General features: G+C 73.2%; 105 protein-coding genes (1 of these 105 running past the window's edge). 77 read left to right on the top strand and 28 right to left on the bottom strand.

From position 1 onward, the window contains the following. From MWU57_RS08895 to MWU57_RS08880, 4 genes are all read left to right on the top strand, one after another. Window positions 1-445, top strand: partial view of a hypothetical protein gene (locus tag MWU57_RS08895; RefSeq protein WP_106268258.1) — the 3' portion only. It extends 29 nt beyond the left edge of the window; 445 of the gene's 474 nt are visible here — the last part of the coding sequence; its start codon lies off the left edge, out of view; it ends in the stop codon at window positions 443-445. Between the two features lie 86 nt (window positions 446-531). Further along, window positions 532-2286, top strand: a complete 1755-nt coding sequence (locus MWU57_RS08890; RefSeq protein WP_246908827.1) for a SulP family inorganic anion transporter — start codon at window positions 532-534, stop codon at window positions 2284-2286. Then, a complete protein-coding gene (locus MWU57_RS08885) occupies window positions 2283-3146 on the top strand; it encodes a bile acid:sodium symporter family protein (protein WP_246908826.1) in 864 nt (287 codons plus the stop codon). Before MWU57_RS08890 ends, MWU57_RS08885 begins: the two co-directional genes overlap by 4 nt. Window positions 3147-3190: 44 nt before the next feature. Further along, window positions 3191-5080, top strand: a complete 1890-nt coding sequence (locus MWU57_RS08880) for an alkyl/aryl-sulfatase (RefSeq protein WP_246908825.1) — start codon at window positions 3191-3193, stop codon at window positions 5078-5080. A gap of 39 nt (window positions 5081-5119) precedes the next feature. Here the strand turns inward: MWU57_RS08880 and MWU57_RS08875 are convergent, their stop codons facing one another. Both MWU57_RS08875 and MWU57_RS08870 read right to left on the bottom strand, forming a co-directional pair. Continuing rightward, window positions 5120-5464 (bottom strand): DUF202 domain-containing protein, encoded by a 345-nt coding sequence (locus MWU57_RS08875; RefSeq protein ID WP_106268253.1) that lies wholly within the window; start codon window positions 5462-5464, stop codon window positions 5120-5122. Further along, window positions 5461-5823 (bottom strand): YidH family protein, encoded by a 363-nt coding sequence (locus MWU57_RS08870; RefSeq protein ID WP_106268252.1) that lies wholly within the window; start codon window positions 5821-5823, stop codon window positions 5461-5463. Before MWU57_RS08870 ends, MWU57_RS08875 begins: the two co-directional genes overlap by 4 nt. Before the next feature lie 124 nt (window positions 5824-5947). Between MWU57_RS08870 and MWU57_RS08865 the strand changes: the two genes are divergently transcribed. After that, complete coding sequence (locus MWU57_RS08865) at window positions 5948-6937, top strand: cation diffusion facilitator family transporter (protein ID WP_243401023.1); 990 nt, start codon at window positions 5948-5950, stop codon at window positions 6935-6937. Between the two features lie 15 nt (window positions 6938-6952). Here the strand turns inward: MWU57_RS08865 and MWU57_RS08860 are convergent, their stop codons facing one another. Further along, window positions 6953-7906: an NAD(P)/FAD-dependent oxidoreductase gene (locus MWU57_RS08860; protein WP_246908824.1), complete on the bottom strand. Its 954-nt coding sequence runs from the start codon at window positions 7904-7906 to the stop codon at window positions 6953-6955. Window positions 7907-7973: 67 nt separating this feature from the next. Here MWU57_RS08860 and MWU57_RS08855 point away from each other — a divergent pair, with 67 nt between their 5' ends. The 5 genes from MWU57_RS08855 (at window position 7974) to clpX (ending at window position 13186) form a co-directional block, all read left to right on the top strand. Next, the gene (locus MWU57_RS08855; RefSeq protein ID WP_246908823.1) at window positions 7974-8585 is read left to right on the top strand and encodes a helix-turn-helix domain-containing protein; all 612 of its coding nucleotides are present in this window, start codon (window positions 7974-7976) and stop codon (window positions 8583-8585) included. A gap of 214 nt (window positions 8586-8799) precedes the next feature. After that, window positions 8800-10182 (top strand): trigger factor, encoded by a 1383-nt coding sequence (gene tig, locus MWU57_RS08850; protein WP_246908836.1) that lies wholly within the window; start codon window positions 8800-8802, stop codon window positions 10180-10182. A gap of 165 nt (window positions 10183-10347) precedes the next feature. Further along, window positions 10348-10986 carry an ATP-dependent Clp protease proteolytic subunit gene (locus tag MWU57_RS08845; RefSeq protein ID WP_106268245.1) on the top strand — a complete coding sequence of 213 codons (639 nt, stop codon included), beginning with the start codon at window positions 10348-10350 and terminating at the stop codon, window positions 10984-10986. Window positions 10987-11037: 51 nt separating this feature from the next. Then, entirely contained in the window at window positions 11038-11766 is a 729-nt protein-coding gene (locus MWU57_RS08840) for an ATP-dependent Clp protease proteolytic subunit (RefSeq protein ID WP_106268244.1), read from the top strand. 154 nt (window positions 11767-11920) lie between these two features. After that, window positions 11921-13186: an ATP-dependent Clp protease ATP-binding subunit ClpX gene (gene clpX, locus MWU57_RS08835; RefSeq protein ID WP_106268242.1), complete on the top strand. Its 1266-nt coding sequence runs from the start codon at window positions 11921-11923 to the stop codon at window positions 13184-13186. Between the two features lie 10 nt (window positions 13187-13196). On the opposite strand, the gene MWU57_RS08830 is transcribed toward clpX, so the two are convergent. After that, the gene (locus MWU57_RS08830) at window positions 13197-15005 is read right to left on the bottom strand and encodes a long-chain fatty acid--CoA ligase (RefSeq protein ID WP_246908822.1); all 1809 of its coding nucleotides are present in this window, start codon (window positions 15003-15005) and stop codon (window positions 13197-13199) included. A 121-nt stretch (window positions 15006-15126) separates the two neighbouring features. Between MWU57_RS08830 and MWU57_RS08825 the strand changes: the two genes are divergently transcribed. Together MWU57_RS08825 and MWU57_RS08820 are read left to right on the top strand one after the other, a co-directional pair. Then, complete coding sequence (locus tag MWU57_RS08825) at window positions 15127-15504, top strand: chorismate mutase (protein WP_106268238.1); 378 nt, start codon at window positions 15127-15129, stop codon at window positions 15502-15504. A gap of 159 nt (window positions 15505-15663) precedes the next feature. Beyond that, window positions 15664-16914 (top strand): hypothetical protein, encoded by a 1251-nt coding sequence (locus MWU57_RS08820; RefSeq protein WP_246908821.1) that lies wholly within the window; start codon window positions 15664-15666, stop codon window positions 16912-16914. A gap of 78 nt (window positions 16915-16992) precedes the next feature. Here MWU57_RS08820 and valS read toward each other — a convergent pair whose 3' ends face one another. After that, window positions 16993-19788 (bottom strand): valine--tRNA ligase, encoded by a 2796-nt coding sequence (valS, locus tag MWU57_RS08815; RefSeq protein WP_246908820.1) that lies wholly within the window; start codon window positions 19786-19788, stop codon window positions 16993-16995. Between the two features lie 79 nt (window positions 19789-19867). On the opposite strand from valS, the gene MWU57_RS08810 reads away from it, so the two are divergent. The 4 genes from MWU57_RS08810 to MWU57_RS08795 are packed head-to-tail and all read left to right on the top strand — an operon-like array spanning window position 19868 to window position 23102. Beyond that, on the top strand, window positions 19868-20800 hold the full coding sequence (locus MWU57_RS08810) for a helix-turn-helix domain-containing GNAT family N-acetyltransferase (protein WP_246908819.1): 933 nt from the start codon (window positions 19868-19870) through the stop codon (window positions 20798-20800). A gap of 17 nt (window positions 20801-20817) precedes the next feature. Beyond that, complete coding sequence (locus MWU57_RS08805; RefSeq protein ID WP_246908817.1) at window positions 20818-21822, top strand: TIGR03557 family F420-dependent LLM class oxidoreductase; 1005 nt, start codon at window positions 20818-20820, stop codon at window positions 21820-21822. Continuing rightward, entirely contained in the window at window positions 21819-22655 is an 837-nt protein-coding gene (cofE, locus tag MWU57_RS08800) for a coenzyme F420-0:L-glutamate ligase (RefSeq protein ID WP_246908815.1), read from the top strand. Before MWU57_RS08805 ends, cofE begins: the two co-directional genes overlap by 4 nt. Window positions 22656-22691: 36 nt before the next feature. Continuing rightward, on the top strand, window positions 22692-23102 hold the full coding sequence (locus tag MWU57_RS08795; protein WP_246908814.1) for a hypothetical protein: 411 nt from the start codon (window positions 22692-22694) through the stop codon (window positions 23100-23102). Between the two features lie 6 nt (window positions 23103-23108). On the opposite strand, the gene MWU57_RS08790 is transcribed toward MWU57_RS08795, so the two are convergent. Both MWU57_RS08790 and MWU57_RS08785 read right to left on the bottom strand, forming a co-directional pair. Then, the gene (locus tag MWU57_RS08790) at window positions 23109-23489 is read right to left on the bottom strand and encodes a VOC family protein (protein WP_246908812.1); all 381 of its coding nucleotides are present in this window, start codon (window positions 23487-23489) and stop codon (window positions 23109-23111) included. Between the two features lie 13 nt (window positions 23490-23502). Continuing rightward, the gene (locus MWU57_RS08785) at window positions 23503-24009 is read right to left on the bottom strand and encodes a YbaK/EbsC family protein (protein ID WP_246908810.1); all 507 of its coding nucleotides are present in this window, start codon (window positions 24007-24009) and stop codon (window positions 23503-23505) included. A gap of 181 nt (window positions 24010-24190) precedes the next feature. Here MWU57_RS08785 and MWU57_RS08780 point away from each other — a divergent pair, with 181 nt between their 5' ends. Then, window positions 24191-24982 carry an alpha/beta fold hydrolase gene (locus tag MWU57_RS08780; RefSeq protein ID WP_246908808.1) on the top strand — a complete coding sequence of 264 codons (792 nt, stop codon included), beginning with the start codon at window positions 24191-24193 and terminating at the stop codon, window positions 24980-24982. A 3-nt stretch (window positions 24983-24985) separates the two neighbouring features. Here the strand turns inward: MWU57_RS08780 and MWU57_RS08775 are convergent, their stop codons facing one another. Then, on the bottom strand, window positions 24986-26206 hold the full coding sequence (locus MWU57_RS08775) for an AI-2E family transporter (protein WP_246908806.1): 1221 nt from the start codon (window positions 26204-26206) through the stop codon (window positions 24986-24988). A 114-nt stretch (window positions 26207-26320) separates the two neighbouring features. Between MWU57_RS08775 and MWU57_RS18380 the strand changes: the two genes are divergently transcribed. Beyond that, window positions 26321-26776: a cold-shock protein gene (locus tag MWU57_RS18380; protein ID WP_246908804.1), complete on the top strand. Its 456-nt coding sequence runs from the start codon at window positions 26321-26323 to the stop codon at window positions 26774-26776. Window positions 26777-26780: 4 nt separating this feature from the next. On the opposite strand, the gene MWU57_RS08765 is transcribed toward MWU57_RS18380, so the two are convergent. From MWU57_RS08765 to MWU57_RS08750, 4 genes are all read right to left on the bottom strand, one after another. Beyond that, a complete protein-coding gene (locus MWU57_RS08765) occupies window positions 26781-27926 on the bottom strand; it encodes a magnesium and cobalt transport protein CorA (protein WP_106268221.1) in 1146 nt (381 codons plus the stop codon). 315 nt (window positions 27927-28241) lie between these two features. Then, window positions 28242-29000 carry a dimethylargininase gene (gene ddaH, locus MWU57_RS08760; protein WP_281495452.1) on the bottom strand — a complete coding sequence of 253 codons (759 nt, stop codon included), beginning with the start codon at window positions 28998-29000 and terminating at the stop codon, window positions 28242-28244. A 37-nt stretch (window positions 29001-29037) separates the two neighbouring features. Next, window positions 29038-30093, bottom strand: a complete 1056-nt coding sequence (locus MWU57_RS08755; protein ID WP_246908800.1) for a zinc-binding dehydrogenase — start codon at window positions 30091-30093, stop codon at window positions 29038-29040. Between the two features lies 1 nt (window position 30094). Then, on the bottom strand, window positions 30095-30586 hold the full coding sequence (locus MWU57_RS08750) for an SRPBCC family protein (protein ID WP_246908799.1): 492 nt from the start codon (window positions 30584-30586) through the stop codon (window positions 30095-30097). Window positions 30587-30674: 88 nt separating this feature from the next. Here MWU57_RS08750 and MWU57_RS08745 point away from each other — a divergent pair, with 88 nt between their 5' ends. After that, entirely contained in the window at window positions 30675-33014 is a 2340-nt protein-coding gene (locus tag MWU57_RS08745; RefSeq protein WP_246908798.1) for a M28 family peptidase, read from the top strand. Between the two features lie 3 nt (window positions 33015-33017). Here the strand turns inward: MWU57_RS08745 and MWU57_RS08740 are convergent, their stop codons facing one another. Further along, on the bottom strand, window positions 33018-33719 hold the full coding sequence (locus MWU57_RS08740; RefSeq protein WP_246908797.1) for a histidine phosphatase family protein: 702 nt from the start codon (window positions 33717-33719) through the stop codon (window positions 33018-33020). A gap of 124 nt (window positions 33720-33843) precedes the next feature. Between MWU57_RS08740 and MWU57_RS08735 the strand changes: the two genes are divergently transcribed. Beyond that, window positions 33844-35052 carry an FAD-dependent oxidoreductase gene (locus tag MWU57_RS08735; protein ID WP_246908796.1) on the top strand — a complete coding sequence of 403 codons (1209 nt, stop codon included), beginning with the start codon at window positions 33844-33846 and terminating at the stop codon, window positions 35050-35052. Here the strand turns inward: MWU57_RS08735 and MWU57_RS08730 are convergent. Both MWU57_RS08730 and MWU57_RS08725 read right to left on the bottom strand, forming a co-directional pair. After that, window positions 35039-37444, bottom strand: coding sequence for a LamG-like jellyroll fold domain-containing protein (locus tag MWU57_RS08730; protein WP_246908795.1), 2406 nt, complete (start codon window positions 37442-37444; stop codon window positions 35039-35041). The two genes, MWU57_RS08735 and MWU57_RS08730, sit on opposite strands and share 14 nt — an antisense overlap. A 167-nt stretch (window positions 37445-37611) precedes the next feature. Beyond that, window positions 37612-40269: a hypothetical protein gene (locus MWU57_RS08725; RefSeq protein WP_246908793.1), complete on the bottom strand. Its 2658-nt coding sequence runs from the start codon at window positions 40267-40269 to the stop codon at window positions 37612-37614. 437 nt (window positions 40270-40706) lie between these two features. Between MWU57_RS08725 and MWU57_RS08720 the strand changes: the two genes are divergently transcribed. Beyond that, window positions 40707-42473, top strand: a complete 1767-nt coding sequence (locus MWU57_RS08720; protein WP_246908792.1) for a calcineurin-like phosphoesterase family protein — start codon at window positions 40707-40709, stop codon at window positions 42471-42473. Between the two features lie 221 nt (window positions 42474-42694). On the opposite strand, the gene MWU57_RS08715 is transcribed toward MWU57_RS08720, so the two are convergent. Continuing rightward, window positions 42695-43342, bottom strand: coding sequence for a DedA family protein (locus tag MWU57_RS08715; protein WP_246908791.1), 648 nt, complete (start codon window positions 43340-43342; stop codon window positions 42695-42697). Between the two features lie 149 nt (window positions 43343-43491). Between MWU57_RS08715 and MWU57_RS08710 the strand changes: the two genes are divergently transcribed. After that, window positions 43492-45225, top strand: coding sequence for an alpha/beta fold hydrolase (locus MWU57_RS08710; RefSeq protein WP_246908790.1), 1734 nt, complete (start codon window positions 43492-43494; stop codon window positions 45223-45225). Window positions 45226-45393: 168 nt separating this feature from the next. Beyond that, window positions 45394-46674, top strand: a complete 1281-nt coding sequence (locus tag MWU57_RS08705) for an MFS transporter (RefSeq protein ID WP_246908789.1) — start codon at window positions 45394-45396, stop codon at window positions 46672-46674. On the opposite strand, the gene MWU57_RS08700 is transcribed toward MWU57_RS08705, so the two are convergent. Then, entirely contained in the window at window positions 46661-47629 is a 969-nt protein-coding gene (locus tag MWU57_RS08700; protein WP_106268321.1) for an AraC family transcriptional regulator, read from the bottom strand. The two genes, MWU57_RS08705 and MWU57_RS08700, sit on opposite strands and share 14 nt — an antisense overlap. 132 nt (window positions 47630-47761) lie before the next feature. Between MWU57_RS08700 and MWU57_RS08695 the strand changes: the two genes are divergently transcribed. Beyond that, entirely contained in the window at window positions 47762-48631 is an 870-nt protein-coding gene (locus MWU57_RS08695) for an SDR family oxidoreductase (protein WP_246908788.1), read from the top strand. Next, window positions 48628-49083 carry a DUF1772 domain-containing protein gene (locus MWU57_RS08690; protein WP_246908786.1) on the top strand — a complete coding sequence of 152 codons (456 nt, stop codon included), beginning with the start codon at window positions 48628-48630 and terminating at the stop codon, window positions 49081-49083. Before MWU57_RS08695 ends, MWU57_RS08690 begins: the two co-directional genes overlap by 4 nt. Before the next feature lie 32 nt (window positions 49084-49115). Here the strand turns inward: MWU57_RS08690 and MWU57_RS08685 are convergent, their stop codons facing one another. Next, the gene (locus tag MWU57_RS08685) at window positions 49116-49967 is read right to left on the bottom strand and encodes a hypothetical protein (RefSeq protein WP_246908785.1); all 852 of its coding nucleotides are present in this window, start codon (window positions 49965-49967) and stop codon (window positions 49116-49118) included. Window positions 49968-50205: 238 nt separating this feature from the next. On the opposite strand from MWU57_RS08685, the gene MWU57_RS08680 reads away from it, so the two are divergent. Both MWU57_RS08680 and MWU57_RS08675 read left to right on the top strand, forming a co-directional pair. Next, window positions 50206-50853, top strand: a complete 648-nt coding sequence (locus MWU57_RS08680; protein ID WP_246908784.1) for a hypothetical protein — start codon at window positions 50206-50208, stop codon at window positions 50851-50853. 60 nt (window positions 50854-50913) lie between these two features. Further along, window positions 50914-51117 carry a hypothetical protein gene (locus MWU57_RS08675; RefSeq protein ID WP_246908783.1) on the top strand — a complete coding sequence of 68 codons (204 nt, stop codon included), beginning with the start codon at window positions 50914-50916 and terminating at the stop codon, window positions 51115-51117. 22 nt (window positions 51118-51139) lie between these two features. Here MWU57_RS08675 and MWU57_RS08670 read toward each other — a convergent pair whose 3' ends face one another. Together MWU57_RS08670 and MWU57_RS08665 are read right to left on the bottom strand one after the other, a co-directional pair. Then, the gene (locus MWU57_RS08670; RefSeq protein ID WP_374108538.1) at window positions 51140-52204 is read right to left on the bottom strand and encodes a glutathione S-transferase family protein; all 1065 of its coding nucleotides are present in this window, start codon (window positions 52202-52204) and stop codon (window positions 51140-51142) included. Then, complete coding sequence (locus tag MWU57_RS08665; RefSeq protein WP_246908782.1) at window positions 52201-52794, bottom strand: HhH-GPD-type base excision DNA repair protein; 594 nt, start codon at window positions 52792-52794, stop codon at window positions 52201-52203. The genes MWU57_RS08670 and MWU57_RS08665 overlap by 4 nt, the downstream gene beginning before the upstream one ends. Window positions 52795-52850: 56 nt before the next feature. Between MWU57_RS08665 and MWU57_RS08660 the strand changes: the two genes are divergently transcribed. After that, window positions 52851-53252, top strand: coding sequence for a DoxX family protein (locus tag MWU57_RS08660; protein ID WP_106268183.1), 402 nt, complete (start codon window positions 52851-52853; stop codon window positions 53250-53252). On the opposite strand, the gene MWU57_RS08655 is transcribed toward MWU57_RS08660, so the two are convergent. From MWU57_RS08655 to MWU57_RS08645, 3 genes are read right to left on the bottom strand one after another with little or no spacing between them, the layout of a single operon-like run. Beyond that, the gene (locus MWU57_RS08655; protein WP_246908781.1) at window positions 53233-54108 is read right to left on the bottom strand and encodes an ABC transporter ATP-binding protein; all 876 of its coding nucleotides are present in this window, start codon (window positions 54106-54108) and stop codon (window positions 53233-53235) included. The genes MWU57_RS08660 and MWU57_RS08655 overlap by 20 nt on opposite strands. Beyond that, on the bottom strand, window positions 54105-55193 hold the full coding sequence (locus MWU57_RS08650; RefSeq protein ID WP_246908780.1) for a putative F420-0 ABC transporter permease subunit: 1089 nt from the start codon (window positions 55191-55193) through the stop codon (window positions 54105-54107). The genes MWU57_RS08655 and MWU57_RS08650 overlap by 4 nt, the downstream gene beginning before the upstream one ends. Further along, the gene (locus MWU57_RS08645; RefSeq protein WP_246908778.1) at window positions 55186-56217 is read right to left on the bottom strand and encodes a putative F420-0 ABC transporter substrate-binding protein; all 1032 of its coding nucleotides are present in this window, start codon (window positions 56215-56217) and stop codon (window positions 55186-55188) included. The genes MWU57_RS08650 and MWU57_RS08645 overlap by 8 nt, the downstream gene beginning before the upstream one ends. 230 nt (window positions 56218-56447) lie before the next feature. Between MWU57_RS08645 and MWU57_RS08640 the strand changes: the two genes are divergently transcribed. Together MWU57_RS08640 and MWU57_RS08635 are read left to right on the top strand one after the other, a co-directional pair. Further along, entirely contained in the window at window positions 56448-56873 is a 426-nt protein-coding gene (locus MWU57_RS08640) for a CoA-binding protein (protein ID WP_246908776.1), read from the top strand. Window positions 56874-56956: 83 nt separating this feature from the next. Next, window positions 56957-58567 (top strand): molybdopterin-dependent oxidoreductase, encoded by a 1611-nt coding sequence (locus MWU57_RS08635; RefSeq protein WP_246908774.1) that lies wholly within the window; start codon window positions 56957-56959, stop codon window positions 58565-58567. 25 nt (window positions 58568-58592) lie between these two features. On the opposite strand, the gene MWU57_RS08630 is transcribed toward MWU57_RS08635, so the two are convergent. Next, window positions 58593-59231, bottom strand: a complete 639-nt coding sequence (locus MWU57_RS08630) for a LysE family translocator (RefSeq protein ID WP_246908772.1) — start codon at window positions 59229-59231, stop codon at window positions 58593-58595. A 127-nt stretch (window positions 59232-59358) separates the two neighbouring features. Between MWU57_RS08630 and MWU57_RS08625 the strand changes: the two genes are divergently transcribed. Continuing rightward, window positions 59359-60159: an SDR family oxidoreductase gene (locus tag MWU57_RS08625; RefSeq protein ID WP_246908770.1), complete on the top strand. Its 801-nt coding sequence runs from the start codon at window positions 59359-59361 to the stop codon at window positions 60157-60159. Between the two features lie 35 nt (window positions 60160-60194). Here the strand turns inward: MWU57_RS08625 and MWU57_RS08620 are convergent, their stop codons facing one another. Then, complete coding sequence (locus tag MWU57_RS08620) at window positions 60195-61580, bottom strand: MFS transporter (protein ID WP_246908768.1); 1386 nt, start codon at window positions 61578-61580, stop codon at window positions 60195-60197. A gap of 220 nt (window positions 61581-61800) precedes the next feature. On the opposite strand from MWU57_RS08620, the gene MWU57_RS08615 reads away from it, so the two are divergent. From MWU57_RS08615 to MWU57_RS08470, 30 genes are all read left to right on the top strand, one after another. Next, complete coding sequence (locus tag MWU57_RS08615) at window positions 61801-62433, top strand: maleylpyruvate isomerase family mycothiol-dependent enzyme (RefSeq protein WP_246908767.1); 633 nt, start codon at window positions 61801-61803, stop codon at window positions 62431-62433. A gap of 293 nt (window positions 62434-62726) precedes the next feature. Then, window positions 62727-66050: an isoleucine--tRNA ligase gene (ileS, locus tag MWU57_RS08610; protein ID WP_281495451.1), complete on the top strand. Its 3324-nt coding sequence runs from the start codon at window positions 62727-62729 to the stop codon at window positions 66048-66050. Further along, entirely contained in the window at window positions 66047-67471 is a 1425-nt protein-coding gene (locus MWU57_RS08605; protein ID WP_246908765.1) for a folylpolyglutamate synthase/dihydrofolate synthase family protein, read from the top strand. Before ileS ends, MWU57_RS08605 begins: the two co-directional genes overlap by 4 nt. Before the next feature lie 122 nt (window positions 67472-67593). Next, complete coding sequence (gene dhaK, locus MWU57_RS08600; protein ID WP_106268162.1) at window positions 67594-68589, top strand: dihydroxyacetone kinase subunit DhaK; 996 nt, start codon at window positions 67594-67596, stop codon at window positions 68587-68589. A 32-nt stretch (window positions 68590-68621) separates the two neighbouring features. Beyond that, complete coding sequence (gene dhaL, locus MWU57_RS08595; RefSeq protein ID WP_246908834.1) at window positions 68622-69233, top strand: dihydroxyacetone kinase subunit DhaL; 612 nt, start codon at window positions 68622-68624, stop codon at window positions 69231-69233. Then, window positions 69230-70000, top strand: coding sequence for a dihydroxyacetone kinase phosphoryl donor subunit DhaM (gene dhaM / locus MWU57_RS08590; protein ID WP_246908764.1), 771 nt, complete (start codon window positions 69230-69232; stop codon window positions 69998-70000). Before dhaL ends, dhaM begins: the two co-directional genes overlap by 4 nt. A 57-nt stretch (window positions 70001-70057) precedes the next feature. Next, window positions 70058-70669: a TetR/AcrR family transcriptional regulator gene (locus MWU57_RS08585; RefSeq protein WP_246908763.1), complete on the top strand. Its 612-nt coding sequence runs from the start codon at window positions 70058-70060 to the stop codon at window positions 70667-70669. 71 nt (window positions 70670-70740) lie between these two features. Next, window positions 70741-72438, top strand: coding sequence for an MDR family MFS transporter (locus MWU57_RS08580; protein WP_246908761.1), 1698 nt, complete (start codon window positions 70741-70743; stop codon window positions 72436-72438). Continuing rightward, window positions 72435-72878: a DUF4233 domain-containing protein gene (locus MWU57_RS08575; RefSeq protein ID WP_246908759.1), complete on the top strand. Its 444-nt coding sequence runs from the start codon at window positions 72435-72437 to the stop codon at window positions 72876-72878. The genes MWU57_RS08580 and MWU57_RS08575 overlap by 4 nt, the downstream gene beginning before the upstream one ends. A gap of 44 nt (window positions 72879-72922) precedes the next feature. Further along, complete coding sequence (ndk, locus tag MWU57_RS08570) at window positions 72923-73363, top strand: nucleoside-diphosphate kinase (RefSeq protein WP_246908758.1); 441 nt, start codon at window positions 72923-72925, stop codon at window positions 73361-73363. A 145-nt stretch (window positions 73364-73508) separates the two neighbouring features. Next, window positions 73509-77078 carry a chromosome segregation protein SMC gene (gene smc, locus MWU57_RS08565; protein WP_246908757.1) on the top strand — a complete coding sequence of 1190 codons (3570 nt, stop codon included), beginning with the start codon at window positions 73509-73511 and terminating at the stop codon, window positions 77076-77078. Window positions 77079-77089: 11 nt separating this feature from the next. Next, entirely contained in the window at window positions 77090-77425 is a 336-nt protein-coding gene (locus MWU57_RS08560) for a hypothetical protein (RefSeq protein ID WP_246908756.1), read from the top strand. A 51-nt stretch (window positions 77426-77476) separates the two neighbouring features. Beyond that, window positions 77477-78625 carry a signal recognition particle-docking protein FtsY gene (gene ftsY, locus MWU57_RS08555; RefSeq protein WP_246908755.1) on the top strand — a complete coding sequence of 383 codons (1149 nt, stop codon included), beginning with the start codon at window positions 77477-77479 and terminating at the stop codon, window positions 78623-78625. A gap of 200 nt (window positions 78626-78825) precedes the next feature. After that, the gene (locus tag MWU57_RS08550) at window positions 78826-80100 is read left to right on the top strand and encodes an ammonium transporter (protein ID WP_106268148.1); all 1275 of its coding nucleotides are present in this window, start codon (window positions 78826-78828) and stop codon (window positions 80098-80100) included. Continuing rightward, on the top strand, window positions 80097-80435 hold the full coding sequence (locus tag MWU57_RS08545) for a P-II family nitrogen regulator (RefSeq protein ID WP_106268146.1): 339 nt from the start codon (window positions 80097-80099) through the stop codon (window positions 80433-80435). The genes MWU57_RS08550 and MWU57_RS08545 overlap by 4 nt, the downstream gene beginning before the upstream one ends. 5 nt (window positions 80436-80440) lie before the next feature. Further along, entirely contained in the window at window positions 80441-82288 is a 1848-nt protein-coding gene (locus MWU57_RS08540; RefSeq protein WP_246908754.1) for an HD domain-containing protein, read from the top strand. A 44-nt stretch (window positions 82289-82332) separates the two neighbouring features. Then, window positions 82333-83967 (top strand): signal recognition particle protein, encoded by a 1635-nt coding sequence (gene ffh / locus MWU57_RS08535; RefSeq protein ID WP_246908753.1) that lies wholly within the window; start codon window positions 82333-82335, stop codon window positions 83965-83967. Window positions 83968-83987: 20 nt separating this feature from the next. Further along, entirely contained in the window at window positions 83988-85100 is a 1113-nt protein-coding gene (locus MWU57_RS08530) for an amidohydrolase family protein (RefSeq protein ID WP_246908750.1), read from the top strand. 218 nt (window positions 85101-85318) lie between these two features. Further along, window positions 85319-85738, top strand: coding sequence for a 30S ribosomal protein S16 (gene rpsP / locus MWU57_RS08525; RefSeq protein ID WP_106268138.1), 420 nt, complete (start codon window positions 85319-85321; stop codon window positions 85736-85738). After that, on the top strand, window positions 85738-85977 hold the full coding sequence (locus tag MWU57_RS08520) for an RNA-binding protein (RefSeq protein ID WP_106268136.1): 240 nt from the start codon (window positions 85738-85740) through the stop codon (window positions 85975-85977). Before rpsP ends, MWU57_RS08520 begins: the two co-directional genes overlap by 1 nt. Before the next feature lie 103 nt (window positions 85978-86080). After that, complete coding sequence (rimM, locus tag MWU57_RS08515) at window positions 86081-86656, top strand: ribosome maturation factor RimM (protein WP_246908748.1); 576 nt, start codon at window positions 86081-86083, stop codon at window positions 86654-86656. Window position 86657: 1 nt separating this feature from the next. Next, window positions 86658-87524, top strand: a complete 867-nt coding sequence (gene trmD / locus MWU57_RS08510) for a tRNA (guanosine(37)-N1)-methyltransferase TrmD (RefSeq protein ID WP_246908746.1) — start codon at window positions 86658-86660, stop codon at window positions 87522-87524. 141 nt (window positions 87525-87665) lie between these two features. Beyond that, on the top strand, window positions 87666-88022 hold the full coding sequence (rplS, locus tag MWU57_RS08505; RefSeq protein WP_106268130.1) for a 50S ribosomal protein L19: 357 nt from the start codon (window positions 87666-87668) through the stop codon (window positions 88020-88022). A gap of 126 nt (window positions 88023-88148) precedes the next feature. Continuing rightward, window positions 88149-88949 carry a signal peptidase I gene (gene lepB / locus MWU57_RS08500; protein ID WP_243401017.1) on the top strand — a complete coding sequence of 267 codons (801 nt, stop codon included), beginning with the start codon at window positions 88149-88151 and terminating at the stop codon, window positions 88947-88949. Then, complete coding sequence (locus MWU57_RS08495) at window positions 88946-89779, top strand: ribonuclease HII (protein WP_246908744.1); 834 nt, start codon at window positions 88946-88948, stop codon at window positions 89777-89779. The genes lepB and MWU57_RS08495 overlap by 4 nt, the downstream gene beginning before the upstream one ends. Before the next feature lie 7 nt (window positions 89780-89786). Continuing rightward, window positions 89787-90086, top strand: coding sequence for a DUF2469 domain-containing protein (locus MWU57_RS08490; RefSeq protein WP_106268126.1), 300 nt, complete (start codon window positions 89787-89789; stop codon window positions 90084-90086). 131 nt (window positions 90087-90217) lie between these two features. Further along, window positions 90218-90574: a YraN family protein gene (locus tag MWU57_RS08485; protein ID WP_246908742.1), complete on the top strand. Its 357-nt coding sequence runs from the start codon at window positions 90218-90220 to the stop codon at window positions 90572-90574. Beyond that, complete coding sequence (locus tag MWU57_RS08480; RefSeq protein WP_308221159.1) at window positions 90571-92112, top strand: YifB family Mg chelatase-like AAA ATPase; 1542 nt, start codon at window positions 90571-90573, stop codon at window positions 92110-92112. The genes MWU57_RS08485 and MWU57_RS08480 overlap by 4 nt, the downstream gene beginning before the upstream one ends. Next, window positions 92105-93358, top strand: a complete 1254-nt coding sequence (gene dprA / locus MWU57_RS08475) for a DNA-processing protein DprA (protein ID WP_246908740.1) — start codon at window positions 92105-92107, stop codon at window positions 93356-93358. Before MWU57_RS08480 ends, dprA begins: the two co-directional genes overlap by 8 nt. Before the next feature lie 66 nt (window positions 93359-93424). Then, window positions 93425-94369 (top strand): tyrosine recombinase XerC, encoded by a 945-nt coding sequence (locus MWU57_RS08470; protein ID WP_246908738.1) that lies wholly within the window; start codon window positions 93425-93427, stop codon window positions 94367-94369. Window positions 94370-94386: 17 nt separating this feature from the next. Here the strand turns inward: MWU57_RS08470 and MWU57_RS08465 are convergent, their stop codons facing one another. Then, complete coding sequence (locus MWU57_RS08465) at window positions 94387-94929, bottom strand: murein hydrolase activator EnvC (RefSeq protein WP_246908736.1); 543 nt, start codon at window positions 94927-94929, stop codon at window positions 94387-94389. Window positions 94930-95390: 461 nt separating this feature from the next. Here MWU57_RS08465 and rpsB point away from each other — a divergent pair, with 461 nt between their 5' ends. The 11 genes from rpsB (at window position 95391) to MWU57_RS08410 (ending at window position 106106) form a co-directional block, all read left to right on the top strand. Further along, a complete protein-coding gene (gene rpsB, locus MWU57_RS08460; RefSeq protein ID WP_246908735.1) occupies window positions 95391-96344 on the top strand; it encodes a 30S ribosomal protein S2 in 954 nt (317 codons plus the stop codon). 77 nt (window positions 96345-96421) lie between these two features. After that, window positions 96422-97261, top strand: a complete 840-nt coding sequence (gene tsf, locus MWU57_RS08455; protein ID WP_246908734.1) for a translation elongation factor Ts — start codon at window positions 96422-96424, stop codon at window positions 97259-97261. Window positions 97262-97427: 166 nt separating this feature from the next. Further along, window positions 97428-98192, top strand: coding sequence for a UMP kinase (gene pyrH, locus MWU57_RS08450; RefSeq protein ID WP_243401016.1), 765 nt, complete (start codon window positions 97428-97430; stop codon window positions 98190-98192). A gap of 42 nt (window positions 98193-98234) precedes the next feature. Beyond that, the gene (frr, locus tag MWU57_RS08445; protein WP_106268115.1) at window positions 98235-98792 is read left to right on the top strand and encodes a ribosome recycling factor; all 558 of its coding nucleotides are present in this window, start codon (window positions 98235-98237) and stop codon (window positions 98790-98792) included. After that, complete coding sequence (locus tag MWU57_RS08440; protein ID WP_106268114.1) at window positions 98792-99625, top strand: phosphatidate cytidylyltransferase; 834 nt, start codon at window positions 98792-98794, stop codon at window positions 99623-99625. The genes frr and MWU57_RS08440 overlap by 1 nt, the downstream gene beginning before the upstream one ends. 104 nt (window positions 99626-99729) lie before the next feature. Next, the gene (gene rlmN / locus MWU57_RS08435; RefSeq protein WP_219885657.1) at window positions 99730-100824 is read left to right on the top strand and encodes a 23S rRNA (adenine(2503)-C(2))-methyltransferase RlmN; all 1095 of its coding nucleotides are present in this window, start codon (window positions 99730-99732) and stop codon (window positions 100822-100824) included. Then, the gene (locus MWU57_RS08430) at window positions 100821-101375 is read left to right on the top strand and encodes a DivIVA domain-containing protein (protein WP_106268111.1); all 555 of its coding nucleotides are present in this window, start codon (window positions 100821-100823) and stop codon (window positions 101373-101375) included. Before rlmN ends, MWU57_RS08430 begins: the two co-directional genes overlap by 4 nt. Before the next feature lie 16 nt (window positions 101376-101391). Then, window positions 101392-102585 (top strand): 1-deoxy-D-xylulose-5-phosphate reductoisomerase, encoded by a 1194-nt coding sequence (gene dxr, locus MWU57_RS08425; protein ID WP_246908733.1) that lies wholly within the window; start codon window positions 101392-101394, stop codon window positions 102583-102585. Between the two features lie 58 nt (window positions 102586-102643). Continuing rightward, the gene (locus MWU57_RS08420; RefSeq protein WP_246908732.1) at window positions 102644-103909 is read left to right on the top strand and encodes a site-2 protease family protein; all 1266 of its coding nucleotides are present in this window, start codon (window positions 102644-102646) and stop codon (window positions 103907-103909) included. A gap of 84 nt (window positions 103910-103993) precedes the next feature. Beyond that, on the top strand, window positions 103994-105157 hold the full coding sequence (gene ispG / locus MWU57_RS08415) for a flavodoxin-dependent (E)-4-hydroxy-3-methylbut-2-enyl-diphosphate synthase (RefSeq protein WP_106268105.1): 1164 nt from the start codon (window positions 103994-103996) through the stop codon (window positions 105155-105157). A gap of 22 nt (window positions 105158-105179) precedes the next feature. After that, window positions 105180-106106, top strand: coding sequence for a DUF4081 domain-containing GNAT family N-acetyltransferase (locus MWU57_RS08410; protein WP_246908731.1), 927 nt, complete (start codon window positions 105180-105182; stop codon window positions 106104-106106). Between the two features lie 30 nt (window positions 106107-106136). Here the strand turns inward: MWU57_RS08410 and MWU57_RS08405 are convergent, their stop codons facing one another. Then, window positions 106137-107045, bottom strand: coding sequence for a DNA-formamidopyrimidine glycosylase family protein (locus MWU57_RS08405; protein ID WP_246908729.1), 909 nt, complete (start codon window positions 107043-107045; stop codon window positions 106137-106139). A gap of 49 nt (window positions 107046-107094) precedes the next feature. Here MWU57_RS08405 and MWU57_RS08400 point away from each other — a divergent pair, with 49 nt between their 5' ends. Further along, window positions 107095-108942 (top strand): proline--tRNA ligase, encoded by a 1848-nt coding sequence (locus MWU57_RS08400; protein WP_246908728.1) that lies wholly within the window; start codon window positions 107095-107097, stop codon window positions 108940-108942. A 27-nt stretch (window positions 108943-108969) separates the two neighbouring features. Here MWU57_RS08400 and MWU57_RS08395 read toward each other — a convergent pair whose 3' ends face one another. Beyond that, on the bottom strand, window positions 108970-110157 hold the full coding sequence (locus MWU57_RS08395) for a DUF4439 domain-containing protein (protein ID WP_246908727.1): 1188 nt from the start codon (window positions 110155-110157) through the stop codon (window positions 108970-108972). A gap of 164 nt (window positions 110158-110321) precedes the next feature. Here MWU57_RS08395 and rimP point away from each other — a divergent pair, with 164 nt between their 5' ends. From rimP to infB, 4 genes are all read left to right on the top strand, one after another. After that, window positions 110322-110846: a ribosome maturation factor RimP gene (rimP, locus tag MWU57_RS08390; protein ID WP_106268095.1), complete on the top strand. Its 525-nt coding sequence runs from the start codon at window positions 110322-110324 to the stop codon at window positions 110844-110846. Between the two features lie 2 nt (window positions 110847-110848). Further along, entirely contained in the window at window positions 110849-111889 is a 1041-nt protein-coding gene (nusA, locus tag MWU57_RS08385; protein ID WP_106268093.1) for a transcription termination factor NusA, read from the top strand. Then, complete coding sequence (locus MWU57_RS08380; RefSeq protein WP_308221158.1) at window positions 111814-112263, top strand: YlxR family protein; 450 nt, start codon at window positions 111814-111816, stop codon at window positions 112261-112263. The genes nusA and MWU57_RS08380 overlap by 76 nt, the downstream gene beginning before the upstream one ends. Window positions 112264-112447: 184 nt before the next feature. After that, window positions 112448-115321, top strand: coding sequence for a translation initiation factor IF-2 (infB, locus tag MWU57_RS08375; RefSeq protein ID WP_106268089.1), 2874 nt, complete (start codon window positions 112448-112450; stop codon window positions 115319-115321). Window positions 115322-115343: the final 22 nt, after the last annotated feature.

Here is a 115343-nt window from a genome sequence, read left to right as displayed (position 1 = left end):
CCTGGTCCGGGCACCGATCGACGAGGTCTTCGCGCGCCTGGTCGACATCGAGGGGCACAACGACTGGTTGGCCGGCACGGGCAGCATGCTGAAGCGCACCCGGCAGACCTCCGCCGGGCCACCCCGAGTCGGCACGACTTTCGTCGACGTGACCCGCCTGGGCACCACGCCCGGCGAGATCGTCGAGCTGGAGGCGCCGACTCTGGTCGTCTTCCACTGGTGGGAGAGGTCCGCGGGAGGCCGGACCACGATCGAGGGATGGCCGAGCTACCACCTGCGCTCGTCCGGCGATGACGCGACGACGGTCCGGCATCGCGGTCGGTTGGTGCCGCACGGCATCTGGCGGCTGGGTGCCCCGCTGCTGCGCCGGATCGCCGTGAAGGAGCGCACGATCACGGTCGACGCGCTGCAGGCGTCCTTCGTCCGGGAGTCGACCCCGGGCTGAGTCGCACCTGCTCGGTCCCGGTCGCGGCATCGTGCCTGCTGGGGCAGGCTGCTCCGTGCAGACGCCGAGCAACCGGAGGCCAGCGCGTGAGCGACGAGACGGACGCTGCGGACGAGTCCGGCGCCTCCCGCGAGCGGCGCCGTCGCCCGACGGTCCGCGACGTGGTCTCCGGGTTCGTGACGGGACTCTTCTCCATCCCCGAGGGGATGGCCTATGCCACGGTCGGCGGCTTCGCCGCCCCGCTGGGCCTGTGGTCGGGAGCGGTGCCCACGATCGTCGGCTCGCTCTTCTCCCGCACGGTGCTGATGGTCACGACGCTGACCAGTGCCATCGTCCTCACCGCGAACAGCGTGCTGGCGGACGCGGGGCTGGACCCGGGCGACGTCGGCGCCGTCGCGACGATGACCCTGCTGGTGGGTGCCTGGATGATCCTCCTCGGCGTCCTGCGGCTCGGGGCGGTGATGTCGTTCGTCTCGACGGCGGTCATGACGGGCTTCACGGCGGGCATCGCCGTGCAGATCGTCGCCGGGGTGGTCAAGGACGCGACCGGCTACGTGCCCGAGTCCAGCAACACCGTCGGCAAGCTGCTCGAGGCGCTCTGGCACGTCGGTGACTGGGACGGCGCCACCGTCGCGGTCGCCGCGGCCACGGTCGGACTGTGGGCGCTGCTCGGCCTCGTCCGGCCCCTGCGCAAGGTGGCCACGCTCGCCAGCCTCGTCGTCGTGACGGTCGTCGTGACGGTGACCGGCCTCGCGGTCGAGCGTGTCTCGGACATCGCCGCCATCCCGCGCTCGCTGCCCCCGTTCACGCTGCCCGACCTGGCGGCGATGCCGGCGCTCGCGACGGGCAGCCTCGCGATCGCCCTCGTCGCCCTGGCCCAGGCGGCCGGCATCGGGGCCGCGGTGCCGAACCCGGACGGTTCGCGCACCGACGTCTCGAAGGACTTCACCGCGCAGGGCCTCGCGAACGTCGCCGGCGGGTTCTTCGGCGCCCTGCCCACCGGCGGCTCGTTGTCCCGCACGGGTGTCGCCACCACCGGTGGGGCGCAGACCCGCTGGGCGGGCATCTTCGCGGGGGTCTGGCTCGTCGTCCTGGTGCTCCTGCTCGGCCCGTCGGCGGGGGCGATCCCGATGGCGGTGATCGGTGGCCTGCTGCTCGTCATCGGCGGCGAGCTCGTCGCCGGCAGGGTGGCGGACGTCCGGCTCGTGCTGCGCACCTCGACGCTGTCGTCGGTGGCGATGGTCGTGACCTTCGCCGCCACCACCCAGCTTCCGCTGCAGCAGGCGATCTTCCTGGGGGCCGGGCTGTCGATCGTGCTGTTCGCCGTCCAGGTCGCCCGCCGGGGGCGGATCGTCGAGCTGGTCCCGACCGGCGACGGCGACGACTTCCGCATCGCCGAGGTGCCGGCCACGCTGCCCAGCGGCCGGACGACGGTGCTGCACTACGTGGGCACCGGGTTCTTCGCGGAGGTCAACCGGCTGGAGGAGGAGTGGCCGCACACGAGCGGCACGCGTGACGCCGGTCTGGTCGTCTCCTTGCGGGGCTCGGCAGGCATCCCGTCGACGACGTTCCTCAAGTCGCTCGACCGGCTCATCGACCGCTGGCACGCCCGTGGGGTCGAGGTGGTCCTCTGCGGCGTGCCGGCCGACCTGCGCCGGCGCCTCGACACCGGTGGGGTCACCGATCGGCTGGCAGGCTCGATCGTCTCCGACTCCGGTGGCGTGCTCGCGTCCGTCCGCGAGGCCTACGAGCTCGTCGAGCGACGGCGACGGGAACGCGCGGCACCCGACGCCGACGCCGACGTCGATCCGAAGACCGGCACCGAGAAGGAGAACCCATGACCGACGTCCTCGCCGCGCTCGCCCAGGTGGCCGTCCTCGTCTTCGTCCTGACGTCGATGATCGCGCTGGGCCTGTCGTTGACCGGCCGGCAGGTGGTGGCGCCGTTGCGTGACCTGCGGCTCGTGGTCTTCGGGCTGGTGACCAGCTTCGTGGTGGCACCCGTCGCGGCCTGGGGGATCGCCGCGCTGTTCGGGCTGTCCCAGGACCAGACACTCGGGCTGCTGCTGCTCGGGGTCGCCGCCGGCGCGCCCTTCCTGCCCAAGCTCGCCCAGATGGCGCACGGCGACGTGCCCTACTCGGTCGGTCTCATGGTGCTGCTCATGGTCGTCACCGTGGGCTACGTCCCGCTGGTGCTGCCGCTGCTGGTCGACGGCGTCGCGGTCGATGCGTGGGACATCGCCCGGCCGCTGCTGCTCCTCATGCTGCTGCCGCTGGCGCTCGCGCTGGCGGTGCGCGCCCGGTACCCCGACGCGGCGCGGCTCGCGCCCGCCCTCAACACGGTCTCGACGACCGCCCTGGCGCTCGGCATCGGGGTCGCCGTCCTCGTGGCTCTGCCCCAGATCTGGGACCAGGTCGGCACCGGGGTGCTGCTGGCCACCCTGGTGCTCACCGCCGTCTGCCTCGCCGCCGGGTACCTCCTCGGCGGGACGGGCCGCGAGCAGCGGACCGTGACGGCGCTCGGCACGGCGCAGCGCAACCTGTCGGCCGCCCTGCTGATCGCCGGCACGAGCTTCGCGGACAGCCCGCAGGTGCTCGTGACGGTGATGGTCGCCGCCCTGCTCCTGACTGCGTCGCTGCTCCTCGTGGCCGCCGAGGCCGGTCGGCGTGCACCGAGCGAGCGAGGCGTTCGCAGCCGGTGACCGCTCACCGCGCGGATCGTTCCCCGCGATGCCATCGTGTGGCCATGACCACAGCGTCCAAGCCCCCAGCACACAGCATCGTCGACCAGCAGCAGGCCGTCCGGGACAGCCTGCCGTTCTCGGACACGCAGGATTTCGAGGACGCCACGCGTGGGCTGATCGGCCGTCGGCAGCCGAACGCCGTCACCGCCGACGACGGCACCGTCCTCTGGGACAACGACACCTACGACTTCCTGTCGGGCGACGCACCCGACACGGTCAACCCGAGCCTCTGGCGCCAGTCGCAGCTGAACGCCATCGACGGCCTGTTCGAGGTCGTGCCGGGCATCTACCAGGTGCGCGGCATGGACCTGTCCAACACGACGTTCATCGAGGGCGACGAGGGCGTCGTCGTCATCGACACGCTGCTCTCCGTCGAGACCGGTGCCGCGGCACTTGCTCTCTACCGCGAGCACCGCGGCGACCGCCCGGTCAAGGGGATCATCTACACCCACTCCCATGCGGACCACTTCGGCGGCACCAAGGGGTTCGTCTCGCCCGAGGACGTCGAGGCCGGACGGGTGCGCATCTTCGCTCCCGAGGGATTCCTCGAGCACGCCGTCTCGGAGAACGTCTACGCGGGCGTCGCGATGAACCGGCGGGCCGGGTACATGTACGGGGCAGCGCTGGCGCGCGGACCCCAGGGGCAGGTCGGTGCCGGCCTGGGGCAGACGCTGTCCATCGGCGAGGTCTCGTTGGTCCCGCCGACGGACACGATCTCGACCACGGGCCACGAGGAGGTCGTCGACGGCGTCCGGCTGGTCTTCCAGATGGCCCCCGGCACCGAGGCTCCGTCCGAGATGCTGATCTACCTGCCCGACTTCCAGGCGCTGTGCGCGGCGGAGGACGCCACCCACACGCTGCACAACCTGCTCACCCTGCGCGGTGCCGTGGTGCGCGACCCGCACGCCTGGGCCCGCTACCTCACGGAGACCATCGACCTGTTCGGGGACGTCGAGGTCGTGTTCGCCTCGCACCACTGGCCCACCTGGGGCCGGGAGCGGGTCGTGAAGTACCTGCAGGACCAGCGTGACATCTACGCCTACCTGCACGACCAGACGCTGCGGATGCTCAACCAAGGCCTGACGGGTCCGGAGATCGCCGAGGAGATCACGCTCCCGCCGGCACTCGAGAACGCATGGAACGCCCGCGGCTACTACGGGTCGGTCAGCCACAACGTCAAGGCCATCTACCAGCGCTACCTCGGCTGGTTCGACGGCAACCCGGCACACCTGTGGGAGCACCCGCCGGTGGAGCGGGCGAAGCGCTACGTCGAGCTCGGGGGCGGTGCGGACGCCGTCGTCGAGGCGGCACGCGCGGCGTTCGACGCCGGGGACTTCCGCTGGGTGGCCGAGCTCGTCAACCACGTGGTGTTCGCCGAGCCGGACCACGCTGCGGCCCGTCAGCTGCTCGCGGACACCTACGAGCAGCTCGGCTACGGCTCCGAGAACGGTACGTGGCGCGACTTCTTCCTGTCCGGCGCCACCGAGCTGCGGGACGGGCAGTTCGGCACCCCGACGGAGACCAACGCGCCCGACGTCATCGCCAACCTGTCCCCGGAGATGCTGTTCGACGCCCTCGCGATCCAGGTGAACGGTCCGCTGGCGTGGGACGAGAGGCTGACGGTCGACGTCGTGCTCACCGACACCGGCGACCGCTACCGCCTGCGGCTGGCCAACGGTGTGCTGACCTACAGCGCAGCGCCCCAGCGTGGCGAGGCGGACGCGACGCTGACGGCGTCGAAGCAGGCGCTGCCGGTCCTCGCCACGGGGGGCCTGCCGCCCGAGAAGCTCGCCGCCGTCGGCATCGAGCTCTCCGGCGACCCCGGCGTTCTCGGCCGGCTCGTGGCCGTGCTCGAGCCGGGCGACAAGAACTTCGCCATCGTCACGCCCTGAGCGGACGTCCTGGTCCTCGCGTCCCGACGACGGGCAGCGTCAGAACACGAGGACCAGGACGACGCCACCCGCGCCGAGCAGGCCGGTCCCCGCGCAGATCAGCGCGATGCGGCGGCCGTGCCGCAGCCGCGGCGTCTCCTCCTGCAGCCGAGCGCCGGTGTGCCGGGCGTGCTGCGCGGCGAACCACCACATCGGGGGAGTGAGCGCCAGGGCGATCCCCGCGGCCAGGGCCAGTGCCCGCGAGCCCTGCACCGTGGGGAACACCTGGATGGCCACCAGGCACGCCGCGATGAAGGAGAGCAGGGTGCGGCGCCACGCGAGCGCGGTCCGCTCGGCCGCGAGACCGCGCTCACCGCGGTCAGGAGCCTGCGCCGGGTCGCTCATCGCAGCAGCAGCGCCAGCAGCACGAGGATCCCGACCACCGTCACCGTGGTGACCAGCACGAACCCGGTGAGGGCCCCCGGCAGCGGGGCGTCCTCGCGCATGGCCCGCTCGGTGCGGGCCCACTCGACCGCCGCGACCACGGGCACGACCGACCCGGCGACCAGCAGCACCACCGCGGCGACGAGTCGCAGGTTCGGCTCCATCGGCAGGTCCAGGGCCTCCAGCGCCGTCCCGCCGGCGATCAGCCCGAGCGACGTGCGCACCCACGCGAGGATCGTGCGCTCGTTCGCCAGGGAGAACCGGGCGTCGGGCTCGGTCCCGCGGGTGTACACCCACCGGGGGAATCGTTCGGCGGCCATGGGTCCCCTCTCGGCGGGCGGGTGCGGCGTCCCGCGGCCATCCTGGCACCTGGCCGCCCCGTCGGCACGGGCAGCGCACCGCCGTCACCAGGCACGACCCCTCGCCGGACCCTAGGTTGGTGGCGTGAGCACCGAGACCACGCCACGCCTGGCCAGCGGGCCCGACCGCAGCGAGAGCACCGGGACCGTCGTCGTCGCCTTCGTGGCCAACGCGCTCGTGGCGGTCGCCAAGTCGGCTGCCGCCGTCCTGACGGGTTCTGCGTCGATGCTCGCGGAGGCCGTGCACTCCTGGGCCGACGCCGGCAACGAGGTGTTCCTCCTCGTCGCGGACAAGCGCTCCCGGCGGCCGGCCGACGCCGACCACCCGGCCGGGTTCGGGCGTGAGGCGTACGTGTGGTCGATGTTCGCCGCGATCGGACTCTTCGCCGTGGGCGCCGGGGTCTCGGTCACGCACGGCGTCCAGGAGCTGCTGAACCCGCAGCCCGCGGAGGACTTCGGCATCGCCTACGGGGTGCTGGCCGTCGCGTTCGTCCTCGAGGGGGTGTCGTTCCTCAAGGCGTGGCGCCAGGCGCGCGCCGAGGCGCGCGAGGTGCGCCGCGACGTCGTCCAGCACGTGGTGATCACCTCCGACCCGACGCTGCGCGCCGTCGTGGCGGAGGACGCCGCGGCGCTCGTCGGTCTCGTCGTGGCCTTCGCCGGGATCCTCGCGCACCAGCTGACAGGATCCTCCGTCCCGGACGCGGTCGGGTCCATCGCGATCGGCGTGCTGCTGGCCGTCGTCTCGGTGCTGCTGGTGGACCGCAACCGACGGTTCCTGGTCGGTGAGGTCGCCCAGCCGGCCACGCGTGCGGCGGTCCTGCGGCACCTGCTGACGCTGCCGCAGGTGGACCGGGTCACGTACCTGCGCCTCGAGTTCGTGGGACCGCGCTCGCTGTACCTCACGGCGAGCGTCGACCTGCGCGGCGACGAGCGCGAGGTCGCCGTCGCCCGCCGGCTCGACGAGCTCGAGCGGGAGATGGTGCGCTCGGACGTGATCAGCGGCGCCGTGTTCACCGTCTCCACGCCCGAGGAGCCGTCCCTGGACGTCGCCTCCGCGGACACCGGCCGGCGGTAGGAGGGTGGGCGGCTCCTAGCCCGCCGTCGCTGCGGTGGCGTCCTCCTCGATGAGGTCGAACGTCAGCTGGGCGGCGGCCCAGGTGCCCTCGGCCGCGGCCGTCGAGACCTGGGCGGCCAGGTTCGTGGCGTTGCCTGCGACCCACACACCGCGCACGGACGTGCGGCCGGTCGCGTCCGCGACGACGTGCTCGCCCTGGCCCGACGGGTGCGGCGCCACCTCGAGGCCGAGCTGCCGGACGACGTCGGTCCGGGCGCGCATCGTCGTCGCCACGGCGACGGCGTCGAGGGGGACCGCGGTGCCGTCGGCGAGCACGACACCGGTCAGCCGGCCGTCGCGGGCCGTGACCTCACGGACCTTCCCCGCCACGACGGTGACCCCGCGGGCGGCGAGCTTCGCGGCGTCGTCCGGCGACAGGTCCGGTGCGGTGTGCGCCAGCAGCACCACCTGGTCGCTCCACTGGCTGAACAGCAGCGCCTGGTGCGTGCCCTGCGGGCCGGTGGCCAGGACGCCGATGCGCTGGTCGCGCACCTCGTAGCCGTGGCAGAACGGGCAGTGCACCACGTCCCGGCCCCAGTGCTCGGCCAGGCCGGGCACGTCCGGCAGCTCGTCCACGAGCCCGGTCGCGACGAGCAGCCGTCGCGCGCGGGTGACCCGGCCGTCGTCGAGCGTCACCGCGAAGGGGTGGGTGCCGCCGTCGTCGCGGACGACCTGGGCCACGCGCCCGTCCACGACCCGGCCGCCGTAGCTCCGGACCTCGTCGCGGCCTGTCGCGACCAGCTCGGCGGGGGAGACCCCCTCGCGCCCGAGGAGGCCGTGCACCCCGGCTGCGGGGGCGTTGCGGGGCTCGCCCGCGTCGATCACGGCGACCTTCCAGCGGGCGCGGGCCAGTGTCAGGGCACCGCTCAGCCCGGCGGCCCCGCCGCCGATCACCAGCACGTCGTACGTCTTGTCCAGGTTCTCGTCCATGTGCCCCAGCGTGCGACGGAGCGGGCCCGGTCGCAAAGCCCTTTGCCGAGATGGCAAGGTATCGACCATGGACGACGACGCACCCGACACCGACGAGCTCTCCGCCGCGCTGGGCACGGTCGGGCCGCGCCTGCGCAGCCTCCGGCAGGCGCAGGGCACCACCCTCGCCGCACTGTCCGCCCGCACGGGCATCTCCGTGAGCACGCTGTCCCGGCTGGAGTCCGGAGCGCGCCGGCCCTCGCTCGAGCTGCTGCTCCCGCTGGCCCGGGCGCACGGCGTCACCCTCGACGACCTGGTGGACGCCCCGACCACCGGGGACCCCCGGGTGCACCTCAAGCCGGTGACGGCCGACGGCCTCACGATGATCGCCCTCACGCCGGGCTCTCCCGAGATCGGGGCGTACAAGATGATCCTCGAGGCGGACGCGCGCCCCGCTCCCGACCCGCGCACGCACGAGGGGTACGAGTGGCTGTACGTGCTCACCGGCCGCCTCCGCCTCGTCCTCGGGCACCACGACGTCGTCATGGGGCCGGGGGAGGCCGCCGAGTTCGACACCCGCGTGCCGCACTGGTTCGGCCCGGCCGACGGCGAGGCCGTCGAGCTCCTCAGCCTCTTCGGCAAGCAGGGGCAGCGGGCGCACACCCGGGTGCGGCCCCGGCGTCGCGAGCGGGAGGCGTGACGAGCCGCCGGGGGCGTGGCGTATCCCACCGGTGGCGGCACGTCGGCGCCGAGGCGTGTGGCGTATGATCGACGGGTTGCCCGTACGCCTGCCGTACCGGGCTCCGGTTCATCACAGAGCACGCCCACAGCACAGCATCCAGCGCCGCAGCAACCAGCCCGGCACCACCGGCGAGACGCGCGCGCACGCACCCGACACGTTGGAGACCATCGAAGTGAAGAGCGCCGTCGAGACCCTGGACCCCACCAAGGTCAAGCTGACCGTCGAGGTGGAGTACGACGAGCTCAAGCCGAGCATCGACCACGCCTACAAGCACATCGCGGAGCAGGTGAACATCCCCGGCTTCCGCAAGGGCAAGGTGCCCCCGCGCATCATCGACCAGCGGGTCGGCTGGGGTGCCGTCGTCGAGCACGCCGTGAACGAGGGCCTGTCGGGCTTCTACCGTGACGCCGTGACCGAGACCGAGCTGCGCCCCCTGGGCCAGCCCGAGGTCGAGGTCACCGAGATCCCGGAGAAGGCGGGCGAGGGCCGGCTGGCGTTCGTCGCCGAGGTCGAGGTCCGCCCCGAGGTGAACCTGCCCGAGCTGTCCGCCCTCGAGCTGACCGTCGAGTCGACCGAGGTCGCCGACGCCGACGTGGACGAGCGCCTCGAGTCCCTGCGCGAGCGCTTCGGCACCCTCGTGGGCGTCGACCGCCCCGCGGCCGAGGGCGACTACGTCGTCATCGACCTCAAGGCCGTCATCGGCGACGAGGAGATCGACTCCGTCTCCGGCGTCTCCTACCAGATCGGCGCCGGCAACATGCTGGAAGGCCTGGACGAGGCGCTCACCGGCCTCTCCGCCGACGAGACGACCACGTTCACGTCGAACCTCGCCGGTGGCGAGCACGCCGGTGAGGAGGCGACCGTCACGGTCACCGCCACCTCGGTCAAGGAGCGCGAGCTGCCCGAGGCCGACGACGACTTCGCCCAGATGGCGTCGGAGTTCGACACCCTCGACGAGCTGAAGGCCGACCTGCGCGAGCAGGTGGCGTCCTCCAAGACCTCGAACCAGGCCGTCGCCGCCCGCGACGCCCTGCTCGAGAAGCTCCTCGAGGCCGTGGAGATCCCCGTGCCGCAGGGCGTCGTCGAGGCCGAGGTCCACCGCCACCTCGAGCAGGAGGGCCGCCTCGAGGACGACGAGCACCGCGCCGAGGTCACCGTGGACGCCACCAAGGCGATCACCAACCAGATCCTCCTCGACACGCTGGCCGAGGAGCTCAAGGTCCAGGTGGGCCAGGGCGAGCTCATCGAGTACCTGGTGCAGGCCTCGCAGCAGTACGGCATGGAGCCGCAGCAGTTCATCCAGACCCTCGACCAGGGCGGGCAGATCCCCGCGATGGTCGGCGAGGTCGCGCGCTCCAAGGCGCTCGCGGTCGCGCTGCGCGACATCGAGGTCAAGGACTCCGAGGGCAACGTGGTCGACCTGACCGAGTTCATCGGCACCGCCGAGGACGACGAGGCCGAGGCGGCCGCCGCCGAGGACGAAGCCGTCGAGGCGGACGCCGGCACGGACGAGCCGGCCGAGGGCGAGTCCACCGAGGAGCAGGCCAAGGCCTGACCCCCCGACGACGACGGCCCGCACCTTCCGCACGGAAGGTGCGGGCCGTCGTCGTCCCCGCCGGTGACGGGCCTGTGCGCCAGCAGCGAAACCGGGCGCACCGGGGACTCTTCGTGCCGGTCGGGCGCGTTAGGGTCGAGCGACAGCGAACTGAAGGAGACGGACGTGAACGACCTGCTGCAGGTGGACCAGGCGGCGCCGGTGGCCCGGTCCGAGGGACAGGGCTTTGGCCTCAACGACTCCATCTACAACCGGCTCCTCAAGGAGCGCATCATCTGGCTGGGTTCGGAGGTGCGCGACGACAACGCCAACGCGATCTGCGCCCAGCTGATGCTCCTGGCGGCCGAGGACCCCGAGAAGGACATCTACCTCTACATCAACTCGCCCGGTGGTTCCATCACGGCGGGCATGGCGATCTACGACACGATGCAGTTCATCCAGCCCGACGTGGCCACGGTGGCGATGGGCATGGCGGCATCGATGGGGCAGTTCCTGCTGTCCTCCGGGGCGCGGGGCAAGCGCTACATCACCCCCCACGCCCGCGTGCTGATGCACCAGCCCTCGGGCGGCGTCGGCGGCACCGCGACCGACGTGCGCATCGGTGCCCAGCTGATCATGCACATGAAGAAGGTGCTCGCCGAGCTCACGGCCGAGCAGACCGGCAAGCCGCTCGAGCAGATCCTCAAGGACAACGACCGCGACAGCTGGTTCACGGCGACCGAGGCGCTGGAGTACGGCTTCGTCGACCGCGTCGTCGAGACGGCGTCGTCGGTCCCCGGTGGCGGTGGCACGAACGCCGACTGAGACCACCCCACCGACCCCGGTCGCAAGACCCATCCTGTTCCGAGGAGAACCATGAGCTACTCGCCCGAGTACCAGTTCGCGATGACGGCCGAGCGCCTCGCCGGGAACGCCGCCCGCCCGGGCGGCGTCGCGATGCCGTACGGATCGAGCACCGCCGCGCCGTCTGCACGCTATGTGCTGCCCCAGTTCGAGGAGCGCACGCCCTACGGGTTCAAGCGCCAGGACCCGTACACCAAGCTGTTCGAGGACCGCATCATCTTCATGGGCGTCCAGGTCGACGACGCCTCGGCCGACGACGTGATGGCGCAGCTGCTGGTCCTGGAGTCCCAGGACCCGGACCGCGACATCATGATCTACATCAACTCGCCGGGCGGGTCGTTCACGGCCATGACGGCGCTGTACGACACGATGCAGTTCATCAAGCCGCAGATCCAGACCGTCTGCCTCGGGCAGGCGGCGTCGGCGGCGGCCGTGCTGCTGGCCGCGGGCCAGAAGGGCAAGCGGCTGGCGCTGCCCAACGCCCGCGTCCTCATCCACCAGCCGGCGATGGAGAACGGTGGCTACGCGCAGGCGTCCGACATCGAGATCCACGCCAACGAGCTGATCCGCATGCGCGAGTGGCTCGAGGAGACGCTGGCGATGCACACCGGCAAGGACGTCCAGCAGATCCGTGACGACATCGAGCGGGACAAGATCCTCACCGCGGCCGCGGCCAAGGACTACGGCCTGGTCGACCAGGTGCTCGAGTCCCGCAAGGCCCTCGCGCACCTCGAGCGCTGACCTGCCCCGGGCGCATCCTCGACGCACCACGACCCGGGTCTCCGACAACCCTGTCGGTGACCCGGGTCGCGCCACACCGGGGCGACCGTACTGACAATACGGCCCGCGTGGTGTGAAATGGACGAAGGACCTGCACGAGACAAGGAGGCCCGAGGTGGCTCGTATCGGTGACGGCGCAGACCTGCTGAAGTGCTCGTTCTGCGGCAAGTCCCAGAAACAGGTCAAGAAGCTCATCGCAGGACCGGGCGTGTACATCTGCGACGAGTGCATCGACCTGTGCAACGAGATCATCGAGGAGGAGCTCGGCGAGGCCACCGAGGTCGGCATGACGGAGCTGCCCAAGCCCCGCGAGATCTTCTCGTTCCTCGAGCAGTACGTGATCGGCCAGGAACCGGCGAAGCGCGCGCTCGCCGTCGCCGTCTACAACCACTACAAGCGGGTGCAGGCCGCGCCGCCGGCGAAGGGCGACGACGACTCCGTCGAGATCTCGAAGTCCAACATCCTGCTCATCGGTCCCACCGGCACGGGCAAGACCTACCTGGCGCAGACGCTCGCCAAGATGCTCAACGTCCCGTTCGCCATCGCGGACGCCACCGCCCTCACCGAGGCGGGCTACGTGGGCGAGGACGTCGAGAACATCCTGCTCAAGCTCATCCAGGCCGCTGACTACGACGTCAAGAAGGCCGAGACGGGCATCATCTACATCGACGAGGTCGACAAGGTCGCCCGCAAGGCGGAGAACCCGTCGATCACGCGGGACGTCTCCGGCGAGGGCGTCCAGCAGGCGCTGCTGAAGATCATCGAGGGCACGAGCGCCTCGGTGCCCCCGCAGGGCGGACGCAAGCACCCTCATCAGGAGTTCATCCAGATCGACACGTCGAACGTGCTGTTCATCGTGGCCGGCGCCTTCGCCGGGCTGGACGACATCATCGCCGCGCGCGCCCGCAAGCGGGGGATCGGCTTCTCCGCACCGATGGAGTCGGGCGGAGACGAAGACCTCTTCTCGGAGGTCCGGCCCGAGGACCTGCACAAGTACGGCCTCATCCCCGAGTTCATCGGTCGGCTCCCCGTCATCGCCTCGGTCTCCCCGCTCGACCGCGAGGCACTGGTGCGCATCCTCACCGAGCCTCGCAACGCGCTGGTCAAGCAGTATCAGCGCATGTTCGAGATCGACGGCGTCCGGCTGGAGTTCGCGGACGACGCGATCGACGCCATCGCCGAGCAGGCGTTGCTGCGGGGCACCGGCGCCCGTGGGCTCCGCGCCATCATGGAGGAGGTCCTCCAGCAGGTGATGTTCGACGTCCCCAGCCGGGACGACGTCGAGGGCGTGGTCGTGACGCGGGACGTCGTGGAGGAGAACGTCAACCCGACGATCGTCCCGAGGTCTTCCGGGCCGGTCCGCAACCGCAAGTCGGCCTGAGAGCCGTCCGTCAGGCGTAGATCGCGTCGATCTCGGCGGCGAAGTCCTTCACGACCAGGGCGCGCCGCACCTTCATCGACGGCGTGAGGTAGCCGCTGGACTCCGTCAGGTCGCCGTCCAGGACCCGGAAGGCGCGGATCTGCTCGGCCCGTGACACCGCGGTGTTGGCCGCGTCGACGGCCTCCTGCAGGGCGGCGAGGACGGCGGGGTGCTCGCGTGCCGCCGCGACGGAGAGCGGGGGCAGGCCGCGCGCCGCGAGCCAGCGCGGCAGCAGCTCGGCGTCCAGGGTGACCAGCGCGGCGACGAACGGGCGCTCGTCGCCCACGGCGACCACCTGGGAGACGAGCGCGTGGGACCGCACGGCGTCCTCGAGCGGCGCCGGCGCGACGTTCTTGCCCCCGGCGGTCACGAGGATCTCCTTGGCGCGTCCGGTGAGTCGCAGGTTGCCCCGTGCGTCGATGTGGCCGAGGTCGCCCGTGCGGAACCAGTCGCCGTCGAACGCCTCCGCGGTCCGCAGCGCGTCGTTCGCGTAGCCCCGCATCACGTGCGGGCCACGGACCTGCACCTCGCCGTCGTCGGAGATCCGGGCCTCCGTCCCGGGGAACGGCGGGCCCACGGTGCCGATGGCGACCGATCCCGGCAGGTTGACCGCCGTCGGTGCCGTGGTCTCGGTCAGGCCGTAGCCCTCGAGGATCGTCAGCCCCGCTCCCCGGTAGAAGTGGCCCAGCCGTTCGCCGAGCGGCGCCCCGCCGGAGATGGCGTGGCGGACCCGGCCGCCCATGGCGGCGCGCAGCCTGGCGAGCACCAGGCGGTCCGCCAGGGCGTGCTGGAGACGCAGCGCGAGGCCCGGCCCGCCGTCGTCCAGGGCACGCGACCACGCCGTGGCGACCCGGGTGCCCCAGGCGAAGACGCGGCCGCCCAGGCCGCCCCCGGCCGACTGCTCGGCAGAGTTGTAGACCTTCTCGAACACGCGCGGTACCGCGAGGAGGTAGGTCGGACGGAACCCGCGCAGGTCCGCCACGAGGTTCTTCACGTCGCCGGTGTGCCCCACGACGGTCGTGCCGGCGATCGCCGCCACCTGGATCAGGCGCGCGAAGACGTGCGCGAGCGGCAGGAACAGCAGCGTCCGGGCGTCGTGCGCCGCGACCACGTCCGGCAACGCCACCCGGGCGTTGAGCGCCAGGTGGCAGAAGGCCCGGTGGGTCAGCTCGGCGCCCTTGGGCCGGCCCGTCGAGCCCGAGGTGTAGACGATCGTGGCCAGGTCGTCCGGCCCCACGGCGTCACGGCGCGCGACCACCTCGCGGTTCGACACGCGGCGGCCGGCCGCACGCAGCGTCGCCACGGCGGCGTCCTGCGCGCCGCAGCGGCCGCCGTCGAGCACCAGGACCCCCTCGAGCTCGGGCAGGTCCCCGTCCACCTGACCGACGGCGTCGGCGTGCGCGCGGGTCTCGACGACGGCGAGCTTGACCCGGGCGTCGGCCAGGATCCAGTGCACCTGCTCGGGCGAGCTGGTCTCGTAGACCGGCACGGGGACCGCGCCGGCGGTCCAGATCGCGAAGTCGAGCAGCGTCCACTCGTAGCGGGTGCGGCTCATGATCGCGACGCGGTCACCGGGCTCGATGCCGTGCGCGACGAGACCGCGGGCCACCGCCAGGACGTCGGCGTCGAACTCGTGGGCGGAGACCGCCGTCCACGCGTCGCCGTCGCGACGTTCGAGCAGCGGGTCGTGGCCCGTGCGTCCGACCCGGTCGGCGAGGAGCGAGGGGATGCTGGTGCCCTCCGGCACCTCCACGAGGCTGGGCGTCGCGGCATGGTTCATCGGGAAGTGTCTCCGGCTACGGGGGTTCGGCTCCGGACGCGGAGCCTGCAGGACACTACACGGCCGAGGTCACATACCGGTCACGTCCCCCGATGACGAGGGGCGAACGTAGGATCGGGACATGGTCCAGCCCTTCGACGAAGCGCCCGTGCCCGAGACCGGTCGGGCGCTGCCGCCCGAGATCCTCGAGCTGCGCAGCACCATCGACAACATCGACGCGGCGCTCGTCCACCTGCTGGCCGAGAGGTTCCGGGCGACCGAGCGGGTGGGGCAGCTCAAGGCGACGGACGGGCTGCCGCCCGCCGACCCGCAGCGGGACCGCCAGCAGATCGACCGCCTCAAGACCATCGCCTCGGGTGCGGGGCTGGACCCGCAGTTCGCCGAGGAGTTCCGCCACTTCATCGTCTCGGAGGTGATCCGGCACCACGAGCGGATCGCCGCGGAGCACGAGGCCGGCCGGCGGGCGGGCAACGCGCCACCTCTCGACACATACAGTTGAAGGGGTCGTCGAGACCCTGAGGGCCACTGAGGCCCCCCGAGGCCGGCGCATGTTCGTGGACGGCGAACCGGCGCCGCCGGGGGCGCGTCGTGGGTGGCGCGCCGCGAGGATCCGTCGCACGCTGGGAGGCACAGTCGACGGACCCAAGGGGGATCCTGCATGACGATCGAATGGCTCAAACCTCTCGTCGGCCACCCGGGCCCGTTCGCGACCGTCTATCTCGACGCGACGCGTGCGGCCGAGGCCGGGGACAGGGACGTGGCGAACCGCTGGCGCTCGGTGCGGCGGATGCTGACGAAGCAGGGCGCACCGGACGGTGTGCTGCGCGATCTCGACGACGCGGTCGACCGCCCCACGTGGGTGCCGGGACCGCACGGCCGCGTGCTGATCGCCGACGCCGACGGTGTCCTGGTCGACCGGGTGCTGCGCGAGCCACCCGCCGTCATGGCCGGCGTCTGGCACCAGGTGCCGTCGCTGCTGCAGGCGGCACGCTCCGCGGACCAGGCGGTGGACGCGCTCTGCGTCGCCGTCGACCGCCAGGGCGCGGACTTCTGCGCCCTGGACGGCGAGGGCAACCCCGTGGGGGAGGTGGAGACCTTCGAGGGGTCGCACGACGAGGTCTCCAAGACGTCGAGCACCCGGACCAAGCGGGCCACCATCGAGTCCCGTGCCGAGGACTCGTGGCGCCGCAACGCCGAGGCCGTCGCCGGTGAGATCGGGCGCCGTGTGGCGTCCGGCCAGCCGGAGATCGTGCTGCTGACCGGCGACGTGCGGGCCGTGAACCTCGTCCGCGGCGCGCTGGGCCAGGAGGTGGCCCGCATTGCGGTCGAGGTGCCGGGCGGTGGCCGTGGGGGATCCGGCGTCCACCCCGGGGCCTTCGCGGCAGCCGCCGCCGACGCCCTCGACTCCTTCCGGGAACGTCGCCGCGAACGCGTCCTGGCCGAGCTCCGCGAGGGGCTGGGCCGCGAGGCGGGGGCGGTGACGAGCGTGGACGACGTGGTCGAGATGCTCTCGCGAGGTCAGGTCAAGCACCTCGTGCTGTCCGAGCAGCTCGCCGACGACGCGGCGCGTGCGCTGCGCTCCTGGAGCGACGGCGAGACCAACGGGTCGGCGACCGGCGGCCTGCTCAACGGCCGGAACCTCTGGATCGGCCCGGAGCCGCTGCACATCGGTGTCGCGAGGGCCCAGCTGGTGGACCTGGGCGTCACGGAGGGTCTGGAGGAGCTGCCGGCGGCGTCGGCGCTCCTGCGCGCAGCCGTCGCTCAGGACGCGGGTCTCGTGTTCGCGCCCGAGGGGTCCGTCGATCTCATGGACGGTGTCGGTGCGACGCTGCGGTGGCACGACGACGGCACACCGCACGAGTCGGCGGACTCGATGAGCGGTGACAGCGGGCGTCGCAGCTCGCTCTGACGACGGACGGACGCCGGGGCGGTACGCGGTCTCGCGTACCGCCCCGGCGTCCCTCGTCGTGCCTGGCTCGCGGTGGCGTCAGCCGCGGGGCTTCTTGGCGGGCGGCTCGCCCAGCTCGGAGGCGGTGACGACGATGCCGCCCTGCACGTCCGGGTTGCCCTGACCCTCGGCCGCCTCGACGAGCTCGAGCGTGCCCTCGACGCGTCCTGCACCACGGATGTCGCCGATCGCCGACTCGACGCCGGGAAGCAGCGCGGCCGGGACGGCCACCGTCCCCGACAGGATCGGCGTCCGCATCGAGACCTTGGCCGCGGACTTGACCTTGCGCAGCGCCGCGAGGGCGTTCCCGGCGGCGGCCAGGGCCAGCGGGTCGGCGTCGGCGGCCGCCGACCGCAGCGGCTGCGCCGTCGGCCACGGTGCCCGGTGCACCGAACCGGTGCGCCACCAGGACCAGACCTCCTCGGTGGCGAACGGGATGAACGGCGCCAGCAGGCGCAGCATCACGTCGAGCGCGATCGCGAGCGCCGTGCGCGCGGACACCGTCTCGGCGGTCAGGTCGCTCGCCGACGCCCCGGCCCCGTAGGCGCGGTCCTTGACGAGCTCGAGGTAGTCGTCGCAGAACGCCCAGAAGTAGGACTCGGTGATCTCGAGCGCGCGCGTGTGGTCGTACGCCTCGAGCGCGGCGGTGGCCTGGTCGACGACGTCGGCCAGCCCGGCGAGCATCGCGCGGTCGAGCTCGACGGTCACGGCGGCCGGGTCGAGGGTGATCTCGCCGGTGCCGGACTCCGGGTCGACGCCGAAGGTCAGGGCGAACTTCGAGGCGTTGAGCACCTTGATCGCCAGCCGGCGACCGATCTTCATCTGGCCGACCTCGAACGCGGCGTCCGTGCCGAGGCGTGCCGCGGCGGCCCAGTAGCGCACCGCGTCGGAGCCGTGCTCGACGAGCAGATCCATCGGGGTGACGACGTTGCCCTTCGACTTCGACATCTTCTTGCGGTCCGGGTCCAGGATCCAGCCGCTGATGGCGGCGTTCTTCCACGGCAGCACGCCGCACTCGAGGTGCGAGCGCACGACGGTGGAGAACAGCCAGGTGCGGATGATGTCCTGACCCTGCGGGCGCAGGTCCATCGGGTACACGCGCTCGAAGAGGTCGGCGTCCCGCTCCCAGCCGGCCACGATGAGCGGCGTCAGCGAGGACGTCGCCCAGGTGTCCATGACGTCGGCGTCGCCGACGAACCCGCCCGGCTCGCCGCGCTGAGACTCGTCGTAGCCCGCCGGCGCCTGGGAGGTGGGGTCCACCGGGAGCTCGGCGGCCGTCGGCGTGATCGGGTGGTCGTGGTCGATCTCGCCCGACGCGAGCACCGGGTACCAGACAGGGACCGCCACGCCGAAGAACCGCTGGCGCGAGACCAGCCAGTCGCCGTTGAGGCCACCGACCCAGTTCTCGTAGCGCACGCGCATGAAGTCGGGGTGGAAGTCGAGCTCCTTGCCGCGGGCCAGCAGCTCGGACTTGAGGTCGCGGGTGGTCCCGTCGGCGCTCCACTCCCGGCCGCCGTTGCGGATGTACCACTGGCGCGAGGTGACGATCTCGAGGGGCTTGTCGCCCTTCTCGTAGAAGTTGGTCATGCGCTGGGTGGGCTTCGGGTCGCCGTCCAGGTCGCCGCTCTCGACGAGCGCCTCGACGACGGCCTTGCGGGCGCTGAACGTCGTCCTGCCGGCGAGCCCCTCGGCATAGAGCCCGGCGCCGGGGCCGGCGGCGATCCACTCCGGCGTCTCACGGTGCAGGCGGCCGTCACGGCCGATGACGGAGCGGGTCGGCAGCTGCAGCTCGCGCCACCACTGCACGTCGGTGAGGTCGCCGAACGTGCAGCACATCGCGATGCCGGCGCCCTTGTCGACCGAGGCGGCCGGGTGGGCCAGCACGGGGATCTCGACACCGAACAACGGCGACGTCACCGTCGTGCCGAAGAGGTCCTGGTAGCGCTCGTCGTCCGGGTGGGCGATGAGGGCGACGACGGCGGGCAGCAGCTCGGGCCGGGTGGTCTCGATGTGGACCGGGGTGCCGTCGGGTCGGTGGAAGGCGACGCGGTGGTAGTGGCCCGGGTACTCGCGCGCCTCGAGCTCGGCCTGGGCGACGGCCGTCTGGAACGTCACGTCCCACAGCCCCGGCGCCTCGGCCTGGTAGGCCTCGCCCCGCTCGAGGTTGCGCAGGAACGCCCGCTGCGAGGCGGCGCGCGACGTCGCGTCGATCGTCTGGTACGTCTGCGACCAGTCGACGCTCAGGCCGAGCCGGCGCCACAGCTCCTCGAACTGGCGCTCGTCGTCGGCGGTGAGACGCTCGCACAGCTCGATGAAGTTGCGGCGGCTGATCGGGACCTGGTCGGCAGGCTTGACGGCCTTGCCCTCGGTGCCGGCGTGCGGAGGCTCGAAACCCTCCACGTACGGCAGCGACGGGTCGCACCGCACGCCGAAGTAGTTCTGCACGCGGCGCTCGGTGGGCAGGCCGTTGTCGTCCCACCCCATGGGGTAGAAGACCTCCTTGCCGCGCATGCGCTGGAAGCGGGCCACCACGTCGGTGTGGGTGTAGCTGAACACGTGGCCGACGTGCAGCGAGCCGGAGACGGTGGGCGGCGGGGTGTCGATCGAGTAGACCTGCTCGCGCGTCGCCGTACGGTCGAAGGCGAAGGTGCCCTCGGCCGACCAGCGCTCGTCGAACTTCTGCTCGAGCCCGTCCGTGCTGACCTTGTCCGGTACCTCCCGGACCACCGCGCGCACGACGTCGCCGGACTGGCCGGTACCGGTGGTGGGTGCGGAGGTCTGTGCGAGGGCCGCGTCGGACTGCGTGCTGGCCCCGGTGCTCGGGAAGTCGCTCATGGTCAGACATTGTCCCAGATCGCGCTCCGTCCTCGACACGGATCCCGCTGCTCGAAATTCTCTGACTATGATCAGAGGTATGGCTTCTCGTCCTTCCGCACCGGCCGACCCCGACCTGCCCGACGTGCCCGGGCACGTCGAGGTGGTCCGCCGCTTCAACCGCAGCTACACCCAGCGCATCGGCGTGCTGGACGACTCGTTCCTGGGTCTCGGCATGCCGCTCGGCACGGCCCGGCTGCTCTACGAGATCGGCGTCCAGGCCGGGACGACCCGCGACCTGCGCGCCCGCCTCCAGCTCGACTCGGGCTACCTGAGCCGGCTGCTGCGGCGGCTGGAGTCCGACGCGCTGGTGTCCGTGGAGCCCGACCCGGACGACCGCCGTCGGCGGCGGGTGGACCTCACCCCGGCCGGACGGCGGGCGTGGGACGAGCTCGAACGGCGCTCGGGCGAGCGCGCGCGACACCTGGTCGCACCCCTGACCGAGCGTCAGCGCGACCGGCTGGCGGCCGCGCTGGCCGAGGCCGACCTGCTGGTCCGCGCGGCCACCGTCGAGATCGAGCAGGTGGACCCGACGGACCCGGCCGCGCTCGCCGCCGTCCGGGCCTACGTCGACGAGCTCGACGAGCGGTTCCCCGGCGGCTTCGCGGTGGGCGACCTCGCCGCGGGCACGGAGGGACTACGGCCACCCGACGGCGCCTTCGTCGTCGCCACCAGCGACGGCGTCCCGGTCGCCTGCGGGGGAGTGCAGCGGCTCGGCGGGGGCGTCGGCGAGATCAAGCGCATGTGGGTGCACCCGCGGTGGCGCGGCGCCGGTCTCGGATCGCGGCTGCTGCGCCACCTGGAAGGTGTCGCGGCCGACCTGGGCCACACCACCGTGCGTCTCGACACCCACGGGACGCTGGCCGAGGCGGTCGCGATGTACGAGCGCGCGGGGTACCGCGCCGTGGACCGGTACAACGACAACCCGCACGCCACGCACTTCTTCGCCAAGAGACTGCGTCGCACCGGGTGAGGGATAGGCTCGGGAGCATGGCTTCTGATCTCACCGTCGGCTACGCCGCGATGCTCGAGCAGTTCCACCCCACCGAGGTCGTCGATCTCTCGGCCTACGCGGAGGAGCACGGCTTCTCCGGGGTGATGGCGGCCGACCACTTCCAGCCGTGGGTCCCGCAGCAGGGGCAGGCCGCGTTCGTGTGGAACGTCCTCAGCGCGCTCGGCGAGCGCACGCGCGGGGACCTCGGTCCCGGGGTGACGGCGCCGACGTTCCGGTGGCACCCGGCGATGGTGGCCCAGGCCTCCGCGACGCTCGCGGCGATGTACCCGGGCCGTCACTGGCTCGGCCTCGGTTCCGGTGAGGCGCTCAACGAGCACGTCACCGCCGGCTACTGGCCCGAGGCGCCCGAGCGCATCAACCGGATGTTCGAGGCCATCGACATCATCAAGAAGCTCTTCGCCTCCGGGCTGGAGGGCAAGGACGTCAAGCACTCCGGCCAGTTCTACAAGATGGAGTCCACGCGGCTGTGGACGATGCCGGAGGTCGCCCCGGAGATCCTGGTCGCCACCGCGGGGCCGGTCACCGCGAAGCGTGCCGGCAAGCACGCCGACGGCCTGATCACCGTGGGCGCCCCGCTGGAGAAGATCGAGATGCTGTTCGGCCGGTTCGACGCCGGGGCGCGCGAGGTCGGCCGCGACCCCGAGCCGATGCCGAAGGTGCTGCAGGTGCACATGTCGTGGGCGGAGACGGACGAGGAAGCCATGGCGAACGCCATGACCGAGTGGCCCAACGGGGGCATGAAGTTCCCCAAGGCGGACATCCGCTCGCCGCACGACTTCGCGCAGATGGCCAAGCTGGTCCGTCCGGAGGACTTCGAGGGCCGCATGGTCGTCTCCGCCGATCCGGACAAGCACCGCGAGGCGATCCAGAAGTACGTCGACCTCGGCTTCGACCGGATCTACCTGCACAACGTGGGCCGCAACCAGCGCGAGTGGATCGAGACGTTCGGCCGCGAGGTGCTGCCGAAGCTCGTCCGGTGAGCGCGGCCGACGGCGGGACGCACGCCGCGTGGGACGCACACCTCGAGGTGTGGGCGCCGGCAGGGCTCGGCGAGGTGCGTCCGGGCGACGACCTCGCCACGCTCGTCGCTGACCTGCTCGCGGGAGAGGCGCTCGCGGAGGGCGACGTCGTCGTCGTCACGTCCAAGATCGTGTCCAAGGCCGAAGGCCGGGTCGTGCACGCCGCCGACCGGGAGCAGGCGATCACCGACGAGACGGTGCGCGTCGTGGCGGTGCGCGAGCGGCCCGGCGGGCTCCCGCCGCTGCGGATCGTGGAGAACCGGCTCGGCCTCGTGATGGCCGCGGCCGGGGTCGACGCCTCGAACACGCCGGAGGGCACGGTGCTGCTGCTGCCCGAGGACCCGGACGCCTCGGCCCGGGCGCTGCGGGCCGCGCTGCGCGGTCGCTTCGGGATCGACCGCCTCGGTGTGGTCGTGACCGACACGGCGGGGCGCCCGTGGCGGGACGGGCTGACCGACATCGCGATCGGCGCGGCCGGCGTGACCGTCGTCGACGACCTGCGGGGTGGGGCCGACACCCACGGCAGGGAGCTGTCGGTCACCGTCGCCGCCGTGGCCGACGAGGTCGCCGCGGCCTCCGAGCTGGTCCGTGGCAAGGCGACCGGTCGAGCCGTGGCGGTGGTGCGCGGCGTGGCACGGTACGTGCTGGCGGGGGACGGTCCGGCGGGCGACGGCGCGGGGGCACGCAGCCTCGTGCGCGGTGGACCCGACGACCTCTTCCGGGAGGGGACGGCCGAGGCGTACGCGCGCGGCCTCGCGGACGGCCGCGCCGAGGCGGCACGGCAGGAAAACTGATGGCCGGACGGCGGCCCTGTCGGTAGCGTGACCCGCATGCTGCCTGCGGAGTGGATCGAGCACCGGCGACCCGGCGACCGTGAGGTGATCGGCTGGATCCGCCCCGACGGCGACGACTGGGTGGCCGTCTCGCTGCTGGGTCACGACCTGACCGGGCCGATCGACTGGCTGGCCGCCGAGGAGGCGCTCGACGCGACCAGCCTGGCGTGGTTCGCCGACCCGTGGATGCTCGAGTCCGAGGGTGGTCCGCTGCGCGTCCGGATCGTGGAGGTCACCCCCGACCAGGTCGTGGTGCAGACCGACGACTTCGGCGCGATCGACGCGCCGGTCGAGCGGTACGTGCTGCCGTGGCCGGCGCCGTCCCGCCTGCGCGAACGACGCTCCGGCGACCCCGACGGCCGCGTCCTCGCCGGAGTGCCGGACGAGACGTCGCCGGAGTCGCGCTAGGGCGGTTCAGACGGGTTCGAGGCGGGCCCCGAGCAGGCAGAACTCGTTGCCCTCCGGGTCGGCGAGGACGTGCCAGGGCTCGTCGCCGCTCTGGCCGACGTCGGCCCGGCGCGCACCGAGGCTCAGGAGGCGTTCGAGCTCGGCGTCCTGGTCGCGGTCGGTGGCGTTGACGTCGAGGTGCAGCGGGAGCTTTCCCCGCCTCGGGTCGTCGGTGCGGCTGAGGACGATCGTCGGTTGCGGACCGCCGAACCCGGCCCGCGGCCCGATCTCGATCGACCCGCCCTCCTCGCGGTCGAGCTCGACGAAGTCGAGGACCTCGCACCAGAACCGGGCAAGGTTCTCCGGGTCGTGGCAGTCGAGGACGAGCTCGCTGAGACGGCACGCCATGGTTCTTCTCCTCTCAGTCCGTGGTGACGGCAGGGGCTTCCACCGGAGTAGGCTCACCGCCCGTGATCCGGACGAGCTCGTCGAAGGTCGTCGGGAAGACGGTGCGTGCGTGGCCGGCTGCGGCCCAGACCTCGTCGAAGGCCGCCAGCGCGGTGTCGACGAGGGTCCGCACGGGGGCGGGGTGCCCCAGGGGTGCGACCCCGCCGATCACCTGGCCGGTCGCCTCCTTGACCAGCTCCTTCGACGCCCGCCCGACGCGGCCCCCGAGGCGGTCGCCCAGGAACGCCGTGTCCACGCGGTGGGCACCGGAGGTCAGGACCAGCAGCGGTTCACCGTCCAGGGTGAAGACCAGGGAGTTCGCGATCGCGCCGACCTCGACGCCCAGCGCCTGCGCGGCGGCCGCGGCCGTGGTGACCGCGTCGTCGAACCACCGGATGCCGTGGGCGGCGGTGCCGGCGTCGGCGGTGACGAGCGCGGCCCGGACCTGGTCGACCGCGGAGTGGGACGTCGAGGCGCTCATGCCCCCGGAGCGTAGCGGCCGTCACCGGCCCGTGCAGCCAGATATCGCGAGCGGCACCCGGCCCGGTGGCCGACGACGGCGCGGCGGAACTGCGCGCCACCGTCGCCGCTGTCGTCGGCAGGCGCTACCGTCACGGGGTGAGGCCCGGGCATCAGCGCCAGGGCCGGGAGAGGAACCACGGATGACGCAGCACGTGACGAGCGTGACCGGTGACCGCATAGGGTTCGACCGCTATGGCGAGGACGGCCCTGCCGTCGTGTTCGTGGCCGGCGCCGGACCGTTCCGGGCGACGGACCCCGTCACCACCCGGACGGCGCAGCTCTGCGCCGAGCAGGGTCTCGTGGCGGTCGTGCACGACCGTCTCGGTCGTGGCGAGAGCCCGGCGGACGGGCCGCTCGACCTGGACCGCGAGCTGCACGCGCTCTCCGCGGTGATCGACGCGGCGGGTCCACCCGCCGTGCTGGTCGGGCACTCCTCCGGCGCCGCCCTCGCCCTCTGCGCCGCGGACGCGGAGCTGCTGACGGCCGGCCTGCTGCTGTGGGAGGCACCGCTCGCCGCACCGGCGGACGACGTCGCCGAGTGGATCACCGAGTTCGAGCGCCGCCTGGACGCCGAGGACTTCGTCGGTGCCACGGAGCAGTTCATGAAGGACATGCCCCCCGAGTGGCTGGAGGGCATGCGCGCCTCGCCCGACTTCGAGCTCCTCGCGCGCGCCGCGGTGAGCCAGCGGGCCGACGGCCAGGCCCTGGTCCGGGCCACCGACCTGGTCGAGACCGAGCGCCTGCGTGAGCTCGCCATCCCGGTGCTGGCCACCTACGGGTCGCACACCTTCCCGGAGATGCCGGTGGCGGCCGAACGGATCGCCGGAGCCGTCACCCGCGGTGCGGTGGAGGAGGTCGCCGGCGCCCAGCACACGTGGGATCCGGAGGCGATGGCGGAGCGGATCGTGCGCTTCGTGCGCGACGGCGCCTGAGGACTACCTCGCGCGGTCCTGCCCCGTCTCGACGTCGGGGGTGGCGTCGACGGTCTCGGTCTCCGCGGCGCCCTCAGCGTCCGCGGTGCTTTCGGCTTCCGAGGGTACCGAGGCATCGTCCGCAGCGCGATCGGTGCGATCGGGCGGCACGCCGTCGGTGACGTCGTCGCCGGAGAGCCATCGCAGCCAGTTGTTCCGCGGGTCGCCCTCCAGGACGAGCGCCCGCACGAGCAGCGTCAAGGGGATCGCCAGGATCGCACCCAGCGGGCCGATCACGAAGGTCCAGAACACCACGGAGACGAAGCTCAGGGTGAGCGAGAGCGAGACGGCGTCGGCCACGAACTTGGGCTGGACGAACACCTGCAGCACCACGTTGACCACGCAGTACACGGCGACGACGGCGAGAGCGAGCTGCCAGCCGCCGACGACGAACCCCATCACCATGGGCGGCACGAGCCCGAGGACGAACCCGATGTTGGGCACGAAGTTGGTCACGAACGCGAGGATCGCCCAGATGCCCGCGCCGGGGACGTTGAGGAGCCAGAGCGCGACGCCGTCGACCACCGCCACGACGGCCCCGAAGGTCGCGTTGACGACGTAGTAGCGGCGCACGCCGGTGCTGAACCGGGTGGAGCGGTCGATCGCGTCCGCGCGCGTGGTGCCGAAGTGTTCCCGCGCCGTCGAGTAGCGCGCGGCGTCGACGGCCATGAACACGGCGTAGGCCAGGACGAAGAAGAACGCGGTGCCGATGGTGACCACGGTCCCGCTGACGGTCCCGGCGACCGAGAGGATGTTCGAGGGCTGGAGCCAGGACGTCACGGTGTCGGTGATCTGTGTGTCGATGCCGGTCGCGGCGAGCTGGTCCTCGACGTCCGCCACCGAGGCCGCGAGCTGGGGGATGTAGCTCTGCACGAGCTCGGCGAACCGGAACCCGGCCCACACCAGCATGGCGAGGAACGCCGCGAGGATGAGGTAGGCGACCACGACGACGACCACGGTCGCGGCCCAGCGTGGCCAGCCGTGCGCCTCGAGGGGGAACCGTACCGGATGGCAGATGATGATGATCACGGCGGCGAGGAACAGCGGCGCCAGGACGCCCGACGCGAAGTGGACCGCTGCCAGCACGGCCGCACCGGCGGCCAGCACCAGCAGGGTCCGGGTGGCCGGGCCCAGACCGGGGTCCGTGCGGGGCAGGCCGGGCGAGGTGCTGGGCGTCGACGTCACGCGTCGACCCTAGCGGCCCGGCCCGGGACCGGCAGCGGGCCGCGCCGACCGGTCCGGCGCCGACGGGCGGGGCTATGCTGCCGAGTAGGAGTCGACACGAGGTGGTGGCGGACGGTGCGCGGCGAGGTGGTCCGGTACGACGCGATCAAGGGGTACGCCTTCGTCGCGGCCGATGGTCTCGACGAGGACGTGTTCCTGCACGTCAACGACATCGACTTCGACAAGGCGCTCCTGGCGGTCGGCGCGGTGATCGAGCTCGACCACGAGATGGGAGAGCGCGGTCCGCGTGCGCTCAGTGCGTCGCTCGTGCGGTCGCCCGTGGCCGACGCCGTGCAGGCGGCGATGGCCGGCGACCGGCTCCCGCCGGCGGAGCCGGGGACGACGACGTCGCCCGTCCCGAGCAGCCACGCGCACGACGGGTTCGCGGACGTCCTGTCGGCGGCCGAGCTGCGCGGCGAGGTCACCGAGAGGCTGCTCGCCGCGGCCGGTGACCTCACCGGGCGTCAGGTGCTCGCCGTGCGTGGCGTCGTCGAGCGGATCGCGCGTGCCCACGGCTGGCTGGACGCGTGAGCCGCTACATCCACTTCTTCCAGCGGAACACCCCGTAGAGGCCGACGCTCACCGCGAGCATGGCGAGCAGCGCGGCGGGGTACCCCCACACGGCGTGCAGCTCGGGCATGAAGTCGAAGTTCATGCCGTAGATGGCGCCGACGAGGGTCGGGGCGAAGAGGATGGCGGCCCAGCCGGAGATCTTCTTGACCTCGTCCCCCTGCTTGATCGAGACCTCGGTCAGGTGCGTCATCTCCTCGTTCTGCCGCTGCGCCACGAGGGTCGCGTTCACGGTGAGGATGTCGCGCAGCGCGACGCGGAACGTCTCCACCGACTCGGCGACCTCGATGAGGTGGTCGGCGACGTCGCGCAGGTACGCCTGGAGCTCCTCGTCGACCTGGTACTTCTCGGCGCCCTTGGCCAGCGACTGGCACACGTTCTGCAGGGGACGCACCGCACGCTGGAAGTCGACGACCTCGCGCGAGAGCTCGTAGATGCGCCGGGACACGGACTTGTCGCCGGAGAACACCTCGGACTCGATCTGGTCGATGTCGAAGTCGAGCCCGGACACGACCGGCGCGTAGTCGTCCACGACGCGGTCCATGATCGCGTAGAGCACCGCCTCGGGGCCGCGCGAGAGCATCTGCGGCGTCGACTCGAGGCGACCGCGGACGGTGGCGAGGTCGGGGGAGTCGCCGTGGCGCACGGACACCACGAAGTCGGGGCCCACGAAGAGGTGCAGCTCGGAGAACTCCACCTCCTCGATGGAGTCCAGGTAGCGCGCCGCGTGGAGGACCACGAAGAGGGTGTCGCCGTACCGCTCGATCTTGGGGCGCTGGTGGGCCTGGATGGCGTCCTCGATCGCCAGCGGGTGCAGGTCGAACTCGCGCGCCAGGGCGGCCAGCTCGCGCTCGTCGGGGCGCTCGAGACCGATCCACGCCATGCCGCCCGGGGTCGAGCGCAGTGCACGGAACGTGTCGGCGAGCCGTGTGAAGGACGCGGTCCGGTGGCCGCCGTCGTCGTAGACGGCCGCTGCCACGATCGCGGACCGGGGCCGGATGGGGGTGGGCGGTGTCGCCTCAGGGCCGGCGGCGGGCGTCCCGCCACGACGTGGGCGCAGCGCGCCAAGGACCTGGCGGGGGCGTGCGGAACGAGGAGAGCTGAAGGCCATAGGGACTCCCAGACGTGCAGGAACGGTGGTCTGCGTGCTGTGGATCCCGCGACTGAGGCGGCGTGCCGGTACTGCGTGCAGGGACGGCGGCGTCGTCCCGCGCGCAGCGCAGGACGGTGTCGAGCCGAGGTCAGTCGCGGCTCGGACTACTGGGAGGCTCGCTGCGGGTCATGCGCGGTACCTCCTCGCGGTTCGGGCGGCGTGGTCGCCGCATGCTCTGGGCCGGGCTCATTCTACTCCGGCCCAGGCCAGAGCGCCCGGACAGGGCCCGGTGACCTCACTCACCACGGGGACGGTGGTGTGCTGGACGGACGGTCAGCGCAGCCGCACCGACAGGCACGTCACGCAGCCCTCGAGCTTCTCGAGCTCGGTGACGGGGGTGGTGACGACCTGCAGCCCGCGCTCGCGGAAGATCTCGGCGCTGCGCGGTGCGGCCGCGGACATCAGCACCGTGCCGGGGTCGAGGACGACGACGGCGTTGCCCTCCGGCTCGGGGACGGGCAGGAAGCGTTCGAAGACACGGGGGTCGTCGACCAGCGGCGGGTGCCCGACGACGGTGCCGTCCGGCAGCGCCGTGACCGCGCTCTTGAGGTGGAGCACCTTCGTGACGGGGACCGCCACCACCTGCCACCCGCGCGGGGCGAGCAGGTCGCGCAGCGCGTCGATGCCGGCCTCGTCGGTGCGCGAGCTGCGGCCCACGTAGGCGGTGCGACCCACCTTGAGCACGTCGCCGCCCTCCAGCGTGGCGGGCGCCTCGATCGCCGCGACGTCGAGCCCGAGGCCCTCGACGACGGGCCGCACCGAGTCGAGCTCGCCGCGCCGGGACGCGGCGCCGGGTCGGGTGATGACCGCCAGGTCGTCGAACACGACGACCGTGTCCTCGACGAAGACGCCGTCGGGGTGCTCGTCGGCCGCGGGCAGCTCGGTGACCGACCAGCCGCGCTCGCGGAAGACCGCGACGTACCGATCCCACTGCTCGCCCGCGAGCTCGGCGTCGACCGGGACACGGTCCAGGTGGGTGAGCTCGCCCTCGGCGAGGCGGGGCGAGGGGGGTCGCACGAGGAGACGCTGCATGGGCACAACGTAGCGCGCGGTCCGCGCGGTCCGCCGGTCAGCGTCGTGGGTCGAGCACCGTCATGCCGGCGCGCGGTGCGTCCCGCATCCCCGGCACGAGACCCGCCGCGGTCTCCAGGTCCACGACCTGCCCCACCAGGTCCTGCGGTCGCAGCGTCCCGTCGGCGACGAGGGCCAGCATCTCCGGGTAGTGGGCGGCGGACATCCCGTGCGAGCCCAGCACGTCCAGCTCGAAGCCGATCACGCGGTCCATCGGCACCCTCGGGTGCCCCTCGCCGGCAGGCAGCAGGCCGACCTGCACGTGGCGGCCCCGGCGGCGCAGACCCAGCACCGCCGTGGCGCACGTCGTCTCCGAGCCGACGGCGTCGAGCGAGACGTGCGTGCCGCCGTCGGACAGGTCGCGCAGCCGGGCCGCCACGTCCTCGGCGCTCGCGGAGCCGTCGGCCAGGACGGTGTGCTCGGCCCCTGCCTGCCGGGCGGCCTCCAGCGCGTCGGGGTTGCGGTCGACGGCGACGACCCGCCCGCCGCGGGCGGCGGCCACCATGACGGCGCTCAGGCCCACCCCGCCCGCGCCGACGACGGCGACCCACTCGCCGGGTGCCACGCGGGCGCGGTGCGCCATGGCGCGGTACGCGGTGGCGAAGCGGCAGCCGAGGCTCGCCGCGGCGGTCGGCGAGACGCCGTCGGGCACCGCGACGAGGTTGGCGTCCGCCGCGTGCAGGACGACGAGCTCTGCCCAGGAGCCGTGGTGGGTGAACCCCGGCTGGGTCTGGTCCGGGCAGACCTGCGCGTCGCCGGCCAGGCACCACTCGCACGTGCCGCAGCCGCAGACGAAGGGCGAGGTGACGAGGTCCCCGACCTGCCAGCGCACGACGCAGGCACCCACCTCCTCCACGACGCCCGCCAGCTCGTGGCCGGGAACGTGCGGGAACACCGCGATGTCGGGGTCGTGGCCGGCCCAGCCGTGCCAGTCCGACAGGCACAGGCCCGTGGCGTGCACGCGGATCACCACACCGCCGTCGGGCGCCGCCGGCGCGGGCAGGTCCCGCACGGTGACCGGCCCGCCGGGGCGGTCGAACGCGATGGCACGCACGTCAGGCCGTCTCGGCCACGTGCTTGACGGCCGCGAGCGTGGCGGGGATGCCCTCGTGCGCCATCCGGGTGCGGGCCTCGATCTCGCGGTCGGCGTCCTCGCCGTACCGCTGGGCGAACGCGGCCAGACCCTCGGGGGTGAACTCCCACGTCTCGGTGAGCTCGGTCGCGGCGCCGTCGTCGAGTGCACGCAGCATGTAGCCCCAGCGCACGAAGCCCTGGCCGACGACCCACGCGAACTCGCGCCCCGGGTCCGCGACGACCACCTGCGAGCGGGTCTCCCAGGTGCGCTCCGGGGTCTCGTTCCGGCCAGTGAAGTGGGCGCCGACCTGCGGCGAGGCGCCCGGCTGCGGCGTGTCGGCCTCGTCCCACCAGCAGGCCGTGCAGACGGGGGACCACTCCCCGGTGCGGGTCACGTCCGAGACGAGGTCGTAGACCTCGGCGGGCGGGGCGGCGATCGTGATCGAGGCGGAGTGGGTGCGTGCGTCAGCCATGCCGCATGATGGCACGTCGTCGCGGTCCGGGGCCCGGCGACGGTCACGATTCGGCCACAGGGCGGGTGCAGGCAGTACGGTTCCCGGCGTGAACCTGCGCTCCCGAGCGACGACGCTCCTGATCTGGCTCTTCCTCGCTGCTCTCGCCGCCGTGTCGGTGTGGTCGGTGCTGCCGCCGTCCCCACGAGGTGCCGACGCCCCGGCCGACGAGTTCTCCGCCGAGCGAGCTTTCGCGGACGTCGAGCGTGTGGGGACCGAGGTCCACCCGCACGGCACCGCCGCGAACGACGCCGTGCGCGAGTACCTGGTCGACCGGTTGACCGGGCTCGGCCTGGAGCCCGAGGTGGTCGACGGCGTCGGGATGTCCGGGCGCCTCGGCGACCAGAGCCGGGTGGCCGCCACGCAGAACGTCGTGGCCACCGTCCCCGGGGCGGACCCGACCGCACCGGTGTTCCTCGTCGCGCACTACGACTCCGCCGAGGTCTCCTACGGCGGGAACGACGACGGCGCGGGGGTCGCCACGATCCTGGAGACGGTGCGGGCGCTCGGCGAGGGGCCGGCGCTGCGCAACGACGTCGTCGTCGTGCTCACCGACGCCGAGGAGGCCTGCCTGTGCGGTGCCGAGGCGTTCGTGGACGCCGACCCGCGGGCCGCTGACGGCGGCGTCGTCGTCAACTTCGAGGCGCGCGGGTCCGCCGGCCCGGCCGTCATGTTCGAGACGTCCGACGGCAACGCCGCGCTCGTGGACGCCTACGCGTCCGTGCCGTACCCGGTGGGCAGCTCGCTCGCCGTCGAGGTCTACCGGATCCTGCCGAACGACACCGACTTCTCGCCGTTCCTCGACGACCCGGCCGGGCGCTTCACGGGCCTCAACGCCGCCTACATCGACGGGTCCGCCACCTACCACTCGCCGCTGGACGTGCCGGAGCGCATGTCGCTCGCCTCGTTGCAGCACCACGGCTCCAACGCCCTGGCGCTCGTGCGCACGCTCGGCGACGCGGACGCCGCAGCCCTCGCCGCGCCGTCGGCCACCGACGCCACCTACTTCCCGCTGCCCGGTGGGATCCTCGCCCGCTACCCGGGCTGGCTCGTGTGGCCGCTGGCGCTCGCTGCCCTCGGGGCCGTGGCGGCGCTCGCGGTGCTCGTGGTCCGGCGCCGCGGCGGCGGGCACGACGACGGCGGCACCCGGACGGCCGGGCCCGCCCGGCTCGTGCTGGGCTTCCTCGCCGGGGTGCTGCCGCTCGCGGGGGCCGTGCTGGGCGCCATGGGGCTGTGGGCGCTCATGGTGACGGTGCGGCCCGGCTACGACGAGATGCTCGACCCGTGGCAGCCGTGGGGCTTCCGGGTGGCGCTGCTCGGCATCGTCGCGCTCGTGGTCACGGGATGGTTCGTGGGGCTGCGTCGGTGGCTCGGCGCCCCCGCGCTCGTGGTCGGGGCACTCGGCTGGCTCGCCGTGCTGGGCGTGGCGCTCGCGGCGCTCGCGCCGGGTGGCTCCTACCTGGCCGCGCTGCCAGCGCTGGCGGGCGCCGCCGCCGGCATCGTGGCGCTCCGGCTCGAGAGCGGCCGGTGGCGGGCGCTCGCCGTGGCGCTCGGCGCCGCCGTCGGCGTGGTCCTGCTGGCACCGATCACGGTGCTGTTCTTCCCGGCGCTCGGTCTGGAGACCGGGGCTGCTCCCGCCGTCGTCGCGGTGCTGCTCGGGCTGGCGCTGGTGCCCGCGCTCGCGCTGTCGGTGCCGGAGCGCGGGCGGTCCGGCGGGTGGCTGGTCGGGGCGTGCGCGCTGGTGGCCGCCGGGGCGCTCGGCGTCGGGTTCGCCGTCGACTCGTTCGACGCCGAGCACCCGGAGCCAAGCCGGCTCGCGTACGCGCTGGACGCAGACACCGGTGAGGCCGTGTGGGTGTCGACCGAGAGCACTCCCAGCGACTGGACCGCACGGTACGTCGACGCGCGGGAGGACCGGTCCGCGCAGTTCCCGCCGATGGGTTCCGGAGCATGGTTCGGTGCCGCGGAGGCAGCCGACCTGCCGGCCCCGACGGTCGCGGTCGTCGACGACGTGACGAGCGGCGACGAGCGGACGGTCACCCTGCGGGTCCGTCCAGGTGAGGGCGAGATCGGTACCGCAGGCGCGTTGCGCTACATCGAGCTGAACAGTGCGGCTCAGCCCGATGCCGTGCTGGCGGCCTCCGTGGCCGGGCGAGAGGTGCCAGTGGACGACGACGGCATCCTCGACACCCGCTTCTACGCCCCGGACGGGGACGGCTTCGAGGTGACGTTGACGGTGCGTGGCGGGGAGGGGCTCGACCTGCGCGTGGTCGCCGCTGGCGGGGGCCTCGAAGGGCTGCCCGGCTTCACAGAGCGGCCCGACGGCGTGGGCGTGGGAGGTTCCCACAGCTCGGAGCTGGTGCTGGTCGCCACGACCGTGGTGCTCTGACCCTCAGCCGGCCGTGGCGGAGAGGGTGCTGAGCGGCGCCGGGACCGGACGAGCCGCCACCGCACCGTGGCCGGCGACGTCGACGCCGCTCGCCACGACGCGGGCGGCGCCGTCGGACACCTCCACCGTGGAGACGGACGCGTTGGGCAGCGCGACCACGCCCGACGGGTCCAGGGTCCACAGGAAGGCGCCGAGCGCCAGCCCGTGCCCGACGACGAGGACGTGGGGGTCGCTCGCCGCGCCGCCCGATGGCGTGCCGCCGTCGGCCACGGGGCCGTGCATGGCGACGATGCGGCCGAAGACGCCGCGGACGCGACCCATGAAGTCCGCGCCGGACTCGCCGCCGCCGACGCCGGGGTGCCCGCCGGTGAGCATCGCGGGGACCAGCTCCGCCCAGGGCTGGACCGCGTCGAGCGAGCGCTCGGGGAGGCGTTCGTAGCTGCCGAAGGACAGCTCACGGAGATCGTGGTCGATGCGCAGCCGCTGGTCCGGGTGGTGCTTGAGGATCTCCACCGCCGTCTGGACGGCCCGGCCCTGCGGCGAGGAGTAGACGGCGTCGAACCGGTGGTCGGCCAGGTGCTGGGCCGTGACCCGCACCCCGGCGCGGCCGGTGCGGGTCAGCGGGGAGTCGCAGGCTCCCTGCAGGTGGCGGCGAGCGTTGAGCGTCGTCTGCCCGTGGCGGACGAGGATGAGCGTGAGGGTCATCGTCGAGGTGACCTTTCGTCGGGGTCGTCGGTCTCGACGCTAGGTGCGGCCGATGACCGTCGGGTGGCCGCACGGTGCACGCGGGATGGCCGTCGACCCCGGCGGTGTTGGCGCCCGTGTGACCGTGACCGCCCCGCCGACCGCTCCTGACGTCCCCGAGGTGACCGACGTCGTGGTCATCGGTGCCGGGCAGGCCGGGCTGTCCGCCGCGTACCACCTGCGGCGCCGAGGAGCCGTACCCGCCGCTGCTCCGCCGTCGGGCACCGGCGAGGCGCCGCGCACCTTCGTCGTCCTCGACGCCGAGGACGGGCCCGGGGGAGCGTGGCGGCACCGCTGGCGCTCGTTGCGGATGGCCACGGTGAACGGCATCTACGACCTGCCCGGGCTCGAGCAGCCGGGCGTCGACCCGGAGGCGGCGAGCGTCGACGTGCTGCCCGCGTACTTCGCCGACTACGAGGACGAGCTCGGCCTGGCCGTGGTGCGGCCGGTGCGGGTGCGCCGGGTCGAGCGGACGGCCGACGGCACCGGGCTGCTGGTCCGCTGGGAGGCGGGCGGGCGGTCCGGCACGGTGGCGGCGCGAGCGATCGTCAACGCCACCGGGACATGGACCAAGCCGTTCTGGCCGTACTACCCCGGCCAGGAGTCGTTCCGCGGTCGCCAGCTCCACACGGCCGACTACGTCCGCGCCGAGGACCTGGCGGGGGCGCGGGTCGCGGTGGTGGGTGGCGGGATCTCCGGCGTGCAGCTCCTCGACGAGATCTCGCACGTGGCGCGGACGTTCTGGTTCACGCGGCGGGAGCCCGTGTGGCGCGAGGACTTCGGGCCCGACGACGGCTCGCGCGCCGTCGCGATGGTCGACGAGCGGGTCCGCGAGGGGCTGCCGCCGCAGAGCGTCGTGTCGGTGACGGGGCTGATCCGCACGCCGTCGCTGCACGCTGCCGCGGAGCGTGGCGTGCTCGAGCGGCGGCCGATGTTCACCCGGATCGTGCCCGACGGCGTCGTCACGGTGGACGGCGACGTCCTGCCCGTGGACGTCATCTTCTGGAACACCGGGTTCCGTGCCGCCCTGGACCATCTGCGGCCGCTGCACCTCCGGGAGCCGGGTGGCGGCGTCCGCATGGACGCCACGCAGGTGGCGGGTGAGCCGCGGGTGCACCTGGTGGGGTACGGGCCGTCGGCGTCGACCGTGGGCGCGAACCGCGCCGGACGCGAGGCGGTGGCGCGGATCTTGAGGTTCCTGGCCGCCGAGGACGAACGGCTGCCCGCGCCCTCTCGCGGGGCACGGGCAGCCGACGGTCACCGACGGTCGGTCGAAGACCTCACGGCGCGGTGAGGTCGGCCACCTCCCCGTCCGCGACGGTGGCGACCTGCGCGGCCGTCAGGGCACCGGTGTACACCTGCAGGTCGTCGACGTCGCCCTGGAACGGCGTGTCCCACCAGTTGACCCCGAGGGCGAACACGCCGTCGTCGGTGGTGAGCACGTCCGGGAAGCCGGTCCCGGTGTGCACCACCTCACCGTCGAGGTAGACGGTCACCGCACCGCCCGTCTCGACCGTGAAGACGAGGTGCGACCAGGCGTCGGTCGGGATCTGCGTCCCGGTGAGGCCGTCGTAGTAGGTGCTCGATCCGGCCCACAGCATCGTGCGGTGCTCGTCCCAGCCGGACGGCACGAGGCTCAGCCAGTTGACGTCGTCGCGAGCGGCGAAGAAGGCGGTCGTGTAGTCGGTCAGCCGCTCCGGACGCAGCCACAGGCTCACCGTGTAGTCCTGGCCGGAGATCAGCCCGTCCGGCAGTCGCACTCCGCTCGTGCCGTCCAGGTGGACGGCCTGGCCGTGCGCGCCGTCGGTGAAGGACACCTGGCCGCCGCCGGAGTCGATGCGGTCGCCCGTGACCGTGCCCGCCGCCACGCCACCGGTCGCGGTCAGGTCGCCGTCGAAGGTGTAGCGCGCGACCAGGCCGGGCTCCGGCATCGCCGGGACGGTGAGCTCGAACGCCTTCGTCGCGGTCACGTCGCCGCTCGTCACGGTGGCGGTGAGGGTGACGCCCGCGTCGCCGTCCTGCTCCGACGGGCGCGTGACCGTGCCGTCGGCAGCCACGACCGACTCGTCGCTGGACGACCAGGCGATGGTCGCACCGTGGGTGCCCGTGGTCGGCAGGGCGAGGTCCGCCACCACCGCACCGGTGCCGGGCAGGGTGAGGTCCGCTGCCACCGCGTCGACGATCTGCTGGTCGCTCATCGGGGCCCGGGCGCTGCCCCACAGCGGAACACCCTCGGGTCCCACCACGCTGAACGTCGTGACCCACCGGGCGCCCGTCGGGTCCCACTCGCGCGAGACGACGCCGTCGTACGTCTGGTCGTCGACGTCCAGGCGGAGCCGGTTCTGGGCGGACAGCCGCCAGCGGCCGTCGACGGCGCCGCTGACGCGCCCGTCCTGGTGCAGGGTGACGGTGCTCGCCCGGCGGATGTCCGCGCTGATGGTCTTGTCGTGCTCGATGAACCGGTAGTCGCCCACGACCTGCTTGCGCACGAACTTCGCGGTGTCGTTCCCGCCGGCGTAGCGGTAGGGCGCCGCGACGGGCCAGCCGTCGGCGTTCATCGACATTTCGTGCACGCGGATCTGGTGACGCTCGCCCTGCTCGGGGAACCGGCTGTGGAAGATCAGCAGCATCTCGCCGGTCTCGGGGTCGACGTACGTGGTGTTGTGCCCGGGCGAGACCTTGCCGTCGCCGATGCCGGTGCCCGGCGCGCCGACCTCCCGCTGGAACAGGTAGTTGCCCATGACCTTGACGCCGTAGGGCTCGATGGTGGCGTCGTCGAAGATCGGCAGGTCCGGGTTCGACCTGACCTCGCGCATGTCGTTCCCCGCGGCGTCGACGAACGGGCCGTCCGGGTTCTCCGAGCGCATGACGCGCATGTTGTAGCCGGAGTCGGCGTCCAGCCCGCCGAACGAGGTGAACAGGTAGTAGTACTCCGTCTCGGGGCTGTACATCATGGCGGGCCCCTCGATCCGGCTGTGGTTGCCGCCGGTGAGGTGCGTGCCGTATCCCTGGTCGGGCAGCGGGAGGCCGGTGGAGGGGTCCATCTCCAGGATGAAGATGCCGCCGGAGAACGAGCCGTAGACCATCCACAGCCGGCCCTCGGCGTCGTAGAAGACGTCCGGGTCGATGGCGTTCGGGTGAACCGTCGCGTCGTAGGGGGTGCCGTCCTCGCTCGGGCCCTCGCCGTCGCGGTGCCCGGACTTCAGCAGGATGCCGAGGTCCTCGTAGGGTCCCTCGACGCTGTCCGCCACGGCGACGCCGAGCGCGCTGCGCGGCGAGCTGCCCTCGCAGGCGTTGTAGTACATGTAGAACTTGCCGTCGGCCTCCAGCTGGACGACGTCGGCCGCCCAGAGCGTGTCGGCCTCGGCCCACTCGAAGGTCTCGGCGAGCTCGGTGGTGACGTCGTCGAACAGCGGGTTGTCCGGCGTGACGAGGTTCGCCACCTGTTCCCACTGCTGGAAGTCCGCCGTCTTCGCGGCGGCGAGGTGGGAGCCGAACACGTAGTGCTCGTCGCCGACGGTGATCAGCGAGGGGTCGTGGGTCTCCGCGTCGACGAAGACGGGGGGTTCGGGGTCCGCCGGCGTGGGTGGGGCGGCGCTGGCAGCGCTCGTCGCCACGGCGGCGAGGGGCAGGGTGAGCGCGGCGGCGGTGAGGACTGCGACGCGTCGTGACCGTCTGCGGGTCATGGCGGCTCCTTGGTTCGTCGTCGAACGGCCGGCCCCGACGGTGGGGCCTATACATCGATGTAGACACATCCTTACATCGTTGTATAGACCCGGTCAAGCAGCCGACGCGACGCGCCCGGGGACGGGTACGGCGCATCTCGCGACGCACCCGCCCCCGGGGTGTCGGCTCAGGGCTTGCCGGTCCGGACCTCGAGCACCGCCGCCTCCGACGTGGTCGGCGTCGCGCCGACCTCGCCGGAGACGAGCACGCGGTAGTCGCCCGCGCGCGGCGGGACGGCACGCACGGTGAGGGACGACGACGTCTCACCGGGCAGGTCCGTCCACTCGCCGTCCGCGAGGCGCTGCCACTGGTAGCCGGTCGCCCCGGCGGCCTCGACGTCGAACGTCACCTGCCGGCCCGGTCGCGACGAGGCGTCCTGCGGCTGGCTCGTGACGACCGCCGCCACCGGCGTCTGACCCGCGGTGTACCGCGTGAAGTTGTACTCCCGCGGGGACTGGGGCCGCTGCTCGCCGGTGACCTTGGCCTGCAGGTCGCACTCGCCGTTGGCCTTGATCCTCAGCCACTCGCCCTGGACGTACTCGACGATCTCCTCCTTCGTGTCGCCGCAGGTGTCGACGTGCCAGAGCCGGGCGTCGTCGAGCTCGGTGACCATCTCGCCGTCGCCGGAGTAGACCCCGGTGGGCTCGCCGCACCCGCGGTTCCAGACCATGATCAGGTCGGTCCCGTCACCGGTCCAGTTGTGGATCGGCTCCGGGATGGTGCCGTAGCACCCACGGGTCTGGCGTTCCTCCTGCCACACCATCTCGCCGTCGGAGCCGATGAGGAACAGGCCGTCCAGACCGTTCGAGGACCGGTCGATGCGGTCCAGCCCGAACGCCTCGAGGCCGGGAAGGTCGGCGCGGAACTCTCCGACCATGATGTTCTGCGACTCGACCGTGTCGTCGTTGACCCAGATGGTCTCGCCGGTGTCCCAACGGTGCGCCGAGGTCGAGGCACCGCCGAGGAGCACGTCCGCGGTGCCGTCGGAGTCGATGTCGGCGACCCAGATGGTGTCGGCGTGGTCGGGCAGGTCGGCGCTCCACAGCAGGTTGCCGTCGGCGTCGACCATGTCGTAGCCGATCATGATCTCGTCGCGGCCGTCGCCGTCGAAGTCGTACGGCCACGGGTAGTGCCCGGTGTTGCCCTCGTGCTCCCAGATGACCGTCCCGTCGGACTCGAGCAGCCAGGCCTTCGTGTAGCGGTTCTTCAGCAGGATCTCGTCCGGGTGCCCCTCGCCGTCGGCGTCGACGAACACGATCGCGTCGTGCGCCTGCGGGTCCGGCAGGGCGAAGTCGCGCACGTGCTCGCCGGTGGCGCCGTCGAACACGTAGAAGCGGCCCTCGGCCTCCGTGTCGCCGTCGGGGTACATGACCGCGACGACCTCGAGGTCGCCGTCGCCGTCGGTGTCCACCACCTGGGCGGGGATGTCCTGGCTGTTGTTGCGACCCTCGGGGTCGACCTCGCCGATCTGCCAGAGCTGCTCCCCGGTGGCCGTGAAGGCCGTCATCGAGGCGACCATCGGGCCGTCCCGCAGGGCGCCGGCGTTGATGTGGTGCGGCTGGACCATGACGATCTCCGGGCGGCCGTTGCCGGTGAGGTCGCCGAACCACGGGCGGGCACCGTCACCGGCGACGCTCGTGTCCATCTCGGCGACGGTGGTCGCCTCGATCATCTTCTCCAGCACGGCGTTCTCGGACGGTGCGGAGATGCCGCCCGCCCCGACGGCGCGCACCTGGTAGGTCCAGGTGAAGCAGCACTCGCTGCCGTAGCCGACGTCCAGTGCGCGCGCGGTGTCCTCGGTGCGCTCGAGGAGCTGCCAGTCGTGCGCCTCGTGGTCCGTGCGGTAGACGTCGTAGGCGACGGCGCCGTCGGCGGCGTCCCACGTCAGCGTGGCGGTCGTGCCGTCCTGCGCGCCGTCGATCCGCACGTTCGCGGGGGCCGACGGCGGGTCCTGCTCCTCGTCCGCGGCCTCGATCTCCAGGGCCTGCGAGGGCCCGGACTCGGCGCCGGCGGCGTTGGTCTGCGTCACCGTGTAGACGAGGGTGTCGCCGAGGCGGAGACTCGGGTCGTCGTCGGTGAGGGCGGGTTCGGCCGTGGTGCCGACCTGCTCGACGTCGCCGCCGTTCGTGCTGCGGTAGACCGTGTAGGACTTCGCGTCGGTCCGCGGCTCCCAGGAGAGACCGACGCTGACCGTCGTGCCGGCGACCTCGACGTCCGAGACGAGGTTCGACGGCGGGAGCTGGGAGGAGACCGTGACGCCGTTGATCCGTCCGTCGCGGGCCACGTCGAGGTCGAGGCGGCCGTCGTCGACGGTGACGACGCCGGCCCAGGTGGCGAACTCCCCGGCGCCTGCCTCGAGCGTGCCCTCGTCGGCGCCCTCCACGGCGAGCTCGGTGTAGTTGGCGGCGATCTGGTCGCCGCTGACCACGGTGACCCAGTAGGTGCCGTCGGGGACGTCCGTGGAGAACGTCGTCGTGCCGACGGTGAAGTCGCGGCGGAGATCGTCGGGCGCGCCGCGGTCGCGGACCGCGACCTGCCGTGACAGGCCGTAGCCCGCGCCGTCGTCGTACAGCGTGGTGTGCGCCACGCGGGTGTGGCCGTCCGCGACGGGCGAGCTCGTCGAGCCGAAGTCGAAGCGCTGGTCGACGGCGGTGGCCTCGGTGCTGACCTCGTCCGCCGCGGCGCTGGTGGCCAGGGGGAGCGGGGCGAGCACGACCGCGGCGGCGGTCGCGACGGCGATCGACCGGAGTGGTGGTCGGGTGCTTCGGGGGTGGGTGGGTGACAACGTCGTCCTCCATCGGTGGTCTACCGCGACGACGTCCTGGGATCGACGCCGTCGTCGGTCTGCGGATGCGGCCGTGAATCGATTCAAGACCGCACCGGAAAGCGTATGCCACCCGGCGGGTGAGTGCGAGTGCTGCCGAGTCGTGGATGTTCGGCAGTTTGCGCTCCGTTCGGCAGTTCGAACTGCCGAACGGAGCACGAAGTGCCGAACGAGATGGGAGGAGATGTCGATGAGCTGAACGCTTCTTTTCGCTCGGGCTACCAGATGGTTGCCCCGGCGACGGGTGAAGTTTCTCGAGCCGTCGTGGCGATTCCAGCCGGGCTTCACGCTCGGGCGCCAGCGTGCTCGTGGGGTCGGCAGGGGGCCGGCCCCACGATCACGACAGGAGAAGCTCAGTGAGATCTACTGCCAGCCGATCGACCTCTCGCACGTCCCGGATGCTCGGCGTGACCGGTGGCGGGCTCGCGCTCGTCCTCTCCGGCGCGCTGCTCCCGTCCGCCTCCGCCGCACCCGGCGGGGACGGCTCCTCGTGGGCCGAGTCGGCCTACCGCGGCTCCGTCGACGTCGTCGCCGGGACCGACGAGGACCAGCAGACCATCGACGGTGTGGTCTTCGTCGACAAGAACCAGAACTCCGTGCAGGACCGCGACGAGCGTGGCCTGCGCGGCGTCACCGTCACCAACGGCCGTGACGTCACGACGACGGACCGCCGAGGCCGCTACGAGCTTGCGGTGTTCGACAACATGACGGTGTCCGTCACCCAGCCGCGCGGGTACCAGGTGCCGGTGGACGAGGATAATGTCGCCCAGTTCTTCTACCACCACCTGCCCGAGGGGTCGCCCGAGCTGCGCTACGGCGGGATCGAGCCCACCGGGCCGCTGCCGGACGCGGTGAACTTCCCGCTCGTGAAGAGCGGCCTCACGGGGTCCGCCGCCCAGCAGTGCGTCATCGGCGGTGACATCCAGACGTACACCCAGGATGAGGTGGACTACGCCCGCAACGGCGCGTTCGCCGACCTCGCCGCGCGGACCGACTACACCGGCTGCGGCGCGCTCTTCATCGGCGACGTCGTCGGCGACGACCTGTCGCTGTACCCGCGGACGCGCGAGCTCGTGGGCATGCTCAACGGCCCGGCGCGCTTCCTGCCCGGCAACCACGACCTCGACTACGACGCGACGAGCAGCGAGCACACGTTCGACACGTACCGGGCCCACATCGGGCCCGAGTACTACTCCTACGACGTGGGGCAGGCGCACGTCGTCGCGCTGAACACCGTCGAGTACCCGGTGGGCACCTCGTACACGGGCTCGCTCGACGAGGGTCAGCTCGAGTGGCTGCGCAACGACCTCGCCCAGGTCCCGGCGAACAAGCTGATCGTCATCGCGGCGCACATCCCGCTCCTCGACTACGCCGACCAGGGCAGCAGCAAGCACCAGGTCGCCCAGGTCGAGGAGATCTACGAGCTGCTGGAAGGCCGCGAGGCCATCGCCCTGGGTGGGCACACCCACAGCCTCGAGAACCTCCGCGAGGGCGACAGCCTGGAGGGCTGGTCCGAGGTCATGGGCGTCGACGAGCTGCCGTTCACCCACATCACGGCCGGCGCGATCTCGGGTGACTGGTACTCGGGCGACGTGCTGCCGCAGGGCTACCCGACGGCGCTCCAGCGCGACGGCGGCCGGCCCGGGGTGCTCACCCTGGACATCACGGGCCACCGGGTCCAGGAGCGCTTCACGGTCAGAGGTGCGGACGAGTCGCTGCAGATGGCGCTCGGCGTCAACACCCCCCGCTACCGCGAGTGGTTCGCCGCGCATCGCTCCGCCGTCGGCTCCGCGCCGGAGTACGCCGACCCGCTCGTGGTGTCGCGCGCCGACCTGGTGGACACCACGTGGCTGACCACCAACTTCTGGATGGGCAGCACGGGCTCGACCGTCACCGCGACCCTCGACGGCGGCGAGCCGGTCGAGGCGGTGCGCACCCAGCCCCTGCAGGGCGAGGGGCAGAAGGTCGGTGCCGAGTGGTCCGACCCGGTCGCCGCGCAGCAGCAGCTGGTCCACGGTGGCAGCGTCGCCGAGCGCTCCATGCACCTGTGGCGCCTCGAGCTGCCCGCGGACCTGGCCGCCGGTGAGCACACCGCGGAGGTCACGGCTACCGACGTCCATGGACGCCAGTTCACGGACACGCTGACGTTCGAGGTGACCGGCTGACGGGAGCGTGACCTCGGGCCGGTGGTCCGCGGCAGATCTCCTGCCGCGGACCACCGGTCCGTTCGCGTGGAGTCCGGCGAGCTGCTCACGGACACTCGGACGAGTTCGACGGGACCGGCGAGGCCGTGTCGGGACCGCGCCACGAGGGCGGCGAGCTCGTGTGGCCCTCGCAGGGCGCGGAGCTGCACCGCGACGACGACACCGCCCACCACGGTGGCGGGCTAGGCTGATGTGCACCTGACCTGGACGGTCGGGCGCTCGGCGGCCCGCCTGCCCTCCATGCGGCGCATCACCGCCTCGAGGGCGAGGCCGAGCAGCAGCGCGCTGAGCATGCCCACCGCGATGGCAAGCAGCGGGCTGCTGCCCAGCAGCCAGTGGGCGCCGACGGCGATGGTGGCGTTGTAGGCCGACCAGAGGACGGCTGCCACTCCGGCCGCCAGCGTGAACCTGGCGGACGAGTACCCCAGGACGCCCGCGCTCACGTTCACTCCGACGCGGCCCACGGGAACGAACCGGCCGACGATGACGAGTGTGGCTCCTCGCCGGTCGAGGGCCGCACCGGCGCGGGTGAGCATCCGCTGCCCGCGCGCGCCGCGCAGCCCGGGGATCCTGTGGAGCGGGACACGGCGACCGAGCGTGAAGGCGAGGAGGTCTCCGAGCAGCGCACCGCAGGCCGCGGCCAGCACGAGCAGCACCAGGTGCGGTCCGGTCCCCGCGGCAGAGAGCACGGCGGCGGTGATGAGCACCGTCTCGCTCGGGACAGGGGGGAACACGCCGTCGACGACCGCCAGCACCAGGACGACCACGAGCAGCCAGGGCGAGTCGCCCAGCTGCGCGGCGAAGGCTTCGATGTGGTTGAACAGCTCCACGGTGCGTCCGTCCCCTCGGTATGACTGCTCACCAGTCAACGTGGCGGCGCGCGTCGGCGGCTATGGGGTGTCACCCCGAGAGACCCCTGGTCTTGGCCCCGAGCGGTTGGAGTGGCGCCCGGAGCAACCGTCCTGCATCGTGGATGTCGATGAACCGGTCGACGACGCCCCGCCGCCCCCGTCCCTTCACCACCGCGGTCGCCGCGCTGAGCGCCGGAGCGCTGCTCGCCGCCGGCATCCCGGCCACGGCCGGCGCCGCCGAGCGCGCCGCGCCCGCCACGATGACGCCGCCCGCCGCCTCGCCGCCGTCGTCGCCGGTCACGAGCGCGCTCCAGGTCGACGCGCCGGTGCCGGACATCGACTGGCAGCCCTGCGACGACGCCGAGGGCTACGACTGCGCCGAGATCGAGGTCCCGAGCGACTACGACCGCCCCCACGGCCGCACGACCACGATCGCGGTCACCCGGCTGCCGGCCACGGACCCCGAGAGCCGGATCGGCAGCGCGCTGGTCAACTTCGGCGGCCCGGGCGGCCCGGGCCTGGACAACCTGCACGCGGTCGGTGAGGTCATGGTCGACCCCGAGGTCCGCGCCCGGTTCGACCTCGTGAGCTTCGACCCGCGCGGGGTCGGCCAGTCCGACCCGGTGACCTGCTTCCGCGACGCGGAGCGGGAGGCGGAATACTTCGCCGGGTTGCCCACGGCGCCGATCACCCGCGCCGAGGAGCGTCGTGCCGTCGCCGGGTTCGCGCGGATCGCCGCCGGGTGCCAGGTCATCTCCGGCGACCGCCTCTCGACGGCGTCGACGGCGAACGTGGCCCGCGACATGGACGTGCTGCGGCAGGCGCTCGGCGACGACCAGCTGACGTACATCGGCTACTCCTACGGCACCATCCTCGGTGCCACCTACTCGGCGCTGTTCCCCGACCGGGTGCGCGCCCTGGTGCTCGACGGCACCATTGACCCGGTCGCCTGGTCCGGCACGGGCTCGGAGGACCCGATCGCCACCCGCCTCGGGCAGGCGGAGGCCGCCACGGAGACGTTCGCCGAGTTCAACCGGCTGTGCGCGGAGGCGGGACCCGGAGCGTGCCCGTTGGCCGCCCTCGGTGACCCGGCCGCCGTGACCGAGGAGGTACTCACCACGCTGCGCGAGGGGCCCGTCGAGGTGCCGGACGGCGAGGGCGGCACCGTGCCCTTCACCTACGGGGAGATGCTCGCGGTCTCGTTCCAGGCGATGTACGGCACGGCGGCGTGGCCGCAGCTGTCGCAGCTGTTCGCCCAGGTCGCGGTCGCCGCCGACATCGGCGAGCAGCGCCCGTCGGCCCGGAGCCAGGGCCCGTCCCTGGACGACCTCCTGCGCGAGCTCGGCGTCGTCGAGGACTACCCATCGCTCGGCAACGCGCTCGCCGCCCAGTGCATGGACGCCGCCGAACCGCTGCGCCTGTGGCAGTACCCGGCCTACGTGGACGAGCTCGACGAGGCATACCCGCACTTCGGGCGCTTCCGCGGGTGGACCGGGGCAGGATGCGCGCCGATGATCCTGCGCGACGAGGACGCCTACACCGGTCCGTGGGGCCAGACGACGCAGGCGCCGGTCATGGTGATCGGCACCCGCTACGACCCGGCCACGCCGTACCACTTCACCGAGCCGTACGCCGACCACTACGACGACGCGCGGGTCATGACGGTCGAGGGCTGGGGTCACACCACCCTCGGCGTGAGCACCTGCGCGGACTCCGCGATCGCGCGCTACCTCGTGGACGTCGAGGCCGACGACGGCGCCACGTGCGAGCAGGACGTCGCGCCGTTCGCTCCGGTGGAGCAGCGGTCCGACCGTGCGGACCTGCGCGCTCAGGTGGTCCGGTCCGGCGGGTGGGGTCTCTGAGCGCAGGGCGGCGACGCAGGTCACTGCGTACGCAGAGCGCACCGGTGTACCGTCGTGGCGGGTCGGCAACCTGACCTGAACAGGCTTGTGTATCTACCGGGTGCTCCTCGCGCCAACGGCGGCACGACGCATCGTGCGGCTGTGCCGCACCGGAGGAGACCGACGGACATGACCCTGACGCAGTACCCGCCCACGTCCCGGGCCGGCGCCCCGCCGGCGCCCGGCAGCGACGGCCCCACCCTCGTCGAGGCCATGGGCCGCACCTACTTCCCGCTCGCGTTCGTGGCGCGCCTGCCCTTCGCGATGATGGTCGTCGGCGTGCTGACGCTCGTGGTCGCCGGCCGGGACTCCCTGACCCTCGGCGGCGCGACGTCGGGCATGGTGGGGCTCGGCGGTGCGGCGATCGGACCGCTCGTCGGCGCGTGGGCCGACCGGGCCGGGCAGCGGCGGGTCCTCCTGGCGACGGCCGCGGTCCACAGCGTGCTGCTGCTCGCCCTGACCGCGGCCGTCTACTCCTCGGTTGCCGACGCCCTCGTGCTCGCGCTCGCCTTCGCCATCGGCGCCACCTCCCCGCAGGTGGCGCCGATGTCGCGCAGCCGGCTCGTCGGCGTCATCCGGTCCCAACTCCCGGCGGGACGCCGTCCCGCCGTGCTGAGCCGGACCATGTCGTACGAGTCCGCCGTCGACGAGATCGTGTTCGTGTTCGGGCCCTTCGTGGTCGGGCTGCTGGCCGCGACGCTCGGGCCCACGGCGCCGATGGTCGCCGCCGCCGCGCTCACGGCGCTCGCCGTCGGCACCTTCGCGCTGCACCCCAGCGCCCGCACGACGACGGCGCGCACCACGCCCGCGGCGTCCGACCCGGGTGTCGCGTCGGGCGGGCAGGCTCCCGCCCGCGAGCTGTTCCGCCCGCGCGTCCTGGTGCTGGTCGCCGGGTTCGTCGGGGTCGGGCTGTTCTTCGGCTTCGTGCTCACGGCCATGTCGGCGTACACCGGCGACGCGGGCCACGCGGAGCAGGCCGGGCTGCTCTACGGGTTCATGGGCATCGGGTCCGTCGTGTCGGCGCTGGCCGTGTCCGCCTTCCCGGCGCGGTTCAGCCTGCGCGCGCGCTGGCTGACCTTCGCCGTCGTGCTGCTGGTGGGTGCCGTCGTCGTGGCCGCCGCGCCGTCGACCGGCGTGCTGATCGCCGGCCTGCTCCTCGCCGGGCTGGGCATCGGTCCGAGCCTGGTGACGGTCTACTCGCACGGTTCGGAGCGCAGCCCGGCCGGTCGGGGCACCACGGTGATGACGATGCTCGGCTCGGCCGTCATCCTCGGGCAGTCGATCGCGGCGGCGGCCACGGGTGCGCTGGCCGACACCGTCGGCACCTCCGCCGCGCTGGCCGTGCCCGTCGTGGCCGCCGGCGTCGTCCTCGCCTCGGCCGCCGCGAACTGGCGGCTCACCGGGCGTTGACCGCCGCGGTCGAAACAGCTGCCGTCCGACGGCGGTGCTCGGCAGGGCTCACGCCCCGGACCCGCTTGAAGGCGGTGCTCAGCGCGAACGGCGAGGCGTAGCCGACCGCACGCGCCACGGAGGTCAGCGTGGCTGCGTCGTCGGCGAGCAGCATGTCCGCGGCGAGGTCGAGCCGCCAGCCGGTCAGGTAGGTCATGGGAGCCTCGCCGACGAGCTCGGTGAACCGGCGGGCGAACGCCGCGCGCGACAGCCCGACCTCGTCGGCCAGCGCCTCGACGGTCCACGGCCGGGCCGGGTCGTGGTGGATCAGGCGCATCGCGACGCCGACGGCGGGGTCGGCGTCGGCGCGGTACCAGCCCGGCGCCTGCGGGTGGTCGAGCCAGGCCCGCAGGCAGGTGATGAGCAGCAGGTCGAGGAGCCGGTCCAGCACCGCCTCCTGACCGGGCAGGTCCTGCACCACCTCCCGGGCGAGCAGGTCGACCAGCGTGGGGTCGACGTCGCCGCGCCGCAGCACCACGCGGTGCGGCAGGACGCGCAGGAGGCGGCGCCCGACGGCACCGTCCAGCGGGTACGTGCCGGTGATGATGACCGTCTCGCCGTCGAGGTCGTTGCCCCACGACCGCACCCCGAACACGGTCATCGGTGACGGCCCGCCGTCGATCGCACGGCAGACGTCGCTCGGCCCGACCACCACGGTGGGCACCGTCGTGGGGGAGTCGGCGACGACGTAGTGCTCGGGTCCGCGCAGCAGGACGACGTCGCCCGCCTCGACCGTGGTGCCGGCGTCGTCCCCGGAACCGCTGGGGCCCACCCAGCCCGATCCGCGCAGCACGGGGACGATGGTCAGCGGGGCCTCGTCCTCGATGCGCATGCCCCACGGGGCGCGCAGATGGCTGCGCAGCAGGAACGCGCCCCGCGCGCGGGGACCGTCGAGCAGGCCGGAGACGACGTCCATGCGGTCAGGGTAGACCGGTGCGGGCAGGATGACGAGACGCTGGCGTATGAACCAGAGCGCCCAGGCCATGGATCGTCTCACCTGTGGCCGGTTGACTCAGGGATGCCCACTCACCCTTCCTCGGAGGTCCTGATGTCTCAGCAGCAGCCCACGCTCGACCCGTCCACCGCAGCGGCAGCGGACGGCGGCACCGTCGTCGTCCTCGGAGCGACCGGCAAGACCGGACGGCGCGTCGCCGACCGGCTCGACGCGCTCGGCGTGCCCGTGCGCCGCGCGTCCCGGAGCGCCGAGCTCCGGTTCGACTGGGCGGACGAGTCCACCTGGGCCGCGGTGCTCGACGGAGCCACCGCCGTCTACGTCGCCTACGCGCCGGATCTCGCGGTCGCCGGAGCGCCCGAGACGGTGACCCGGCTGGCCGTCGCCGCCCGGGACGCCGGGGTGCAGCGGCTGGTGCTGCTGTCCGGGCGCGGCGAGACCGAGGCGCAGCGGGCCGAGCGGATGGTCGCCGAGGTCTTTCCCGCGCGGACGGTGGTGCGCTGCGCGTTCTTCGCGCAGAACTTCGACGAGAGCTTCCTGCTCGAGCCGCTGCTCCAGGGCGAGCTCGCGCTGCCCGTCCAGGACGTGCGCGAGCCGTTCGTCGACCTCGAGGACGTCGCCGAGGTGGCCGTCGAAGCGCTGACCGACGACGCCCACGCCGGCCACGTCTACGAGCTGACCGGACCGCGGGCCTTGACGTTCGGCGAGGCCGTCGCCGAGATCGCCGCCGCCGCGGAGCGCGACCTGCGGTACGTGCCGATCACCATGGCGGAGTTCACCGGGGGCCTCACGGCGATGGGTGTGCCCGCCGAGGAGACCGGCCTCCTGGAGTACCTGTTCACCGAGGTGCTGGACGGTCGCGGCTCGTTCGTCGCCGACGGTGTGGAGCGCGCGCTGGGTCGGCCCGCGCGCGACTTCCGGGAGTACGCCACGCGTGAGGCCGCCGACTGGGCGCCCGGCGCATGACCGCGTACGACGTGCTCGTCGCCGGCGCCGCCGTCGCGACCGGCCTCGCCGGCGGGGTGCTCTACGCGTTCTCGGCCTTCGTCATGGCGGGGTTGCGGCGCCTGACGCCCGAGGACGGCGGCGCCGCCATGCGCGCCATCAACCGCGACGCCCTGCGGCCGCCGCTCATGGTGCTGCTGCTCGCCGCGGTGGGCCTGCCGGTGGCCGGCGCCGTCGTCGGGCTGGTGACCTCGGCACCCGGGGCGGTGTGGGCGGTGACCGGGGCCGTCGTCGCGGTCGTCGGGATCCTCGGGGTCACCGGGTTCGGCAACGTGCCGCTCAACGAGCGCCTGGAGACTGCCGAGGATCCCGGCGCCGAGTGGCAGCGCTTCGTGGGGCCGTGGCTGCGGTGGAACCACGTGCGGACGGTGGCCGGCGCGGTCGCGTCGCTGTCGTTCGTCGTGGCGGTGTGAGCCGCGTCCGTACCGCGACGGACAGCCGGTCCTCAGCCCAGCTGGGCGGAGACCACGATCTCGTCACCGACGTCGAGCCGGACGTCGGTCAGCCGCACGCCCGGGGGGAGCGCCTCCGCGAGGTCGATGCGCTGGCCGGCGACCGCCTCGACGCGGCCCTTGACCGCTCCGAGGAGCGCGCCGACGATCGGGTTCCCGCTGGAGAGCTGGACGTCGCCGACGGTGAGCACCATGTGGGCGTCCACCGCCGCGGACGCCGTCGCGGTGATCTTCGCCGAGAGGAACATGCCCTTCTTGATCGACGCCTCGATGGCGATCGCGGCGTCGCGGGGTCCGGTCTGGTCGATCCGCAGGTCGAAGTCGGTGAGCTGGATCCCGTTCCCGGCCAGCGCCACGGTGAGCAGGCCGCGCACCGTGCCGGCGAGCCCTTCGCGCGAGACCGCGAGACGGGCGCTCCCGGTCACCGGCGAGTCCTCCGACGGCTCGACGATCTCCGCGCCGACGGAACCGTCCGCCCCGGCGACCCAGGCGAACCGCACGCCCTGCAGCTCGGCGGCCAGGTCCACGGGGAGGTCGACGGCGGTCAGCGGGTGCGCCTCGAGGCGCAGCGTCCGCAGCACCGCCTCGTCGCGGGAGACGATGTCCGGCTCCCACGACGGCGCCTCCGCCGCGGAGCCCTGCGCCGGGACGCCGACGGCCACCCCGGTGAGGTCGAGCTCCAGCGAGTGCACGTCCGCGCCGTCGAGGCTCGCCTCGATCCGTGCCTCGTCGAGGCCGTGCACCTGGCCGCGGCCGGCGTCGCGCAGGGTGTCGCGCAGCCGGGCGGCGAGTTCGTCACCCGTCGCGGGGCGCGGGGCGGTACCGAGGGGCAGCAGGGAGTCCATGACGCCCGAGCCTAGCGGCCCAGGTCGCACGACGGCACGAGCCGGACCGACCGGTAGTGTCGGGCCGACGACGTGGGCGACGGTGCGGACCCACGGTCTCGAGGTGGATGAGGAGTGGTGTGGTGGCGGACCTCGTGGTCGACACCGCGATGTTCCCGGAGCTCGTCCTGGGCACGACGGGGGACATCGTCGGCCACACCACGCTGCTGGCGCGCGACGTCCCCCCGTGGGGGCGGTGATGGGAGCCCCGTGGGAGGACGGCCCGGTCTTCACCTTCGCGCCCCGCGACGGTTGGGTGTTCTGGACAGCAGGACTCGACGGCCATGGGTGGGCGAACGTCGCCGCGCAGGTCGCCGGAGGTGACGACGACGACCAGGTGGTCGGCGCGGTCCGTGACCACGACGAGCGCGCGACGGCGGACGGCCAGGCGTGGGGAGCGGGTCTGCGGTTCCCGCCACACCACGACCGGACCCCGGTCGCCATGCTCCTCGTGCGGTCCTTCGCCGAGCGGGGAGACGTCGACAAGGCCTACCGCACGTTCGTCAAGCAGGCGCGCAAGATGCCTCGGATCAAGGACGTCACCGTCTCGTCGTACGACGTCGGTGAGGCCACCAGCAACGTCGGGCGCCTCGTCGAGCAGGTGATCGACACGGTGGACGCGCGCAGCGAGGCCTTGGTGAGCACCTGGCGGTACACGATCTTCCCGCCGGACCACGACGAGGTCGTGTCCGTGGAGGTCGACACGTTGCACGCCCACATGGTCGACGCCGTCGAGGACGAGCTGGTCGAGCTGCTGGCCTACGCCTCCTACACGGCCCCGGAGGCGTCGCCCGCCGCGGCCGAGGAGGGCGGTTCCAGCCCTCTGCACCCGGTGGTGCGCGGATGACGCCCCGCGGACGGCCCCGGTGTCCTGACGATCATCACGGGGCTGCTGGCCGTCGCCTCGGTGCTCTTCTTCCTGTTCTTCGTCCTCGGAGGCTCCCGGTTCTTCGTCGGTGACGCCGGCGCGGTCCGGCCGGCGGTGCTCCTCGCCGTGGTGATGGCCGCCTGCGTCGGGCTCGCGATGCTGGCGCAGAGCGACGAGTCCGAGCAGCGGGACGACGCGTGGGAGCAGTACTTCGAGTGGGAAGATCAGCAGGACTCGTCGTAGTGCGCCCGCGGGCCCGGCTGGGTCACGCCGGGGAGAGCGGGCTGTGCCCCGCGGCCACCTGCTCGCCGTCGCGCACTGGTCCCGGTGGTGTGCCGCCGCCCCACGGGTCGTCACCGAGCGACTCCCGGCCGTGGGGGTCGAGCCAGCCGCGCAGGTCGGGGCCGGCGGGCACGATCCGCGTCGGGTTGATGTCGGTGTGCACCACGTAGTAGTGCTCCTTGATCTGGGCGAAGTCGACGGTGTCCCCGAACCCGGGCAGCTGGAACAGGTCGCGCGCGTAGGCCCACAGGGCCGGCATCTCGGTGAGCTTGTTCCGGTTGCACTTGAAGTGGCCGTGGTAGACGGCGTCGAACCGCACCAGGGTGGTGAACAGCCGCACGTCGGCCTCGGTGATGGCGTCGCCCAGGAGGAACCGCCGGGTCGTCAGCCGCTCCTCGAGCCAGTCGAGCGCGGTGAAGAGCCGTACGTACGCCTCGTCGTAGGCCTCCTGGGAGCCGGCGAACCCGCACCGGTACACGCCGTTGTTGACCTCGGTGTAGACGCGGCGCATCACCGAGTCCATCTCGTCCCGCTCCGCGGGGTCCTCCGGCAGCAGCCGCGGGGCGCCCTCACGGTGGTGGGCCGCCCACTCCGTCGAGAGGTCGAGCGTGATCTGCGTGAAGTCGTTCGTCACCACCGCGCCGTCGCGCGTGTCCACGATCGCCGGCACCGTGATGCCGCGCGGGTACTCCGGGTCGCGGGCGAAGAACGCCTCCTGCAGGCGTTCGATCCCCAGCACGGGGTCCTTGCCGCCGGGGTCGAGGTCGAACGTCCAGCTGCGCTCGTCGTGCGTCGGGCCCGGCATGCCGAGGCTGATCGCGTCCTCCAGGCCGAGCAGCCGGCGCACGATGATCGAACGGTTGGCCCACGGGCAGGCGCGCGCGGCGATCAACCGGTAGCGGTCCGCCTCCACGGGGTAGCCGTCCTCGCCGTCTCGCGTGATGCGGGTCGAGATGTAGTTCGCGTCGCGCACGAACTCCTGACCCTCCACCGTGTACGTGCCGCCCTGGGAGTGCTCCGGGCGTTCCGTCGTCGTGCCGTCGTTCACTTCGTCTCCTTCGCGGCGGCCTTGGCCGCCTTCTTGAACGCGCGGACCTCCTGGAGAGCCTCGGCGCTGGTGACGTCGGCGATCGAGCGCCGCGAGCCCGGCTCACCGAACTCGCCCGCCGCTTCCCGCCAGCCGGCCGGCTCGACCCCGCGCTGCTTCCCGAGCAGGGCGAGGAAGATCTTGGCCTTGCGCTCGCCGTAACCTGGCAGGGCGTGGAGACGCCGGAGCACCTCGGCTCCCGTCGGCGCCTCGCCGGACGGGCCGGGGTCGGTCCAGATCCGGGACGTGTCGCCGTCGTACTCGTCGACGACGGCGCGGGCCACCGCCTGGACGCGGCCTGCCATCGAGCGTCCGTACCGGTGGATCGCCGGGGGAGTGGTCGCCATCGTGACGAACTCGTCCGGGTCGGCGTCCGCGATCGCGGACGGCTCCAGGGTGCCGAACCTGTCGAGGATCTTGCGCGGCCCGGCGAACGCATGCTCCATCGGGTACTGCTGGTCGAGCAGCATGCCGATCAGCAGCGCGAACGGGTCGTCGCTCAGCAGCCTGTCGGTGTCCGTGTCACCGGTGATCCAGAGGTCGGTAGCCATGCCACCATCCTGCCCGACGGACGCCACCGGCGCGGCGTACGGATAGCCTCGCTCGCATGCCTCGACACACCGACGTCCTCGCCGGCAGCCTGGCGGCCGCGCTCACGGTCACCGGAACGCTCCACTTCGCGCGTCCCCGCGCGTTCGACGCGCTGATCCCGCCTGCCCTGGGCTCGCCCCGCGCCTGGGTCTACGGCAGCGGGGTCGCCGAGCTCGCCTGTGCGGCAGCGGTCGCCGTGCCGGCCACCCGCCGGGTCGGCGGTCTGGCCACGGCCGCCCTCTTCGTCGCCGTCTTCCCCGGGAACGTCAAGATGGCGCTCGACTCCCACCCCGGTGCGCGCTCCTGGGCGCGGAAACCGTCGGTGGCCTGGGGCCGGCTCCCGCTCCAGGTGCCGCTGGTGGCCTGGGCCTGGCGGGTGGCGCGCACGGCTCCGTCGGTCAGCGCTCGTCGAACGTGAGCACCGGCCGCCTGGTGCGCGGGTGCCGCAGCACCGTGGTGCGCACCCCGTAGACGGGGTCGATCACCTCCGGTACCAGCACCTCGTCCACCGGCCCGGCCGCGACCACGTGGCCCGCGGGTCCCGTGGCCAGGACGACGGCGTGGTCGCAGGTCGCCGCGGCCAGCGACAGGTCGTGCAGGGCGGCCAGCACGGTGACGCCCTCGGTGGCGAGCCCGCGCACCAGCCGCATGGTCGCGAGCTGCGCGGCCACGTCCAGGTGGTTCGTGGGCTCGTCGAGCAGCAGCACCCGGGGTGCCTGGGCGAGGGCGCGCGCCATGTGGACGCGCTGTCGCTCGCCGCCGGACAGCGTGGTGACCTCGCGGGCGGCCAACGGCAGGGCACCGACGCGGTCCAGCGCTGCGCGGGCGATCGCGTGGTCCTCCTCGGTGGGTCCCGCGAGCAGCGACCGGTGCGGGGTGCGCCCGAGCAGCACGGCGTCGAGCACCGTGACCGGCAGCTCGGTGGCGGCGTCCTGCTCCACGAACGCCAGCGTCCGGGCCCGACGACGGCGCGGCATCGCGAGCAGGTCCTCGTCGCCGGCGCCGGTGCTCAGCGCGACCCGGCCGCCGTCGGGCGCCTGCACGCCGGCGACCAGTCGCAACAAGGTCGACTTGCCCGTCCCGTTGGGGCCGAGCAGCCCGGTCACGGCGCCGGGCGGGGCGGTCACGTCGACGTCGTCGAGGATCAGCCGTCCGCCGACCGACCACCGCACCCGCTCGGCGGCCAGGCCAGCCGCGCTGGTCCCGTCCTGCCCGACCGCGGGGTGCGCCTGCGCGGTGCGGGCGGGAGCCGAGCGCTCGGAGGTCTGCGTCATGAGCGGGCCCGTCCCTTCCAGAGCAGCACCGCGAACACCGGTGCGCCGATCGCGGCGGTGACGATCCCCACGGGCAGCTCGCGGGGGGCGAACACGGTGCGAGCCAGGGTGTCCGCCCACACCAGGAACGTCGCGCCGCAGAGCATGGACAGCGGCAGGAGCGCGCGGTGCCGCGCGCCGACAAGCTGCCGGACGGCGTGCGGCAGGATCAGGCCGACGAACCCGATCGCGCCCGACTGCGACACCAGCGCACCGGTCAGCAGCGCCACCGCGAGCAGCAGCCCCCACCGGACCCGCGCCACGGGGACGCCGAGCGCGGCCGCCGACGTGTCGCCGAACGTGAAGGCGTCGAGCACGGACCCGGTCGAGGCCAGCAGGGTGCCGATGACGAGCACGGCCCCGCCGGCCACCGCGACCGACGTCCACGTCGCCCCGGCCACCGAGCCGAGCAGCCACGACAGGATCTCGCGGTACTGGTCGCCCTTCGCGGACCAGAAGATGACGAAGCTCGTCGCGGCGGCGGCGAGCTGGGACACCGCGAGCCCGGCCAGCACCGTCCGGGCCGGGGACAGCCCGCCGGCACCGCGTCCCGACGCGGAGGCGAGCGCCAGCGTCGCGACGAGCGCCGCCGTCGACCCCACGAACGCCGCGACCGGCAGCACGGCCGTGAGGCCGAGGACCAGCACGCACGCCGCCCCGAACGAGGCCCCCGAGCTCAGGCCGAGCAGGTACGGGTCGGCGAGCGGGTTGCGGGTCAGCGACTGCATGACGACGCCGCACACCGCCAGCCCGGCGCCCACCGCGGCGGCGGTGAGCACCCGCGGCATCCGCAGCTGCCACACGATGCCGTCGGCCAGCGTGTCCGGTGCCGCGAGGCCGAGCAGGTCGCCGAGCCCGACGCGCGTGGCCACCACCTGCGCCACGTCCGACGGCGTCAGCCCGGCGGGGCCGATCGCCACGGTCACGACGACGGTGGCCAGCAGCGCCGCCGTCGTCCCCGCGAGCCACGCGAGCAACCGTCGCCGCGAGAGCGTTCCCGGCGGTGCCGGGGTCGCGGCGGGGGTGCGCGTGGCCGTCTCAACCATCGATGTCGATCCCGGCGAGCTGCTCGGAGAGGTCCTGCGCGGCGTCCGCGTTGCGGACCCCGGCCTCGGAGGCGGGGAACGGCACGACGAGATACCGCTCGTCCTGGACGGCCCCGAGCCGTGCGGTGGCCGGGTTCTCCTCGAGCCGCGTGATCTTGTCCTCGGCGCTGTTCCAGGCGGCGTCGACGAGCACGATGACGTCCGGGTCGGCGTCGACGATCTCCTCCCACGCCATCGAGGTCCACGTGTCCTCGACGTCTCCCGCGACGTTGGCCAGCCCGACGGCGTCGAGGATCATCTGCGGCGCGCCGATGCCGGCACCCACGTACGGGATGTCGCTGCCGGAGGAGTACCAGAGGGCGTCCAGGCCACGGTCGTCGGGCGTGATCGCGTCGAGCGTCGTGCGCTGCTCGGCCACGACGTCCTCGGCCTGCTCGGCGACGTCGAAGACGGCGCCGACCTCGCGGATCTCGGCCCACACGTCCTCGAACGTGAGCGGGTTCGGCATGTACGCCGGGTCCTTGCAGGCCGCCGGTGCCACGTAGGTGTTCACCCCGAGCGACGCCAGGGTGTCCCGGTCGCCGGCGCCGTCCGCGGACACGTTCGACTCCCAGCCGGCGTAGACCAGGTCGGGCTCGAGCTCGAGCACGGCCTCGGTGCCGGGCACCTCGTCGCTGAAGGGCTCGGCGACGGCGGTGCCCTCGGCGTCAGCCGCGAGCCACTCCGGCACCGCCCCGTCGAGGAACGCGGCGCCGACGATCCGATCACCGAGCCCGAGCGCCAGCATGGTCTCGGCGGTCGAGGACTTGATCGTCACGACACGCTCCGGCGGTGCGTCGAAGGTGACCTCGGTGCCGCAGTTGTCGAGCGTGAGCGGGTACTGCGTACCGGCCGCGGCCGGGGCGGACGTCTCGTCGGACGTCCCTCCGGGCGTCGACGACGCGGCGTCGGCCCCGGACGAGCAGGCGGCGAGCGCCAGCACGGCGGCGACAGCGGGCAGGGCGAGCAGGTGCGGACGAGGCACGCGGAGGGCTCCCTCTCGAGCAGACGTGGCCGCGCCGGGACGAGCGCGGCGCGGCAGGGCGGGGCGGGCGCGTCATCTCGCGCCGACCGGACCTGCGGCCCAGAGGGGAGGGGCCGCGCCGACGGGCTAGTCACTGGTGCCCGTGGTCCGCCCCACCAGCCTATGACAACGTCCGGGTCGTCCGGGACCCCCGGGGGAACACGCGACCTCGCCGCCGGGTTGGCACCGGCATGACCACTTCGCGATCCTCGCAGAGCGACGACACGGTCCGGCGGGTCCTGGAGGACACCACCACGTGGGCCGTCGTCGGCCTGTCCACCAACACCTCGCGTGCCGCGTACGGGGTCGCGCGCGTCCTGCAGCAGCACGGCAAGCGGATCGTGCCCGTGCACCCCTCGGCGCCGACGGTGCACGGTGAGCAGGGCTACGCGAGCCTGGCGGAGATCCCCTTCCCGGTCGACGTCGTGGACGTCTTCGTGCGCTCCGAGCTGGCGGGCGACGTCGCCGACCAGGCCGTCGAGATCGGTGCCCGGGCCGTCTGGTTCCAGCTCGGGGTCATCGACCACGACGCCGCCGACCGCGTGCGCGCGGCCGGGCTCGACATGGTGATGGACCGCTGCCCGGCCATCGAGCTGCCCCGGCTCGCCTCCGCCTGAGCGGTCCTTACGAGCCGGTGACGGATCGCGCTCCCCGGCGCCGTCCGCGAGGTGCGCGGGCCCCACGGTGGAAGAGTGGCCCCATGAGCAGCAGGGACCTCGGCGGCTGGTGGGCCGCCCTCGCAGGGATCGTGGCGGCCGGAGCCGGACTCGCGCTGGCCGAGCTCGTCGCCGCGTTCGTGGACCCCGCCTCCTCGCCGGTGCTCGCGCTCGGAGGGGCCTTCATCGACGTCGTGCCGCCCTGGTTGAAGGACTTCGCCGTGGAGTGGTTCGGCACGGCGGACAAGGCGGTCCTGCTCGCCTCGATGGGTGCCGTGCTGGCGGCCGGTGCCGCTCTGGCCGGATGGCTCGAGCGGCGGGTGCCGCCGTCGGGCGCCGTGCTGCTGGGTGCCGTGGGCCTGGTCCTGGCGCTCGTGGCGATGAACCGGCCCGGCGCCACGGCGGCCTGGATGCTCCCCAGCGTGATCGGTGTGGGGGCCGCGGTCGTCCTGCTGCGTCTGCTCGTGGCCCGCGTGCCCGCCCGGCGCGCCGACCCCGCGGCCGCTGCACCAGCAACAACCGCACCGGCAGCGACCGCACCGGCAGCGACCGCACCGGCAGCGAGCCCACCCGTGCCCGACGGCGCGGCGTCGCGCCGGACCTTCCTCGCCTGGTCCGGCATCGCGGCGGCGGGCGCGGTCGTGGCCGTCCTGGCGTCGCGGGCGGTGTCCGCCGGGAGCCGAGCCGTCGAGGTGGTCCGCGAGGCGATCCGGCTGCCGGCGCCGGCGAGCCCCGCGCCGGCCGTCCCTCCCGGCGCCGACCTGGAGGTTCCGGGCGCCGAGCCGTACATCAGCCCGAACGACAACTTCTACCGCATCGACACCGCGCTGCGGGTGCCCGCCGTCGACCCGGCCGAGTGGTCGTTGCGTGTCACCGGCCTGGTGGACGAACCGTTCGAGCTCACCTGGGACGAGCTGCTCGAGCTGCCGATGACCGAGCACCACGTGACGCTGGCCTGCGTCTCCAACCCCGTGGGCGGGGACCTGATCGGCAACGCGCTGTGGCTCGGCTACCCGATCCGGGAGCTCCTGGCCCGGGCCAGGCCGCAGGCGGACGCGGACATGGTGCTGTCCACCAGCGTCGACGGCTGGACCGCCGGCACGCCGCTCGAGATCCTCACCGACCCGGACCGGGAGTCGCTGCTCGCCATCGGCATGAACGGCGAGCCGTTGCCCGAGCAGCACGGCTTCCCGGCGCGGCTCGTGGTGCCGGGCCTGTACGGCTACGTGTCGGCGACCAAGTGGGTCACCGAGCTGAAGGTCACCCGCTTCGCCGACGACGAGGGCTACTGGACGCCCCGCGGCTGGTCCGCCCGCGGTCCCGTGAAGCTGCAGTCCCGGATCGACGTGCCCCGATCGGGCTCGGTCGACGCCGGCGAGGTGGTCGTGGCGGGAGTGGCCTGGGCGCAGCACATCGGGATCGACGCCGTCGAGGTGAGCGTGGACGCCGGTCCCTGGCAGCCCGCAGAGCTCGCCGAGACCGTCGGGCCCGACACCTGGCGCCAGTGGCGGTACGTGTGGGACGCCCCGGCCGGCGGGCACACGATCGCGGTGCGCGCCATCGGCGCGGACGGCCAGGTCCAGACCAGCGACGAGGCGCCGCCGGCCCCGGACGGGGCGACCGGCTGGCACACCGTCGGGGTCTCGGTCGACTGACCTCGCCCTGGACGAGGGCGGCAGGTCAGGCGCGCGCCTCGAACGCGAGCCGGGCACCGAAGGCGACGAGCAGCCCTCCGGTGACCCGGTCGAGCCAGCGCACGGCGCCCGAGCGTCGCAGACGTGGCCCGGCGACCCCGGCCCCGAGCAGGACCGCCGACAGCCAGAGCGTGCCGAGCACGCAGTGCACTGCGGCGAGCAGCAGGCCCATGAGCAGCGGGTTCACCCCGGCAGGTGTGAACTGCGGGATAGCCGCCACGTAGAAGACACCGACCTTGGGGTTCATCAGGTTCGTGCCCAGGCCCAGACCGAAGTCCCGCCATCGGCCCGACGCGGGTGGGGGTGCCTCGACGTCAGCGCGCTCGACGCGCCGGTGCAGAGAGGCCGCGATCATCGACACGCCCATCCACGCGAGGTAGACGGCACCGGCGATCGTCAGGACGCGGTACGCCGTCTGACTCGCGGCGAGCAGCGCCGCCGCTCCACCAGCCGCGGCGGCCCCCCAGAGCAGGGTGCCGACCTGGATGCCGCCGAGTGCGGCGAAGCCGTGCCGGCGCGAACGCGTCAGGGTGCTGCGCAGCACGAGCGCGGTGTCCATCCCGGGGATGATGGTCAGTAGTCCTGCCACGACAGCGAAGGCCAGCAGCGCCTGGGTCACGGTCACGGTGCGACCATATCGCCGCGGACGATCACCGATGATGAGGCACGTGCGGGCCTGGCGATCCTCGCCGGAGCGTTACGCGACGTCGCCGCGGACCTGCCGTCCCGACCGAGAACCGAGGAGCACCACGATGAGTAACACCAGCACCCCCACCGCGACACCCCGCCGCGTCCTGGTCACCGGAGCATCGTCCGGCATCGGTGCCGCCACCGTCCGCCGGCTCCGGACCGAAGGGTTCGACGTCGTCGCCGCGGCCCGCCGTGCCGACCGGTTGGAGGCGCTCGCGGCCGAGACCGGCGCCGAGGCCTTCCCGCTCGACGTCACCGACGACGACGCCGTCGCGGGCCTGGTCGAGCACCTGACCGCGACGGGCGGGCTCGACGGCGTGGTGAACAACGCCGGTGGCGCGTTCGGCCTCGACCGGGTCGAGGACGCCGACCTGGACCAGTGGCGGCAGATGTACGAGCTCAACGTGCTCGGCACGTTGCGTGTCACGAAGGCCGTGCTGCCGCTGCTGCGCACCTCGGCCGAGCGGGGAGGAGGCGCACACGGCCCGGGCGCGGACGTCGTCGTCGTGACCTCGACCGCCGCGCACGGCGCCTACGAGGGCGGCGCCGGGTACACCGCGGCGAAGCACGGCGAGCGGATGCTCTCGACGACGCTCCGCTGGGAGCTCGCCGGCGAGCCGGTCCGCGTGGTGGAGATCGCCCCCGGCGCGGTCGCCACGGAGGAGTTCTCGCTGGTGCGGTTCGACGGCGACGCCGAGAAGGCCGCGGCCGTGTACGAGGGCTACCAGCCGCTGGTGGCCGACGACGTCGCCGACGCGATCGGGTACGCCCTGACTAGGCCGCCGCACGTCAACCTGGACCTCATGGTGATCCGCCCCCGCGCGCAGGTGCACAACTCCAAGATCGCCCGCACCGGCGTCTGACCGCCGAACGTGTCGTTCCGGACCGCTTTGCGGCGTTATTCCGGTGCGGATCGAGACGTTCGGCGTGCTGGGGCTCGGGCGGCGAACGCGATGACCGGCAGCACGAGCAGAGCGAGCGCCCCGCCGCCGAGCGCCAGAGCCGCGTAGCTCGACGACGCGACGACGAACCCCGACCCGAGCCCGCCGGCGGCGCCCGCCAGCGCGACGGCCAGGTCGACCGATCCCTGCGTGCGTGCCCGGGTCGCCAGCGGGACCGACGTCGTCATCAGAGCGGTGCCCGAGACCAGCCCGAGGCTCCAACCGAGCCCCAGCAGACCGAGCCCCACGGCGAGACCGGCCACCGACGACGGCGGCACCAGCGCCGAGACCAGGCCGGCCGCGAGCAGCGTGGCAGCGGCGGCCACGGCGACCCGCACCGGACCGAACCGGTCGGTGAGCCACCCCGACAGCGGTGACGGCAGGTACATCATCCCGACGTGCACGGCGATGACGAACCCGGCGGTGGCCACGGCGTGCCCGTGCTGCTCCATGTGGATGGGGGTCATCGTCATGATGGCGACCATGACGCCCTGGGTCAGCACCATGATGGTGCCGGCGAGCAGCACGGTGCGGCTCACCTGCCGATCGGTCGGCTCGGCCACCTGCGGCGGGGGAGCGAGCGTCGTCGCCGATGTCGCCGGTGCCGCCGTCGGCGCCGTCGGCGCCGTCGAGGAGACCGAGGTCCGGGCCGGCGCCGCCTCCGGACGGGGCTCGGCCTGCTCGGCGCGTTCCCGGGCGAGGAGCAGCGGGTCGGGTCGCAGGAGCACCCACAGCACGACGCCCGCCGCTGCGTACGCGGCTCCGCCGAGGAGGAACGGCCCGGCGAGCGGGGGGATGCCCCAGCCGGCCGCGAGGTCGCCCATGACGCCGACCAGGTTGGGGCCTGCCACAGCCCCCACCGTGGTCGCGACCAGCACGGTGCTCACGGCCCGGCCGCGGTGCCGGGGCGCGGCGAGGTCCGCGCCCGCGTACCGGGCCTGCAGGTTCGTCGCGGTGCCGGCGCCGTAGACGGTGAAGGCGACGAAGAGCAGCACGACGTCGTCGAGCACGGCGGCGACGACCACGCCGGCCGCTCCGACGGCCCCGGTGAGGTAGCCGAACGTGAGGCCTGCGCGGCGGCCCCACCGTTGCGAGAGCCGCCCGACGACCAGCGCCGCCGCGGCGGACCCTGCCGTGAACAGGGCGGCGGGCAGGCCGGCGTAGGCGGTGGTGGCGAGCATCTCGGCGGCGAGGAGCGCTCCGACGGTGATGCCGGCAGCGAGCCCGGCGCCGGAGAGGACCTGGGCGAGGACGAGGACGAGCACCGTCCGGCGCTGCTGCGGGTCCGCAGCGGTCGCGGCGTCGGGAGGACCGCCGGGCGCGGTGTCGGTGTCGTCGGCCATCGAGGCTCCTCGCGTCGTGGGGTGTCGCTCAGACACTACGACGATCGTGCGCTCGCTCGGCCTGCCGGGCGAGCGATCGGCAGGAACTCGCTGTCACCTGGCAGGACACCGTCGTCCGGGGAGTCGACCGCGCTCCGATGAGAACGGTGACGGCTCCCGGTCTGCCCTGGCGAAGCCGCCGCCGGCCGGGCGCGGCCGACTCGATCGCAGGAGGTCGCCGATGAACACCGGAACAACCCTCTGGGACGCCGTCCACGCGGAACGTCGTGAGCTCGTCCGTCATCTCGAGGGACTGACGCCGGACCAGTGGCAGACGCCGTCGCTGTGCCCGGGATGGTCGGTGCACGACGTCCTGGCGCACCTCATCGACTCCGCGACCACGACGCGGCGAGGGTTCGTGCGCAAGATGGTCGCCGCTCGGTTCGACTTCGACCGGATGAACGCCCACGGGGTGGTGCGGCACCGAGCGGCGGATCCGTGGGCCACCCTGGAGGCGTTCCGCGCGGTGGTCGACCGGACCGACACACCTCCCGGCCCCCTGGTGACACGGCTCGTGGAGGCCTACGTCCACGGCGAGGACATCCGGAGACCGCTCGGGATCGGGACCACCTACCCGCCGGAGCACGTGCTGACGGCGTTGGAGCATCTCGCGCGCACCGGTGCAGGACTGGGCGGCGGCAGGGAGCGTGTGGCGGGCCGGCAGCTGGTGCCCGTGGACGGGGGCCGGAGCATCGGCGCGGGAGCACCGGTCCGAGGCAGCGCCGTCTCGTTGCTCCTCGCGGTCGCCGGACGACCCGTGGGCACGGGCGAGCTGACCGGCGCCGGGGCGGCAGGCCTGGCCGGGAGTCGCTGACCACGGTGGCTTGCGCGGCTCGCTATCATCGGATCACAGGCATCGACCCGGCCATCACCGGTGAGCCTCCGGAAGAACCGAGCGACTCGTCGCTCCCAGTAGAACCGGACGGGTAGGCCCGTCACAGCCGTCAAGGAGCGGCGGACCTCGATCTTCGTGAGGGGTCCGCAAGCGGGGTGGTACCGCGGCACGGCACGCGCGGCGTCCGGGAACGGGCGCGCGAGCGGGCCGACGTCGTCCTCGTGCAGCAGTGCCGTCGTCGTACCACCCGTCGCTTGTCCAGGAGCCCACCCATGGCCTATCCGTTGCACCGCTCGGCCCCCTCGTCCGGCAGCGCGCCCGGCGCGGCGTTCGGCATCCCCGCCTCGCCGCGCCTGCCCGAGATCGAGCAGGACGTCCTGGCCTACTGGGCGTCCGACGACACGTTCCGGGCCTCGGTGGCCAAGAACGACGCCGGCACGGACGGCGAGAACGAGTTCGTCTTCTACGACGGCCCGCCGTTCGCCAACGGCCTTCCGCACTACGGCCACCTGCTGACCGGGTACGCGAAGGACGTGGTGCCGCGCTACCAGACGATGCGCGGCAGGCGCGTCGAGCGCCGGTTCGGGTGGGACACCCACGGCCTGCCCGCCGAGCTCGAGGCGATGAGCCAGCTCGGCATCAAGACCAAGGACGAGATCCTCGAGCTGGGCATCGAGAAGTTCAACGACGCATGCCGCACCTCGGTGCTGAAGTACACCTCGGAATGGCGTGAGTACGTGACCCGCCAGGCGCGGTGGGTGGACTTCGACGGCGACTACAAGACCCTCGACGCGACCTACATGGAGTCGGTCATGTGGGCGTTCGCCGAGCTCTACCGCAAGGGCCTGGTGTACTCCGACTTCCGCGTGCTGCCGTACTGCTGGAACGACCAGACGCCCCTGAGCAACCACGAGCTGCGCATGGACGACGACGTCTACCAGAACCGCCAGGACCCGGCGGTCACGGTGGGCTTCGAGGTCACGTCGGTGCCCGACGACGGCACGGACGTCGTGCGCCCCGGCGACAAGCTGCTCGTGTGGACCACCACCCCGTGGACGCTGCCCTCCAACCTGCTGGTCATGGTCGGCGAGGACATCGACTACGTCGTCGTGGAGTCGGCGTTCAGCGGTTCGACGGAGCGATACGTCCTCGCCGAGGCGCGACTGGGCCACTACGCCCGCGAGCTGACCGACGAGGGTGCCGAGGAGCCGCGCGTCGTCGGGCGGCTCACGGGTGCGGACCTCCTCGAGGCCGCCTACCGCCCGCCGTTCTCCTACTACGAGGGCCGAGAGCGCGCGCACCGCGTCGTGGCGGCGGACTTCGTCACCACCACCGACGGCACGGGGCTGGTGCACTCCGCCGGCGCCTTCGGCGAGGACGACAAGATCGTCTGCGACCGCGAGGGTGTCGCCTCCGTCATGCCCGTCGGGGCGGACGGGAAGTTCACGCACCCCGTCGACGAGTACGCCGGGCTGCAGGTCTTCGACGCCAACCTGCCGATCATCGACCACCTCAAGGCGCGCACCCGCGGCGAGGCCGACGCCGGGTCGGTCACGACCGGCACGGTGCTGCTGCGCCGCGAGTCCTACGACCACTCCTACCCGCACTGCTGGCGCTGCCGCCAGCCGCTGATGTACATGGGCGTGTCCTCGTGGTTCGTGGAGGTCACCAAGGTCAAGGACCGGATGCTCGAGCTCAACGAGCAGATCTCCTGGACGCCGGACCACATCCAGCACGGCCAGTTCGGCCGGTGGCTGGAGAACGCGCGCGACTGGTCGATCACCCGCAACCGGTTCTGGGGCTCCCCGGTGCCGGTGTGGCAGAGCGACGACCCGGCCTACCCGCGCACCGACGTCTACGGCTCGTTCGCCGAGATCGAGCGCGACTTCGGCCGCCTGCCGCGCAACGCCGCCGGCGAGCCGGATCTGCACCGGCCGTTCGTCGACGACCTCACGCGCCCCAACCCCGACGACCCGACCGGCCGGTCCACGATGCGCCGCGTCGAGGACGTCCTCGACGTCTGGTTCGACTCCGGCTCCATGCCCTACGCGCAGGTGCACTACCCGTTCGACAACCGGGAGTGGTTCGAGCACCACTACCCGGGCGACTTCATCGTGGAGTACATCGGCCAGACCCGCGGCTGGTTCTACACGCTCCACGTCCTGGCCACCGCGCTGTTCGACCGGCCGGCGTTCCGCACCGCCGTCTCGCACGGCATCGTGCTGGGCTCCGACGGGCGCAAGATGAGCAAGTCGCTGCGCAACTACCCGGACGTCTCGGAGGTCTTCAACCGCGACGGGTCCGACGCCATGCGGTGGTTCCTCATGGCCTCGCCGATCCTGCGCGGCGGGAACCTCGTCGTGACGGAGGACGGCATCCGCGACGCCGTCCGGCAGGTGCTGCTGCCGCTGTGGAGCACCTACTACTTCTTCACCCTGTACGCGAACAGCGCGGGCGGCACCGGCGATTCGGCCGGCTACGCCGCCAAGCCCGTGGAGCCCGAGCGAGCGGCCGGGCTGCCGGCGCTCGACCGCTACCTGCTGGCCCGCACGCACGACCTCGTGGAGACGGTCACCGGCCAGCTCGACGCCTATGACATCTCCGGGGCGTGCGAGTCCGTGCGCGAGCACCTGGACGTCCTGACCAACTGGTACGTGCGCACCCAGCGGGACCGCTTCTGGGCCGAGGACGCCGACGCCTTCGACACGCTGTACACCGCGCTCGAGGTGCTGTGCCGCGTCATGGCGCCGCTCGCGCCGCTGCTGACGGAGGAGATCTGGCGCGGCCTGACCGGCGGCCGGTCGGTGCACCTCGCCGACTGGCCCACCGCGCGGAACACTCCCGCCCTGGTGCCCGACGACGCGCTCGTCGCCGCGATGGACGAGGTGCGCGCCGTCGTGTCGACGACGCTGGCGCTGCGCAAGGCGAACCAGCTGCGGGTGCGCCAGCCGCTGGCCCGGCTCACGGTGGCGGTCCCGGACCCGGCGGCGCTCGCGGACTACGCCGGCCTGCTCGCCTCCGAGCTCAACGTCAAGGCGGTGGACCTGGTGCAGGCGGACGCCGAGGCGTCCGAGCGGTTCGGCATCACCGAGCGGCTCGCGGTGAACGCCCGGGCGGCGGGCCCGCGCCTGGGCCGGGGCGTGCAGGTCGTCATCCGGGCGGCCAAGGCAGGTGCCTGGCACAAGGACGCCGACGGCGCGGTGGTCGTCACGACCGACGACGGCGAGGTCGGCCTGCTCGAGCCGGAGTACGAGCTGACCACCGTCGTCGGCGACGCGGCGGGCCAGGACGTGGCGGCGAGCGTGCTCCCGGGCGGCGGGTTCGTCGTCCTGGACCTGGCGCTCGACGACGCGCTGCGCGCCGAGGGGTACGCCCGCGACGTCGTCCGCGACGTGCAGGACGCCCGCAAGGCCGCCGGGCTCGAGGTGAGCGACCGCATCGATCTCACGCTCGACGTCCCGCCGGAGCACGTGGCCGACGTCGAGGCGCACCGGGAGCTGGTCGTGCGCGAGACGCTGGCCGTCAGCCTGACGGTGACCGGTGCCGAGGGCACCGCTCGTTCCGTCCACGTCACGAAGCACGAGGGAGACGCATGAGCGACGGCGGCAAGAACGACGCGAAGAAGGCGAAGGCGGCCGACCGCAAGGCGGCCCGGGCCGCGGCGGAGGACGCCGCCGCCCGCGAGGACCTCGAGCGCGTCTACGCGCACATCGTGTCCCGCGCCCCGGAGCACGACGTGTCGCCGACCATCGACCGCGTCGCACGACTGCTGGAGCTGCTCGGCGACCCACAGCGCTCCTTCCGGGCCATCCACCTGACGGGCACCAACGGCAAGTCGTCGACGGCGCGGATGGCCGAGCGGCTCGTGCGCGAGCACGGGCTGCGCACGGGGCTGTTCACCTCACCGCACCTGACGAGCGTCACCGAGCGCATCTGCGTCGACGGCGAGCCGCTGAGCGCGGCACGGTTCGTGGAGGTCTGGGAGGACGTCTTCCCCTACGTGCAGGTGGTCGACGCCGAGCTCGAGGAGTCCGGCCAGTCGCGGCTGAACTTCTTCGAGGTGCTCACGGGCCTGGCGTTCGCGGCGTTCGCCGACGCTCCCGTCGACGTGGCGGTGCTCGAGGTGGGCATGGGCGGTACCTGGGACACCACCAACACGGTCGACGCGGAGGTCGCGGTGATCACCCCGATCAGCATCGACCACGAGAAGTGGCTGGGGTCGACGCCCGCGGAGATCGCCGTGGTCAAGGCGGGGATCATCAAGACCGGGGCGACGGCCGTCGTGGCCGAGCAGCGACCGGAGGTCGACGAGGTGCTCGCCGAGCGGGCCGCCGAGGTCCGGGCCCGCCTGGTTCGCGAGGGCGTCGACCTGGAGGTGGCCGCGCGTGCCATCGCGGTGGGTGGCCAGCTGGTCGCGCTCCGCACACCGCTGGCGACGTACACGGACGTGTTCGTGCCGCTGCACGGCGCGCACCAGGCGCACAACGCCCTGCTGGCCCTGGCCGCCGTCGAGCAGATGCTCGGCGGCCGGGCGCTGGACGGGGGAGTCGTGGAGACCGCGTTCGCCGACGTCGCGGTGCCGGGACGCCTCGAGCTGTTGCGCTCCAGCCCCACCGTGCTCGTCGATGCCGCGCACAACCCGCACGGTGCCGAGGCCCTGGTCGCGGCGCTGGACGAGTCGTTCAGCCTGCGCGCCGTGGTCGGCGTGGTCGGGGTCATGGCGGACAAGGACGCCGAGGGCCTCCTGGCCACGCTGGAGCCCGCGTTGTCCCACGTGGTGCTGACGCGCAACTCGTCGGAGCGCTCGGCGGACCCGTACGACCTCGCCGAGGTGGCGCGCGAGATCTTCGGCGAGGACCGGGTGCACACCGCCGACCGGCTCGACGCGGCGCTGCAGGTCGCCACGGACCTGGCCGAGGCGGACGACGTCGTCGGGGTCGGGACCGGGACCGGGGTGGTCGTCACGGGGTCGGTGATCACCGTCGCGGACGCGCGCGTGCTCCTCGGACGCGGCTGAGGCGGCGGGCCGGACCGACCCAGGGGGACCCGGATCGGGGCCGGGCACGGCGCCCTGCACTGCACGGGCCGCCCGGCGGGTGTTGTATGAGTCACAGGGACACAACCGCTCGGGAGGCCGTGATGAAGAAGCTGCTGGACGACCCGGCGCAGGCCGTCGACGACTCGTTGCGAGGGTTCGCCCTCGCGCACGCCGACGCCGTCGAGGTGCGGTTCGACCCGACGTTCGTGCTGCGCGCCGGCGGGACGCCGCCGGGCCGCGTCGCCGTCGTGAGCGGTGGTGGCTCCGGCCACGAGCCGTTGCACGCCGGGTTCGTCGGTGCCGGGATGCTCGACGCGGCCGTGCCGGGCGCGGTGTTCACGTCGCCGACCCCGGACCAGGTCTCGGCCGCGCTGCAGGCGGCCGACGGCGGTGCGGGCGTGCTCGCGATCGTCAAGAACTACACGGGCGACGTGCTGAACTTCGAGACCGGGGTCGAGCTGGTGGAGGCCGAGGGCATCGAGGTCGCCAGCGTCGTCGTCAACGACGACGTCGCGGTCGAGGACTCGCTGTACACGGCGGGCCGCCGGGGTGTCGCCGGGACGGTCGCGGTCGAGAAGATCGCCGGCGCGGCCGCCGCCCGCGGTGACGACCTGGCGACGGTGGCTGCGCTGGCCGAGCGAGTCGTCGCCGGGGTCCGCACCATGGGGGTCGCGCTGACGGCGTGCACCGTGCCGCACGTGGGCCGCCCGGGCTTCGAGCTGGCCGACGACGAGGTCGAGATCGGCATCGGGATCCACGGTGAGCCGGGCAGGCACCGCGTGACCGCGTCCGGGGCGCACGACATCACCCGGCGGTTGCTGGACCCGGTCGCCGAGGACCTGGAGCTGGCGTCGGGCGAACGGGTGCTGCTGTTCGTCAACGGGATGGGCGGCACGCCGCTGAGCGAGCTCTACGTCGTCTACGCGCGCGCCCACGACCTCCTCGCCGAGCGCGGCGTCGAGGTGGCGCGCTCCCTGGTCGGCAGCTACGTGACCTCGCTGGAGATGCAAGGTGCGTCGGTCACCGTGCTGCGGCTCGACGACGAGCTGACCGAGCTGTGGGACGCCCCGGTGCACACACCGGCGCTACGGTGGTGACCGTGCTGGATGTCGCCTGGGCCGAACGCTGGATGCACGCCGCCGCCGCGGACGTCCGTGACGCGCGGGACGAGCTCACCGAGCTCGACCGGCGGATCGGCGACGGGGACCACGGCGTCAACATGGACCGTGGGCTGAGTGCCGTCGTCGAACGTCTGGACGACCCTGCCCAGGCACCTCGGGAGACGGTCGGGCAGGTGCTGCGCCTCGCCGCCACCACCATGATGTCCACGGTGGGAGGGGCCGCCGGGCCGCTCTACGGCACGGCGCTGCTGCGTGCGTCCAAGGTGACCGACCGCGCCGACCTGCCCTCGAGCGGCGTCGTCGCGCTCGTCGAGGCCGCGCTGGAGGGGATCGTGGCGCGCGGCCGCGCCACCGTGGGGGAGAAGACCATGGTCGACGCCTGGCAGCCCGCGGCGGAGGCCGCCGAGCAGGCCGAGGACGCCGAGGACGGGATCGACGTCCTGCGTGCGGCGGCCGCCGCGGCGGCGACCGGGGCGGAGGCGACCATCCCGCTCGTGGCGACGAAGGGCCGGGCCTCGTACCTGGCCGAGCGCAGCGCGGGCACGCAGGACCCGGGCGCGCGCTCGACGGCGATCATCCTGGCGGCGGCCGTCGCCGCCGCGGAGGGACGCGGCGCGTGAGCGTCGGACTGGTCCTCGTCGCGCACTCGGCGATGCTCGCCGACGGCACGGCCGAGCTCGCCCGGCAGATGGCGCCGGACGTGGAGCTCCGGTGCGCGGCCGGCGATCCCGACGGCGGGCTGGGCACGTCGTTGCCGCGGGTCCAGGACGCGCTGTCCGCCGCGCTGGCGGCGGCGGACGGCGTCGTGGTGCTGGCCGACCTGGGTTCCGCCGTCCTGACGGTCGAGTCCGCGCTCGAGCTGGACCCCGAGCTGCCACCCAGGGTGCGACTCGTCTCCGCGCCGTTCGTCGAGGGTGCGGTCGCCGCGGCCGTGACGGCTCAGCAGGGCGCCGGCCTGGACGCCGTCGCCGAGGCCGCGGAGTCGGCGGTGCTGTCCATCGGTCCGGAGCCGGTGCTCCAACTGGTCCAGGCCCCCGGGTCCGGGACGGCCGACAGCCCGGCGGTCGTGGGGACGCGTGCGTCGGGCGAGGCGATCCCGGTGCCGGATCCGACGTCGTCGGGCGATGCCGACCAGGTGAGCGTGACGGTCGAGGTGCGCAACCCGCTCGGTCTGCACGCCCGACCCGCCGCGGTGGTGGCCCGGTCCGTCGCCGATCTGGGCGTCCCGGTCACGATCAACGGCGCCGACGCCACCAGCGTGCTGCAGCTCATGTCCCTGGGGACGTCGGCGGGTGACGTGGTGACGATCGCAGCGCGCGGTCCCGACGCGGAGGCCGCAGCCGCCGTCGTCGCCGGGCTGGTGCAGGGCGGGTTCGGCGAGCTGTGAGGTAGCCCACGCAACATTGCACTTGGTGCAAACTTGCAGCGGGTGCATGATTGTGGTGTGAACGCCAACCCTGTCGACGACACCGGCCTGCGGGCGCGCAAGAAGCGCGCCCGGGCCGACGCCATCGTGGACGCCGCGCAGCGTCTCGTGCTCGCGCACGGGTTCGACGCGGTCACCGTCGAGGCGATCGCCGAGGCGGCCGGGATCTCCCCGCGCACGTTCTTCAACTACTTCGAGTCCAAGGACGACGCCGTGCTCGGCCAGGGGTCGTTCGACCTCGACGCCGGGTTCCGCGGCGAGTTCGTCGCCGGCGGGCCGACGGGACGGCTCACCGCCGACCTCGAGGTCCTGGCGGCAGCGCTGCTCGGGGCCGTCGCCGGGTCCGACCCGCACGCACCCGCGCGCGTCCTGGAGCTCATGCAGGCCGAGCCGCGGCTCCTCGCGCACCACTTCGCCTGGTTCGAGCGGCACAAGAACCAGGTCGAGGACCTGTTCACCGAGCGGCACGCCTGCCGGCCGCTGCCGACCGACCCGGCCACGTGCACCATGGTCGTCTTCTTCCTGGTCCGCGCCGCGCTCGACGACTGGGACGCCGGCGGCCGCCACGGCGACGTCACCGAGCACCTGCCGGCCGCGCTCGCCAAGATCGCCGCCGTCGTCAACGCCTGACCCACGCTCTCCTGCCGGCCCGCCCGGCTCCTCCCGCACCGCCAGCACTCCGCCCCGAACGAGGTACCGCCATGGCCCACGCCCCCGCCCCCGCGCCGGACAAGCCGCTCGTCGTCCTGACGCAGCGCACGATCTGGCTGATCTTCGGCGCCCTCATGGCGTCGATGTTCCTGTCCTCCCTGGACCAGACGATCGTCTCGACGGCGATGCCCACCATCGTGGGCGAGCTCGACGGCGTCGCCCACCAGGGCTGGGTCGTCACCGCCTACATCCTGGCCGTGGCCATCGGCATGCCCCTGTACGGCAAGTTCGGCGACCTGTACGGCCGGCGCTGGCCGTTCCTCGTCGCCATCGGGCTGTTCACCGTGGCCTCCGCCGGAGCCGGCATGGCCGACTCCATGCTCACGCTCGTCGCGTGGCGAGCGGTGCAGGGCCTCGGCGGCGGTGGACTCATGATCCTCTCGCAGTCGATCATCGCCGACATCGTGCCGGCCTCGGAGCGCGGCAAGTACATGGGTCCGCTCGGCGCGCTCTTCGGCGTCTCGGCCGTGCTCGGGCCGCTGCTCGGCGGCTGGCTCACCGAGGGCCCGGGCTGGCGCTGGGCGTTCTGGATCAACATCCCGGTCGGGCTCGCGGCCTTCGCCATCGCATGGTTCGCGCTGCGCCTGCCGTCGCACCGTTCGTCCCGACCGGTCGACTGGGCCGGGATCGTCTCCATGGCCGTGGCCACCACGGGCATCGTGCTCATCACCAGCTGGGAGTCCCTCGCGGACGGTGGCTACGACTGGACCGACGGCCGCCTGCTCGGCCTCGTGGCGCTGACCGTGGCGGCGGTCGGGGCGTTCGTGCTCGCCGAGAACCGCGCCGCCGAGCCGCTCATCCCGCTGCGCCTGTTCAAGAACCGGACCTTCACGATCACCACGCTGATCGGCCTCGTGCTCGGTATGGGGCTGTTCTCCGCGATGGCGATGCTGCCGACGTTCCTGCAGATGTCCACCGGTGCCGGCGTCACCGAGTCCGGCTGGCTCATGCTGCCGATGATGGTCGGCGTCATGCTGACCTCGATCGTGTCCGGTTTCGCCGTCGCGAAGTCGGGCCGGTACAAGGCCTACCCGATCGCGGGCCTGGCGATCGTCGCCGTCGGCATGGTGTGGCTGACCACGCTCGCGGGTGACACCTCCATGTGGGTCTTCGGCGCGATGATCTTCACGCTGGGCGCCGGCATGGGCCTGGTCATGCAGGTCGTGGTGCTCGCGGTGCAGAACGCGGTCGACCCGAGCGAGCTCGGTACCGCGACGAGCGCGAACAACTTCTTCCGCGAGGTCGGTGCCTCCGTGGGCGTCGCCCTGTTCACCACGATCTTCACCTCGCGCCTCACCGACAACCTCGGCCAGGTGTTCGCCGGGGCGCCCGACGTCGGGGCCGGTGCGGAGGCGAGGCTCACGCCCGCGATGGTCGCCGCCCTCCCGGAGCCCCTGCACTCCGGCGTCGTCGACGCCTACGCCGACGCCCTGGCGCCGTCGTTCTGGTACCTGGTGCCCCTGGTGCTGGTCGGCTTCGTCCTCGCGCTGTTCCTGCCGGTGATCAAGCTGTCCGACGTGGCCGGCATGGTGGCGCGCGGCGAGGCGATCGAGGACCCGGCCAAGGTCGCGGCGCGTCAGGAGGCGGTCGGCGAGCGGGCGGCCGAGCGGTCGGAGGTGCCGGTCGGGACGGCGGGTGCCGCCGTCGGGCACCACGACGCCGCACCGACCGATATCGTGGACGGGTGAGCAAGAAGGACGACCGCCCCCGGCCGGGCGACACGATCAAGCCGCGCAAGCCTGCCAAGGTGCAGTTCGCCGCCACGGTGCTGCAGCTCGAGGCCTTCGCCGTGCTGTTCGCCGCCCTCGCGCTGTACGGGCTGCGGGACTCGACCTACGAGCGTGGGCCCCTGGTCCTCGGGTCCACCGCCGCGCTCTGGACGGTCACCGGCGTGCTCTTCCTCATGCTCGTCCTGCTGTCGCGGATGGTCGCGCGTCCCGGTGGCTACGTGGCGGGGTCGGTCGCCCAGGTCCCGGTGCTCGCGATGGGTCTGCTGCTGCCGATGATGTTCGTCGTCGGAGCCGTCTTCGTCGCGATGTGGGTGGTCTCGCTGCGGCTCGGCGGACGGATCGACCGGGAGCGCGCCGAGTACGACGCGTCCCATCCGGAGACGGCCCCGAACCTCTGAGGCCCATGGTCGGCGTGCCGGCCGCGGCCGATAGGGTGACGGCCATGACCGAAGCAACCACGCCCGCGCCCGAGCGCACCCTCGTCCTCGTCAAGCCCGACGGCGTCCGCCGCGGCCTGTCCGGTGAGATCCTGCGGCGCATCGAGGCCAAGGGCTACACGCTCACGGCCGTCGAGCTGAAGAACGCCACGCCCGAGCTCCTCGCCCAGCACTACGCCGAGCACGAGGGCAAGCCGTTCTACGCCCCGCTCGTGGAGTTCATGCTCTCCGGCCCCGTCCTCGCGGTGGTGGCCGAGGGGCAGGGCGTCATCCCCGGCTTCCGTTCGCTGGCCGGTGCCACCGACCCGACGGCCGCCGCCCCCGGCACCATCCGCGGCGACCTCGGCCGGGACTGGGGACTGAAGGTCCAGCAGAACCTGGTGCACGGCTCCGACTCCCCGGAGTCCGCCGAGCGCGAGATCGCCCTCTGGTTCCCGACCTTCTGATCCTCCACCGCGGGCGGGAGGCCGCGGCACCCGGGACCCCGGGCGGCCGCGCCTCCCGCCCGCCGCGGCTCCGGACGCCACCAGCTGCGGGGAACGCCGTCCCGGGTGCTCGGGATCGGGCGCCGCGGCGGATACCCTCGGCCACGTGCACCTCAAGACGCTGACGCTCCGGGGCTTCAAGTCGTTCGCCTCGGCGACGACGCTGAGCCTGGAGCCCGGCATCACCTGCGTCGTCGGCCCCAACGGCTCCGGCAAGTCGAACGTCGTCGACGCGCTGTCCTGGGTGATGGGCGAGCAGGGCGCCAAGTCGCTGCGCGGCGGCAAGATGGAGGACGTCATCTTCGCCGGCACCGCGGGGCGCCCGCCGCTGGGCCGGGCCGAGGTGTCGCTGACCATCGACAACACGGACGGTGCCCTGCCGATCGACTACACCGAGGTGACGATCTCTCGCACGCTGTTCCGCAGCGGCGGCTCCGAGTACGCGATCAACGGCAGCTCGTGCCGGCTGCTGGACATCCAGGAGCTCCTCAGCGACTCGGGGATCGGCCGCGAGATGCACGTGGTGGTCGGCCAGGGGCAGCTCGACCAGGTGCTGCGTGCCACCCCGGAGGAGCGCCGAGGCTTCATCGAGGAGGCCGCGGGAGTCCTCAAGCACCGCAAGCGCAAGGAGAAGGCGCTGCGCAAGCTCGAGGCGATGGCCGGGAACCTGGCCCGCCTCACCGACCTCACCACGGAGCTGCGCCGCCAGCTCGGGCCGTTGGGCCGGCAGGCGGAGGCGGCCCGCAAGGCGCGCACCGTGCAGTCCGACCTGCGGGACGCCCGGGCGCGGCTGCTGGCCGACGACCTCGCCCAGCTCGGCGCGCAGCTCGAGCAGGAGCGTGCTGACGAGGCGGCCCTCGCCGAGCGCCGCCGAGCCGCGGAGGACGCTCTCGGCGTCGCCCGGCAGCGCCTGGCCCGGCTGGAGGTGGCGGCCGCCGCCTCGGCCAGGGCCGCCTCGCGGGCCACCGACACGTTCCACGGGCTCGGGGCCGTCCGGGAGCGCCTGCGGGGGCTGGCCTCGCTGGCCGACGAGCGGGTCCGGCTGCTCGGGACCGCCGAGCCGGAGCACCGCGGCCAGGACCCCGAGGAGCTCGAGGCCCAGGCCGAACGTGCTCGCGCCTCCGAGGCCGAGCTCGAGCGCGAGGTGGAGATCGCCCGGACGGCGCTCGAGGGCGCCGTCGCCGCCCGCGGTGACACGGAGGCGGCGGCCGCGGCCGCCGAGAAGGAGCTCGCCACCCTCCTGCGCGGCGCCGCCGACCGACGGGAGGGACTCGCCCGCCTGTCCGGTCAGGTCGCCGCCCGGCGTAGCCGCGTCGAGGCCGCCGACGCCGAGATCGAGCGCGTGCAGGCCGGCCTCGCCGCGGCGGAACGCCGGGCCGAGGAGGCCGCGGCACGCTTCGCCGAGCTCGAGCGCGACGTGCTGGGCGCCGAGGCCGGCGAGGAGGGCCTCGACGCCGACCACGAGCGGGCGGTCGCCGCGCTGACGGAGGCGCGCTCCGCCGTCGAACGCCTCGAGGAGCGGGTCGCCGCCGCCGAGACGGAGCGCGCCACCTGGTCCGCGCGGGTCGAGACGTTGAGCCTGAGCCTGGACCGCAAGGACGGCGCGGGCGCGCTGCTCGCCGCCGACCCGGCCGGCGTCCTCGGCTCGGTGGCGTCGCTCCTCGGTGTGGAGGCCGGCTACGAGGAGGCGGTCGCGGCCGCGCTCGGCCCGCTGGCCGACGCCGTCGCGGTCGAGAGCCTCGGGGCGGCGGTCGATGCGCTGCGGCTCCTGCGCGACGACGACGCCGGACGCGCCGGACTGGTCGTCGGCGGGTCGGACGGCGCCGCGCCCGCGCCGCCGGAGGTCCCGCTGCCCGACGGCGCGCGCCGCGGGGTGGACGTCGTGACCGCCACGGGGCCGGCGGCGGCGGCGCTCCGGCACCTGCTCGCCGCCGTCGTCGTGGTGGAGGACCTCGCGCAGGCCCGTGCCCTGGTCGCGGCGCACCCCACGACCGTGGCGGTCACCCGGGCCGGCGACCTGCTCGCCGCGACCCGTGCGTCGGGCGGCTCGGCCGCGGCACCGAGCGTGCTGCACCTGACCAGCGCGCTGGAGGAGGCCCGTGCGGGACTCGACGACGCCGTCGCGCGGGGCGAGCAGGGACGCGAGGACCTGGTCGGGGCCCGCGCCGCGCTCGAGGCGGCGCAGACGCGCCACGACGAGACGCTCGACCGGCTGCACGAGTCCGACGCGGCGATGGCGGCCGTCGCCGAACAGCTCGGGACGCTGGGTTCCGCCCGCACCGGCGCGCAGGCCGAGGCCGAGCGCCACCGGACGGCCCTGGCGGAGGCGACCGAGCGGCGGCACCAGGATGCCGCCGCGCTCGACGACCTCGTCCACCGTCTGGAGGTGGCCGAGGCCGAGCCGACAAGGTCCGAGGAGGACATCGCCGCCGCCACCGAGGCGCGGGACGTCGCACAGCGCGCCGCCGGCGCCGCCCGTCAGGAAGAGACCGAGGCGCGGCTGACGCTGCGGACGGCCGAGGAACGTGCCCGGGCGGTCGCGGGCCGTGCCCAGGGGCTGGCGCGGGCCGCCGAGCGCGAACGCCAGGCACGGGAGCAGGCGGCCGCGCGGGCACGGCGACGGGCGGCCGAGGCCGACCGCGCCGCCGGCGTGCGGGGCGACGTCGCCACGGCCCTCGAGGCACTGGCCCGCTCGACGGAGCGGGCCGCGGCCGAGCGGGCCGCGGCCGAGGCGGAGCGGGAGGAGCAGCGCGCCGAGGTCGACGCCGTGCGGGCGGACGTGGACCGGTTGTCCGGCGAGCTGCGCGACCTGACCGACGTGGCGCACCGCGACGAGGTCGCCCGCGCGCAGCAGGTGGCCCGGTTCGAGCAGCTCCGTACCCGCGCGGTCGAGGAGCTCGGGACCGAGCCGGAGTCCCTGGTGGAGGAGTTCGGCCCGCACCGCGAGGTACCCGTGCCCCGGCCTGCGGACGCCGCCGAGGACGACCCGGACCCCGACCCCGTGCCGTACGTGCGCGCCGAGCAGGAGAAGCGGCTCGCGGCGGCGGAGCGCGCGCTGAAGCGCATCGGCACGGTCAACCCGCTCGCCCTGGAGGAGTTCGCCGCGCTGGAGGAGCGCCACCGGTTCCTCACGGAGCAGCTCGCGGACCTCAAGGGCTCGCGCGAGGACCTGCTGCAGATCGTGGCCGAGATCGACGAGCGGGTCCAGCAGGTCTTCGCCGAGGCGTACCAGGACACCGCGGCACAGTTCGAGCGGGTCTTCGCGCGGCTGTTCCCCGGCGGCGAGGGCCGGCTCGTGCTGACCGAGCCCGGCGACCTGCTCACCACGGGCATCGAGGTGGAGGCGCGCCCGGCCGGCAAGAAGGTCAAGCGGTTGTCGCTGCTGTCGGGCGGGGAGCGCTCGCTGACGGCGGTGGCGTTCCTCGTGTCGATCTTCAAGGCGCGCCCGAGCCCGTTCTACGTCATGGACGAGGTCGAGGCCGCGCTCGACGACGTCAACCTGGGCCGCCTGCTCGAGATCTTCCGCGAGCTGCAGGAGGACTCCCAGCTCGTGGTCATCACGCACCAGAAGCGCACGATGGAGGTCGCGGACGCGCTCTACGGCGTCACGATGCGCGGCGACGGTGTGACGACCGTCATCTCGCAGCGGCTGCGCGAAGCGGCGGAGGCGGGGTGACAATGGCTGCCATGGCCCTCGTCGTGTGGATCCTCGTCTCGCTCCTCGTCGCCGCGGCCGTGTTCCTGGTGGCGAACGTCATGGAGAAGCGCGACGACGACGACGTCCGTGGCGTGCGCGCGTTCCTGCGGGACTTCCGTGCCGGGCTGAGCCGCCGTCGTCGGACCGCCGCTCCCGAGCCGGTCGACACCGACATGGACGCCTTCTTCGCGGCGACCGTCGAGGACGCTCCCGCCTACGTGGACGCCGACGAGCTGTCCGGCGTGCTGCAGCGCGCCCAGGAGCGGGTCAGCACGCCGTTCCACGGCACCCCGCGCCCCGGCGGCCCCGGCGTGCGCGGCGTCTGACACGCCGCGCCGACGCACGGGGCGACGCACGGTCTGGGAGACTTGGGGACCGTGACTGATGATCTTCTCTGGCTCTGGATAGTTCTCGGCGTCCTCCTCCTCGCGGGCGTCGGCTCCGCGCTCGTCGCCCCGCGGCTGCGCCGGCGCGGCAAGGGCGACGACGGCGCGCCGACCGCCGTGGACGAGGCCCCGCAGGACACGCTCGCACCACCGGACGTCGCGCCGGTGGAGACCTCACCCACGGCCCCGGCGCTGGAGACGCCCGCTCCCGTCGCGGGGCGGATGGTCCGGCTGCGCGACCGTCTCGCACGCTCCGGTTCGCCGCTCGGCGCGCGCCTGCTGAGCGTCCTGTCGCGCACCGACCTCACCGAGGACGACTGGGACGAGCTGGAGGAGACGCTGCTGCTCGCGGACATCGGGGCCGGGCCGGCGGGCGAGCTGCTCGAGGCGCTGCGCACCCGGGTGCGCGTCGAGGGCGTGCGCGAGCCGGCCGCGGTGCGCGAGCTGCTGCGTTCGGAGCTGCTGAACGTCGTCGACCCCACCATGGACCGGACCATCGCCACGACCCGGCCGGTCGTCGACGGCGTGGCGAAGCCAGCCGTCGTCCTCGTCGTGGGCGTCAACGGCACCGGCAAGACCACCACCGTGGGCAAGCTCGCCCGGGTGCTCGTCGCGGAGGGCCGCACGGTGGTGCTGGGTGCCGCCGACACCTTCCGGGCCGCCGCGGCGGACCAGCTCACCACCTGGGGCGCCCGCGTGGGCGTGGAGACGGTGCGCTCGGACCGCGAGGGCGCCGACCCGGCGGCCGTCGCGTTCGACGCCGTGGCGAAGGGCTCGCGCGACGACGTCGACGTCGTGCTGGTCGACACGGCCGGCCGGCTGCAGAACAAGGCCGGCCTCATGGACGAGCTCGGCAAGATCAGCCGGGTGATCACCCGCGAGGCGCCGCTCGGGGAGGTCCTCCTGGTGCTGGACGCCACCACGGGGCAGAACGGTATGCAGCAGGCCAAGGTCTTCGGCGAGGTCGCCGGCGTGACGGGCATCGTGCTCACCAAGCTGGACGGCACCGCCAAGGGCGGGATCGTCGTGGCGGTGCAGCGCGAGCTGGGCGTGCCGGTCAAGCTGGTCGGCCTCGGTGAGGGGCCGGACGACCTGGCGCCGTTCGACCCGGAGCAGTTCGTCGACGGGCTGCTCGGCTGACCGGTCGCGCCGAGGTCTCGGTCGGGTCACGGGATGATCACGGTCGGGCGCCGAACGTCTCGCACTGTGGACAGAAACCCGATGTTTACGCGGCTGCGTCGTCTGTGACACGGCTGTAACACGACCTCTGTCCAGTGGAAACCCCGCGCCGCCACGGTGGTCCTCGACCGGCCACACGGGTCGGCGAGGGGAGTTGGACAATGGAGCTGGATACCGGGGCAACCGCGTGGATGCTGACGTCAGCGTCGCTCGTGCTCCTGATGACGCCGGGCCTGGCGTTGTTCTACGGAGGCATGGTTCGCGGCAAGTCCGTCCTGAACATGATGATGATGTCGTTCGGCGCCATCGCCGTCACGGCAGTCATCTACGTCCTGTGGGGCTGGTCGATGTCCTACGGCAGCGACATCGGCGGGATCGTCGGCAACCCGTTCGACCAGTTCGCGCTGCAGGGCGCGATCTATGACGACGCCGGCGAGTTCATCATCGACGACTTCGGTGTTCCGGGCATCGTCGGTGTCGGCTTCCAGGCAACCTTTGCCATCATCACCGTCGCACTCATCTCCGGTGCGATCGCCGACCGTGTGAAGTTCGGCACCTGGATGGTCTTCGTGGCCCTCTGGGTCACCTTCGCCTACTTCCCGATGGCGCACATGGTCTGGGGCGGTGGCCTCCTGTCCGGCGACGGTCCGTTCGCGTCGATCGCGGCGCCGATCGACTTCGCCGGTGGCACGGTGGTGCACATCAACGCCGGTGCCGCTGCGCTGGTGCTCGCCCTGGTCGTCGGCAAGCGCAAGGGCTTCGGCACCGAGCCGATGCGTCCGCACAACCTGACTCTCGTGATGCTCGGCGCCGCCCTGCTGTGGTTCGGCTGGTTCGGCTTCAACGGCGGTTCGGCCTTCACCGCCGACGGCTTCGCGGGCCTTGCCTGGGTCAACACCACCACCGCGACCGCGGCCGCCGTCCTCGGCTGGCTCGTCGTGGAGAAGATCCGTGACGGCTCGGCGACCTCGCTGGGTGCCGCCTCGGGTGTCGTGGCCGGCCTGGTCGCCATCACGCCCGCAGCCGGTTCGGTCAGCCCGCTCGGCTCGATCCTGCTCGGGGCCGTCGCCGGTGTGCTGAGCGCCTTCGCGGTGGGGCTGAAGTTCAAGCTGGGCTTCGACGACTCGCTCGACGTCGTGGGCGTGCACCTGGTCTCCGGCCTGTGGGGCACGCTGGCGATCGGCTTCCTCGCCACGGAGACCGGCCTGTTCTACGGTGGCGGCGTCAACCAGCTGGCCGTCCAGGCCATCATCGCCGTGGTCGCCGTCGCGTTCTCGGCCGTCGTCACCTACATCCTGGCGATCATCCTCAAGCCCACCATGGGCTGGCGCGTCTCGGAGGACGTCGAGGTCAACGGTATCGACCTGGCCGTGCACAGCGAGTCGGCGTACGAGACGATCCAGCAGGGTTCCGTCATCAAGGAGGTCCGAGCATGAAGCTCGTCACGGGAGTCATCCAGCCCCATCGTCTCGACGACGTGAAGTCGGCCCTCGAGGCCGCCGGCGTCCGCGGCATGACCGTCAGCGAGGCCAGCGGCTACGGTCGCCAGAAGGGCCACACCGAGGTCTACCGCGGTGCCGAGTACACGGTGGACCTCGTCCCGAAGGTCCGGATCGAGGTGCTCATCGCCGACGAGGACGCCGCGGCGATCGTCGACGTCGTCGTGGGTGCGGCCCAGACGGGCAAGATCGGTGACGGCAAGGTCTGGACGGTGCCGGTCGACGACGTCGCCCGCGTCCGTACCGGCGAGCACGGCGACGCCGCGCTCTGACGCCGATGGCCGACCTCCCCTCGACGGACGGCGGCCCCGCGCAGCAGCAGGCCCCGCACCCCGGTCCCGGGGTGCGGGGCCCTGTCGTGGGGCTCCGCCAGGACCTGCTCGCCGCCGCCGCCGACCTCAGCGGACCGGGGCGCTCCGGCGTCGCGCGCCGGGCCGCGCTCCAGCAGATCGTGACCGGGCGCCTGGCCGCCCTCTACGCGGAGGCCACCGCCGGGATCGAGCCGACGGGCATCGCGCTGGCCGCCGTCGGCTCCCTGGGTCGCGGCGAGCTCGGGCCGCTGTCCGACCTCGACCTCGTCCTCGTCCACGACGGTCGTTCCCACAAGCCGGCGGAGCTGGCCGAGGTCGCCGAGCGGCTCTGGTACCCGCTGTGGGACTCCGGGGTCGACATCGACCACGCCGTCCGCTCGCTGACACAGACGCGGCAGCTCGCGACGCGCGACCTGCCGGCGGCCGTCGGCTGGCTCGACGTCCGGCCCGTCGCGGGGGACGCGGTCGTCGTGCACCGCGCCGCGTCCGGGATCCTCACCGACTGGCGGTCCGCGTCGCGACGTCGGCTCCCCGAGCTGCTGGCCGGGGTGCGCGAGCGTGCCGAGCGCTCCGGCGAGCTGGCCTACCTCATCGAACCGGACCTCAAGGAGGCACGCGGCGGCATCCGTGACGCCGTCGTGCTGTCCGCCCTCGCCGCGACGTGGCTCACCGACCGGCCGCACGGGCGCGTGGACACGGCTTACGCCCACCTCCTCGACGTGCGGGACGCCCTGCAGGTCGTGACCCGCCGTCGGTCGACCCGCCTGCTGCTCGCCGACCTGGACGAGGTGGCCGGCCTGACCGGCCACGACGACCCCGACGAGCTCTTGGCGAGCCTGGCTGCGGCCGGGCGCGAGATCTCCTTCGCGCTCGACTCCACGGTGCGGCGCGCCCGCCAGGCGCTCCAGCGACCCGCCGCACGCCGACCTGTCCTGGTGCGCGGCCGCCGGCAGCCCCCGCGGCTGCGCTCGGTCGGCGAGGGGCTCGTGGAGCACGACGGCGAGCTCGTCCTGGCCGTGACCGCCCAGCCGGCCGAGGACCCGCTGCTGTCGCTGCGGGCGGCGGCCACGGCGGCCCGGACCGGGCTGGCGCTCTCGCCCGTGACCGTGCACTCGCTGGCCGGGTGCCCGCCGCTGCCGGAGCCGTGGCCGCGCGCCGCTCGCGCACACCTGCTCACTCTGCTCGGCTCCGGGCCCTCGCAGGTGCACGTCTGGGAGGCGCTCGACCTCGCCGGCGCCGTGACCACCTGGATCCCGGAGTGGGCGGACGTCCGGAACAAGCCGCAGCGTGCCGCCATCCACCGTCACACGGTCGACCGGCACCTCGTCGAGACGGCCGCCCTCGCGACGGCGGTCCGCAAGCGCCAGCTCGCCCGCGGCGTCGCGCCGGAGCACCTCCCGGCCGACCTGCTGCTCGTCGCCGCGATCCTCCACGACCTGGGCAAACGGCGGCGTGCCGAGATCTCCGACCACTCTGCGGAGGGCGCACGGATCGCCCCGGACGTGGTGCGGCGGATGGGCTTCGACGAGGCGTTCGTCGACGACGTGGCCACCCTGGTGCGTCAGCACCTGCTGCTCGCGCAGCTGGCCACGAGCGCTGATCCCGAGGACCCGCAGACCGTGCGACGGCTGCTCGAGGGCCTCGATCACCGGATCGACCTGCTCGAGGTGCTGCGCGCGCTCACCGAGAGCGACGCCTCCTCGCTCGGTCCCGCCGGATGGACCGGCTGGCGGGCGAGCCTCGTCGACCAGCTGACCCGGGCCGCACGGGCGGCCCTGGCGGTGGCGTCCGGGACGACCGAGGGCGGCCGGTAGGCTAGGGGACCGCACTTCATCCACCCCGCGAAGAGGACCACCTGGTGTTCAACTCCCTGTCGGACCGGCTCACCGCGACGTTCAAGAACCTGCGCGGTCGGGGACGGCTCTCCGAGGCCGACATCGACGCGACCGTGCGCGAGATCCGCCGTGCGCTGCTCGACGCGGACGTCGCCGTGCCCGTCGTGCGGCACTTCACCGCGGCCGTGCGCGAGCGTGCGCTCGGTGCTGAGGTCTCCGGTGCCCTGAACCCCGCGCAGCAGGTCGTCAAGATCGTCAACGACGAGCTGGTGACCATCCTCGGTGGCCGGACCCGGCCGCTGCAGCTCGCGAAGACCCCGCCGACGGTCATCATGCTCGCTGGCCTGCAGGGCGCCGGCAAGACGACCCTGGCGGGCAAGCTCGCCCTCGCCCTGAAGGAGCAGGGGCACACCCCGATCCTCGTGGCGGCGGACCTCCAGCGCCCGAACGCCGTGACCCAGCTGTCGGTGGTCGCGGAGCGCGCCGGGGTGCCCGTCTTCGCCCCGCACCCGGGCAACACCTCGGACCACGACACGGCCGACGCCGCCCTCGTGGGGGACCCCGTCGGTGTGGCGCGCGACGGCGTCGCGGAGGCACGGAGCAAGCAGCACGACGTCGTGATCGTCGACACGGCCGGCCGGTTGGGTGTGGACCAGGTCCTCATGCAGCAGGCCGCCGACATCCGCTCGGCGATCACGCCGGACGAGGTCCTGTTCGTCATCGACGCGATGATCGGTCAGGACGCCGTCACCACGGCCCAGTCCTTCGCCGAGGGTGTCGACTTCACCGGCGTGGTCCTGTCCAAGCTCGACGGCGACGCCCGCGGTGGTGCCGCGCTGTCGGTCGCCCAGGTCACGGGCCGACCGATCATGTTCGCCTCGACGGGTGAGAAGCTCACGGACTTCGAGGTCTTCCACCCGGACCGGATGGCGTCGCGCATCCTCGACATGGGCGACGTGCTGACGCTCATCGAGCAGGCCGAGAAGGCGTTCGACGCCGACGAGGCCGAGAAGATGGCGGCCAAGGTCGCCCAGGGCGAGGACTTCACGCTCAGCGACTTCCTCGTGCAGATGCAGCAGATGAAGAAGCTCGGCTCGATGAAGAAGATGCTCGGCATGATGCCGGGCATGGCGCAGATGCGCGACCAGCTGGAGAACTTCGACGAGCGCGAGGTCGACCGGGTCCAGGCGCTGATCCAGTCCATGACGCCGGCCGAGCGCGACAACCCCAAGATCATCAACGGCTCGCGGCGTGCCCGGATCGCGCGCGGGGCCGGCCAGACGACCGCTGCGGTCAACGGGCTCCTCGACCGGTTCACGCAGGCACAGAAGATGATGCGGCAGATGTCTCAGGGCGGCGGGATGCCGGGGATGCCCGGTGGCATGCCGGGGATGCCGGGGATGCCCGGCGGCGGCAAGAAGTCGCGGGGCAAGCAGCAGCCCAAGAAGAAGGTCAAGGGCAAGTCCGGAAACCCCGCCAAGCGGGCGCAGCAGGAGCGCGAGGCCATGCAGCGCGCGCTGGGCGGCGGGGCGAAGAAGCCGGCACCGGCGGGTTCGGCCTTCGGGGTGACCGGCGGGGACGACCAGCAGACCGGCAAGGACCTCGAGAACCTCGAGCTGCCGGGCGACCTGGGCAAGCTTCTCGGCGGGGGGCGCTGACGCCCCGGTAGGCTGCCGTCATGTCGGTGCCGCACGTTCCCCTGCACGTCACGGGTCGCATCCTGCTCGACGGCAACCGTGAGGTCGGCGAGATGTGGGTCCGCGACGGCCGGCTCAGTCTTCTGCGGCCCACGCCGCAGGGCAGCCCCGCCACACAGATCGAGGGCTGGGTGCTCCCGGGACTGGTGGACGTGCACTGCCACGTCGGGCTCGATGCCGGCGGAGCCGTCGACGAGGACGCCGCGGTCAAGCAGGCCCTGGCCGACCGCGACGCGGGCGTGCTCCTGGTCCGTGACGCCGGGTCCCCTCTCGACACGTCCTGGGTGTCGCGCCGACCGGACCTGCCTCGGCTCGTGCGGGCGGGTATCCACCTGGCCCGTCCCAAGCGCTATCTGCGCCACTACGGCCTCGAGCTCGACGACGTCGCCGACCTTCCCCGCGTGGTCCGCGAGCAGGCCAGTGCCGGGGACGGCTGGGTCAAGCTCGTCGGCGACTGGATCGACCGTGACCTGGGGCCCGACGGCGACCTGCGTCCGCTGTGGCCGGTCGACGTGCTCACCGAGGCGGTCGCGGCCGCGCACGCCGAGGCGGCACGGGTCACCGTGCACGCGTTCTCCACCGAGGTGATTGACGACCTGCTCACCGCCGGGGTCGACGGCATCGAGCACGGCACCGGCATCACGCCGGACGTCATGCCCGAGATCGCCCAGCGAGGTATCCGTGTCACGCCCACGCTGCTGCAGGTGGGCCAGTTCGGGGCGATCGCGCAGCAGGCCGACGGGAAGTACCCGGTCTACGCGTCCCGGATGCGCCGGATGCACGAACGCCGGTACGAGCAGGTCCGGGCGATGTACGACGCCGGGATCCCGCTCCTCGTCGGGACCGACGCGGGCGGCACGATCGACCACGGCCGGATCGCCGACGAGTGCTCCGAGCTGGTGGCCGCCGGCATCCCCCCGGCCGAGGTCGTCGCGATGGCGACGTGGCGGGCCCGCGCCTACCTGGGCCACGGGGCGATGGTGGAGGGCTCGAGCGCCGACTTCGTCGTCTACCCGGCAGACCCCCGCGAGGACGTCGAGGTGCTGCGCCACCCCACCGCCGTCGTCCTGCGCGGACGTGTCGTGGCCCCGTGAAGGTGCCCTGAGCGGGTCGTCAGGCGGCGTCCGGCACGGTGTGCCCGGGTGTGACCGAGCCGAGGTTGGGCCGGTCGCCGGCGTCTGGCACAATAGCGGGGTACTCGGCGTGCCCAGGCCCCTCTCACCTGCGCAGGCCAAGTCCTGACCCGCCCACCCGCAGGACCCCACCCGCGCGTGTCCGGGTCGCACCCACAGAACCAGGAGAGTCCACACCAGTGGCCGTCAAGATTCGTCTGAAGCGCCTCGGCAAGATCCGGGCACCGTACTACCGCGTCGTCGTCGCCGACTCGCGCACCAAGCGTGATGGTCGGGTGATCGAGGAGATCGGCAAGTACCACCCCACCGAGGAGCCGTCGCTCATCGAGATCAGCTCGGAGCGCGCCCAGTACTGGCTCGGTGTCGGCGCCCAGCCGACCGAGCAGGTCGCCGCCCTGCTGCGGGTCACGGGCGACTGGCAGAAGTTCAAGGGCCTGCCGGGTGCCGAGGGCACCCTGCGGACCAAGCAGGCTGCGGGCGACAGCTCCGCCGCCGTCGAGGCCGTCCACGCGGAGGCCGAGAAGGCCAAGGCGAAGGCTGCCGAGAAGAAGTCCGCCGCCAAGGCCGAGGAGTCCGACGAGGCTGAGGCCGAGGCCTGATGCTCGCGGACGCTCTCGAGCACCTGGTGCGCGGCATCGTGGACAACCCGGACGACGTCCAGGTCACGGCACGCACGCAGCGCCGTGGTGACCTGCTCGAGGTCCGGGTCCACCCCGACGACCTCGGACGGGTGATCGGCCGCGGTGGCCGCACGGCGAAGGCGCTCCGTACCGTCGTCGGCGCGCTGTCGAACGACGGCGCGGTCCGCGTCGACGTCGTGGACGTCGACCGCCGCTGAGCATCGAGAGCGACGAGCAGCACCGACGAGGCCCGGTCCCGCCACGGGACCGGGCCTCGTCGTGTTCACCGGGCCGAGGCCCGACCGACCACGAGGAGTAGACATGGAGCTGGTGGTGGCTCGCATCGGCAAGGCCCACGGCCTGCGCGGCGAGGTTGCCCTCGACGTCCGGACGGACGTCCCGGAGGAGCGGTTCACGACCGGGGCGGTCCTCGCGACCGTGCCGCCCGACGCCGGTCCGCTCACGGTCGCCGCGACCCGCGTGCATCAGGGCCGTTGGCTCGTCCAGTTCGCCGAGTCGTCGGACCGCGGATCGGCCGAGGCCCTGCGCGGCGTCGAGCTCGTGGTCGAGTCGGGGGAGTCGGACGAGGAGGACGCCTGGTACCCGCACGAGCTGGCCGGGCTGCGGGCCGAGCTCGCCGACGGCACGGTCGTGGGCGAGGTCGTCGGCCTGGAGCACCTGCCAGCGCACGACGTCCTGGTGCTGCGCGAGACCGGTGGTGAGCGGACCCTCGTGCCCTTCGTGCACGCGATCGTGCCGGTGGTGGACGTGCCCGGCGGCCGTGTGCAGCTGACCCCTCCCGGTGGTCTGCTGGCCCGGGACGCCGGCGCCGTCGTCGTCGACCGGGCGGAGGACGGCCCCGAGCAGGGATCCGACGAGCACGAGGACGAGGCCTGACGTGCGGATCGACGTCGTCACCATCTTCCCGGACTACCTCGCCGCGCTCGACCTGTCGCTCGTGGGCAAGGCCCGGCGGGCAGGGCTGCTCGACCTGCGGGTCCACGACCTGCGCGACTGGACCACCGACCGGCACCGGACCGTGGATGACACGCCCTTCGGTGGGGGAGCGGGCATGGTCATGCGGCCCGACGTCTGGGGACGTGCGCTCGACGACCTGCTGCCGGAGCCGCCCGCGGACACCGGCGCCGGGACGGGCGGCGCGCACGTGGTCGTGCCGACGCCGTCGGGCGACGTGTTCACGCAGCGTCACGCCGAGGAGCTCGCGACCGAGGACCAGCTGGTGGTGGCCTGCGGACGCTACGAGGGCATCGACGCCCGGGTGGCGGAGCACTACCGGGCCGCCGGTCACCGGGTCAGCGAGCTGTCGATCGGCGACTACGTGCTCAACGGTGGCGAGGTCGCGGCCATGGTGATGGTGGAGGCGGTGGGCAGGCTGCTGCCCGGCGTCGTCGGTAACCCGCACTCGCTGGTCGAGGAGTCCCACGGTGCGGCGGGGCTGCTGGAGTATCCCGTCTACACCAAACCGCCGGCCTGGGACGGACGCGAGGTGCCGGAGGTGCTGCTCTCCGGTCACCATGCCCGCATCGACCGGTGGCGTCGCGACCGGGCCCTGGAGCGCACGGCCGCACGCCGCCCCGACATGGTGGCTGCGCTCGACCCGGACGTGCTCGACGCGCGCGACCGCGAGATCCTGGCCGGCCTCGGCTGGCGTGTGGTGGAGCCGGTGGACGGGGCGCGTGGCGAGGCTCACGAGGGTCCGGACGGCTCCCGACCGGGCCCTCGCCTGGAGCGTGTGGCAGAATAGGGCGCTGGTGTGCCGCAGCCCGGACTCTGCCACAGGGGAGACCATCGGGCCGAGGACGGTGCACCACCTTCGACAAGACTTCGGCCCGCCGTGCGCGGGCCCAGAGCTTGCTCTGACCTGTGGCAGGGTGGGGAGACAACCATGAAGACGCTCGATTCCGTCGACGCGGCAGCGATGCGCGACGACATCCCGGACTTCCGTGCCGGAGACACCGTCAAGGTCAACGTGAAGGTCGTCGAGGGCAACCGCTCTCGTGTCCAGGCCTTCCAGGGCGTGGTCATCGCCCGCCGGAACAGCGGCGTGGGCTCGACCTTCACCGTCCGCAAGGTCAGCTTCGGCGTCGGCGTGGAGCGCACCTTCCCGGTGCACGCCCCGACCGTCGACTCCGTCGAGGTCGTCACCCGTGGTGACGTCCGTCGCGCGAAGCTCTACTACCTGCGTGCCCTGCGCGGCAAGAAGGCGAAGATCCGCGAGAAGCGCGCGACCCCGGCCAAGTGAGCCGTGGCGGGAGGTCTCCCGCCGAGCGTCCCGACGGGCGGTCCCTCCAGCGGAGGGGCCGCCCGTCGGCGTTTCGCGGTGGGGTCGTGCTTCTGGCAGGGTGTGGACGTGGCAGACTCCGACCCTGTGACATCCGCAGAGCGCCGACCCGAGCCCGAGGGCACACCGGACCCCGATGCCGTCGACGGGTCGCCGGCCGACGCCACGCGGTCCGGGACCGTCCCCGCGCACGCCGCGGCTCGACCGGCGCGCTCGGGCGGAGGCCTGAGCCTGCTGCGCGAGACGGCCATCATCGTGATCAGCGCCCTGGTCCTGTCCTGGCTCATCAAGACGTTCCTCGTCCAGGCCTTCTACATCCCGAGCTCGTCGATGGAGGACACGCTCCAGGTCGGCGACCGGGTGATGGTCTCCCGGCTCGTCCCGGACGCCCTGGACGTCCATCGCGGAGACATCGTCGTCTTCAAGGACCCGGGCGGGTGGCTCCCGCCGTACGAGGCGCCGGACCGAGGCCCGGTCGGCAACGCGGTGCGCGACGCCGCGACGTTCGTCGGGCTGCTCCCGCAGGACACGGGCGAGCACCTCATCAAGCGGGTCGTCGGTACTCCTGGGGACACGGTCGTGTGCTGCGACGCGGAGGGCCGCGTCAGCGTCAACGGGGTCGCTATCGACGAGACGGAGTACATCGCGCCGGGGGTGGATCCCAGCGAGACCGAGTTCGAGACGGTCGTGCCGGACGACATGCTCTTCGTGATGGGGGACAACCGGCCGAACTCGCAGGACTCGCGGTACAACACGGGCAAGCCCGGCGGGGGGTTCGTCCCGATGGACAACGTGGTGGGCTCCGCCTTCGTGATCGTGTGGCCCTTCGGCGACGCCCGGGTGCTGCGCAACCCGGGCGACGTCTTCGACGGGGTGCCCGAGCCGTGAGCGTGCGCAGCACCCGCCGCAGCCCCACGCTGCGGTCCGAACGGGCCCTGATCGGCGAGGGCGCGCTGCTCGTGGGCGGCATGGACGAGGTCGGCCGCGGCGCTCTGGCCGGGCCGGTCAGCGTCGGACTGGTCGTGGTCGACGCCGGCACGAGGACGGCGCCGCGCGGGTTGACCGACTCCAAGCTGCTCTCGCCCTCGGCGCGCGAGAGCATGGTGGACCCGCTGCGTCGTTGGGCCGTGGCCTGGGCCGTCGGGCACGCCGGGCCGGCAGAGATCGACGCGCACGGGATCGTCGCGGCGCTGCGCCTGGCGGGTCGCCGCGCGCTCGCGCAGGTGCGCCGCACGGCGGGCGACGTCGACGTCGTGCTGCTCGACGGGTCGCACGACTGGCTCAGCCGGCCGCACGCGGACCTCTTCGAGGCGGCGGACCTGGACCCGAGCCGCACGCTCGACGCCCCGGAGCCCGGGGTGCGGACCCTCGTCAAGGCCGACCTGCAGTGCTCCTCGGTCGCCGCGGCCAGCGTGCTGGCCAAGGTGGAGCGGGACGGGCTGCTGCGCCGGCTCGCTGCCCAGTACCCGGCCTTCGCCTGGGAGCAGAACAAGGGCTACTCGGCGCCGGCTCACCTGGAGGCGCTCCGTCGGCACGGACCGACGCCGCAGCACCGGCGGTCCTGGAACCTGCGGGTGCTGGACGACACGGCCCCTGCCGCGACCGCGGCGGCCGCCGTCGACCCGCCGTCGACCCCGGCCGCGCCGGAGCCCAAGGTGGTCACGCTCGACGAGGTGAGCGTCGGGTCGGGCGTGCCGTTGCGCTCCCGGGTGGGATGATGGCCGCGTGAGTGCCGAGGACCTCGAGAACTACGAGAACGACATGGAGCTCGCGCTCTACCGCGAGTACCGCGACGTCGTCGGGCTCTTCTCCTACGTGGTGGAGACCGAACGCCGCTTCTACCTGGCGAACCAGGTCGACCTCCAGGTGCGTTCGGCGGCCGGCGAGGTCTACTTCGAGCTGCGGCTGGCCGATGCCTGGGTCTGGGACGTCTACCGCTCCGCACGCTTCGTGAAGTCGGTCCGGGTCGTGACCTTCAAGGACGTCAACGTCGAAGAGCTCGCGAAGGCCGACATCGCCCTGTAGCGCGCCGGCCGTCACGGCCGCGGGATCCAGCGGCCTCGAGTCCGTGCACAGGCTCTGGCCGTCCACGGGTCCGGTCCGGACGGAGACGGCGGCCGCGACCACCCGCCACCGTGGTGCGCGGAGGTGGTTCCGTGCTGGCCAAGGACGCCGTGGGGCGATACGGAGAGCGGGTGGCTGCGCGCTACCTGACCGAGCGCGGGTACGAGGTGATCGAGCGCAACTGGCGCGGTACCCGCGGTGAGCTGGACCTGGTGGCGCGCCAGGGAGAGACCCTCGTGGTCGTGGAGGTCAAGACGCGGCGCGGGACGGCGTTCGGCCACCCGGCCGAGGCGGTCACGCGGGCGAAGCTCGAGCGGATCAGGCGCCTGACGGGGGAGTGGCTGCACAGCCGCTCGGCCCCGCGGTGCGAGGTGCGCATCGACGTGGTGGCCGTCGTGCTGCCGCGGTCCGGTGCCGCCCAGGTCGAGCACCTGCAGGGTGTCCTGTGACGGGGCTGGGCACCACGGCCTCCGTCGCGCTGACCGGGATGGAGGGCCACGTCGTCGAGGTGCAGGCCCAGCTCGCGGCCTCCGTGCCGGGATTCACGCTGGTGGGACTGCCCGACGCTGCGCTCGCCGAGTCGCGGGACCGGGTCCGTGCCGCCGTGCTGTCCAGCGGGATCGCCTGGCCGCAGCGCAAGATCACCGTCAACCTGTCACCGGCGTCCCTGCGCAAGTCCGGGACGGGGTTCGACCTCGCCGTCGCCGTGGCGGTGCTGGCCGGGGCCGGCGCCGTGCCCCACCACGGCCTCGAGCGCGTCGTGCACCTCGCCGAGCTGGGGCTGGACGGACGCCTGCAGCCCGTCCGTGGTGTCCTGCCTGCGGTGGCGGCGGCCGTCGCGGGCGGGTGCGGGGACGTCGTGGTCTCGGCGGCGGACGCCGCCGAGGCGCGTCTCGTGCCCGGTGCGACGGTGCACGAGGCCGTGCACCTGGCGGACGTGGTGCGTCTCCACGGCGGTGCGCTCGACCGCGGTCACGACGTCGTGGCAGTGCCTCGCGTCCGCGCGGAGGTGCCCCGCCGACCCGTGGGTGACCTGCAGGACGTGGTGGGCCAGAGCGAGGCGCGCATGGCGCTCGAGGTGGCGGCCGCGGGCGGGCACCACCTGCTGATGATCGGACCGCCCGGCGCGGGCAAGACGATGCTGGCCGCCCGCCTGCCCGGGATCCTCCCGGACCTGACGGAGGCCGAGGCCGTGGAGGTGACCGGCGTGCACTCGGTCGCCGGGACGTTCGACCCGGGCGGCGGGCTCCTGCAGCGGCCACCCTTCGAGGACCCGCACCACACGGCGACGCCCAGCTCCATCGTGGGTGGGGGCACCGGGCTCGCGCGGCCGGGTGCCGTGTCGCGGGCGCACCGGGGCGTGCTGTTCCTCGACGAGGCGCCCGAGTTCGCACCCCGCGTGCTCCAGACCCTGCGCCAGCCGCTCGAGGCCGGCGAGCTCGTCCTGCACCGGAGCGGCGGGGCGACACGCTACCCGGCCCGGTTCCAGCTCGTGCTGGCGGCCAACCCGTGCCCGTGCGGGATGGCGAGCACCAACGCCGGGCTCGAGTGCACCTGCACGCCCACGGCGCGCCGTCGCTACGTGGGCAGGCTGTCGGGGCCGCTGCTCGACCGGGTCGATCTCCAGGTGCACCTCGCCGGGCTCACCCGGGCGGAACGCGTGCTGGGTGGGCGCGGCGAGCCCAGCGCCGTCGTGGCCGAGCGGGTGCGCGACGCTCGTGCGGCCGCCCGCGAACGCTGGGCGGGCACCGGGTGGAGCACCAACGTCGAGCTCCCCGGGCCGTGGGTGCGGGGCCGTCTCCGGGGGCAGCCCGGGGTGCTCGCCCAGGTGGAGAGGCAGATCGACGCCGGCGACCTGTCGATGCGCGGCGCGGACCGGCTGCTGCGGGTCGCCTGGACGGTCGCGGACCTGGACGGGCGCGAGGCCCCGACGACGGCCGACGTCGACGCCGCGATGATGTTCCGGACGGGTGAGCGCCGTGGGTGAGCCGTTGTTCGACCTGGAACCGCCGCGTCCCCGGGTCCGCGTCCGCTTCGACGCCGAGGACCCGGTGCTGGCCGCCGCCGCCTGGAGCCGGCTGGCCGAACCCGGCGACGCCGTCGCCGGAGCCCTCGTCGCGCACCTCGGTGCGGCCGGCGCACTCGCCTGGCTGCTGGAGGCGGCCGACGACCCCGCGCGGGCGCTGCGCGGGGAGGAGCTGGTTCGGCTCGCCGCGGCCGTGCAGGAGTGCACGCTGCAGCGTCTCGTCGACGCCGTCGGGCGCTGGTCGCAGCGTCTGGCGAGCCTGGACCCGCGGCGCGAGCTGCGCGTCCTGGACCAGTACGACGGGGCGCTGCTGACCCCGGCGGACCCGCGGTGGCCGCGACGGCTCGACGACCTGGGTGTCGCCGCGCCCTTCGCGCTGTGGGTGCGCGGCAGCACGGACGTGGCCGGTTGGTCGCGGCGGTCGGTGGCCGTGGTCGGTGCGCGCGCGGCCACGTCCTACGGCGAGCGGGTCGCGGAGGATCTCGCGGCGGGTCTCGTCGACCGTGGCTTCACCGTCGTGTCCGGCGGCGCGTACGGCATCGATGCCGCGGCGCACCGCGGGGCGGTGGCGAGCGGTGGCGTGACGTGCGCGGTGCTGGCCGGCGGGGTCGACAGGTTCTACCCGCAGGGGAACGACGCCCTCCTGCGACGGGTCGTCGGGTCCGGTGGCGCGGTCCTCAGCGAGGTACCGCCCGGGTCGGCGCCGTTCCGCCAGCGGTTCCTCTCCCGCAACCGCGTCATCGCCGCGCTCACGGGCGCCACGGTGGTGGTCGAGGCCGCCCGCCGGTCGGGCGCGCTGTCGACGGCGCGGCGCGCGATAGAGATCTCCCGGCCGGTCGGCGCGGTGCCGGGACCGGTGACGTCGATGGCCTCGACCGGTTGCCACGGACTTCTCCGGGACGGTGCGGCCGTCTGCGTCTCCGACGCCGACGAGGCGGCAGAGCTCGCGGGGGACCTCGGTGCCGACGCCGCTCCCGCTCACCCGGACGACGCCGGTCCCCGGAGCGACCCGCGGGCGGGTCTGGGTCCCGACGAGCTGCTCGTCCTCGACGCGTTGCCGGTGCGTTCCGGAGCCACGGTCGACGCCCTGGCGCGGACGGCCGGCCTGCCACCGCGGCGCGTCGTGTCGGTGCTCGGTGCGCTCGACCGGCGCGGGCTCACCCGACGCGACGGTCCGCGGTGGCGCGGCACGGGAGGACGCCGCTGAGACCGCGGGGCGAAACGCCGTGCCACCTGCGCAGTCGCCCCACCTCGGCGCGGCACACTGGCGGTGATGACCAGCCCGGACGTCCCGCCGTTGCCCACCGCGCTCGCCGACGCGGTGGACAGCTTCACGCGGCACCTGGCGGCCCAGCGTGGCCACTCGGCGCACACGCGGCGCGCGTACCGGGCCGACGTCACGGGCCTGTTGCGGTACGCCGTGCGGCACGGGATCTCGGGGCTCGACGGGATCGACCTCGGCGTGCTGCGCGGTTGGCTCGGTACGCAGGCGGACCGCGGACTGTCCCGGGCGACGCTCGCACGGCGCAGCGCCGCGGTCCGGGCGTTCCTGCGGTGGGCGCACCGGGAAGGGCTGATCGCGTCCGACCCGTCGGTCCGCCTGGCCAACCCGCGGATCTCTCGCACGCTGCCGACCGTGCTGTCCACCGAGGCGGCGGCGCAGCTGCTCGACACGGCGCGGCAGCTGGCCGAGGAGGCGGAGGCCGGGGAGCTGCCGACCGCGCTGCGGGTGTGGGCCGCGGCCGAGCTCCTCTACGGCTCAGGGGTGCGGATCGGCGAACTCGTCGCCTGCGACGTCCGCGACGTGGACCTGCGTGAGCGGCTCGTGCGGGTGCTCGGCAAGGGCGGCCGGGAGCGCGTGGTGCCGTTCGGTGTGCCCGCGGCCCGCGCCGTGACTGCGTGGCTGGCGCGGGGGCGCCCCGAGCTGGACCGTGCGGACTCCCCGCCGGCGCTGCTCCTCGGTGACCGCGGTGGCCGGTGGGGGCAGCGCCAGGCGCGCGAGCACGTGCACCGGCTCGCCGCCGCCGCGGGCGTCGACGACATCGCGCCGCACGACCTGCGCCACTCCGCGGCGACGCACCTGCTGGCCGGTGGTTCCGACCTGCGGTCGGTGCAGGAGGTGCTGGGGCACGCCGACCTGGGGACCACGCAGCGGTACACGCACGTCGATGCGGAACGGCTCCAGCAGGTCTTCCGCCAGGCGTTCCCCCGGGCGTGAGCGTCTCGCGCGGCGGATCACGCCGTGGGCAGCGGCAGCAGCACGATCGGGGCGGCGCGTCCGAGCAGCGCGAGGGGGTCGAGGTACGCCGTGCCACGACGCACGCCCCAGTGCAGGCAGCCGGTCGGCGCGCAGTGCGACGAGCCGCCGTCCGCTGCCACCCGGCCCACGAGCCCGCCGGCGCGGACGTGGTCGCCCACCCGCGTGCCGGCCTCGACCGGTTCGAAGGTCGAGCGCAGGTCACCGTGGGACACGACGACCACGGGCTTGCCGCCGACCTGCCCGGCGAACGTGACGACACCCGGTGCCGGCGAGACGACGGGAGTCCCGGCTGGGGCGGCGAGGTCGATCCCGCGGTGCCCGGGAAGCCAGGGACGGGCAGGCAGGTCGAACCGTCGGACCACGTCGCCCGGGGTGGGCGGCTGCCAAGCGCCCGGCGTGCTGCCGGTGGCGGCCTGGACCGTGGTGGTCGCCGACGCGCCCACGAGCACGAGGACGGTCAGGGCGGTGGCGAGCACGGCGTGGAGGTGAGCGGGGGACGTCCGAGCGAAGCGTGGCATCCTGCGAGGCTGGCCCTCCGCAGCCGTTGTCGTCGACGGGTTCGACGATCCTGTGGACGGCAACGGTCGTGGGTGCCGACCGGGTGAGCGGCACCACCCCCGTGACCGGTCCGCCCCGAGAGCCTCGTCGGGTAGACTTCCTGCTGCGACCAGTGCTGCCCACGCGTCGTTCCCGCCTCCCGACCACCTCGTCGGTTGCCGGGACGAGGCAGGCAGCGGTCGACATCGCGCATCACGCACGTGCCCCTCCGGCCTTCGCAGGGCCGAGGTGGGCACGGCCGAGCCTGCAGCGGTCCGTGCGTCCCTCCGGGGACGGCGGTGCAGACCCGGCGTGTTGCCAGGGGTGCCGGGCCGGATGCCCGCCGCCGACAACCGAAGCACCGTGACCGCCCTCGACGGCGGTCACCTGATGCGCGCGGTCACCGGGAGGATCCCGGGTCCGCGCGGCGAAAGGACCAGTCATGGCCGTCGTGACCATGCGCCAGCTCCTCGAGAGCGGTGTCCACTTCGGGCACCAGACCCGCCGTTGGAACCCGAAGATGAAGCGGTTCATCTTCACCGAGCGCAACGGCATCTACATCGTCGACCTCCAGCAGTCGCTGTCGTACATCGACCGCGCCTACGAGTTCGTCAAGGAGACCGTCGCCCACGGCGGCACCATCCTGTTCGTCGGCACGAAGAAGCAGGCGCAGGAGCCCGTGGCCGAGCAGGCCGCCCGCGTCGGCATGCCGTACGTCAACCACCGCTGGCTCGGTGGCATGCTCACCAACTTCACCACCGTGCACAAGCGTCTCCAGCGCCTCAAGGAGCTCGAGGAGATCGACTTCGACGACGTCGCCTCCTCGTCCCTGACGAAGAAGGAGCTGCTCGTCCTGCGCCGCGAGAAGGACAAGCTCGCCCGCACGCTCGGTGGCATCCGCGACATGGCCAAGACGCCGTCGGCCGTGTGGATCGTGGACACCAACAAGGAGCACCTCGCGGTCGACGAGGCGCGCAAGCTGGGCATCCCGGTCGTGGCGATCCTCGACACGAACTGCGACCCGGACATGGTCGACTACGCGATCCCGGGCAACGACGACGCGATCCGCTCCGTCACGCTGCTCACGCGCGTCGTCGCCGACGCGGCCGCCGAGGGCCTGATGCAGCGCGCCTCCGGCAAGAAGGGCGCGACCGCCGAGACCGAGGCCGAGCCGCTGGCCGAGTGGGAGCGCGAGCTGCTCGCCGGTGCCGAGACCGAGGCCGAGAAGGCCGAGGACGCCGTGGAGACCGCCGAGCAGGCTCCGGACGCCGCCACGACCGAAGGTGCCACGGGTGCCGAGGACGCGGTCGCCCCCGGCGCCGACGCCGCTCCGGCCGCCGAGGCCGTCGCCGTGGCCGAGCCCGAGGCCGAGGCCAAGACCGAGAAGTCCGAGTGATCGGCGGCGGGCCGGGCGCCAGACGCCCGGCCCGCCGGTTCACCGCACACCGACACCAGCACGGAGGACATCCCCCCATGGCGAACTACACCGCCGCTGACATCAAGGCCCTGCGCGAGCGCACCGGTGCCGGCATGCTCGACGTCAAGAAGGCGCTCGACGAGGCCGACGGCAACACCGACAAGGCCATCGAGATCATCCGCACGAAGGGCCTCGCCCGCGCGGCCAAGCGCGAGGGCAACGCCGCCTCCGAGGGCCTCGTCGCCGTGAAGGTCTCCGACGGCGACGCCGGGCAGACCGCCACGATGATCGAGCTCAACTCCGAGACGGACTTCGTCGCGAAGAACGAGCAGTTCATCGCGCTGGCCGACGCCGTGCTCGAGGCCGTCGCCGCGGCCGGGGCCTCCGACCTCGACGCCGCGCTCGCCGCGCCCGCCGAGGGCGGGACGGTCGCCGACCTCGTCGCCGTCCGGGGCGCGACCATGGGCGAGAAGATCGTCCTGCGCCGCGTGGCTCGTGTCGAGGGCCCGAAGGTCACGGCGTACCTGCACAAGACCGCCAAGGACCTGCCGCCGTCGATCGGTGTCCTCGTGGTCACCGACGAGGCCGCGGAGCCCGTGGCGAAGGACGTCGCCCAGCACGTCGCCGCCATCGCGCCGACGTACCTGACGCGTGACGACGTCCCGGCGGACACCGTCGCCAAGGAGCGCGAGATCGCGCTGGAGACCTCGAAGAACGAGGGCAAGCCCGAGGCGGCGCTGCCCAAGATCGTCGAGGGACGGCTGAACGGCTTCTTCAAGGAGGTCGTCCTGCTGGACCAGCCCCTCGCGAAGGACCCGAAGACGACGGTCGCCAAGCACGTCGCCGCCACCGGTGGCGAGCTGCAGGGCTTCGTCCGCTTCCGCGTCGGCAACTGACGCGTCCTCGGCCCGGTCGTGCCCCCTGGTGCGGCCGGGCCGTCGCATGCTCGCTCGCGTCCGGGATGGACCGCCGGAGAGCGGGCGCGCGCATCCGGTGCCAGGATGCGCGAGGAGACCGACCCCGGGCAGATCGTCCCGGGCGTGCACAGAGACGGACGGTGGCATGACCCAGATCGATCAGGACCAGCTCGTCGCCACGCAGGTCCCGCACAGGGAGACCGGCACGCGACGGGTGCTGCTCAAGCTCTCGGGCGAGACGTTCGGCGGAGGCAACGTCGGGTTGGAGACGGGCGTCGTGCGTCGCGTCGCGCAGGAGATCGGTGACGCCGTCCGGCAGGGCGTGCAGGTCGCGATCGTCGTCGGCGGCGGGAACTTCTTCCGCGGCGCCGAGCTCTCCCGCGCCGGCCTCGACCGCGCTCGCGCCGACTACATGGGCATGCTCGGCACCGTCATGAACTGCCTGGCGCTGCAGGACTTCCTCGAGCAGGACGGCGTCAAGACGCGTGTGCAGACGGCCATCACCATGGGGCAGGTGGCCGAGCCGTACATCCCGCTGCGCGCCATCCGGCACCTGGAGAAGGGCCGCGTGGTCATCTTCGGGGCCGGGGCCGGCATGCCGTACTTCTCCACGGACACCGTCTCCGTGCAGCGCGCCCTCGAGACGCACTGCGACGAGGTGCTGATGGGCAAGAACGGTGTCGACGGCGTCTACAGCGCGGATCCCCGGACGGACCCCGCCGCGGAGAAGCTGGACCACCTCACGTACACCGACGCGCTCGTCCGTGGCCTGAACGTCATGGACGCCACCGCGCTCTCGCTGTGCCGCGACAACGACGTGCACATGCGCGTCTTCGGGCTGGAGGAGAACGGTAACGTGACCCGTGCACTGCTCGGCGACAAGATCGGGACCTCGGTCACGACCCGCTGAGTCGTCCTGACGAAGCCACATCTCACGAACAAGGAGCACCGGGTGATCGACGACACCCTCCTCGAGGCCGAGGAGAAGATGGACACGGCGATCGAGTTCGCCAAGGAGCAGTTCGCCGGTATCCGCACGGGCCGTGCGAACTCCGGCATGTTCTCCTCGATCGAGGTGGACTACTACGGCGCTCCCACGCCGCTGCAGCAGCTCGCCTCGTTCAACATCCCGGACGCGCGCACGGTCCTGATCACACCGTTCGACAAGGGGTCGATGGCGGCGATCGAGAAGGCGCTGCGCGAGTCCGACCTGGGCGTCAACCCGTCGAACGACGGCAACTCGATCCGCATCGTCATGCCGACGCTGACCGAGGAGCGCCGCCGGGACTACGTCAAGCTCGCCAAGACCAAGGCGGAGGACGCGCGGATCTCGGTGCGCGGCGTGCGCCGCAAGGCCAAGGAGCAGATCGACCGGCTGGTCAAGGACGGCGAGGTCGGCGAGGACGAGGGCTCGCGTGCGGAGAAGGAGCTCGAGTCGCTGACCAAGAAGCACGTCGACCTCGTGGACCAGCTCCTCGCCGGCAAGGAGAGCGAGCTGCTCGAGGTCTGATGTCATCCGTCGACGCGCAGCGCGGACCCTCTCGAGCCGGGCGCAACCTCCCGGCGGCCGTCGCGGTCGGAGTCGGCCTGCTCGTCGCTCTCGCGGCCTCGCTCTGGTTCCGGCCGGAGCCGTTCGTCGCGTTCGTGATCCTGGCGCAGAGCGCGGCGCTGTGGGAGCTGCGCAAGGCCTTCGCACGGCGTGACATCGCCATCCCCCTGACGCCGCTGCTCGTCGGGGGCGCCGGCATGGCGGTGTCGGCCTACGCGGCCGGACCCGAGGCGCTGCTCGTGGCGTTCGTGCTCACGGTCGGCGCGGTCGTGGTCTGGCGCGTGCTCGACGGCTCCGGCCCGCGAGCGTTGCGGGACGCCTCGGCGGGCGTCTTCGCCGCCACCTACCTGCCGTTCCTGGCGGGCTTCGTCCTGCTCATCCTCGACGAGCCGGACGGTGAGCTCCGCGTGGTGCTCTTCGTGCTGCTCGCGGTGGCGAACGACGTCGGGGGCTACGTCGCCGGCGTCTTCTTCGGGAGGCACCCGCTCGCGCCGTCGGTGAGCCCGAAGAAGAGCTGGGAAGGGCTGGGCGGCTCGGTGCTGCTGGCGGTCGTCGTCGGCGTCGCCGGGGCGTTGCTGGTGCTGGACGCACCGTGGTGGGTCGGCGTCGGTCTCGGCGTGCTGACCGCCGTCACGGCGACCGCCGGGGATCTCGCCGAGTCCCTCATCAAGCGCGACCTAGACTTGAAGGACATGGGTTCGCTCCTCCCGGGCCACGGGGGCGTGCTGGACCGACTCGACTCGCTCGTCGTCACCGCGCCGTTCGTGTACCTCGTCCTGCAGGCGACCGTCTGAGCCCCGAAGGAATCGTCATGGCAACACCCACCGCTCGCACCACGACCGCGCTCGGCGTCCCCGCCGTCCGGCCGTCCGACGAGACGAAGCCTCTTCCGCTGCAGATGGCGCCGAGGCGTCGCGGCAAGCCGCCGAAGCACTTCGCGGACCTCACTCCCGACGAGCGCGTCGCGTCCGTCGTGGAGATGGGCGAGAAGCCGTTCCGCGCCAAGCAGCTCGCGGCCCACTACTTCACCCACTTCACCTCGGACCCTGCCGAGATGACGGACCTCCCGAAGTCGACCCGGGACGCGCTCGCCACGACGATGTTCCCACCACTGATCCGCCCCACGCGGCGCATGGAGGCCGACGGCGGCACCACCGTCAAGACGCTCTGGCACCTCTTCGACGACGCCAAGGTCGAGTCGGTGCTGATGCGCTACCCGAACCGGACGACCCTCTGCGTGTCGTCGCAGGCGGGTTGCGGGATGGCCTGCCCGTTCTGCGCCACGGGCCAGCTGGGCCTGACCCGCAACCTGTCCACGGCGGAGATCCTGGAGCAGGTGCGGGCGGCGTTCCGGTCGCTGGACCGCGGCGAGATCCCCGGCGGCCCGGCCCGGCTGAACAACCTGGTCTTCATGGGCATGGGCGAGCCGCTGGCCAACTACAAGGCGGTCATCGAGACGGTGCGGGCGCTCGTCGCGCCGGCGCCGCAGGGCCTGGGCATGTCGGCCCGCAACATCACCGTCTCCACGGTGGGACTCGTCCCCGCGATGCGCCGGCTCACCGACGAGGGCATCCCCGTGACGCTGGCGCTGAGCCTGCACGCCCCGGACGACGACCTGCGCTCGGAGCTGGTGCCCATCAACACCCGCTGGAGCGTCGACGAGACCCTGGACACCGCCCGCCGGTACTTCGAGGTGACCGGGCGCCGGGTGTCGATCGAGTACGCGCTGATCAAGGACATGAACGACCACGCCTGGCGTGCGGACCTGCTCGGCGAGAAGCTCAACGCCCGGGGCCGGGGGTGGGTGCACGTCAACCCCATCCCGCTGAACCCCACCCCGGGGTCCATCTGGACGGCCAGCGAGCGTTCCGTCGAGGACGAGTTCGTGGCACGATTGCGCGGGCACGGCATCCCCACCACGATCCGTGACACCCGTGGGAGCGACATCGATGGCGCCTGCGGGCAGCTGGCCGCCGAGGAGGACGACGAGTGAGCAGCACCCTCTTTTCCACCGTGTCGAAGATGCGCTCCGGGTACGACCCGGACGAGGTCGACGACTTCTTCGACCACGCGCGTCAGGCGTACGAGGGTCGGACGCCGGAGCCGATGACGAACGCGGACATCGCGACGTCGACGTTCGAGCTCGTCCGCGGCGGGTACAACACGCACGAGGTCGACGCCGCGCTCGACCGGCTGGAGGGTGCGTTCATCGCCCGGCAGCGGGCCGACTTCGTCAACCAGCACGGGCAGGAGGCGTGGATGGGCGCTCTCGCGGAGCGCGCTCGCACGCTGTACGGCCGGCTGGGCCGCCCGGACGGCGCCAAGTTCGCCCCGGCGGAGCGCGGCCAGCAGGGCTACGACATGGATGACGTCGACGCGCTGTGCGACCGCCTGGTGGGGTACTTCGACCGGCAGGAGCCCCTGACGGCCGCGGAGGTGCGCTCGGCCACCTTCGGCCGGGCCAAGGGTGCGGACGCCTACGGCGAGGCGTCGGTGGACAAGTTCCTGGCGCGGGCCATCGAGGTGCTGCTCGGCGTCGAGTGACTGCGAGGATGACGCCATGAGCTCTCCTCGCACCGTCACCCTCCTCGGCTCGACCGGCTCGATCGGCACGCAGGCCATCGCCGTCGTCACCGCCCATCCCGACCGGTTCGTGGTCGAGGCGATCAGCGCCGGAGGCTCCGACGTCGGTCTGCTCGCGGAGCAGGCCGAGGCGCTCGCCGTGCGGACGGTCGCGGTGGCCGACCCCGCGCGGGCGGACGACCTGCGCGCGGCCCTGGCCACCCGGTTGGGCTCGCGCGCCGACGACGTCGAGGTCCTCGCGGGACCGCAGGCCGCCACCGAGGTGGCCGGCCGGGGCGCCGACGTCGTGCTCAACGGCATCACGGGCTCGGTCGGGCTGCGGCCGACGCTGGCGGCGCTCGAGGCCGGCTCCACGCTGGCGCTGGCGAACAAGGAGTCGCTCGTCGTGGGCGGTCCGCTCGTCAAGGCGCTCGCCGCCCCCGACCAGATCGTGCCCGTGGACTCGGAGCACTCCGCCATCGCCCAGGCGCTGCGCGGCGGTGCCCACTCGCCCGCCCGCAGCGAGGTCCGTCGGCTGATCCTCACGGCCTCGGGCGGGCCGTTCCGCGGCCGCACCCGGGACGAGATCGAGGCGGTCACCGCCGAGCAGGCGCTCGCCCACCCGACGTGGGCCATGGGCCCGGTCGTGACCGTGAACTCGGCGAGCCTGATGAACAAGGGGCTCGAGCTGATCGAGGCGCACCTGCTCTTCGACGTCCCGACCGACGACATCACGGTCGTGGTCCACCCGCAGTCGGTCGTGCACTCGATGGTCGAGTTCTGCGACGGGTCCACGATCGCCCAGGCGTCGCCGCCGGACATGCGCCTGCCCATCGCCCTCGGCCTGTCCTGGCCGGACCGGCTCGACGTCGTCAGCCCGCCGTGCGACTGGTCGCAGGCGACGACCTGGACGTTCGAGCCGCTGGACGACGCGACCTTCCCGGCCGTCGGGCTCGCGCGGGCCGCCGCCGCGGCGTCGGGCACCCATCCGGCGGTCTACAACGCCGCGAACGAGCAGGGCGTCGCGGCCTTCCTGAGCGGGCGGGTCGGGTTCTGCGACATCGTCGACACGGTGGAGCGCGTGCTGGGCGAGCACGAGGGCGTCGCACCGGGAGAGGTCACGCTCGAGACCGTCGAGGCGGTCGAGGGCTGGGCCCGGGGCCGCGCCGACGAGCTGCTCGCCCGCAGCTGAGCCACCCGGCGCACGAGGCCGCCCCGCGCACCCAGGAACGTCGCCTACGCTGGCAGTCGTGGACATCCTTCCCGTCGTCGTCGGCATCGTCGTCATCGTGCTCGGCATCCTCGTCTCGATCGCGCTGCACGAGGTCGGCCACATGGTGCCGGCCAAGAAGTTCGGCGTGCGCGTCAGCGAGTACATGGTCGGGTTCGGTCCCACGCTCTGGTCGCGGACGAAGGGCGAGACCGAGTACGGGCTCAAGGCGATCCCGCTCGGCGGGTACGTGCGCCTGGTCGGGATGATGCCGCCCGCGCCGGCCGGCAGCCGTCCCCGCGACGGCTTCTTCGCCCGGGTCGTGGCCGACGCGCGCGACGCCAGCGTCAGCGAGATCCGGCCGGGGGAGGAGCACCGGGCGTTCTACCACCTCTCCACGCCGAAGAAGCTGGTGGTGATGCTCGGCGGGCCCGTGATGAACCTCGTCATCGCCGTCGTGCTGCTGGCCGTGGTGTTCCTCGGCATCGGGATGCCCGCGGCGACGACGACGGTCGCGGACGTCGGTGAGGACTCCGCGGCGGCCGCCGCCGGGGTCCGGCCCGGCGACGAGGTCGTGTCGTTCGACGGCGTACCGGTCGAGGAATGGTCCCAGCTGGTCGGCATGGTGAACGACCGCGCCGGTGAGGACGTCCCGCTCACGGTGCTGCGCGACGGCGAGGAGGTCACGCTGCAGGTCACGCCGACCCCCGCGGAGCGTCCTCTGACGGACGACGAGGGGTACGCCGTGACGGGCGACGACGGCGAGCCCGTCATGGTCGACGGCGCGCTGCTGGGCGTGTCCTCGAGCGTGGAGCGGCAGCCGCTGCCGGCCTCCAGCGTGCCCGAGGCCGTGTGGATGCAGGTCTCCGGCACCGCGCACGCGATCGCCACCCTGCCGGTGCGCATCTACGACGCGGCCTACCAGGCGTTCACCGACGAGCCGCGCGCCCAGGACTCGGTCATGTCCGTCGTCGGCGTCGGCCGCGTCGCCGTCGACGCCGCCGGGGCCGAGGACTACACGGTCCTGGCCCGCGTGCAGCTCATGCTCATGCTGCTCGCGGCGCTCAACATCGCGCTGTTCATGTTCAACCTCATCCCGCTGCTGCCGCTGGACGGGGGCCACGTGGTCAACGCCCTGTACGAGGGCGCGCGGCGCACCGTCGCGCGCGTCCGGGGTGCCACCCTGCCCGGCCCGGCGGACGTCGCCAAGATGATGCCGGTCGCCTACGTGGTGTTCGTCGTGCTCGTCGGCGTGGGAGCCGTGCTCATGGTCGCCGACCTCGTCGATCCGGTCCGCCTCCTGTGAAGTTCGTGTGACCGCCGCGGCCCGACGAGGTGACGTCCGCCTCCCGCGTGCGTAGCACGCCCCAGGACGCGCGATACTGGGGTCGTGACTGCAGTGAACCTCGGCATCCCTGCCGCTCCCGCCCCCGTGCTCGCCCCGCGCAGGAAGACCCGCAAGATCCGGGTCGGCGACGTGTACGTCGGCGGTGACGCGCCCGTCAGCGTCCAGTCGATGACGACGACGAAGACGACGGACATCAACGCCACGCTCCAGCAGATCGCGGAGCTCACCGCGTCCGGCTGTGACATCGTCCGGGTGGCCTGCCCGACGCAGGACGACGCCGACGCGCTGCCGATCATCGCCAAGAAGTCCCAGATCCCGGTGATCGCGGACATCCACTTCCAGCCGAAGTACGTGTTCGCCGCGATCGAGGCGGGTTGCGCGGCCGTCCGGGTGAACCCCGGCAACATCAAGAGGTTCGACGACCAGGTCAAGGAGATCGCCCAGGCCGCCAAGGACCACGGCACCTCGCTGCGCATCGGTGTCAACGCCGGGTCGCTCGACAAGCGGCTGCTCGAGAAGTACGGCAAGCCGACGCCGGAGGCCCTCGTCGAGTCGGCCGTGTGGGAGGCGAGCCTCTTCGAGGAGCACGACTTCCACGACTTCAAGATCTCGGTCAAGCACAACGACCCGGTCGTGATGGTGCGCGCCTACGAGCTGCTCTCGCAGCGCGGCGACTGGCCGCTGCACCTCGGCGTGACCGAGGCGGGGCCCGCGTTCCAGGGCACCATCAAGTCCGCCACGGCGTTCGGCGCCCTGCTGAGCCAGGGGATCGGGGACACCATCCGGGTCTCGCTGTCCGCGCCGCCGGTCGAGGAGGTCAAGGTCGGCCTGCAGATCCTGCAGTCGCTCAACCTGCGCGAGCGCAAGCTGGAGATCGTGTCGTGCCCGTCCTGCGGCCGTGCCCAGGTGGACGTGTACTCGCTGGCGGAGAAGGTGACCGCCGGGCTCGAGGGCATGGAGGTGCCGCTGCGCGTCGCGGTCATGGGCTGCGTCGTCAACGGCCCGGGCGAGGCCCGGGAGGCGGACCTCGGCGTCGCGTCCGGCAACGGCAAGGGGCAGATCTTCGTCAAGGGCGAGGTCATCAAGACCGTGCCCGAGGCGATGATCGTCGAGACGCTCATCGAGGAGGCCATGCGGATCGCGGAGTCGATGCCGGCACCCGAGAACGACGCGCAGGCCGGCGCACCGGTCGTCTCGGTGTCCTGACACGGCCCGGGGAGGCGGAGCGATGGGGTGGCGACCGGCGTTGCGTGACCCGCGAGCCGCGCTGTCCGACGCTCGGCGTGGGCCGGCCGCGCGGGTCCTCGGACCGGCGGACCTGGCCGCGGCACGCCGCGTCTGCGCCGCGGATCCCGTCGCCTCGGTCCTCGCCGCCGCCCGGATCGACGTCGCCGACCGCTCCGGCCTCGCCGCGGCGGGCGGGGAGCTGTGGGGCTTCCCCGCGTCGGGCCCGCTGGAAGCGGTGTGCTGGGCGGGTGCGAACCTCGTGCCGGTCGTCCCCGCCGCGCTGGGGCCGCGCACCGTCGACGAGGCCGTCACCGCCTTCGCCGCCGCCGCGCGCGTCCAGGGCCGGCGCTCCAGCTCCATCGTGGGGGACCGGGCGGTGGTGCAGCGTCTCTGGGGGCTCCTCTCGCGCGTGTGGCCCGCGCCGCGCGAGGTCCGGACCGACCAGCCGTCCCTGGTGATCGACCGCGACCCCGACGTCGCGCCGGACCCGGGGGTCCGGCGGTCCCGCGCGACGGAGCTGGAGCTCGTCCTGCCCGCCTGCGTGCGGATGTTCACCGAGGAGGTCGGCTACTCGCCGGTCGCCGCAGGCGGTGGGGCGTACGCCGCCCGGGTGCGCTCGCTCATCGCCGAGGGACGCTCCTACGTGCGGGTCGCCGAGGACCCGGACGGCGGGGCCACCGTCGTCTTCAAGGCCGAGCTCGGGGCCGTCGCCGGGGGAGTGGCGCAGGTGCAGGGCGTCTGGGTCGACCCGGCCCGGCGGGGAGAGGGCCTCTCGATCCCGGGCATGGCCGCCGTCGTCGCCCTGGCACGGCGCGACGTGGCACCCACCGTGTCGCTGTACGTCAACGCGTACAACGCTCCGGCGCTCGCGGCCTATCGCCGGGTGGGGTTCGAGCAGGTGGGCACGTTCTCCACGGTCCTGTTCTGAGCTCCCGGCCGCGTGCCGGTGCGCCTGCGGTCAGCGCAGGAACTTCGAGGTGCGACGGTCGGCGAGCACCTGGCCGCCGGTCTGACAGGTCGCGCAGTACTGCAGCGAGCTGTCCGCGAAGCTGACCTCGCGCACGGCGTCCCCGCACACCGGGCACGCCTCGCCGGTCCTGCCGTGCACCCGCATCTGCGACCGCTTGGCGTCCTTGAGCTGCGCCGCCGGCCGGCCCGCCGACGTCGCCACCGCGGCGCGCAGCGTCGTCACGGTCGCTTCGTGCAGCGCGGCGACGTCGTCGTCGGTGAACGTCCGCGTCAGCCGGAAGGGCGACACGCGGGCCACGTGCAGGATCTCGTCCGAGTAGGCGTTGCCGATGCCGGCGATCGCGTGCTGGTCGCGCAGCAGGCCCTTGACCTGCTGGTTGCGTGCGGCCAGGAGCCTCCCGAGGACCTCCGGCGTGAACTCCGCCGACAGCGGCTCCACCCCGAGCGTGCGCACCTGGTCGACCTCCTGGGGGTCGTGGACCACGTGGACGGCGAGCCGCTTGCGGGTCCCGGCCTCGGTGAGGTCCACGCCGGTGCCGTCGTCGAACCGCAGGCGCAGCGCCAGCGCGGCGCCCCGGGACGAGCCTCCCAGCCGTGGCCGCACGGGCGTGGTGGGTGCGGACTCGTGCCAGCGCACCCACCCGCCGCGCGCGAGGTGGAGGACGAGGTGCAGGGCCCCGCGGTCCGTCGGCGCGCCGGCACCGGGCCTGACGGCGAGGTCCAGCCACTTGCCGTGCCGGGTGACGCCGCTGACGGTCCCGCCGACGAGGTCGGAGACCGGCGGGTGGTGGGTCTTGAGCGCGGCGATCGCCGCGACGTCGGCCGCCACCAGGGTGCGGCCGGACGTCCGTTCGTCGAGGAACCGGGCCAACGCCTCGACCTCGGGCAGCTCGGGCATGCTCCCAGTGTCGCCGAAGCATCCCGTGCGCGCCGCTAGGCTTGGCCGCATGTCGATCGTGTCCGCCCGCAGCGCCGCTCGCCCCCGCGACCTGCTGAGGCTCTCCTCCCTGTTCGTCCGCACCCTGCGCGAGGACCCGGCCGACGCCGAGGTCGCCAGCCACCGGCTGCTCGTGCGGGCGGGCTACATCCGCCGTGCCGCCCCCGGGATCTACTCCTGGCTGCCGCTGGGGCTCCGCGTCCTGGCGAAGATCGAGGCCGTGGTGCGCGAGGAGATGGACGCGATCGGGGCGCAGGAGGTCCACTTCCCGGCCCTCCTGCCGCGCGAGCCGTACGAGGCGACCGGCCGCTGGACCGAGTACGGTCCCAACCTGTTCCGGCTGCAGGACCGCAAGCAGGCGGACTACCTGCTGGCCCCCACGCACGAGGAGATGTTCACGCTCCTGGTGAAGGACCTGTACTCGTCGTACAAGGACCTGCCGCTGGCGCTCTACCAGGTCCAGACCAAGTACCGCGACGAGGCCCGCCCGCGCGCCGGCCTGATCCGCGGTCGCGAGTTCATCATGAAGGACGCCTACTCGTTCGACCTCGACGACGAGGGCCTGGCGCAGTCGTACGAGCGTCAGCGCGGCGCGTACCAGCGGATCTTCGAGCGGCTCGGGCTCGAGTACGTCATCGTCTCGGCGACGTCCGGCGCCATGGGCGGCTCCCGGTCGGAGGAGTTCCTCTCGCCCTCGCCGATCGGCGAGGACACCTTCGTGCGCTCGGCGGCGGGCTACGCGGCGAACGTCGAGGCCGTCGCGACGCCCGTCCCCGCCGCGGTGCCCTACGACGACGCTCCCGCGGCGCACGTCGAGGACACCCCGGACACCCCGACGATCGCGACGCTCGTCGACTTCGCGAACGCCCACCACCCGCGCGCGGACCGGCCGTGGACCGCCGCCGACACCCTGAAGAACGTGGTGCTCGCCGTGACGCAGCCCGACGGGTCGCGCGACCTGCTGGTGGTCGGCGTGCCCGGCGACCGGGAGGTCGACGTCAAGCGGCTCGAGGCCGCGCTGGCCCCGGCCGAGGCCGAGCCCGCCACCGACGCCGACTTCGCCGCCCACCCCGAGCTCGTCAAGGGGTACATCGGACCGGGCGTGCTCGGTCCGCAAGGCAAGCAGGTGCTCGACGCGACCTCGGACGACGCCGACGCGACGCGGTCCGCGATCCGGTACCTGCTGGACCCGCGCGTGGTCGCCGGTACCCGGTGGATCACGGGCGCCGACGCGCCGGGCCGGCACGTGTTCGACCTCGTCGCGGAGCGCGACTTCACCGCGGACGGGACGATCGAGGCCGCGGAGGTGCGTGCCGGCGACCCCGCGCCGGACGGCTCGGGACCGCTCGAGCTGGCGCGCGGCATCGAGATCGGCCACATCTTCCAGCTCGGCCGCAAGTACGCGGAGTCCCTCGGGCTGAACGTGCTGGACCCGCAGGGCAAGCAGGCCACGGTGACCATGGGGTCGTACGGGATCGGTGTGACGCGGGTGCTCGCCGCGCTCGCCGAGGCGCACCACGACGACAAGGGTCTCGCCTGGCCCGCCCACGTCGCGCCGGCCCACGTGCACGTGGTCGCGACGGGCAAGGGGACCGAGGTGTTCGACCAGGCTGCCGAGATCGCCGAGGCCCTGGCGGACCGGGGCGTCGAGGTGGTCTACGACGACCGCCCGAAGGTGTCACCTGGTGTCAAGTTCAAGGACGCCGAGCTGTTCGGCGTGCCGTTGCTCGTCGTGGTCGGCCGTGGCCTGGCCGACGGTGTCGTGGAGGTCCGCCCCCGGTCGGGCGAGCCCGAGCAGGTGGCGGTCGCCGAGGCCGTCGACGTCGTCGCCGCGCGGGTCGCCGACCTGCTGGGCTGACCTGCCCCGGCAGCGGGACGGCGTCGGTCAGTCGTCCTGCTGCTCCGGCAGGCCCGGGAACGCGACCGGCTCCGCGCCCCAGGCGTCCAGCGTGACGGCCGACTCCACGAGGAGGTCCACCAGGACGGCCCGGGTCTCGGGCGCCGTCGTGGCGACGAGACTGGCGTAGTCCGTGGCCAGGCCGGACTCCACCGTCCGCACCAGGGCGGCGGGCCGACCACCCCGCGGCACCGTGTACGCCACCTGACGCGGGTCCTGCTCGGTGCGGCTCGTGCCCGCGACCAGCGCCCAGGCCTGGCCGCGGCTCGTGTGGACGTCGGCGCGCTCGGTCAGGCGGTCGCGGGTCTCGCCGGAGGTCCGCGCGGCGCGCAACCGCAGCGCGTAGCCCGCCGCGTCCTCCGACTCGATGAGCGTCCGCAGGTCGCCCGCCGTGAGCCCGCGGGGCACGACGGCGGGCTCGTCGGAGTCGGGCACCGTGCTCGACACGCCCTCCTCGACGGAGGGGGTGGGTGTCGGCTCCTCCTCGCTCGGCGCCGCGAGGAGGGAGAGCGCGGACGCGGCGCCGCCGTCCGAGGCGTCGTCGTCCGTATCCTCGTCCGTCCCCTCGTCGTCGGGCTCATCGCTCGCGGCGGCGTCGTCCGCGACGGCAGGCTCGGGCACCACCGGCGCGACCGGAGCGGGCAGGGTCCCGTCGGTGTAGGCGACCACCCGGCCGGCGGAGACGGCCTGCGCCGCGCCGACCGAGGCCAGCAGCCGGGCGAGGGGACCGTCCGTCGTCGTCCCGGCCGCGGTGCGGCTGCGGCCCGAGGCGTCGACCAGGGCGTCGACGACGTCCTGCGGCACGACGGGCGCCTCGCTGGGCGACGCCTCCGGCGTGCCGTCGTTGCTCTCGGGCTCCAGCCCGGAGTCGTACACGCCACCGAGCTCCGCGGCCTGCTCGCGCGACTGCGTGGCGACGCGCTCCAGCTCGGTGGTCAGCCGGGCGCGGTCCCCGTCGAGCGCCTCCACGGCCGACTCGGCCTGCTCGGCGACGTAGAGGGCGTCCGACACGGCGGTGCGGCGCACGATCTCCACGGAGTCCGGCACGGGCTCGGCGGGGGGCGGCGTCTCGAGCCGCAGCCCGCAGCCCGACAGGAGCACGGCGACGAGCACACCGGCGACGGCGGCCCGGTGGCGGCGTCGGCGTACCGGAGCAGGTGCGGGATGCGGTTCCATCGTGCCTGATCTTGCCACGTCGGGGTGTGACGTTCCTCCACCCGTGCGGGCGGGTCGTTCGGCACGCGAGCGGCACCGCGTTCGTTAGGCTGGACGACGCACGACGTACAACGACACACCGGCCGCGGGACGTCCCGGCGCGGGAGAACCCACGGGAGGCATCCATGGCAGCAGAGCGGAGCCATACCCCGGACGAGCGCATCGGTGCGGTGGTCTCGCCCGTCGTCGAGGCGGCCGGGCTGCACCTGGAGGACGCGCGGGTCGCACGGGCGGGGAGCCGGTCGACGGTGCGGATCACGCTCGACCTGCCGGACGACGAGGTCGGCAGCCTCGACTCGGACCGCCTCGGCGACGCGTCGCGAGAGATCTCGGCGGCCCTGGACGCGGCGGACGTGGTGCGTGGCCAGTACACGCTCGAGGTCTCGACGCCGGGGGCGTCGCGCCCGCTGACGGAGCCGCGGCACTTCCGCCGCGCCCGGACGCGCTCGGTGCGGCTCACGCTGGTCGACGGCGGCACGACGACAGGTCGGCTGCGCGACGTCGTCGAGGGTGCCGACGGTCCGGTGCTGGTGCTCGACGACGGCGCACGGGTCCCGTTGTCGGACGTGCGCAAGGGCAAGGTCGAGGTCGAGCTGAAACGGCTCGAGGACGAGGACGCGGGCACTGCCCGCGACGGTGAGGAAGGCTGACGATGGACATCGACATGAGCACGCTGAGGCTGTTGGAGCGCGAGAGGGAGATCAGCCTGGACGTCCTGGTCGAGGCCATCGAGCAGGCGCTCCTCTCGGCGTACCACCGCACGCCGGACGCCTACCAGCACGCCCGGGTCGAGCTCGACCGGCGGTCGGGTCACGTGACCGTCTACGCCCAGGAGGCGATCCGCACCCCGGACCCGGAGGACCCCGAGGGGCGCGACCTGGTGGAGCTGGGTCCGGAGTTCGACCACACGCCCGCGAACTTCGGGCGCATCGCCACGGCGACGGCGCGCCAGGTGATCGTGCAGCGGCTGCGGGACGCCGAGGACGACCAGGTCCTGGGCATGTTCCGCGGCAAGGAGGGCGAGGTCATCGCCGGGGTGATCCAGCAGGGGCGCGACCCCCGCGTCGTCCTCGTGGACGTCGGCGGGACCGAGGCGGTGCTGCCGCCCCACGAGCAGGTCCCGGGCGAGGAGTACACGCACGGCGAGCGCCTGCGCGGCTACGTGGTCGAGGTCTCCCGGGGCATGAAGGGCGCGCAGGTCACGCTCAGCCGCACCCACCCGGGGCTCGTCCGCAAGCTCTTCGAGCTGGAGGTGCCGGAGGTCGCCGACGGCTCGGTGGAGATCACCGCGGTGGCCCGCGAGGCCGGGCACCGGACCAAGGTCGCCGTCCGCTCCAAGGTGTCCGGCCTCAACGCCAAGGGCGCCTGCATCGGTCCGATGGGCTCGCGCGTCCGAGCGGTGATGGCCGAGCTGCACGGCGAGAAGATCGACCTCGTCGACCACAGCGACGACCCGGCCCGGTTCGTGGCCAACGCCCTGTCGCCCGCGCGTGTGAGCTCTGTCACCGTCGTGGACCCCGACGCCCGGGCCGCCCGCGCAGTCGTGCCGGACTACCAGCTCTCGCTGGCGATCGGCAAGGAAGGGCAGAACGCCAGGCTTGCCGCCAAGCTGACCGGATGGCGCATCGACATCCGCTCGGACGAGGGATCTCCGGAGGCCGCGGTGGCCGTGTCCCCGGGCGAGGACGCCTGAGCTGGTCGAGAGCCATGACCAGTCGCGTTAGACTGACAGGGACCGGGCCGCGTGCCCAGGCCTCCGCACGCCCGCACCACCCCTCGCCCCCGACGGCGGGACCGGTGCGTACGTGTGTCGGGTGCCGGGCTCGTGACCTGCGGTCGGACCTCCTGCGGCTGGTGATCGCGGCGTCCGACGACGCATCTCGGACGGATGTTCGGGTCGTCGTCGACGTGCGTGGGAGCCTGCCGGGGCGGGGAGCCTGGATCCATCCGGACCTCGCCTGCCTGGAAGGCGCCGTGCGACGGCGGGCCGTGCCGCGTGCTCTGCGCGCTGCCGCTCCGCTCGACCTCTCGGCCGTCCGGGCACATCTGGAGCAGCAGGACCGTTGACACCCCTGCGCGGCACCGAGGTGCCGCGCACGACACGACCGGACGCCACCGTCCGGCCGCACCACGCGTACATCGACAAGGAAGCGGGTCAGAAGCCGATGGGCACCCGATGAGTCCCCAGCGATGAGTACTCGGTACTAACGACGGTCCTGCCTGTTCTCGGTGGGGCCGAGACAGGAGAGATGTGGCGAAGATCCGCGTCCACGAGCTGGCGAAGCAGCTCGGAGTGGAAAGCAAGACCCTGATGGCCGAGCTGAAGGCGTCAGGTGAGTTCGTTCGTTCGGCCTCCTCGACGCTCGAGGCGCCGGTCGAGCGCACCATGCGCAGCAAGTTCCAGGGCGCCGGCGGCGACCAGGGCGCGAAGAGCGCTCAGCCCGCCCCGAAGAAGCCCGGAGCGCCGAAGCCCGGCGCGCGGAACGCGCCTGCCAAGCCGGCCCCGGCCGAGCCCGCCGCCCCCGCGGCCGAGCCGGCCCCGAAGCCGGAGGCAGCGCCGAAGCCGGAGGCCGCACCGAAGCCGGAGGCGGCCGCCGAGACCGCCCCCGAGCCGGAGGCGGCTCCCGCGGCAGAGGCTGCGCCGAAGCCCGGCACGGCCCCGAAGCCGGGTGCCGCACCGAAGCCCGGTGCCGCGCCCAAGCCTGGTGCCGCGCCCAAGCCGGCCTCCAAGCCCGGGGGTCAGCAGCGGTCCGGCGGCCGTGGCGGTCAGCCGCGCCCCGGCAACAACCCCTATGCCTCCAAGCAGGGCATGCAGCGCTCCGGCTCGCCGCGTCCGGGGAACAACCCGTACGCGTCGCAGCAGGGCATGCAGCGTCCGCAGCGCGGTGAGGCCGCCCCGGCACAGGGCGAGCGTCCGGGCGGTCCGCGCCCCGGCGGTCCGCGCCCCGCGGCACCTCGTCCGGGCGGTCCGCGTCCCAACCCCGGCATGATGCCCGGCAAGACCAGCATGCCGCGTCCGGGCGAGCGCCCGGCGGCCGGCGGCCGCGGAGGCGGCGGCGGTCGCGGTCGTGGTGGCCAGGGCGGCGCACCGGCCGGTCCCGGAGGTGCACCCGGCGGCGGGCGCGGAGGCTTCCGCCCCGGCGGCGGTGGCGGCGGGTTCCGCGGTCGTGGCGGTGCCGGTCGTGGCAGCACGCAGGGTGCGTTCGGTCGCGCCGGCGGTCGTCCCGTCCGGGGGCGCAAGTCGAAGCGGGCGAAGCGCCAGGAGTTCGAGCAGATGCAGGCGCCGTCGCTCGGCGGCGTCAGCGTGCCCCGCGGCAACGGCAGCACCACGGTGCGGCTGCGTCACGGTGCCTCGCTCAACGACTTCGCGGACAAGATCGACGCGAACCCGGCCTCGCTCGTCACGGTGCTGATGCACCTCGGCGAGATGGCCACGGCCACGCAGTCCCTCGACGAGGACACCTTCGCGACCCTGGGGGTCGAGCTCGGCTACCGGATCGAGATGGTCTCGGCCGAGGAGGAGGACCGCGAGCTGCTCGGGTCCTTCGACATCGACCTCGAGGCCGAGGAGGCCGGCGAGGGCGACGAGGACCTCATGCCTCGTCCGCCGGTCGTGACCGTCATGGGTCACGTCGACCACGGTAAGACGAAGCTGCTCGACGCCATCCGCTCGACGGACGTCGTCGCGGGCGAGGCCGGTGGGATCACCCAGCACATCGGTGCGTACCAGGTGCACACCGAGCACGAGGGTGCCGACCGTGCCGTCACGTTCATCGACACCCCGGGTCACGAGGCGTTCACCGCCATGCGTGCCCGTGGTGCCAAGGTCACGGACATCGCGATCCTCGTGGTGGCCGCGGACGACGGCGTGATGCCGCAGACGATCGAGGCGCTGAACCACGCCCAGGCGGCCGACGTGCCGATCGTGGTCGCGGTGAACAAGGTCGACAAGGAGGGCGCGAACCCGGACAAGATCCGGCAGCAGCTCACCGAGTACAACCTGGTCGCGGAGGAGTACGGCGGCGACACGATGTTCGTCGACGTCTCCGCCCTGCAGCGCCAGGGCATCGACAACCTGCTCGAGGCCGTGCTGCTCACGGCGGACGCGGCGCTCGACCTCCGCGCCAACGCGGAGAAGGACGCCCGCGGTGTGGCGATCGAGGCCCACCTGGACAAGGGTCGCGGTTCCGTCGCGACGGTGCTCGTCCAGTCCGGCACGCTGAACGTCGGTGACGCCATCGTCGCGGGCACGGCCCACGGCCGCGTGCGGGCGATGTTCGACGAGCACGGCGAGTCCGTGCGGCAGGCAGGACCGGCACGCCCGGTCCTCGTGCTGGGTCTGGCGTCCGTGCCGGGTGCCGGCGACACCTTCCTGGTGGCGCCGGACGAGCGCACGGCGCGTCAGATCGCCGAGAAGCGTGAGGCTGCCGAGCGTGCCGCCCTCCTGGCGAAGCGCCGCAAGCGCATCAGCCTCGAGGACTTCACCAAGGCGCTCGAGCAGGGCAAGGTCGAGACCCTCAACCTGGTCCTCAAGGGTGACGTCTCCGGTGCCGTCGAGGCGCTGGAGGACGCGCTGCTCAAGATCGACGTGGGCGACGAGGTGGACCTGCGCGTCATCCACCGCGGCGTCGGCGACATCACGCAGAACGACGTGAACCTGGCCACGGTGGACAACGCCGTGATCATCGGCTTCAACGTCCGCTACGGCGAGCGTGTCGAGGACCTGGCGGAGCGCGAGGGCGTGGACGTCAAGTTCTACTCGGTCATCTACCAGGCGATCGACGAGATCGAGGCGGCCCTCAAGGGCATGCTCAAGCCGGAGTACGAGGAGGCGAAGCTCGGCAGCGCCGAGATCCGCCAGGTGTTCCGGTCCTCGAAGTTCGGCAACATCGCCGGTTCGATCGTCCGCTCCGGCACGATCCGCCGGAACACGAAGGCGCGCGTCCTGCGCGACGGGAAGGTCGTCGGCGACGACCTCAACGTGGAGTCGCTGCGTCGCGAGAAGGATGACGTCACCGAGGTCCGTGAGGGCTTCGAGTGCGGTATCGGTCTCGGGTCGTTCAACGACGTCACCGAGGGTGACATCATCGAGACCTTCGAGATGCGCGAGATCCCGCGCGACTGAGGTCCGCACCACCGACGGCGTC

This window comes from Isoptericola sp. S6320L (assembly GCF_023015685.1).
Classification (GTDB): Bacteria; Actinomycetota; Actinomycetes; order Actinomycetales; family Cellulomonadaceae; genus Isoptericola; species Isoptericola halotolerans_A.
This window is presented reverse-complemented; position numbering and strand designations above follow the sequence as displayed.

Coding starts and splice junctions, on each gene's coding strand:
- MWU57_RS08740 (WP_246908797.1), bottom strand. CDS start 33,719: ATGACCCTCACGCTCATCCTCGTCCGCCACGGGCAGACGACGCTCAAC.
- MWU57_RS08750 (WP_246908799.1), bottom strand. CDS start 30,586: ATGGCTGACGCACGCACCCACTCCGCCTCGATCACGATCGCCGCCCCG.
- MWU57_RS08470 (WP_246908738.1), top strand. CDS start 93,425: ATGACCAGCCCGGACGTCCCGCCGTTGCCCACCGCGCTCGCCGACGCG.
- MWU57_RS08625 (WP_246908770.1), top strand. CDS start 59,359: ATGAGTAACACCAGCACCCCCACCGCGACACCCCGCCGCGTCCTGGTC.
- MWU57_RS08780 (WP_246908808.1), top strand. CDS start 24,191: ATGACGCAGCACGTGACGAGCGTGACCGGTGACCGCATAGGGTTCGAC.
- MWU57_RS08875 (WP_106268253.1), bottom strand. CDS start 5,464: ATGAGCGACCCGGCGCAGGCTCCTGACCGCGGTGAGCGCGGTCTCGCG.
- MWU57_RS08730 (WP_246908795.1), bottom strand. CDS start 37,444: ATGACCCGCAGACGGTCACGACGCGTCGCAGTCCTCACCGCCGCCGCG.
- MWU57_RS08655 (WP_246908781.1), bottom strand. CDS start 54,108: ATGACGCAGACCTCCGAGCGCTCGGCTCCCGCCCGCACCGCGCAGGCG.
- ndk (WP_246908758.1), top strand. CDS start 72,923: ATGACCGAAGCAACCACGCCCGCGCCCGAGCGCACCCTCGTCCTCGTC.
- MWU57_RS08395 (WP_246908727.1), bottom strand. CDS start 110,157: ATGGAACCGCATCCCGCACCTGCTCCGGTACGCCGACGCCGCCACCGG.
- MWU57_RS08380 (WP_308221158.1), top strand. CDS start 111,814: ATGGCGCATCGACATCCGCTCGGACGAGGGATCTCCGGAGGCCGCGGT.
- MWU57_RS08440 (WP_106268114.1), top strand. CDS start 98,792: ATGTCATCCGTCGACGCGCAGCGCGGACCCTCTCGAGCCGGGCGCAAC.
- rimM (WP_246908748.1), top strand. CDS start 86,081: ATGGAGCTGGTGGTGGCTCGCATCGGCAAGGCCCACGGCCTGCGCGGC.
- MWU57_RS08665 (WP_246908782.1), bottom strand. CDS start 52,794: ATGGCTACCGACCTCTGGATCACCGGTGACACGGACACCGACAGGCTG.
- MWU57_RS08810 (WP_246908819.1), top strand. CDS start 19,868: ATGGCTTCTCGTCCTTCCGCACCGGCCGACCCCGACCTGCCCGACGTG.
- dhaL (WP_246908834.1), top strand. CDS start 68,622: ATGCACGCCGCCGCCGCGGACGTCCGTGACGCGCGGGACGAGCTCACC.
- MWU57_RS08615 (WP_246908767.1), top strand. CDS start 61,801: ATGAACACCGGAACAACCCTCTGGGACGCCGTCCACGCGGAACGTCGT.
- MWU57_RS08825 (WP_106268238.1), top strand. CDS start 15,127: ATGGTCCAGCCCTTCGACGAAGCGCCCGTGCCCGAGACCGGTCGGGCG.
- MWU57_RS08705 (WP_246908789.1), top strand. CDS start 45,394: ATGACCCTGACGCAGTACCCGCCCACGTCCCGGGCCGGCGCCCCGCCG.
- MWU57_RS08790 (WP_246908812.1), bottom strand. CDS start 23,489: ATGGCGTGCCGTCTCAGCGAGCTCGTCCTCGACTGCCACGACCCGGAG.
- MWU57_RS08765 (WP_106268221.1), bottom strand. CDS start 27,926: ATGGCCTTCAGCTCTCCTCGTTCCGCACGCCCCCGCCAGGTCCTTGGC.
- MWU57_RS08580 (WP_246908761.1), top strand. CDS start 70,741: ATGGCCCACGCCCCCGCCCCCGCGCCGGACAAGCCGCTCGTCGTCCTG.
- MWU57_RS08560 (WP_246908756.1), top strand. CDS start 77,090: ATGGCCCTCGTCGTGTGGATCCTCGTCTCGCTCCTCGTCGCCGCGGCC.
- rpsB (WP_246908735.1), top strand. CDS start 95,391: ATGGCCGTCGTGACCATGCGCCAGCTCCTCGAGAGCGGTGTCCACTTC.
- MWU57_RS08695 (WP_246908788.1), top strand. CDS start 47,762: ATGTCTCAGCAGCAGCCCACGCTCGACCCGTCCACCGCAGCGGCAGCG.
- MWU57_RS08700 (WP_106268321.1), bottom strand. CDS start 47,629: ATGGACGTCGTCTCCGGCCTGCTCGACGGTCCCCGCGCGCGGGGCGCG.
- MWU57_RS08685 (WP_246908785.1), bottom strand. CDS start 49,967: ATGGACTCCCTGCTGCCCCTCGGTACCGCCCCGCGCCCCGCGACGGGT.
- MWU57_RS08795 (WP_246908814.1), top strand. CDS start 22,692: ATGCTGCCTGCGGAGTGGATCGAGCACCGGCGACCCGGCGACCGTGAG.
- valS (WP_246908820.1), bottom strand. CDS start 19,788: ATGAGCGACTTCCCGAGCACCGGGGCCAGCACGCAGTCCGACGCGGCC.
- MWU57_RS08635 (WP_246908774.1), top strand. CDS start 56,957: ATGAGCAGCAGGGACCTCGGCGGCTGGTGGGCCGCCCTCGCAGGGATC.
- MWU57_RS08805 (WP_246908817.1), top strand. CDS start 20,818: ATGGCTTCTGATCTCACCGTCGGCTACGCCGCGATGCTCGAGCAGTTC.
- MWU57_RS08550 (WP_106268148.1), top strand. CDS start 78,826: ATGGAGCTGGATACCGGGGCAACCGCGTGGATGCTGACGTCAGCGTCG.
- MWU57_RS08465 (WP_246908736.1), bottom strand. CDS start 94,929: ATGCCACGCTTCGCTCGGACGTCCCCCGCTCACCTCCACGCCGTGCTC.
- dxr (WP_246908733.1), top strand. CDS start 101,392: ATGAGCTCTCCTCGCACCGTCACCCTCCTCGGCTCGACCGGCTCGATC.
- MWU57_RS08860 (WP_246908824.1), bottom strand. CDS start 7,906: ATGGACGAGAACCTGGACAAGACGTACGACGTGCTGGTGATCGGCGGC.
- MWU57_RS08545 (WP_106268146.1), top strand. CDS start 80,097: ATGAAGCTCGTCACGGGAGTCATCCAGCCCCATCGTCTCGACGACGTG.
- MWU57_RS08680 (WP_246908784.1), top strand. CDS start 50,206: ATGGGAGCCCCGTGGGAGGACGGCCCGGTCTTCACCTTCGCGCCCCGC.
- rlmN (WP_219885657.1), top strand. CDS start 99,730: ATGGCGCCGAGGCGTCGCGGCAAGCCGCCGAAGCACTTCGCGGACCTC.
- MWU57_RS08660 (WP_106268183.1), top strand. CDS start 52,851: ATGCCTCGACACACCGACGTCCTCGCCGGCAGCCTGGCGGCCGCGCTC.
- MWU57_RS08520 (WP_106268136.1), top strand. CDS start 85,738: ATGCTCGCGGACGCTCTCGAGCACCTGGTGCGCGGCATCGTGGACAAC.
- MWU57_RS08690 (WP_246908786.1), top strand. CDS start 48,628: ATGACCGCGTACGACGTGCTCGTCGCCGGCGCCGCCGTCGCGACCGGC.
- MWU57_RS08710 (WP_246908790.1), top strand. CDS start 43,492: ATGAACCGGTCGACGACGCCCCGCCGCCCCCGTCCCTTCACCACCGCG.
- MWU57_RS08405 (WP_246908729.1), bottom strand. CDS start 107,045: ATGCCCGAGCTGCCCGAGGTCGAGGCGTTGGCCCGGTTCCTCGACGAA.
- MWU57_RS08400 (WP_246908728.1), top strand. CDS start 107,095: ATGTCGATCGTGTCCGCCCGCAGCGCCGCTCGCCCCCGCGACCTGCTG.
- dhaK (WP_106268162.1), top strand. CDS start 67,594: ATGAAGAAGCTGCTGGACGACCCGGCGCAGGCCGTCGACGACTCGTTG.
- MWU57_RS08650 (WP_246908780.1), bottom strand. CDS start 55,193: ATGGTTGAGACGGCCACGCGCACCCCCGCCGCGACCCCGGCACCGCCG.
- MWU57_RS08410 (WP_246908731.1), top strand. CDS start 105,180: ATGGGGTGGCGACCGGCGTTGCGTGACCCGCGAGCCGCGCTGTCCGAC.
- MWU57_RS08640 (WP_246908776.1), top strand. CDS start 56,448: ATGACCACTTCGCGATCCTCGCAGAGCGACGACACGGTCCGGCGGGTC.
- MWU57_RS08820 (WP_246908821.1), top strand. CDS start 15,664: ATGACGATCGAATGGCTCAAACCTCTCGTCGGCCACCCGGGCCCGTTC.
- MWU57_RS08530 (WP_246908750.1), top strand. CDS start 83,988: ATGTCGGTGCCGCACGTTCCCCTGCACGTCACGGGTCGCATCCTGCTC.
- rplS (WP_106268130.1), top strand. CDS start 87,666: ATGAAGACGCTCGATTCCGTCGACGCGGCAGCGATGCGCGACGACATC.
- tsf (WP_246908734.1), top strand. CDS start 96,422: ATGGCGAACTACACCGCCGCTGACATCAAGGCCCTGCGCGAGCGCACC.
- ddaH (WP_281495452.1), bottom strand. CDS start 29,000: ATGCAGCGTCTCCTCGTGCGACCCCCCTCGCCCCGCCTCGCCGAGGGC.
- MWU57_RS08870 (WP_106268252.1), bottom strand. CDS start 5,823: ATGGCCGCCGAACGATTCCCCCGGTGGGTGTACACCCGCGGGACCGAG.
- MWU57_RS08620 (WP_246908768.1), bottom strand. CDS start 61,580: ATGGCCGACGACACCGACACCGCGCCCGGCGGTCCTCCCGACGCCGCG.
- MWU57_RS08885 (WP_246908826.1), top strand. CDS start 2,283: ATGACCGACGTCCTCGCCGCGCTCGCCCAGGTGGCCGTCCTCGTCTTC.
- MWU57_RS08785 (WP_246908810.1), bottom strand. CDS start 24,009: ATGAGCGCCTCGACGTCCCACTCCGCGGTCGACCAGGTCCGGGCCGCG.
- MWU57_RS08880 (WP_246908825.1), top strand. CDS start 3,191: ATGACCACAGCGTCCAAGCCCCCAGCACACAGCATCGTCGACCAGCAG.
- nusA (WP_106268093.1), top strand. CDS start 110,849: ATGGACATCGACATGAGCACGCTGAGGCTGTTGGAGCGCGAGAGGGAG.
- MWU57_RS08605 (WP_246908765.1), top strand. CDS start 66,047: ATGAGCGACGGCGGCAAGAACGACGCGAAGAAGGCGAAGGCGGCCGAC.
- pyrH (WP_243401016.1), top strand. CDS start 97,428: ATGACCCAGATCGATCAGGACCAGCTCGTCGCCACGCAGGTCCCGCAC.
- MWU57_RS08855 (WP_246908823.1), top strand. CDS start 7,974: ATGGACGACGACGCACCCGACACCGACGAGCTCTCCGCCGCGCTGGGC.
- MWU57_RS08720 (WP_246908792.1), top strand. CDS start 40,707: ATGCTCGGCGTGACCGGTGGCGGGCTCGCGCTCGTCCTCTCCGGCGCG.
- MWU57_RS08830 (WP_246908822.1), bottom strand. CDS start 15,005: ATGAACCATGCCGCGACGCCCAGCCTCGTGGAGGTGCCGGAGGGCACC.
- ileS (WP_281495451.1), top strand. CDS start 62,727: ATGGCCTATCCGTTGCACCGCTCGGCCCCCTCGTCCGGCAGCGCGCCC.
- MWU57_RS08840 (WP_106268244.1), top strand. CDS start 11,038: ATGAGCTACTCGCCCGAGTACCAGTTCGCGATGACGGCCGAGCGCCTC.
- MWU57_RS08540 (WP_246908754.1), top strand. CDS start 80,441: ATGGCCGACCTCCCCTCGACGGACGGCGGCCCCGCGCAGCAGCAGGCC.
- rimP (WP_106268095.1), top strand. CDS start 110,322: ATGGCAGCAGAGCGGAGCCATACCCCGGACGAGCGCATCGGTGCGGTG.